Origin of the sequence: Corynebacterium senegalense (genome assembly GCF_900411315.1) — a bacterium.
Taxonomy (GTDB): domain Bacteria; phylum Actinomycetota; class Actinomycetes; order Mycobacteriales; family Mycobacteriaceae; genus Corynebacterium; species Corynebacterium senegalense.
This window is the reverse complement of sequence record NZ_LS990887.1, coordinates 1,108,498-1,219,149: the sequence shown is the minus strand read 5'-3', so window position 1 is coordinate 1,219,149 and position 110,652 is coordinate 1,108,498. Positions and strand designations below refer to the sequence as shown.

109 protein-coding genes and 5 tRNA genes (1 of these 114 only partly in view) are annotated in these 110,652 nt (G+C 68.7%); 80 read left to right on the top strand and 34 right to left on the bottom strand.

Annotated features, from left to right (window positions below; all coding sequences use genetic code 11):
• Positions 1-41 precede the first annotated feature (41 nt).
• From DYZ02_RS05980 to DYZ02_RS05970, 3 genes are read left to right on the top strand one after another with little or no spacing between them, the layout of a single operon-like run.
• Positions 42-251 carry a DUF4244 domain-containing protein gene (locus DYZ02_RS05980; protein ID WP_115685429.1) on the top strand — a complete coding sequence of 70 codons (210 nt, stop codon included), beginning with the start codon at positions 42-44 and terminating at the stop codon, positions 249-251.
• On the top strand, positions 251-544 hold the full coding sequence (locus tag DYZ02_RS05975; protein WP_115685428.1) for a hypothetical protein: 294 nt from the start codon (positions 251-253) through the stop codon (positions 542-544). The genes DYZ02_RS05980 and DYZ02_RS05975 overlap by 1 nt, the downstream gene beginning before the upstream one ends.
• Positions 541-864, top strand: a complete 324-nt coding sequence (locus DYZ02_RS05970) for an Rv3654c family TadE-like protein (protein WP_115685427.1) — start codon at positions 541-543, stop codon at positions 862-864. The genes DYZ02_RS05975 and DYZ02_RS05970 overlap by 4 nt, the downstream gene beginning before the upstream one ends.
• A 1-nt stretch (position 865) precedes the next feature.
• On the opposite strand, the gene DYZ02_RS05965 is transcribed toward DYZ02_RS05970, so the two are convergent.
• Positions 866-3,205, bottom strand: coding sequence for a DEAD/DEAH box helicase (locus DYZ02_RS05965; protein WP_115685426.1), 2,340 nt, complete (start codon positions 3,203-3,205; stop codon positions 866-868).
• A 214-nt stretch (positions 3,206-3,419) separates the two neighbouring features.
• Between DYZ02_RS05965 and DYZ02_RS05960 the strand changes: the two genes are divergently transcribed.
• Positions 3,420-3,623 carry a cold-shock protein gene (locus tag DYZ02_RS05960; RefSeq protein WP_115685425.1) on the top strand — a complete coding sequence of 68 codons (204 nt, stop codon included), beginning with the start codon at positions 3,420-3,422 and terminating at the stop codon, positions 3,621-3,623.
• Positions 3,624-3,686: 63 nt separating this feature from the next.
• Here DYZ02_RS05960 and DYZ02_RS05955 read toward each other — a convergent pair whose 3' ends face one another.
• Complete coding sequence (locus tag DYZ02_RS05955) at positions 3,687-4,313, bottom strand: DedA family protein (RefSeq protein WP_115685424.1); 627 nt, start codon at positions 4,311-4,313, stop codon at positions 3,687-3,689.
• Positions 4,314-4,566: 253 nt separating this feature from the next.
• Between DYZ02_RS05955 and topA the strand changes: the two genes are divergently transcribed.
• The 3 genes from topA (at position 4,567) to DYZ02_RS05940 (ending at position 9,431) form a co-directional block, all read left to right on the top strand.
• On the top strand, positions 4,567-7,461 hold the full coding sequence (gene topA / locus DYZ02_RS05950; RefSeq protein WP_115685423.1) for a type I DNA topoisomerase: 2,895 nt from the start codon (positions 4,567-4,569) through the stop codon (positions 7,459-7,461).
• Positions 7,458-7,901 carry a hypothetical protein gene (locus DYZ02_RS05945; protein WP_115685422.1) on the top strand — a complete coding sequence of 148 codons (444 nt, stop codon included), beginning with the start codon at positions 7,458-7,460 and terminating at the stop codon, positions 7,899-7,901. The genes topA and DYZ02_RS05945 overlap by 4 nt, the downstream gene beginning before the upstream one ends.
• A 96-nt stretch (positions 7,902-7,997) precedes the next feature.
• Positions 7,998-9,431, top strand: a complete 1,434-nt coding sequence (locus tag DYZ02_RS05940) for an ATP-binding protein (RefSeq protein WP_115685421.1) — start codon at positions 7,998-8,000, stop codon at positions 9,429-9,431.
• Positions 9,432-9,505: 74 nt separating this feature from the next.
• On the opposite strand, the gene DYZ02_RS05935 is transcribed toward DYZ02_RS05940, so the two are convergent.
• On the bottom strand, positions 9,506-11,032 hold the full coding sequence (locus tag DYZ02_RS05935) for an adenylate/guanylate cyclase domain-containing protein (protein WP_115685420.1): 1,527 nt from the start codon (positions 11,030-11,032) through the stop codon (positions 9,506-9,508).
• 57 nt (positions 11,033-11,089) lie between these two features.
• Here DYZ02_RS05935 and DYZ02_RS05930 point away from each other — a divergent pair, with 57 nt between their 5' ends.
• Together DYZ02_RS05930 and DYZ02_RS05925 are read left to right on the top strand one after the other, a co-directional pair.
• Positions 11,090-12,289, top strand: coding sequence for a DNA polymerase III subunit delta' (locus DYZ02_RS05930; RefSeq protein WP_115685419.1), 1,200 nt, complete (start codon positions 11,090-11,092; stop codon positions 12,287-12,289).
• Positions 12,290-12,370: 81 nt separating this feature from the next.
• Positions 12,371-12,446, top strand: a tRNA-Thr gene (locus DYZ02_RS05925).
• 58 nt (positions 12,447-12,504) lie between these two features.
• Here DYZ02_RS05925 and DYZ02_RS05920 read toward each other — a convergent pair.
• Positions 12,505-12,960 carry a DUF4442 domain-containing protein gene (locus tag DYZ02_RS05920; RefSeq protein WP_115685418.1) on the bottom strand — a complete coding sequence of 152 codons (456 nt, stop codon included), beginning with the start codon at positions 12,958-12,960 and terminating at the stop codon, positions 12,505-12,507.
• 66 nt (positions 12,961-13,026) lie between these two features.
• Positions 13,027-14,694: an AMP-binding protein gene (locus tag DYZ02_RS05915; protein ID WP_115685417.1), complete on the bottom strand. Its 1,668-nt coding sequence runs from the start codon at positions 14,692-14,694 to the stop codon at positions 13,027-13,029.
• 247 nt (positions 14,695-14,941) lie between these two features.
• On the opposite strand from DYZ02_RS05915, the gene DYZ02_RS05910 reads away from it, so the two are divergent.
• Genes DYZ02_RS05910 through DYZ02_RS05900 form a run of 3 tightly spaced genes read left to right on the top strand, consistent with a single transcriptional unit; the run spans position 14,942 to position 17,601 of the window.
• A complete protein-coding gene (locus DYZ02_RS05910; protein WP_115685416.1) occupies positions 14,942-15,805 on the top strand; it encodes a GDSL-type esterase/lipase family protein in 864 nt (287 codons plus the stop codon).
• A 21-nt stretch (positions 15,806-15,826) separates the two neighbouring features.
• The gene (locus DYZ02_RS05905) at positions 15,827-16,933 is read left to right on the top strand and encodes an S-(hydroxymethyl)mycothiol dehydrogenase (RefSeq protein WP_115685415.1); all 1,107 of its coding nucleotides are present in this window, start codon (positions 15,827-15,829) and stop codon (positions 16,931-16,933) included.
• A gap of 41 nt (positions 16,934-16,974) precedes the next feature.
• A complete protein-coding gene (locus DYZ02_RS05900) occupies positions 16,975-17,601 on the top strand; it encodes an MBL fold metallo-hydrolase (protein ID WP_115685414.1) in 627 nt (208 codons plus the stop codon).
• A 21-nt stretch (positions 17,602-17,622) separates the two neighbouring features.
• Here the strand turns inward: DYZ02_RS05900 and DYZ02_RS05895 are convergent, their stop codons facing one another.
• The 10 genes from DYZ02_RS05895 to DYZ02_RS05850 all read right to left on the bottom strand — a co-directional run bounded on the left by DYZ02_RS05895 (position 17,623) and on the right by DYZ02_RS05850 (position 27,841).
• Positions 17,623-17,967: a DUF2304 domain-containing protein gene (locus DYZ02_RS05895; RefSeq protein WP_115685413.1), complete on the bottom strand. Its 345-nt coding sequence runs from the start codon at positions 17,965-17,967 to the stop codon at positions 17,623-17,625.
• Positions 17,964-18,662: a glycosyltransferase family 2 protein gene (locus tag DYZ02_RS05890; RefSeq protein ID WP_115685412.1), complete on the bottom strand. Its 699-nt coding sequence runs from the start codon at positions 18,660-18,662 to the stop codon at positions 17,964-17,966. The genes DYZ02_RS05895 and DYZ02_RS05890 overlap by 4 nt, the downstream gene beginning before the upstream one ends.
• Positions 18,663-18,675: 13 nt before the next feature.
• On the bottom strand, positions 18,676-19,512 hold the full coding sequence (locus DYZ02_RS05885) for a glycosyltransferase (RefSeq protein WP_115685411.1): 837 nt from the start codon (positions 19,510-19,512) through the stop codon (positions 18,676-18,678).
• 39 nt (positions 19,513-19,551) lie between these two features.
• Positions 19,552-20,415 carry a glucose-1-phosphate thymidylyltransferase RfbA gene (gene rfbA / locus DYZ02_RS05880; RefSeq protein ID WP_115685410.1) on the bottom strand — a complete coding sequence of 288 codons (864 nt, stop codon included), beginning with the start codon at positions 20,413-20,415 and terminating at the stop codon, positions 19,552-19,554.
• Positions 20,416-20,418: 3 nt separating this feature from the next.
• Positions 20,419-21,744 (bottom strand): sugar nucleotide-binding protein, encoded by a 1,326-nt coding sequence (locus DYZ02_RS05875; protein WP_115685409.1) that lies wholly within the window; start codon positions 21,742-21,744, stop codon positions 20,419-20,421.
• A gap of 1 nt (position 21,745) precedes the next feature.
• The gene (gene rfbB / locus DYZ02_RS05870) at positions 21,746-22,732 is read right to left on the bottom strand and encodes a dTDP-glucose 4,6-dehydratase (protein WP_115685408.1); all 987 of its coding nucleotides are present in this window, start codon (positions 22,730-22,732) and stop codon (positions 21,746-21,748) included.
• Between the two features lie 9 nt (positions 22,733-22,741).
• Entirely contained in the window at positions 22,742-23,932 is a 1,191-nt protein-coding gene (locus tag DYZ02_RS05865; protein WP_115686394.1) for a hypothetical protein, read from the bottom strand.
• Positions 23,929-25,179, bottom strand: coding sequence for a M1 family metallopeptidase (locus tag DYZ02_RS05860; RefSeq protein ID WP_115685407.1), 1,251 nt, complete (start codon positions 25,177-25,179; stop codon positions 23,929-23,931). The genes DYZ02_RS05865 and DYZ02_RS05860 overlap by 4 nt, the downstream gene beginning before the upstream one ends.
• Positions 25,180-25,239: 60 nt before the next feature.
• Positions 25,240-26,349 carry an alpha/beta hydrolase gene (locus tag DYZ02_RS05855; RefSeq protein WP_181896902.1) on the bottom strand — a complete coding sequence of 370 codons (1,110 nt, stop codon included), beginning with the start codon at positions 26,347-26,349 and terminating at the stop codon, positions 25,240-25,242.
• A gap of 454 nt (positions 26,350-26,803) precedes the next feature.
• Positions 26,804-27,841, bottom strand: coding sequence for an alpha/beta hydrolase (locus DYZ02_RS05850; protein ID WP_115685406.1), 1,038 nt, complete (start codon positions 27,839-27,841; stop codon positions 26,804-26,806).
• Positions 27,842-28,123: 282 nt separating this feature from the next.
• On the opposite strand from DYZ02_RS05850, the gene lpdA reads away from it, so the two are divergent.
• On the top strand, positions 28,124-29,536 hold the full coding sequence (gene lpdA, locus DYZ02_RS05845; protein ID WP_181896901.1) for a dihydrolipoyl dehydrogenase: 1,413 nt from the start codon (positions 28,124-28,126) through the stop codon (positions 29,534-29,536).
• 71 nt (positions 29,537-29,607) lie between these two features.
• Here lpdA and DYZ02_RS05840 read toward each other — a convergent pair whose 3' ends face one another.
• The gene (locus DYZ02_RS05840) at positions 29,608-30,063 is read right to left on the bottom strand and encodes an SRPBCC family protein (protein WP_115685405.1); all 456 of its coding nucleotides are present in this window, start codon (positions 30,061-30,063) and stop codon (positions 29,608-29,610) included.
• Positions 30,064-30,091: 28 nt separating this feature from the next.
• On the bottom strand, positions 30,092-31,495 hold the full coding sequence (ramB, locus tag DYZ02_RS05835; RefSeq protein ID WP_115686391.1) for an acetate metabolism transcriptional regulator RamB: 1,404 nt from the start codon (positions 31,493-31,495) through the stop codon (positions 30,092-30,094).
• 406 nt (positions 31,496-31,901) lie between these two features.
• Here ramB and DYZ02_RS05830 point away from each other — a divergent pair, with 406 nt between their 5' ends.
• The 8 genes from DYZ02_RS05830 (at position 31,902) to DYZ02_RS05795 (ending at position 39,112) form a co-directional block, all read left to right on the top strand.
• Positions 31,902-32,675 (top strand): succinate dehydrogenase cytochrome b subunit, encoded by a 774-nt coding sequence (locus DYZ02_RS05830; protein ID WP_115685404.1) that lies wholly within the window; start codon positions 31,902-31,904, stop codon positions 32,673-32,675.
• Positions 32,676-32,698: 23 nt separating this feature from the next.
• Positions 32,699-34,774, top strand: coding sequence for a fumarate reductase/succinate dehydrogenase flavoprotein subunit (locus DYZ02_RS05825; RefSeq protein ID WP_245945676.1), 2,076 nt, complete (start codon positions 32,699-32,701; stop codon positions 34,772-34,774).
• Complete coding sequence (locus tag DYZ02_RS05820; RefSeq protein ID WP_115685403.1) at positions 34,774-35,523, top strand: succinate dehydrogenase/fumarate reductase iron-sulfur subunit; 750 nt, start codon at positions 34,774-34,776, stop codon at positions 35,521-35,523. Before DYZ02_RS05825 ends, DYZ02_RS05820 begins: the two co-directional genes overlap by 1 nt.
• Positions 35,524-35,679: 156 nt before the next feature.
• Complete coding sequence (locus tag DYZ02_RS05815) at positions 35,680-36,051, top strand: hypothetical protein (RefSeq protein WP_115685402.1); 372 nt, start codon at positions 35,680-35,682, stop codon at positions 36,049-36,051.
• A 102-nt stretch (positions 36,052-36,153) separates the two neighbouring features.
• On the top strand, positions 36,154-37,437 hold the full coding sequence (locus DYZ02_RS05810) for a DUF445 domain-containing protein (protein ID WP_115685401.1): 1,284 nt from the start codon (positions 36,154-36,156) through the stop codon (positions 37,435-37,437).
• 42 nt (positions 37,438-37,479) lie between these two features.
• Positions 37,480-38,166: a CGLAU_01105 family protein gene (locus DYZ02_RS05805; protein WP_115685400.1), complete on the top strand. Its 687-nt coding sequence runs from the start codon at positions 37,480-37,482 to the stop codon at positions 38,164-38,166.
• A 77-nt stretch (positions 38,167-38,243) separates the two neighbouring features.
• On the top strand, positions 38,244-38,543 hold the full coding sequence (locus DYZ02_RS05800) for a DUF2516 family protein (protein WP_115686389.1): 300 nt from the start codon (positions 38,244-38,246) through the stop codon (positions 38,541-38,543).
• A 14-nt stretch (positions 38,544-38,557) separates the two neighbouring features.
• On the top strand, positions 38,558-39,112 hold the full coding sequence (locus DYZ02_RS05795) for a hypothetical protein (RefSeq protein WP_115685399.1): 555 nt from the start codon (positions 38,558-38,560) through the stop codon (positions 39,110-39,112).
• Here the strand turns inward: DYZ02_RS05795 and DYZ02_RS05790 are convergent.
• Genes DYZ02_RS05790 through DYZ02_RS05780 form a run of 3 tightly spaced genes read right to left on the bottom strand, consistent with a single transcriptional unit; the run spans position 39,075 to position 41,200 of the window.
• A complete protein-coding gene (locus tag DYZ02_RS05790) occupies positions 39,075-39,866 on the bottom strand; it encodes an LmeA family phospholipid-binding protein (protein ID WP_181896900.1) in 792 nt (263 codons plus the stop codon). The genes DYZ02_RS05795 and DYZ02_RS05790 overlap by 38 nt on opposite strands.
• 8 nt (positions 39,867-39,874) lie before the next feature.
• Positions 39,875-40,687, bottom strand: a complete 813-nt coding sequence (locus tag DYZ02_RS05785) for a class I SAM-dependent methyltransferase (protein WP_115685397.1) — start codon at positions 40,685-40,687, stop codon at positions 39,875-39,877.
• 21 nt (positions 40,688-40,708) lie between these two features.
• Positions 40,709-41,200, bottom strand: coding sequence for a DUF2505 domain-containing protein (locus DYZ02_RS05780; protein ID WP_115685396.1), 492 nt, complete (start codon positions 41,198-41,200; stop codon positions 40,709-40,711).
• Here DYZ02_RS05780 and DYZ02_RS05775 point away from each other — a divergent pair.
• Positions 41,189-42,244 (top strand): UDP-N-acetylmuramate dehydrogenase, encoded by a 1,056-nt coding sequence (locus tag DYZ02_RS05775; protein WP_115685395.1) that lies wholly within the window; start codon positions 41,189-41,191, stop codon positions 42,242-42,244. The two genes, DYZ02_RS05780 and DYZ02_RS05775, sit on opposite strands and share 12 nt — an antisense overlap.
• Here the strand turns inward: DYZ02_RS05775 and DYZ02_RS05770 are convergent.
• Positions 42,241-43,947: a long-chain-fatty-acid--CoA ligase gene (locus DYZ02_RS05770; protein ID WP_115686388.1), complete on the bottom strand. Its 1,707-nt coding sequence runs from the start codon at positions 43,945-43,947 to the stop codon at positions 42,241-42,243. The genes DYZ02_RS05775 and DYZ02_RS05770 overlap by 4 nt on opposite strands.
• 26 nt (positions 43,948-43,973) lie before the next feature.
• Complete coding sequence (locus tag DYZ02_RS05765; protein WP_115685394.1) at positions 43,974-45,689, bottom strand: long-chain-fatty-acid--CoA ligase; 1,716 nt, start codon at positions 45,687-45,689, stop codon at positions 43,974-43,976.
• A 77-nt stretch (positions 45,690-45,766) separates the two neighbouring features.
• Between DYZ02_RS05765 and DYZ02_RS05760 the strand changes: the two genes are divergently transcribed.
• Positions 45,767-46,291 carry an O-acetyl-ADP-ribose deacetylase gene (locus DYZ02_RS05760; protein ID WP_115685393.1) on the top strand — a complete coding sequence of 175 codons (525 nt, stop codon included), beginning with the start codon at positions 45,767-45,769 and terminating at the stop codon, positions 46,289-46,291.
• 36 nt (positions 46,292-46,327) lie between these two features.
• Here the strand turns inward: DYZ02_RS05760 and DYZ02_RS05755 are convergent, their stop codons facing one another.
• Complete coding sequence (locus DYZ02_RS05755; protein ID WP_115685392.1) at positions 46,328-48,046, bottom strand: long-chain-fatty-acid--CoA ligase; 1,719 nt, start codon at positions 48,044-48,046, stop codon at positions 46,328-46,330.
• A gap of 219 nt (positions 48,047-48,265) precedes the next feature.
• Between DYZ02_RS05755 and DYZ02_RS05750 the strand changes: the two genes are divergently transcribed.
• Genes DYZ02_RS05750 through DYZ02_RS05730 form a run of 5 tightly spaced genes read left to right on the top strand, consistent with a single transcriptional unit; the run spans position 48,266 to position 53,310 of the window.
• Entirely contained in the window at positions 48,266-49,294 is a 1,029-nt protein-coding gene (locus DYZ02_RS05750) for a MinD/ParA family ATP-binding protein (protein WP_115685391.1), read from the top strand.
• 23 nt (positions 49,295-49,317) lie between these two features.
• A complete protein-coding gene (gene mshA / locus DYZ02_RS05745; RefSeq protein WP_115685390.1) occupies positions 49,318-50,577 on the top strand; it encodes a D-inositol-3-phosphate glycosyltransferase in 1,260 nt (419 codons plus the stop codon).
• A 37-nt stretch (positions 50,578-50,614) separates the two neighbouring features.
• Entirely contained in the window at positions 50,615-51,364 is a 750-nt protein-coding gene (locus DYZ02_RS05740) for a phosphoglyceromutase (protein ID WP_115685389.1), read from the top strand.
• Between the two features lie 15 nt (positions 51,365-51,379).
• Positions 51,380-52,624 (top strand): sensor histidine kinase, encoded by a 1,245-nt coding sequence (locus DYZ02_RS05735; protein WP_115685388.1) that lies wholly within the window; start codon positions 51,380-51,382, stop codon positions 52,622-52,624.
• Positions 52,621-53,310, top strand: a complete 690-nt coding sequence (locus tag DYZ02_RS05730; protein WP_115685387.1) for a response regulator transcription factor — start codon at positions 52,621-52,623, stop codon at positions 53,308-53,310. Before DYZ02_RS05735 ends, DYZ02_RS05730 begins: the two co-directional genes overlap by 4 nt.
• Here the strand turns inward: DYZ02_RS05730 and DYZ02_RS05725 are convergent.
• Positions 53,307-54,245: a DUF3109 family protein gene (locus DYZ02_RS05725; protein WP_115685386.1), complete on the bottom strand. Its 939-nt coding sequence runs from the start codon at positions 54,243-54,245 to the stop codon at positions 53,307-53,309. The genes DYZ02_RS05730 and DYZ02_RS05725 overlap by 4 nt on opposite strands.
• Before the next feature lie 12 nt (positions 54,246-54,257).
• Between DYZ02_RS05725 and DYZ02_RS05720 the strand changes: the two genes are divergently transcribed.
• The 5 genes from DYZ02_RS05720 (at position 54,258) to DYZ02_RS05700 (ending at position 57,685) form a co-directional block, all read left to right on the top strand.
• Positions 54,258-55,202 (top strand): Ppx/GppA family phosphatase, encoded by a 945-nt coding sequence (locus DYZ02_RS05720; protein WP_115685385.1) that lies wholly within the window; start codon positions 54,258-54,260, stop codon positions 55,200-55,202.
• On the top strand, positions 55,202-56,104 hold the full coding sequence (locus tag DYZ02_RS05715; RefSeq protein ID WP_115685384.1) for a hypothetical protein: 903 nt from the start codon (positions 55,202-55,204) through the stop codon (positions 56,102-56,104). The genes DYZ02_RS05720 and DYZ02_RS05715 overlap by 1 nt, the downstream gene beginning before the upstream one ends.
• Positions 56,105-56,144: 40 nt before the next feature.
• Positions 56,145-56,978, top strand: a complete 834-nt coding sequence (proC, locus tag DYZ02_RS05710) for a pyrroline-5-carboxylate reductase (protein WP_115685383.1) — start codon at positions 56,145-56,147, stop codon at positions 56,976-56,978.
• A 191-nt stretch (positions 56,979-57,169) separates the two neighbouring features.
• The gene (locus DYZ02_RS05705) at positions 57,170-57,361 is read left to right on the top strand and encodes a helix-turn-helix domain-containing protein (protein WP_115685382.1); all 192 of its coding nucleotides are present in this window, start codon (positions 57,170-57,172) and stop codon (positions 57,359-57,361) included.
• 222 nt (positions 57,362-57,583) lie between these two features.
• Positions 57,584-57,685 carry a 30S ribosomal protein bS22 gene (locus DYZ02_RS05700; protein WP_003855542.1) on the top strand — a complete coding sequence of 34 codons (102 nt, stop codon included), beginning with the start codon at positions 57,584-57,586 and terminating at the stop codon, positions 57,683-57,685.
• Between the two features lie 75 nt (positions 57,686-57,760).
• On the opposite strand, the gene DYZ02_RS05695 is transcribed toward DYZ02_RS05700, so the two are convergent.
• The gene (locus DYZ02_RS05695; protein ID WP_115685381.1) at positions 57,761-58,795 is read right to left on the bottom strand and encodes an HAD family hydrolase; all 1,035 of its coding nucleotides are present in this window, start codon (positions 58,793-58,795) and stop codon (positions 57,761-57,763) included.
• A gap of 104 nt (positions 58,796-58,899) precedes the next feature.
• On the opposite strand from DYZ02_RS05695, the gene DYZ02_RS05690 reads away from it, so the two are divergent.
• The 19 genes from DYZ02_RS05690 to DYZ02_RS05600 all read left to right on the top strand — a co-directional run bounded on the left by DYZ02_RS05690 (position 58,900) and on the right by DYZ02_RS05600 (position 79,177).
• The gene (locus DYZ02_RS05690) at positions 58,900-59,121 is read left to right on the top strand and encodes a glutaredoxin family protein (protein WP_115686387.1); all 222 of its coding nucleotides are present in this window, start codon (positions 58,900-58,902) and stop codon (positions 59,119-59,121) included.
• Positions 59,122-59,172: 51 nt separating this feature from the next.
• On the top strand, positions 59,173-60,498 hold the full coding sequence (locus tag DYZ02_RS05685) for a glutamyl-tRNA reductase (protein WP_115685380.1): 1,326 nt from the start codon (positions 59,173-59,175) through the stop codon (positions 60,496-60,498).
• Positions 60,498-61,391, top strand: a complete 894-nt coding sequence (gene hemC, locus DYZ02_RS05680) for a hydroxymethylbilane synthase (RefSeq protein WP_115685379.1) — start codon at positions 60,498-60,500, stop codon at positions 61,389-61,391. The genes DYZ02_RS05685 and hemC overlap by 1 nt, the downstream gene beginning before the upstream one ends.
• 172 nt (positions 61,392-61,563) lie before the next feature.
• Positions 61,564-63,273 carry a bifunctional uroporphyrinogen-III C-methyltransferase/uroporphyrinogen-III synthase gene (locus DYZ02_RS05675; protein WP_115685378.1) on the top strand — a complete coding sequence of 570 codons (1,710 nt, stop codon included), beginning with the start codon at positions 61,564-61,566 and terminating at the stop codon, positions 63,271-63,273.
• Positions 63,274-63,330: 57 nt separating this feature from the next.
• A complete protein-coding gene (gene hemB / locus DYZ02_RS05670) occupies positions 63,331-64,332 on the top strand; it encodes a porphobilinogen synthase (RefSeq protein ID WP_115685377.1) in 1,002 nt (333 codons plus the stop codon).
• Positions 64,325-64,993 carry a hypothetical protein gene (locus tag DYZ02_RS05665; RefSeq protein WP_147291481.1) on the top strand — a complete coding sequence of 223 codons (669 nt, stop codon included), beginning with the start codon at positions 64,325-64,327 and terminating at the stop codon, positions 64,991-64,993. Before hemB ends, DYZ02_RS05665 begins: the two co-directional genes overlap by 8 nt.
• Before the next feature lie 9 nt (positions 64,994-65,002).
• On the top strand, positions 65,003-65,494 hold the full coding sequence (locus DYZ02_RS05660) for a hypothetical protein (RefSeq protein WP_115685375.1): 492 nt from the start codon (positions 65,003-65,005) through the stop codon (positions 65,492-65,494).
• A complete protein-coding gene (locus tag DYZ02_RS05655; protein ID WP_115685374.1) occupies positions 65,494-68,052 on the top strand; it encodes a heavy metal translocating P-type ATPase in 2,559 nt (852 codons plus the stop codon). The genes DYZ02_RS05660 and DYZ02_RS05655 overlap by 1 nt, the downstream gene beginning before the upstream one ends.
• A 45-nt stretch (positions 68,053-68,097) precedes the next feature.
• Positions 68,098-69,153: a uroporphyrinogen decarboxylase gene (gene hemE / locus DYZ02_RS05650; protein WP_115685373.1), complete on the top strand. Its 1,056-nt coding sequence runs from the start codon at positions 68,098-68,100 to the stop codon at positions 69,151-69,153.
• The gene (locus DYZ02_RS05645; protein ID WP_115685372.1) at positions 69,150-70,520 is read left to right on the top strand and encodes a protoporphyrinogen oxidase; all 1,371 of its coding nucleotides are present in this window, start codon (positions 69,150-69,152) and stop codon (positions 70,518-70,520) included. The genes hemE and DYZ02_RS05645 overlap by 4 nt, the downstream gene beginning before the upstream one ends.
• Positions 70,521-70,973: 453 nt before the next feature.
• Positions 70,974-71,723 (top strand): DedA family protein, encoded by a 750-nt coding sequence (locus DYZ02_RS05640; protein ID WP_115685371.1) that lies wholly within the window; start codon positions 70,974-70,976, stop codon positions 71,721-71,723.
• A 32-nt stretch (positions 71,724-71,755) separates the two neighbouring features.
• Positions 71,756-73,072 (top strand): glutamate-1-semialdehyde 2,1-aminomutase, encoded by a 1,317-nt coding sequence (hemL, locus tag DYZ02_RS05635; protein WP_115685370.1) that lies wholly within the window; start codon positions 71,756-71,758, stop codon positions 73,070-73,072.
• Entirely contained in the window at positions 73,069-73,677 is a 609-nt protein-coding gene (locus DYZ02_RS05630; protein ID WP_115685369.1) for a histidine phosphatase family protein, read from the top strand. Before hemL ends, DYZ02_RS05630 begins: the two co-directional genes overlap by 4 nt.
• A 1-nt stretch (position 73,678) precedes the next feature.
• On the top strand, positions 73,679-74,251 hold the full coding sequence (locus DYZ02_RS05625) for a TlpA disulfide reductase family protein (RefSeq protein WP_115685368.1): 573 nt from the start codon (positions 73,679-73,681) through the stop codon (positions 74,249-74,251).
• Positions 74,252-75,034 (top strand): cytochrome c biogenesis CcdA family protein, encoded by a 783-nt coding sequence (locus DYZ02_RS05620; RefSeq protein WP_115685367.1) that lies wholly within the window; start codon positions 74,252-74,254, stop codon positions 75,032-75,034.
• Positions 75,035-75,095: 61 nt separating this feature from the next.
• The gene (locus DYZ02_RS05615) at positions 75,096-76,733 is read left to right on the top strand and encodes a cytochrome c biogenesis protein ResB (protein ID WP_181896899.1); all 1,638 of its coding nucleotides are present in this window, start codon (positions 75,096-75,098) and stop codon (positions 76,731-76,733) included.
• A gap of 59 nt (positions 76,734-76,792) precedes the next feature.
• Complete coding sequence (gene ccsB, locus DYZ02_RS05610) at positions 76,793-77,827, top strand: c-type cytochrome biogenesis protein CcsB (protein WP_115685365.1); 1,035 nt, start codon at positions 76,793-76,795, stop codon at positions 77,825-77,827.
• Positions 77,828-78,826 (top strand): UDP-glucose 4-epimerase GalE, encoded by a 999-nt coding sequence (galE, locus tag DYZ02_RS05605; RefSeq protein WP_115685364.1) that lies wholly within the window; start codon positions 77,828-77,830, stop codon positions 78,824-78,826. It abuts the gene before it with no gap.
• Positions 78,827-78,931: 105 nt separating this feature from the next.
• The gene (locus DYZ02_RS05600; RefSeq protein ID WP_115685363.1) at positions 78,932-79,177 is read left to right on the top strand and encodes a helix-turn-helix domain-containing protein; all 246 of its coding nucleotides are present in this window, start codon (positions 78,932-78,934) and stop codon (positions 79,175-79,177) included.
• A gap of 3 nt (positions 79,178-79,180) precedes the next feature.
• On the opposite strand, the gene DYZ02_RS05595 is transcribed toward DYZ02_RS05600, so the two are convergent.
• Complete coding sequence (locus tag DYZ02_RS05595) at positions 79,181-79,453, bottom strand: hypothetical protein (RefSeq protein ID WP_115685362.1); 273 nt, start codon at positions 79,451-79,453, stop codon at positions 79,181-79,183.
• A 55-nt stretch (positions 79,454-79,508) separates the two neighbouring features.
• Between DYZ02_RS05595 and DYZ02_RS05590 the strand changes: the two genes are divergently transcribed.
• The gene (locus tag DYZ02_RS05590; protein WP_115685361.1) at positions 79,509-79,844 is read left to right on the top strand and encodes a DUF4229 domain-containing protein; all 336 of its coding nucleotides are present in this window, start codon (positions 79,509-79,511) and stop codon (positions 79,842-79,844) included.
• A 6-nt stretch (positions 79,845-79,850) separates the two neighbouring features.
• Here DYZ02_RS05590 and DYZ02_RS05585 read toward each other — a convergent pair whose 3' ends face one another.
• A complete protein-coding gene (locus DYZ02_RS05585) occupies positions 79,851-80,768 on the bottom strand; it encodes a 1,4-dihydroxy-2-naphthoate polyprenyltransferase (protein ID WP_425451038.1) in 918 nt (305 codons plus the stop codon).
• A 61-nt stretch (positions 80,769-80,829) separates the two neighbouring features.
• Here DYZ02_RS05585 and DYZ02_RS05580 point away from each other — a divergent pair, with 61 nt between their 5' ends.
• Together DYZ02_RS05580 and DYZ02_RS05575 are read left to right on the top strand one after the other, a co-directional pair.
• Complete coding sequence (locus tag DYZ02_RS05580; RefSeq protein WP_115685359.1) at positions 80,830-81,678, top strand: glycosyltransferase; 849 nt, start codon at positions 80,830-80,832, stop codon at positions 81,676-81,678.
• Complete coding sequence (locus DYZ02_RS05575) at positions 81,653-82,978, top strand: phytoene desaturase family protein (protein WP_115685358.1); 1,326 nt, start codon at positions 81,653-81,655, stop codon at positions 82,976-82,978. The genes DYZ02_RS05580 and DYZ02_RS05575 overlap by 26 nt, the downstream gene beginning before the upstream one ends.
• On the opposite strand, the gene menE is transcribed toward DYZ02_RS05575, so the two are convergent.
• A complete protein-coding gene (menE, locus tag DYZ02_RS05570) occupies positions 82,902-84,032 on the bottom strand; it encodes an o-succinylbenzoate--CoA ligase (RefSeq protein ID WP_115685357.1) in 1,131 nt (376 codons plus the stop codon). The two genes, DYZ02_RS05575 and menE, sit on opposite strands and share 77 nt — an antisense overlap.
• Positions 84,033-84,371: 339 nt before the next feature.
• Here menE and DYZ02_RS05565 point away from each other — a divergent pair, with 339 nt between their 5' ends.
• Positions 84,372-84,569 (top strand): hypothetical protein, encoded by a 198-nt coding sequence (locus DYZ02_RS05565; RefSeq protein WP_115685356.1) that lies wholly within the window; start codon positions 84,372-84,374, stop codon positions 84,567-84,569.
• Here the strand turns inward: DYZ02_RS05565 and DYZ02_RS05560 are convergent.
• Positions 84,566-85,492 carry a 1,4-dihydroxy-2-naphthoyl-CoA synthase gene (locus DYZ02_RS05560; RefSeq protein WP_115685355.1) on the bottom strand — a complete coding sequence of 309 codons (927 nt, stop codon included), beginning with the start codon at positions 85,490-85,492 and terminating at the stop codon, positions 84,566-84,568. The two genes, DYZ02_RS05565 and DYZ02_RS05560, sit on opposite strands and share 4 nt — an antisense overlap.
• A 98-nt stretch (positions 85,493-85,590) precedes the next feature.
• On the opposite strand from DYZ02_RS05560, the gene DYZ02_RS05555 reads away from it, so the two are divergent.
• Genes DYZ02_RS05555 through DYZ02_RS05545 form a run of 3 tightly spaced genes read left to right on the top strand, consistent with a single transcriptional unit; the run spans position 85,591 to position 88,055 of the window.
• Complete coding sequence (locus tag DYZ02_RS05555; protein WP_115685354.1) at positions 85,591-85,851, top strand: FeoA family protein; 261 nt, start codon at positions 85,591-85,593, stop codon at positions 85,849-85,851.
• A gap of 5 nt (positions 85,852-85,856) precedes the next feature.
• A complete protein-coding gene (feoB, locus tag DYZ02_RS05550) occupies positions 85,857-87,794 on the top strand; it encodes a ferrous iron transport protein B (RefSeq protein ID WP_115685353.1) in 1,938 nt (645 codons plus the stop codon).
• Positions 87,795-88,055, top strand: coding sequence for a FeoC-like transcriptional regulator (locus DYZ02_RS05545; RefSeq protein WP_115685352.1), 261 nt, complete (start codon positions 87,795-87,797; stop codon positions 88,053-88,055).
• Between the two features lie 10 nt (positions 88,056-88,065).
• Here the strand turns inward: DYZ02_RS05545 and DYZ02_RS11660 are convergent, their stop codons facing one another.
• Complete coding sequence (locus tag DYZ02_RS11660) at positions 88,066-88,197, bottom strand: hypothetical protein (RefSeq protein ID WP_281268975.1); 132 nt, start codon at positions 88,195-88,197, stop codon at positions 88,066-88,068.
• A gap of 270 nt (positions 88,198-88,467) precedes the next feature.
• On the opposite strand from DYZ02_RS11660, the gene DYZ02_RS05540 reads away from it, so the two are divergent.
• The gene (locus DYZ02_RS05540) at positions 88,468-90,636 is read left to right on the top strand and encodes a catalase (RefSeq protein ID WP_115685351.1); all 2,169 of its coding nucleotides are present in this window, start codon (positions 88,468-88,470) and stop codon (positions 90,634-90,636) included.
• Between the two features lie 93 nt (positions 90,637-90,729).
• On the opposite strand, the gene DYZ02_RS05535 is transcribed toward DYZ02_RS05540, so the two are convergent.
• Positions 90,730-92,373 carry an NAD-dependent epimerase/dehydratase family protein gene (locus DYZ02_RS05535; protein WP_115685350.1) on the bottom strand — a complete coding sequence of 548 codons (1,644 nt, stop codon included), beginning with the start codon at positions 92,371-92,373 and terminating at the stop codon, positions 90,730-90,732.
• A 234-nt stretch (positions 92,374-92,607) separates the two neighbouring features.
• On the opposite strand from DYZ02_RS05535, the gene DYZ02_RS05530 reads away from it, so the two are divergent.
• The 7 genes from DYZ02_RS05530 to DYZ02_RS05500 all read left to right on the top strand — a co-directional run bounded on the left by DYZ02_RS05530 (position 92,608) and on the right by DYZ02_RS05500 (position 99,904).
• Positions 92,608-93,558 carry an o-succinylbenzoate synthase gene (locus DYZ02_RS05530; RefSeq protein WP_115685349.1) on the top strand — a complete coding sequence of 317 codons (951 nt, stop codon included), beginning with the start codon at positions 92,608-92,610 and terminating at the stop codon, positions 93,556-93,558.
• A 123-nt stretch (positions 93,559-93,681) separates the two neighbouring features.
• On the top strand, positions 93,682-95,250 hold the full coding sequence (locus DYZ02_RS05525; protein ID WP_245945848.1) for an SLC13 family permease: 1,569 nt from the start codon (positions 93,682-93,684) through the stop codon (positions 95,248-95,250).
• A gap of 77 nt (positions 95,251-95,327) precedes the next feature.
• Entirely contained in the window at positions 95,328-95,870 is a 543-nt protein-coding gene (locus DYZ02_RS05520) for a hypothetical protein (RefSeq protein ID WP_115685347.1), read from the top strand.
• Between the two features lie 3 nt (positions 95,871-95,873).
• Entirely contained in the window at positions 95,874-97,493 is a 1,620-nt protein-coding gene (gene menD, locus DYZ02_RS05515; protein WP_115685346.1) for a 2-succinyl-5-enolpyruvyl-6-hydroxy-3-cyclohexene-1-carboxylic-acid synthase, read from the top strand.
• Entirely contained in the window at positions 97,490-97,918 is a 429-nt protein-coding gene (locus tag DYZ02_RS05510; RefSeq protein WP_115685345.1) for a DUF3592 domain-containing protein, read from the top strand. The genes menD and DYZ02_RS05510 overlap by 4 nt, the downstream gene beginning before the upstream one ends.
• Before the next feature lie 67 nt (positions 97,919-97,985).
• On the top strand, positions 97,986-99,185 hold the full coding sequence (locus DYZ02_RS05505; RefSeq protein WP_115685344.1) for a glycosyltransferase family 4 protein: 1,200 nt from the start codon (positions 97,986-97,988) through the stop codon (positions 99,183-99,185).
• Positions 99,186-99,217: 32 nt separating this feature from the next.
• Complete coding sequence (locus DYZ02_RS05500; RefSeq protein WP_115685343.1) at positions 99,218-99,904, top strand: demethylmenaquinone methyltransferase; 687 nt, start codon at positions 99,218-99,220, stop codon at positions 99,902-99,904.
• Between the two features lie 32 nt (positions 99,905-99,936).
• Here DYZ02_RS05500 and DYZ02_RS05495 read toward each other — a convergent pair whose 3' ends face one another.
• Entirely contained in the window at positions 99,937-101,163 is a 1,227-nt protein-coding gene (locus DYZ02_RS05495; protein ID WP_281268974.1) for a geranylgeranyl reductase family protein, read from the bottom strand.
• A 153-nt stretch (positions 101,164-101,316) separates the two neighbouring features.
• On the opposite strand from DYZ02_RS05495, the gene DYZ02_RS05490 reads away from it, so the two are divergent.
• The gene (locus tag DYZ02_RS05490) at positions 101,317-102,333 is read left to right on the top strand and encodes a polyprenyl synthetase family protein (RefSeq protein ID WP_115685341.1); all 1,017 of its coding nucleotides are present in this window, start codon (positions 101,317-101,319) and stop codon (positions 102,331-102,333) included.
• Positions 102,334-102,409: 76 nt separating this feature from the next.
• Positions 102,410-102,491: transfer RNA gene (locus DYZ02_RS05485), tRNA-Tyr, on the top strand.
• A 161-nt stretch (positions 102,492-102,652) separates the two neighbouring features.
• On the opposite strand, the gene DYZ02_RS05480 is transcribed toward DYZ02_RS05485, so the two are convergent.
• Complete coding sequence (locus tag DYZ02_RS05480) at positions 102,653-103,210, bottom strand: TetR/AcrR family transcriptional regulator (RefSeq protein ID WP_115685340.1); 558 nt, start codon at positions 103,208-103,210, stop codon at positions 102,653-102,655.
• A gap of 100 nt (positions 103,211-103,310) precedes the next feature.
• Here DYZ02_RS05480 and DYZ02_RS05475 point away from each other — a divergent pair, with 100 nt between their 5' ends.
• The 10 genes from DYZ02_RS05475 to rplL all read left to right on the top strand — a co-directional run bounded on the left by DYZ02_RS05475 (position 103,311) and on the right by rplL (position 109,559).
• A complete protein-coding gene (locus tag DYZ02_RS05475) occupies positions 103,311-104,279 on the top strand; it encodes an alpha/beta fold hydrolase (protein ID WP_281268973.1) in 969 nt (322 codons plus the stop codon).
• 151 nt (positions 104,280-104,430) lie between these two features.
• A tRNA-Thr gene (locus tag DYZ02_RS05470) sits at positions 104,431-104,503 on the top strand.
• A 34-nt stretch (positions 104,504-104,537) separates the two neighbouring features.
• A tRNA-Met gene (locus DYZ02_RS05465) sits at positions 104,538-104,609 on the top strand.
• Between the two features lie 65 nt (positions 104,610-104,674).
• Positions 104,675-104,750 (top strand) — tRNA-Trp (locus DYZ02_RS05460).
• Between the two features lie 24 nt (positions 104,751-104,774).
• Positions 104,775-105,101 (top strand): preprotein translocase subunit SecE, encoded by a 327-nt coding sequence (gene secE, locus DYZ02_RS05455; RefSeq protein WP_115685338.1) that lies wholly within the window; start codon positions 104,775-104,777, stop codon positions 105,099-105,101.
• Positions 105,102-105,422: 321 nt separating this feature from the next.
• The gene (nusG, locus tag DYZ02_RS05450) at positions 105,423-106,388 is read left to right on the top strand and encodes a transcription termination/antitermination protein NusG (protein WP_115686386.1); all 966 of its coding nucleotides are present in this window, start codon (positions 105,423-105,425) and stop codon (positions 106,386-106,388) included.
• A 184-nt stretch (positions 106,389-106,572) separates the two neighbouring features.
• Positions 106,573-107,001, top strand: coding sequence for a 50S ribosomal protein L11 (gene rplK, locus DYZ02_RS05445; protein ID WP_115685337.1), 429 nt, complete (start codon positions 106,573-106,575; stop codon positions 106,999-107,001).
• A 78-nt stretch (positions 107,002-107,079) separates the two neighbouring features.
• Positions 107,080-107,790 carry a 50S ribosomal protein L1 gene (rplA, locus tag DYZ02_RS05440; RefSeq protein WP_115685336.1) on the top strand — a complete coding sequence of 237 codons (711 nt, stop codon included), beginning with the start codon at positions 107,080-107,082 and terminating at the stop codon, positions 107,788-107,790.
• A gap of 796 nt (positions 107,791-108,586) precedes the next feature.
• Positions 108,587-109,108: a 50S ribosomal protein L10 gene (gene rplJ / locus DYZ02_RS05435; protein ID WP_115685335.1), complete on the top strand. Its 522-nt coding sequence runs from the start codon at positions 108,587-108,589 to the stop codon at positions 109,106-109,108.
• Between the two features lie 61 nt (positions 109,109-109,169).
• On the top strand, positions 109,170-109,559 hold the full coding sequence (rplL, locus tag DYZ02_RS05430) for a 50S ribosomal protein L7/L12 (protein WP_115685334.1): 390 nt from the start codon (positions 109,170-109,172) through the stop codon (positions 109,557-109,559).
• Positions 109,560-109,634: 75 nt separating this feature from the next.
• Here the strand turns inward: rplL and DYZ02_RS05425 are convergent, their stop codons facing one another.
• Positions 109,635-110,426, bottom strand: coding sequence for an SDR family oxidoreductase (locus DYZ02_RS05425; protein ID WP_115685333.1), 792 nt, complete (start codon positions 110,424-110,426; stop codon positions 109,635-109,637).
• A 79-nt stretch (positions 110,427-110,505) separates the two neighbouring features.
• Between DYZ02_RS05425 and DYZ02_RS05420 the strand changes: the two genes are divergently transcribed.
• Positions 110,506-110,652, top strand: the beginning of a protein-coding gene (locus tag DYZ02_RS05420; RefSeq protein WP_115685332.1) for a succinic semialdehyde dehydrogenase. It continues 1,350 nt past the right edge of the window; the window shows 147 of its 1,497 coding nt (coding positions 1-147); its start codon is at positions 110,506-110,508; its stop codon lies off the right edge, out of view.

Sequence of the window (110,652 nt, the reverse complement as noted above, 5' to 3'; positions counted from 1 at the left end):
CTCGACCACAAGAAGACAAGAACACGAGAAGGAGAAAACCCATGTCCCTGTTCACCAACGCAACCGCTTTCCTGTCCGCCCGCCTGCTCACCCTGCGCGATGACCGAGGGATGTCCACCATCGAGTACGCCTTCGGCAGCCTCGCCGCCGCCGCGCTCGCCGGGGTGCTCTACATGGTCGTCAACGGCAACGGCGTCGTGTCCGCGATCGAGGGGGTCATCACGGACGCCCTGAGCAACAAGCCGGGCTAATGCTGCGCGACAACACCGGCTCCGTCACCGTCGAGGCCGCTCTCTCCCTGGCGGTTCTGGTCACGGTGGCGGCAGCCATCGTCGGGGGAATCGCCACGATGGCCGCCTACATCTCGGCCGTCGACATCGCCGGGGCCGCCGCGCGCTCCCACGCGATCGGGGTGGACTACGCCCCGCCGCGGGGAAGCGTCAGCGTGGCGGAGGACGGCGGGATGGTCACGGTGACGGCGCAGGTGCCCGCCGCGCTTTTCGACGTCTCCGCCACCGCCGTCTACCCGGTGGAGTTCCGGTGAGGCGCGCGCTGCGCGGCGAGGAGGGTTACGCCACGGTGACCTCGGCGGGGATCATCGCGGCCGTGGTCAGCCTGCTGCTGGTGGTGGCCGGCCTGGGCGCGCGGGTGGCCGATTCGCACCGGGCGCGCAACGCGGCCGATCTCGCGGCCGTCGCCGCGGCGACCGCGCTGTACCGGGGCACCGACGCGTGCGGGGCGGCGCAAGCAACCGCCTCCGCCAACGGCGCGCGCGTGGAGGGCTGCGAGGAACGCGCCCCGGATGTCGTCGTCACGGTGCGTTTCGGCCGGTCCTCGTCCACCGCGCGGGCGGGGCCGCTGTAGGTCACCCGGGCGGGGCCGGTGTCATGGTCACCAGCGCCCCGAGGAGCTTCAGGGCGGCGTGCTTGTCCAGCGGCTGGTTGCCGTTTCCGCACTTCGGCGACTGGACACAGGACGGGCAGCCGGACTCGCAGCCGCAGGACTTCACCGCCTCGTACGTCGCGGCGATCCACTCGGGGAAGCGGGCGTAGCCCTCGTCGGCGAAGCCCGCCCCGCCCGGGTGGCCGTCGTAGACGAAGACGGTGGGCAGGAGGGTGTCCTGGTGCAGGGCGGTCGAGACCCCGCCGATGTCCCACCTGTCGCAGGTGGCCAGGAGGGGGAGCAGGCCGATCGCGGCGTGCTCCGCCGCGTGCAGCGCGCCGGGGACCTCGCCGGGCGTGATCCCCATGGCCTCGAGGGCAAGCGGGTCGATCGTGTAGGCCACGGCGCGGGTGACCAGCCGCTGCTCCGGCAGGTCGAGGGGGATGTGCTCGGAGACCGTGCCGTCGGTCAGCCTTACCACGTAGCCGGTCACCCGGTCCACCACCTCGACGTCCAGGTTGGCCACCCACAGCCCGGGGGCGGGGTTCGAGCGGGAGGAGGCCTCGCCGAGGATCGAAATCTGCGTGGTCGAGCGGGCCTGCGTGGAGTAGTCGGGGGTCTCGGGGCGGGCGAGGGCCACGAAGTCGTCGAGCTCGAGCGAGTCGATGACGTAGTGCTCGCCCTGGTGGATGTAGACGGCGCCTTCGTGGACCTGGGTCATGGCCCGGCCCGCGTCGACGGTGCCCAGCAGGCGCCCGTCGGAGATGTCCACGATCATTACTTCCGCGCCCGCCCCGCCGCGCAGGCTGACGGAGGCGTGGGCGGTTTCGGGGGAGAGCTCGCCCTCGAGCTGCGGCACCGCGAACCACCCGCGGGGCCGTCTGCGCAGGTAGCCGTCGCGCACGAGGCCGTCGACCACCTCCGCGGCGCCGAACGCCTCGACATCGTCGGGGGTGAGGGGCCGCTCGACCGCGGCGCAGTAGATGTGGCCGCGCAGCACGTAGGGGTTGGAGGGGTTGAACACGCTGTTTTCCACCGGCCTGCCAAGCAGCGCCTCGGGGTGGTTGACCAGGTAGGTGTCCATCGGCTCGTCGCGCGCGACCATGACGGCCACCGAGAACTGGCCGCGCCGCCCCGCCCGGCCCGCCTGCTGCCGGAAGGAGGCGACGGTGCCGGGGAAACCGGCCATGACCACGGCGTCCAGCCCGCCGACGTCGATGCCCAGCTCGAGGGCGTTCGTGGTGGCCAGCCCGAGCAGGTCGCCGTTGTCCAGCGCGCGCTCGAGGCGGCGCCGGTCCTCGGCGAGGTAGCCGGCGCGGTAGGAGGCGACCCGCTGGGCGAAGTCCGCCCGCCCGGCGACTACGAGGTCCTCCTGGGCGCGCATGGCCACGAGCTCGGCGGCGCGCCGGGAACGGACGAAGGTGAGGGTGCGGGCGCCGTCGAGGACCAGTGCGGACATGATCGAGGCGGCCTCCGTGGTGGCGGCGCGGCGCACCGGGGCGCCGTTTTTTCCCTCCGCGCCCTCGATGAATCCGGGCTCCCACAGCGCGATGGTGCGCTCGCCGGTCGGGGCGCCGTCCTCGGTCACGGCCGTGACGGCGCGCCCGCACAACCGGTAGGCCTGACCGGCGGGGTCGGCGGCGGTGGCGGAGGCGAAGATGAGCGTCGGGTGCGACCCGTAGGCCTCCGCGAGGCGGAGGAGGCGCCGCAGGGTCAGGGCGACGTTGGCACCGAAGACGCCGCGGTAGGTGTGGCACTCGTCCACCACCACGAACCTCAGGTGGCGCAGCAGGCGGGCCCACCGGGCGTGGTTGGGCAGGATGCCGGCGTGGAGCATGTCGGGGTTGGTGAACACGAAGCGGCTGGCTTCCCGGATCCCGGCGCGGGCCTCGGTCGGGGTGTCGCCGTCGTAGGGGGCGGGGTTGACGCCTGCGGGCGCGAGCCGGGCTGCGGCGTGGAGCTGGTCCGAGCCCAGGGCCTTGGTGGGTGTCAGGTAGATCGCGCAGGCGGTCGGGTCGGCGGCGAGCGCGGAGAGGACGGGCAGCTGGTAGCCCAGCGATTTGCCGGAGGAGGTGCCGGTGGCCACCACCACGTCGCGGCCCTCCCAGGCGAGCTCGGCGGTGCGCGCCTGGTGGGAGAAGAGGCGGGGGATGGAGGCGTCGGCAAGCGTGCTCTTGAGGCCCTCGCCGACCCACTCGGGCCAGTCGGCCCAGGTGGCGGGGGTGGCGGGGCTGTGCTCGACGTGCGTGATGCGGGCGGAGGGGAAGCGGCGGCGCAGCGCCTCGATGATCTCGGCGCCGAACGAGTAGCCGTGATTGGACATGCGTTTCACCCCCGGTTGGAACAGCGGATCGAATAAATTATGCCAGCCCCCTACACCTTTCCTTCAGTTTCGTGGCACAATTGAACTCGGTCGCAGATTCTGTGCGCGCCTAACCAAGGTGCTCGTGAGTTTTTGTTGCGCGGGCGCCAGGTCCTTTCGAAGACCTGGTGATCGATAGACCGTCATTGCCAGCGATTTTTGAAAGGTACACATCATGGCTACTGGAACTGTCAAGTGGTTCAACGCTGAAAAGGGCTTCGGCTTCATCGCTCCGGACGACGGCTCCGCCGACGTCTTCGTCCACTACTCCGAGATCAAGGGCTCCGGCTTCCGCACCCTCGAGGAGAACCAGCAGGTTGAGTTCGAGATTGGCGAGGGCACCAAGGGCCCGCAGGCCCAGGACGTCCGCGCTCTCTAAGCGCTTGTCGACGCCACAATCCCCCTCCCGGTTCCGGGAGGGGGATTTTTGCTGCCCTCGGCGCTAGAGGGTGGACACGCCGCGGCGGACGTCGTTCCAGTCGAACAGCCTGGCCTGCAGCTTCTGGATGAGCAGGCCGACGAGGGAGCCGAGAGTGACGCCGACGATCATGGCGAGCAGGGGGTAGTCGGCGAAGAGGGAGCCGCCGAGGTAGCCGACCCCGACGCTGAGGCAGGCCCAGACGATGACGCCGATGGTGTCGTAGATGAAGAAGGCGACCCAGCTGTAGCCCACGGAGCCGAGGACGATCGTGGCCACCCAGCGGGCCCAGGGCAGGAACCGGGCGACGATGATGGTCGCCCCGGCCCCGCGGTTCATGTTGCGCTTCACCCACGCGATGGACACCCCGGCCTTGGAGTTCGGGTCGAGCCTGTCGACGACCTTGATCAGCTTCTTGCCCAGGCGGAAGCAGATGTTGTCGCCGATGATCGCGCCGATGATGGCGGCGAGGATGACGCCGCCGACGTCGGGCACGCCGCGGGAGGCGGAGAAGGCGCCGGCGAGGTTGAGCACCGACTCGGAGGGGACGACGGGCGCGAGGGCGTCGCAGATGATCAGCACGCTGACCAGCGGGTAGAAGATTTCCATCTGCATGAGCTGCTCGAGGAAACCGATCAGAGAGTCGATCACTGCGGGGTGCTCCTTCCGGGCCGGTTGGCGGGCGCGCGCGGACCCTTCCCAGAGTGTAACGACACGCGCGGGAGGTGATCATATTTCCCATAGCGTGCCTGGGCGTGATAGTTGTCTGATAGAAAGAGGGGAGTTTTGACCTTCTGCGCGACCACCCGCGACCCACCCCTTTGAACCCGCGAAAATGGTGGGGCCAAGGATGCGTCCTTAATATAAGGCGCAGATCGGACAGAGAAGAGAGGTGTCACCCGGCGTGGCAGACAACGGCACAACCCTCGTCATCGTTGAGTCGGCGACGAAGGCGAAGAAGATCCAGAAGTACCTGGGCGGCGACTACATCGTTGAGGCGTCGGTGGGCCACATCCGCGATCTTCCCGGCCGCGCCGCGGACATCCCCGCGAAGTACAAGAAGGAGCCGTGGGCGAAGCTGGGGGTGAACCCCGAGGCGGGGTTCGCCCCGATCTACGTGGTCAGCCCCGACAAGAAGAAGAAGGTCTCCGACCTCAAGGACAAGCTGAAGAAGTCCGACCGGCTGCTCCTGGCCACAGACCCCGACCGAGAGGGCGAGGCGATCGCCTGGCACCTGCTCGAGACGCTGAAGCCGAAGGTGCCGGTGGAGCGCATGGTGTTCAACGAGATCACCGAATCGGCCATCCGCGAGGCGGCGCGCAACACCCGCGAGCTGGACATGGACCTCGTCGACGCGCAGGAGACCCGCCGCATCCTCGACCGCCTCTACGGCTACGAGGTCTCCCCGGTGCTGTGGAAGAAGGTCATGCCGCGACTGTCCGCGGGCCGTGTCCAGTCGGTGGCCACCAGGGTGATCGTGGAGCGCGAGCGCGAGCGCATGGCGTTCGTCTCCGCCGAGTACTGGGACCTGACGGCGACGCTGACCCCGGGCTCGGAGTCCTTCGACGCCAAGCTCACCGCCGTTGACGGCCGGCGCGTGGCGCAGGGCCGCGACTTCGACGACCGCGGCAACGTGAAGTCCAAGGACGTTCACGTGGTGGACCAGGCGGCGGCCGAGAAGCTCGCTGCGGGCCTCGAGGGCGCGACGATGAGCGTGACGAAGGTGGAGGAGAAGCCCTACACCCGCCGCCCGCACCCGCCGTTCATGACGTCCACGCTGCAGCAGGAGGCGGGGCGCAAGCTGCACTTCACCTCGGCGCGCACGATGCGCATCGCGCAGCGCCTCTACGAAAACGGCCACATCACCTACATGCGTACCGACTCGACCTCGCTGTCCAAGCAGGGCCTCGACGCGGCGCGCGCCGCGGCGACCGAGCTCTACGGCGCCGAGTACGTCAGCTCCTCTCCGCGCGTCTACGACCGTAAGGTGAAGAACTCGCAGGAGGCGCACGAGGCGATCCGCCCGGCGGGGGAGCGCTTCGCGACGCCCGGCCAGCTCGCCGGCTCCCTCGACGCCGAGGAGTTCAAACTCTACGAGCTGATCTGGCAGCGCACCGTCGCCTGCCAGATGAACGACGTGCGCGGCACCTCGATGAAGGTGACGGTGGAGGGGGCGTCGACAAGCGGCGAGGCCGCGGAGTTCGCCGCGACCGGCCGCACGATCACCTTCCCGGGCTGGCTGCGCGCCTACTCGGACACCAGCGACAGTGAGACGCACCTGCCGCGCCTGGCGGAGGGCGACGCGCTGGAGACGCAGAAGATCACCGCGGACGGGCACTCGACGAACCCGCCGGCGCGCTACACCGAAGCCAGCCTGGTGAAGAAGATGGAGGAGCTCGGCATCGGGCGCCCGTCGACGTACGCGTCGATCATCAAGACGATCCAGGACCGCGGCTACGTCGCCGCCCGCGGCAACGCGCTCGTCCCCACGTGGGTGGCGTTTTCCGTGGTCGGTCTGCTGGAGAACAACTTCGACGCGCTCGTGGACTACGACTTCACCTCCTCGATGGAGGACGAGCTCGACGAGATCGCCCACGGCAACGAGAACCGCACGGAGTGGCTCACCGGCTTCTACTTCGGCGACGCTGACGCGGACGACAGCATGGCCGAGGCCGTTGCCAGGCGCGGCGGGCTCAAGCACATCATCGAGGACAACCTCGAGAGCATCGACGCCCGCGAAGCCAACTCGCTGAAGCTTTTCGACGACTCCGAGGGCCGCCCCGTCGTCGTCCGCGTGGGCCGCTACGGGCCCTACATCGAGCGCGTTGTCGGCACCGGCGAGGACGGCGAGCCGGAGTACCAGCGCGCCAACGTGCCCGAGTCCGCCACCCCGGACGAGATCACCCTGGAGCTGGCGGAGAAGCTCTTCGCCACCCCGCGCTCCGGCCGCGAGCTGGGGCAGAACCCGGACAACGGACGCATGGTCGTGGCGAAGGAGGGCCGCTTCGGCCCCTACGTCACGGAGCTCGTGCGCGACGACGAGCGCGAGCGTGCCGAGGCCCACGCCGAGAAGGTCGTCGCCGAGGAGCGCGCCGCCGAGGACGCCCAGCGCGCCGAGGAGGGCAAGCGGGCCAAGAACTGGGAGACCAAGACCGCCGCCGCGCAGAAAGAGAAGCGCGTGGCGGAGCTGGTCGAGGAGCAGCTCAAGCCGGCGACCGCCTCGCTGTTTTCCTCCATGGAGCCCTCCAGCGTCACCCTCGAGGAGGCGCTGAAGCTGCTCTCGCTGCCCCGCGATGTGGGCGTGGACCCCTCCGACAACGAGGTGATCACAGCGCAGAACGGCCGCTACGGCCCCTACCTGAAGAAGGGCAGCGACTCGCGCTCGCTGGCGAGCGAGGAGCAGATCTTCGACATCACCCTCGAGGAGGCGCGCCGCATCTACGCCGAGCCAAAGCGCCGCGGCCGCGCCGCCGCGAAGCCGCCGCTGAAGATGCTGGGCGACAACGACGTCTCCGGCAAGCCGATGAGCATCAAGGAGGGCCGCTTCGGCCCCTACGTCACCGACGGGGTGACCAACGCCTCGCTGCAGCGCGGCGACACCCCGGAGACGATGACGGACCAGCGCGCCAACGAGCTGCTCTCCGCCCGCCGGGCACGCGAGGCCGAGGAGGGGACCGGGCCCGCGAAGAAGGCCACCAAGAAGGCCGCGAAGAAGAAGGCGACGAAGAAGGCCGCGAAGAAGACGGCCAAGCGCCCGGCGAAGACGACCAAGCGCGTGGTGCGCGCGAGGAAGAGGTGATCCGGCGGACCCTGCGCGGCGCGGAGGCGCTCGCGCTCGCCGTGGGCTCCCGCCCCGCGTGGGTGGTGCCGGCTGGGGCGTCGCTGAGCAGGCGCCTGCGCATCGCCGCCGAGCCGGCCGCGCGTCTGCTCGCCGCCCCCTGGAACCCGGCCGCCGCGCTCGCCGCATTCGACCAGAACCGCGTCCCGCGCCGCCCGTCTGCGCTGGGCGTGGGCGCGGTCGTCGCGGCGCACGCCGTCACCGTGGCGCTGGCCAACGACCCGGCACTGCGGGGTGGGGTGCCTGCACTGGAGGGCATCAGCCACGGCGCCAACCTCGCCTTCGCGGCGGAGGGCCTGCGGCTTTTCGCCAACTCGGGCGCACGCAACCCGCTTCTCGACGCCCTCGTGGCCGCCGCCGGCAGCATCGGCCACCTCCTGCTGGCGCAGGGGCTGCGGTGACGGAGCGGACGAGCTTCATATCGATCTTCACAAAAGTCTTCACACCTAATAAGATGAGTATGAAGCTAAGTGTGAAGCTCAAGTCGAGGAGGGCACGTGGAGAGTGCTGAACTGGGGAAGATTATCGGTGACCTGAGGATCATCGGCACTGATAAACAGCGAATTGAAGTGAAGAGTGGCATTGGGAAAGATGCCAGGGCAACTCTCAGTGCGTTTTCAAACGCGAACGGGGGAATCCTGATTGTCGGTGTGAGCGAGGCGGACGGGTTTGCCCCAGTTCCCAATTTCGATGCACGCGTCTCGCAAGACCAGCTGGAACAGCGATGCGCCCAGCTGTCGCCCCCTGTGCGGCCGAACATCGACCTTGTTCCTTTGGAGGATGTTGTCGTGCTGGTTGCTGAAGTGAAAGAGCTCTCCAGCATAGACAAGCCGTGCTACGTGACGGACCAGGGGCAATATAACGGCAGTTACATCCGCACGGGTGATGGAGACACTCGGCTGACGAAATACGAAGTGGATCGACTTCTCGAGGAGAAGGTTCAGCCCAAATGGGATGAGGAACCGGTCGCGGAGGCATCTATGTCGGATGTCGATGATGGGGTGCTGGCCGCATACCTGCGGCTGCAGGAAGAACGGCGCCCCAAGACCTTTGCACAGGGAAAGGATACTGCTCTCCGCCGTTTACGCTTGGCGCGGCAAGGATCTCCCACCCTAGCCTCCCTGCTCGTCATGGGGGATTATCCGCAAGAGTTCTATCCGCGGCTGTGCGTTACCTTCGCTCTCTTTCCCGGAACACGGAAGGGTGAGATCACGGAAGGGCAGCGCCTTCTGGACTCCGAGACTATTACGGGCAACATCCCTGAACTGGTGTCCCAGGCGCTGGCGGTTGTGAAACGCAACATGAGAACAGGGGCCATGATTGAGGGGGCTTTTCGACGCGATGTCCCCGACTATCCCGAAATTGCGGTGCGTGAAGCAGTTGTGAACGCTCTCATGCACCGAGACTATTCACCGTATTCCCTCGGGAGCCCGGTGCAGATCAACATGTTCGTGGACCGGTTGGAAATCTCGAGTCCCGGAGGTCTCTACGGGGGAGTTACTGTAAACAACCTCGGGGAGCCAGGGGTTAGCTCGACGAGGAATCAGCGGATCGCCACCCTCCTGGAAGACGTGCGTTTTCCCGGTGGAGGTGCCGTTGCGGAGAACCGCGGCACTGGAATAGACGCCATGCGAAACGCATTGGCTAAAGCGCTGATGCCGGAGCCCGTCTACACGAATACGCTCAACAGCTTCACGGTGACTTTCTCCCGTCGCAGGGTTGCTCCCCAGGAGCGGTACGGGACTGCTCGGGATGTTGTCCAAGGCCACTTGGAATCTATGGTGTCTGCCTCTACCGCCGAACTCGTTGCCGCGACAAAGTTGAGTCGTTCCTCTGTATTGAACTCCCTGAACTCGTTAATCGAAGAAGGGGTCGTCGAGCGGACAGAGCCCTCGCGCAGCCCTAAGCAGCGCTACCGCCTGAGGATCTGAATTTGTCCGTCGCTTCATACCTAACATCACAATTGAGAAGTTCATTGTGAAGGTAGCTGCGAAGCGCGGCGTCCCTAGTAGCGGTCCGCCAGCGTCGCCCGCACGGGGCGCGCCAGCTGCGTCATGCGGTTGCGCCCGCGCAGCTCGATCGATTTCATCAGCGTCCAGCGCTGCTGCTCGACCTCGTTGGCGGCGCGCAGCGTGGCGGCGTTGGTGAGCACCTGGCCGGGGGTGTCCTTGGCCAGCTCGGTGAGGCGGGCGGCGGCGTTGACGGCGTCGCCGATGACGGTGTACTCGAAGCGGTCGGAGCCGCCGATGTGGCCGGCGACGACGTGTCCGGAGGCGACGCCGACGCCCGCCTGGAGCTGCAGGCCGAGCATTTCCTCGCGCAGTTCGCGGGCGGCCTGGAGGGCGTGGGAGGTGGCGTCGTGAAGCGCGATGGGCGCGCCGAAGACCGCGAGCGCGGCGTCGCCCTCGAACTTGTTGATCACGCCCTTGTTGCGGTGCACGACCTCGACGACGACCTCGAAGAAGTCGTTGAGCGCGGAGACGACCTCCTCCGGGGTGTGGTCGACGGCGAAGGTAGTCGAGCCGACGACGTCGACAAAGACGACGGCGACCTTGCGGTCCTCGCCGCCGAGCTCCGGCTTTTCTTCGAGGGCCTTCTGGGCGACCTCGATGCCGACGTAGCGGCCGAAGATGTCGCGGACGCGCTGGCGCTCGTTGAGCCCGCGCATCATCTCGTTGAAGCCGGCCTGGAGCACGCCGATCTCGGAGCCGTCGTAGATGTCCACCTGGGTGTCCGACTCGCCGCGGCGCACCCGGTTGATGGCCTCCTGCAGCTCCTTGATCGGGTCCACCACGCTCATGATGGCGAAGGTCGTGCCGACGATGCCCGTCACCAGGGCCGTCACCGCGAGCGCCGCGACCGCCGGCATGAGGGAGCCGGGGGTGTTGGTGAAGAAGTTGTTGCGCTGGGCCCAGTAGAGCAGCAGCACGCCGAGCAGCGGGAAGCCCGTGGTGGTGAACCAGGTGAAGAACAGCCGGGTCGCGATGGGCGGCTCGAGGGTCGAGTCCTCGAAGCGGCGGGCGAGCGCGCTCGCCGCGATCGGGCGGACCAGGCGGGCGGCCTGGACGTAGGTGAGGATCGCCACGATCATGCAGGCCATGAGCGTGGAGACGACCACCACGACGGTCAGCCGTGTGCTGATGCGCGCGGCGGTGAACCCCGCGATGGCGATGCCGATGAGCCACACGGCCACCACGACCCACGTCTGCAGCCCGGGCAGCCGCATGACGAGGTTGCGCACCATGTTCGGGTCGTGGCCCTCCGGGTTGCGCTGCCACTCCAGCACCGGCCGGAACAGCAGGAACGTGACCACCATGCCGATGACCACAGCCACGACGAAGTAGGCCACGCCGACGTAGCCCATCCCGTTGTCCGCGACGGAGAGCGACTCCACCTCGGGGACGGGGATGAGGAAGCGGATGAAGAGCATGATCGCCAGCGCGCCGACGACGTTGGTGCCCAGGACTGTCGCCGCGTAGAGGGGCCACGAGGTGCCCCACAGCCACTTCACGCTGCGCCAGAATCTGTCCATGTCCACATACTCTAATGGGATGGTTCACCCGGCGGGCGAACAAGTAGTGTGTCTGGTGTGACGTACAGGAGCGTGAGCGACAGGCTCGCCGACACCCCGCGGGTGCACGATGCCATCATGGCCGCGGCGGCCGCCGCGCGCGGCATCGGCGACCCGCGCGCGATGACCCATTCGTGGCTGTTCACCGGCCCGCCCGGCTCGGGCCGCTCCACCACCGCGAAGGCCTTCGCCGCCGCCCTCGTGTGCACCGACCCCGAGGTCGTCGGCTGCGGCCGCTGCAAGGGCTGCCTCGACGCCTTCGCCGACGCCCACACCGACATCGTCCACGTCGTGCCCAAGGAGCTGGTCATCCACGTCGAGGCGATGCGCGACATCGTGCACCAGGCGGCCCGCCTGCCGACGGTTGCGAACTGGCGCGTCATCATCATCGACGACGCCGACCGCTTCACCGAGCAGGCCGCCGACGCCGTCCTCAAGACCGTCGAGGAGCCCCCCGCCCGCACCGTCATCATCCTCTCCGCCCCCTCGACCGACCCGGAGGACTTCTCCCAGACGCTGCGCTCGCGCTGCCGCCACCTCTACATCCCCGCCCCCTCGACCGAGGAGATCGTGCGCATCCTCACCGAGGAGGAGGGGGCCACGCTTCCCGACGCCCAACTCGCCGCCGCCACCTCCCTGCGCCACATCGGCCGCGCCCGCCTCCTGGTCAAGAACAAGGACGTCCAGGCCCGCCGCGCCCAGGCGATCAACCTCGCGGAGCTCGTCTTCCACGGCGACCAGGCCTTCCAGGCCGTGGGCACCCTCATCGCCGCGGCGAAAAAGGAATCCGTCTCCGCGTACTCCGCGGCGGACGAGCAGGAGCGGGAGAAGCTCGCCCAGGCCCTCGGGGTGGGCGCCAGGGGCAAGGGCGCGGCGAAGGCGCTGCGCGGCAGTGAGGCGTCGATAAGCGAGCTCGAGGCGCGGCAGAAGAAGCGCGGGACCCGGCGCAACCGCGACGTCCTCGACCTCACCCTCGTCGACCTGGCCGGGGTGTACCGCGACGCGATGGTGCTCAAGAGCGGGGCGGACGTCGGTCTGACGCACCCCGACTTCGAGGGCCTGAGCGCCGAAATCGCCTCGAAGGTGAGCCTGGAGGGGCTGGTGGCGTGCCAGGACGCGATCGTGACCTGCCGCGAGAGCCTGGACCAAAACGTCCAGCCGACCATCGCGTTCAACGGGATGCTGGGGCGCATCCGCAAGGCCTGCAACGTCAAGTAACCTGCGGGTTTCACGGTTTTCCTGACTCTGGGTTAAGCTATGGCGCGGATTGCGTGCAGTGGTTGCAGTGCGCGCGGCCCGGCCACCTTAGCTCAGTCGGTAGAGCATCTCACTCGTAATGAGAAGGTCGCGAGTTCGATTCTCGCAGGTGGCTCCACCGAAACCCCAGCTAGACAGTGTTTCTAGCTGGGGTTTCGCTCATTCTTCGCGCCGGGTTACTTGTCCCGCTTGCGCCGGTAATACACCTGGCGCCGCACGTGCGCGACGACGTCGCCCTCCTCGTCGATCACGTCCGTGTCGAACCAGTGCAGGTACTTCTCGCCGCCGGCGGTCTTTTCCCTGATCAGGTCGTAGGTTTCGTCGGGGATGAGCATGGTCGCGGTGATCGTGCCCTTGCCGGGTTTGACGAACTTCGCCTCGCCCGCGACGTCCCACACCATGTAGTCCTTGCCCAGCCGCGCCATCGAGGCGAGCATGAAGAAGGGGTCGGTCATCGCCATGATGGTGCCGCCGAAGGCCGCCCCGACGGCGTTCTGGTTGAGCTTGGTGATCTTGTGCTTAACGACGACCTTGGAGCCGTCGTCGGCGAACTCCTTGACGCGGATCCCGGCGCCGAGGAAGGGCGGCCAGAGGAACATGAAGCGGCGCAGCAGTTTGGGGGAGAAGTGCATGGGGGCTCCTTTGCAGTGTACGTTCGCGTAGCGATTCTACGTGACGCACACCACACGCGGGTCAGTTTAGTCCTCCCTGGTGGAGGGAGGGAGGTGGCGGGCGACGACCTTGCCCGTGGCGTTGCGCGGCAGCAGGTCGACGAAGTTGACGTCGCGGGGGATGGAGTGGTCCGCCAGGTGGTCGCGGACCCAGTCACGGATGGATTGGGCGGTGAGGCGCCGGCCGTTCTCGTCGGCGGTACGCACGACCCACACAGCGACGCGCTTGAAGGTCGTTTCGTCGTCGACGCCGCCGGCGTGCAGCTCGTGGATGCCGGGCATGCGCTCGAGGACCTCGACGACGGACTGCGGGTGGACGTTCTCCCCGCCGACGATGATCATGTCGTCGCTGCGGGACAGGACGTGGAGGTGGCCCTTGTCGTCGAGGTAGCCCATGTCCCCGATGTCGACGAGCCCGTCGATGGTGACCATCTCCGCGTTGGGGTTGGAGTAGCCTGACAGGGCGGTCTCGTTGGTGAGGAAGATGCGCCCGACCTCGCCCCGGGGGACCTCGTTGCCCTCGTCGTCGTAGAGCCGGAGGATGGTTCCGGGCGGGATCTTGCCGGCGATGGTCGGGTCGGCGGCCACCATCTCGGCGGTGGCGCAGGCGGCGAGGGCGAGCTCGGTGGAGCCGTAGTAGTTCGCCAGGATGGGGCCGAAGCGGGCGTTGGTGCGCTCGACGAGCAGCGGCGTGAGCGCGTTGCCGGCAGAGGCGATGAACTGAAGGGTCGAGGTGTCCCACTTCTCATTGCCTGGCAGGTCGACCATGTGCTTGAAGAAGATGGGGGAGGACACCAGCCCGTCGCAGCGGTAGTTCTGGATCTGGCGGTAGACGTTCTCCGGGTCGAAGATGCGTTGGGTGACCACGGTGTTGCGGGTGGCAAACGCGATGTTGACGGCCGACCAGCCCCAGGTGTGGAACATCGAAGCGGTGATCTGGACGGTCATCGCGTTGCGCCAGGGCACCGTCTCCAGGTAGCCGCCCACGACGAAGGGGAGGAGCGGCTCGGGCCGCAGGATGCCCTTCGGCACGCCGGAGGTGCCGGAGGACATGAGCACGATGTTGCCGTGGCGGGGGAAGGCCGGAAGGGCGGGCAGGCCCTCGTCGCCGCGCAGGGCGATGCGGCGCAGCGTCTCCTCCGTCCCGTGGTCGCGGGAGGTGTGCGCCCAGATCACGGTGATGTCGCCGAGGGGCTCGGGGATGCGGTCGGCGAACTCGTCGTCGATGATGAGGACGTTGATGCCGTTTTCCTCGAAGATGCCCTCGAGCTGCTCGGGGGAGGAGCCGACGTTGAGGAGGAACAGCTCGGCGCCCGCGTAGCCCTTGGCGGCCATGGGCAGGATGATCCCCCGGCCGTTGCGCGCCATCACGCCGATGCGCAGGGTGTCCAGCCCGCGCTCCCGCTTGAGGTTGAGCAGCCACCGGGCGATGGTCTTGGACTGCTGCGCGAGCTGGCGGTAGGTGAGCAGCCCGTCGTCGTCGATAAGCGCCGTGCGCTCGGGCGCGGTGGCGAGGGCCGCCTCGACCTCGCGGGCGGTGGTGAAGCGGTAGCGCGCCAGCGTGGGCCCGGCGGTGAAGAGCGCCGAGATTTTTCCCTCGGGGCTGAGGATGCCCGCGCGCCCCGCGGCGGCGAGGAACTTGACCAGGGATGATGCGGTGAAGGCGGCGCGCTGGAGCGGATTGAGCGGGGGCATGGTATTCCTTAACTCGGGTGGGGTGGCGGTGCGGGTGGTAACGCTGGCGGCGAAAAGTTAGATTTTCACACTAGCAATCGTTTCGCATTGACAAAGTATTTCACTTCTCCCGCGCGAGCCAACTAGAGTGGCTCATGCTACTGAAGTGACGTATGTGACGACGTGCCGGGTGGCCCGTCGCCCGCAACCGACTCCCCGTGCCCCGCAGAGACACACAGAGACCCACAGAGACAGAGGACCTGACGCAATGACTGTTTCCCGGCCAGCTTCCCGAACCGCCTCCCGCCTCCGCCGCCGCCTCGCCGCGGCAGCCGCGGCGGCCGTCACCGCGCTCGCGTCGGCACCCGCCCTCCCGGCTGCCGACGCGCAGGAGCGCAACATGGTCATCTTCGGCGACTCCGTCATCGCCGACCCCAACGCGCCCCAGTGGGCGGCGGGCAAGCTCGGTCTGGACGCGCGCGGCTCGTCCAACATCAACACCTGGTGCCCCCAGAGCCCGACCAGCTGGGGCCGCCGCGCCGCCGCCAAGCTGGGCCTGCCCGCCTGGGACTACTCCTGCTCCGGCACCACCACGATCTCCCAGGGCCCGCAGCTGTTCTCCCAGGTGGACCGCGCCCTGCGCGACGGCGGGCTGAACCCGGCCACCGCCCGCGTGATCATCTCCACCGGCTTCAACGACACCTACAACAACGACGCTCGCCCGGACGCCGACGTGCGCCGGGACTTCGTCAACTACATGGCACCGCAGATCGCGAAGATCCGCACCGCCGCCCCGAACGCCCGCATCCAGTTCGTCGGCTACCCCAAGATCACCGCCGGCGACCGCGTCTGCCTGTTCCACGTCGCCCCGAACACCTCCGACTGGACCCAGCTCCCGCAGGTGCAGAAGTGGGAGGACCAGGCCCAGTGGATGCAGGTGGACGCCGCCCGCGCCACCGGCACCGAGTTTCTCGATCTCAAGCCCTCCACGTGGGGCAACCACATGTGCTCGCCGGACAGCCAGCGCATGTGGGCCGGCCTGGTCGATTTCTACGGCGGGCCGGGCAACCTGCCCATCCACGTCAACCAGCGCGGCCACGAGCACGTGGCGGGCGTGATCGCCGGTTCCTAAAGTTCCGCTACCCTCGGGCACATGAGCGAAATCGTTTCAGGAGTCATTGCCCGAGAAAAGGGAGCGCCCGTCGAGGTCGCGCGCATCCGCATCCCTGACCCCGGCCCCCACGACGTGGTGGTCAAGGTCCAGGCCACCGGGGTGTGCCACACCGACCTGGCCTACCGCGACGGCGACATCGCCGACGCCTTCCCCTTCCTCCTCGGCCACGAGTCGGCCGGGGTCGTCGAAAGCGTCGGCTCCGCGGTCACCCACGTCGCCGAGGGCGACTTCGTCGTGCTGAATTGGCGCGCCGTGTGCGGCGAGTGCCGCGCCTGCCGCACGGGCGACACGAAGAACTGCTTCAACACGCACAACGCGTCCGAGGCCATGACGCTTGACGACGCCCCCGATACCGTCCTCACCCCGGCCCTCGGCATCGGCTCGTTTGCGGAGAAGACGCTCGTGCACGAGAAGCAGTGCACGAAGGTCGACCCGGCCGAGGACCCCGCCGCCGCCGGGCTGCTCGGCTGCGGCGTCATGGCCGGCCTCGGCGCGGCGGTGAACACCGGCGCGATCCGGCGCGGCGAGTCCGTCGCCGTGTTCGGCCTGGGCGGGGTGGGCCTGGCCGCCGTGGCGGGGGCGAAGCTGGCGGGGGCCACCAGGATCATCGCGGTGGACGTCGACAAGCGAAAGTGCGAAGCCGCCGAGGCCACCTTCGGCGCGACCCACTCGATCCACGCCCGCGGGATGAGCGAGGAGGAGGTCATCGAGGCCGTGCGCGGGCTCACCGGCGGATTCGGCGCCGACGTCACCATCGACGCCGTCGGCATCCAGCCGACGTGGCGCCAGGCCTTCTACTCGCGCGACCACGCGGGCCGCATGGTCATGGTGGGCGTGCCGAACATGACCGACCACGTCGACATTCCCGCGATCGACCTCTACAGCCGCGGCGGCTCCATCAAGCCCGCCTGGTACGGCGACTGCCTGCCGGAGCGCGACTTCCCCGCCTACGTGGACCTGCACTTGCAGGGCCGCTTCCCGCTCGGCGAGTTCGTCTCCGAGCGCATCGGGGCGGACGACGTGGAGGAGGCCTTCGAGAAGATGAGGCGTGGCGACGTTCTGCGCAGCGTCGTCGAGTACACGTAGCCGAGAACACGTAGCCGAGAACACGGAGAGAGGAGCAGGTTATGGCTTTGCAGATTGACAACGTTGTCACCTCGGGCATCTTCGCCCTCGACGGCGGCGAGTGGGAGGTGGACAACAACGTCTGGATCGTCGGCGACGACACCGAGGTCTACATCATCGACGCCGCACACGACGCCCAAGCCATCGCCCGCGCCGTGGGGGACCGCCGGGTCAAGGGCATCATCGCCACCCACGGGCACAACGACCACGTCGACGCCGCGCCCGAGCTGAGCACGCTTGTCGACGCCCCCGTGCTCCTCCACCCCGGCGACGACATGCTGTGGCGGGCGGAGAACCCCGACTTCGACTTCGAGCCCATCTCGGACGGCCAGGTCTTCCGGATCGCGGGGACGGAGCTGAAGGCCCTGTCCACCCCGGGCCACTCGCCCGGCTCCATCGTGCTCTACGCGGAGGAGGCGGGGGAGTTGTTCTCCGGCGACACCCTGTTCCAGGGCGGGCCGGGCGCGACGGGGCGCTCCTACTCCTCCTTCGACACGATCATCGACTCGCTGCAGAAGCGGGTGCTTGACCTCCCCGCCGAGACGGTGGTGCGCACCGGCCACGGGGAGCACACGACTATTGGGGCGGAGGCCCCGCACCTGGAGGAGTGGATCCGGCGGGGCTACTAAAGGGCGCTGTTAGAGACGGCGCTACTTGACCTCGCGGCGCTCGGGGGCGACTGCGTTCTGCAGCGCCACGGCGCGCGCCAGGCGGGCGTAGCGCAGCTCCTGCTCGCGGAAGCGCGTCCACGTGGACAGCGTGGTGAAGAAGAAGGCCACGATGAGCACGTAGAGCATGAGGTCGGTGCCGCGGTCAACGCCGAGCCAATTGGCCACCACGGTGACGTCATCGGGCCGGAGGATGGCCCACACGGCGGCGACGACGAGGCCGACGAAGCCGATCTTCACCCACGCCTTGGCGTTCGCCTTGCGGCGGTTGGTGAAGAAGTAGAGCACAAGCAGCAGCGCCGCGATGAGCAGCAGGACCTGGATCATGGCAGCCTCCTTGCGACGATGCCGTCGGCCAGGATGTTGACGCCGTTGATCAGCGACTGGCCCTTGCTCATCGAGTATTCGGTGTAGAGGATGTCCACCGGCTCCTCGGCGACGCGCCAGCCCTGCTGGTCGATCATCGCGACGATCTCGGAGGCGTGGGACATCCCGTTCATGCGGATGTTCATCTCGTCCGCGACCTTCTTGTTGAAGGCCCGGAGACCGTTGTGGGCGTCGGAAAGCCCGAGGCGGCGGGTGCGCGGCGAGAGCAGGACCACGGTCTTGAGCACCACGCGCTTGATCCAGGGCACCTGGGTGTTCTCCTGGCCCGCGAAGCGGGTGCCCACCACGATGTCGATCGGCTCGGTTCGCAGCCGCTGCACCATCTTCACCACGTCCTTGACCTGGTGCTGGCCGTCCGCGTCGAAGGTGACGAAGTAGCGCGCGCCGGGCTGGGCGCGGGCGTACTCCACACCCGTCTGAATGGCAGCCCCCTGCCCCAGGTTGACCGGGTGGTTGACCAGGTGCGCGCCCGCCGCGTGGATCGCCGCGGCGGAGTTGTCCTTCGATCCGTCGTTGACGGCGACGATGTTCGGGAAGGTTTCGCGGGCATGCTCGATGACCGACTGGATTACCTGCCCCTCGTTGAAACAGGGGATAACCAGCCAGGTGTCCGAGAAATCCTGGGTATCGTTCATGGCACGCACCACGTTACCCCCCGCGGTGGAAAAGTTTGGCGTACACACGGGTCAGCAGCGACTTGGGAAGCAGCCGGTAGGCGGTGCGCGCCACGAGGTTGGCCCGCGCCCGCCACGGGGAGACGAGCCCGTAGGAGACGAGGTTCGCCTGCATCTCGCGCTCTGCGGCGAACATCTCCCGGCCGGTGCGGCGGGCGAACTGGGCGGGGCTGACCCGGAAGTAAGTCAGGGGCTCTGGCAGATTGTGCAGCCTGCGCCCGGAGGCGATGAGGCGCGCCCACAGGTCGTAGTCCTCCATGAAGTGCACGCCCCGGTAGCCGCCGGCGGCGGCGACGTCGGCGGTGCGCAGCATGACGGATGGGTGGTTCAGCGGGGAGTTGATGAGGGCGTAGCGGGCGATCTCCTCGTGCGTGGTGGGCAGGGCGCGCACCCGCAGGGAGGCGGGGTCGCCCAGCTCGGACTCGTCCTGGAACTCGGTGACGGCGGTGCCGAGGGCGGCGACCTCGGGGTGGGCCTCCATGAACTCCAGCTGCCTTTCCAGCCGCTCGGGGTAGGCGATGTCGTCGGTGTCCAGGCGCAGGACGTAGTCGGAGGTGATGGTCTCCAGGCCAGCCTGCAGGGCGGGGCCGAGGCCGCGGTTGTCGGGCAGCTCGACAACGCGCGCGCGGGCGCCGGGCTTGTCGACGTACCCGCGCACCGCCTCGGAGACCTCCCCGCTCACCGGGCCGTCGTAGACGAGCACGATCTCGTCGGCGGGCCGGGTCTGGGCGAGCAGGGAGTCGAGCGCCGCGCGCAGCTCCCCGGCGGGGGTGCCGCGGTAGATGGACATGAGAGCGGAAACGGTTGCCACGGGCGCATATCATAGTCGCGCCCGCCCGCTCAGCCGATCCTAGTCCCGCGCGGCGTCGAGGAGGTAGCGGCCGTAGCCGGACTTCAGCGTCGCCTCCCCGAGGGCGACGAGCTCCGCACGGGAGATGAACCCCTCGCGGTAGGCGGCGACCTCGGGGGAGCCAATGACGGTGCCGGTGCGCTTCTGGATCACTTCGACGTAGGCGCTGGCTTCCGCCATCGAGTCGATGGTGCCGGTGTCGAGCCACACGTCGCCGCGGTGCAGGCGGTGCACCTTGAGCGCGCCGCGGCGCAGGTACTCCTCGTTGACCGAGGTGATCTCCAGCTCGCCGCGCGCACTCGGCGTCACGGACTTGGCGATGTCCACCACGTCGTTGTCGTAGAAGTACAGGCCGACCACCGCGAAGTTCGACTTCGGCTCGGCGGGCTTTTCCTCGATGGAGGTCGCGGTGCCCGCCTCGTTGAAGGCGACGACGCCGTAGCGCTGCGGGTCGGAGACCTCGTAGGCGAAGATGGCGCCGCCGTCGACCTCGCCGATGGAGCCGAGGATCTCGGTCAGGCCGGTGCCCTCGAAGATGTTGTCGCCCAGCACGAGGGCCACCGAGTCGTCGCCGATGAACTCCTCGCCGATGATGAATGCCTGGGCCAGGCCGTCCGGGGAGGGCTGCACGGCGTAGTCCAGCATGATGCCGAACTGGGAGCCGTCGCCGAGGAGGCGTCGGAAAGCGTCGGCGTCCTCAGGGGTGGTGATGACCAGGATCTCCCGGATCCCCGCGCTGATGAGCGTGGACAGCGGGTAGTAGATCATCGGCTTGTCGTAGACGGGCATGAGCTGTTTCGAGATGCCCCGGGTGATCGGATAGAGGCGCGTTCCCGAGCCGCCGGCGAGGATGATTCCCTTCACTGCTCAGCCCTCCCGCAGCGCCAGGTAGATCGCCAGGGCGGCGCGCCAGTTGGAAGGCGAGAACCCGGTGGCCTTGATCTTGTCCAGGCTCAGGGTGGACTCGCGGGGCCGCGGCGCCTCGGGGCCCACGAGCTCGGCGTACTGGGCGGAGGTGACGGGGTGGACGTCCGCCGGGTCGCCGCCGCAGCCGGCGAAGACCGCCATCGCGATCTCGTCGCGCCCCGCGGTGTCGCCCTCGGAGGTGAGGTTGTACACCCCGTACTCCGCGCCCGTGGCGAGCAGGTGCGCGATGCCCTTCGCCAGGTCCTCGGCGGAGGTGGGGCGGCCCCGCTGGTCGCAGACCACGCTCGGGCTTACCCCCCGGGCGTGCAGCCGCGCCATGGTGTCCATGAAGTTCGCGCCCTCGCCGAAGACCCAGGAGGTGCGGATGACGTAGTGCCGGCGCGTCGTCTGCGCCGCGGTGTCGCCCGCGGCCTTGGAGGTGCCGTAGGCCGACAGTGGGGAGGGCAGCTCGGCTTCGTCGTGCACCTCGACCGTGCCGTCGAAGATGTAGTCGCTCGAGACGTGCACGAGGGTCAGGTCGTGCTCGTCGGCGATGCGGGCCAGGCCCGCCACGGCGGTCGCGTTGACGGCCCACGCGCCCGCGCGGTCGGTCTCGGCACCGTTGACGTCGTTGTAGGCGGCGCAGTTGATGATCGCCCAGTAGCCTGACCAGTCGCGCTCGCCGGGGTCCGTGATGTCGAACTCCTCGCGGATGAAAAAGTCCGCCTCGGCGTCGGTGTACACCGCGCGCAGGGCCCGGCCGAGCTGGCCGTTCGCGCCGGTGACGAGGATTTTCCGGGGTGGGACCGGGGTGGCGTCGGCAAGCGCGGGGTGCTCTTTGTCCGCCTCCGAGAGCTCGGTGGGTGTGAGCGGCCACTCGATCTCGCGGTAGGAGCAGAAGGCGTAGGCCCCGTTCGGGTTGTAGCGCTGATTGACGAGGTAGATGTAGCTGGTGGCGTCCTCGAGGGCCTGGAAACCGTTGGCCACCCCGCGCGGGACGAACACCGCGGTGCCGGGGCCGATCTCCACCCCGAATGTCGCACCAAAGGTGGCCGAGCCCTCCCGCATGTCCACCCACGCGCCGTACACGCGCCCATTCGCCACCGACACCCACTTGTCCCACGGCTCGGCGTGCATGCCGCGGGTCGCACCGCGCCGGGCGTTGAAGCTGACGTTGTTCTGCACGGGCCGCAGCTTCTGGCCCGCCCAGTTCTCCTTGAACCAGCCGCGGTTGTCGGCGTGGACCGTCAGCTCGTGGACCTCGAGTCCCTCGATGGGGGTGTTCATCTCACTGCCCGCTTTCCGCATATCGCTTCTCGACGCCTTCCTTCGCGCCCCTCCACCATGCCTCGTTGTCCCGGTACCACGCGATCGTCTTCTCCAGCCCGTCGCGCAGCCCGGCGGTGTAGCGCGGCGCCCAACCCAGCTCGGCGGTGAGCTTGGCGGCGTCCATGGCGTAGCGCTGGTCGTGGCCCGGCCGGTCCGCCACGTGCTCGAAGCTGCCGCCCATGATCTCGCAGATCATTTCGATGACCTGCTTGTTCGAGGTCTTCTCCAGGCCCGCGCCGATGTTGTAGGTCTCCCCGGCCCGGCCGCGCTCGAGGATGGCCAGGACGGCGTCGTTGTGGTCGTCGACGTGGATCCAGTCGCGCACCTGGGCGCCGGTACCGTAAAGCTTGGCGGGGCGCCCGTCGAGGATGTTGGTGATCTGGCGGGGGATGAACTTCTCGATGTGCTGGTAGGGCCCGTAGTTGTTGGAGCAGTTCGAGATCGTCGCGTTGACGCCGAAGCTGCGCACCCACGCGCGCACCAGGTGGTCCGAGCCGGCCTTGGTGGCCGAGTACGGGCTCGACGGGTTGTAGGGCGTGGTCTCGGTGAACTTCTCCTCGCCCTCGACAGGCAGGTCGCCGAAGACCTCGTCGGTGGAGATGTGGTGCAGGCGCGTGCCGTGCCGGCGCACCGCCTCGAGCAGGGTGAAGGTGCCCACCACGTTGGTGGTGACGAAGGGGGAGGGGTCGCGCAGCGAGTTGTCGTTGTGCGACTCCGCGGCGAAGTGCACGACGGTGTCGCAGCCGCCCACCAGCTCGTCGACGAGCGCTGCGTCGGTGACGCTGCCGCGGACGAACTCGGCGTCGCAGCCGTCGAGGTTGGCCAGGTTGCCGGCGTAGGTCAGCGTGTCGAGCACCACCACCTCGGCCAGGTCGCGCTCGCGCACCATGCGCACGAAGTTCGACCCGATGAAACCGGCGCCGCCGGTAACCAGCATTGTTCCCATGTGGTGTAACTATACGGCCCGGGCTGCGGTACGGGACAGGCCGACCGCGTGCACCGCGGAGCCGGCGAGCGGCCCCGCGAACAGCGCGATGACCACCGTGGCGACCACGCCGAAGGGGAGGGCGAACATGAGCGCGAACGCCACCACCGAGGCGACGATCCACCCAGCGACGTACCAGCCGTGCTTCTCCTGGGCCAGCACGGCCACGCCCGTGACCATGAGAGCCCCCATGAACGCCGAGGCGAAGGTCAGCGCCCCGAGGACCACGCCGGGCACGAACATCTCCGGCTTGAAGGCCGCGCGCAGGATCCACGGGCCGATCAGCCAGGCGGCCGCGAAGCCGACGGCGCCGACGCCGAGAACCGCCGCGATCGGGCCCGCCAGTGCCGCGTAGACCCGATCGCGCTGCTCCACGAAGCGCACCACCAGCGCCGACTGGAAACGCTGCAGGGGCACGAGAACGGGGGCGCGGGTGAGGATGACCGCGTTGATGATCGCGGAGACAGCCGCGCCCTCGGACAGGGGAAACGCCGCGTTCGCCGCCGTGGGGAAACCCGTGATCAGCGCCGCCGACGCGCCCGAGGCGAGCATCGCCGAGCCGACACGCCGGGCGAACGCACGCTTGTCGACGTCCACCGCCGCGCGCAGGTCCCGCCTCAGAAACAGCACCCAGCTCACCGCGCCGACCACCGTGATGACCAGGAAGGCCGGCAGCCCCCAGCCGGCCCACCACGCCACGAGCGCGAGCACCAGTCTTACCCCGGAGTCCAGCGCCACCAGCCCCGCGTAGCGGTCCCACAGCCGCGCGCCGCTGAGCACGCCGGACAGCGCCGCCTGGAAGACGTAGCTGGCCAGGCCGAAAATCAACAGAGCGGTGGCCGGCGCGGGCGCGGAGGGAACGACCCCGGGCATGAACACCGCCCCGCCCGCCAGGAAGGCCAGGAAGATACCCGCGGCGAGGGCGGCGGCGAAGCGCCACGGGCTGGCGTCGCCGGCGCGACCCGATTCGCGGGAGGCGGCAACGGCACGGGTGGTCTCGTGCGTGATGCCGTCGATGAGCCCCGCGGAGGCGAAGAACAGGCCCCAGAAGGCCGCGAAGTAGCGGTAGTCCGTGTCGGCGTCGAGCGCCCACTGCGCCACCCAGAGGACAACGAACCCGGAAACAGCGGCGAAGACGGTGGCCAGCGACAGCTTCTTCACGGGCACTCCGGGAGCTCGGGGTGGTTGAGCCAGGCGTCCATGATCGCGTCGATCCCCGCTTCGTCGCCGTAGGGCTTCAGCGCGTTGGCGAGGTCGAAGGGCTCCACGATCCCGTGGGCGTTCTTGGCCACGTAGTCCCGCACGCCCCGGAAGAAGCCTTGGTCGCCGATGTGGCGTCGTAAAGCGTGCAGCGTGATGGCCCCGCGCTTGTACACGCGGTCGTCGAACATGTGGCGCGCGCCCGGGTTGCCCAGCAGGAAGTTCTGCGGGGTGAGGCTATCGTAGTGGGCGCGCACCGAGTCGTCGATGGGCGTGCCCGTGTGCTCGGCCCAGAGCCACTCCGCGTAACAGGCGAAGCCCTCGTTGAGCCAGATGTCGTTCCACTGCGCGATGCCCAGCGAGTTGCCGAACCACTGGTGGGCCAGCTCGTGGGCAATGAGGCGCTCGTTGCCGCGCAGGTGGTTGCGGCCGAAGATCGCCATCCCCTGGGCCTCGAGCGGGATCTCGAGGATGTCCTCGGTGACCACCACCTCGTAGCGCTCGAAGGGGTACGGGCCGAACAGCTCGCTGAAGAACTCCAGCATCTCCTGCTGCTTGTGCAGGTCGTGCGGGTGCGTGCCGTGGGGCAGCCAGGCGAAGGTGTCGGGGCCGAGACGGTGGCGCTTGTACTCGCCGACCTGCACCGTGGCCAGGTAGGACGCCATCGGGCGGGCGGTGAAGTTCGTCACCGCCGTGTAGTTCTGGTCCGCGCGGACGCGGAAGGAGTAGGTCGCCTTCTCGTCCGGGGTGTCATCGCAGGGGAACCACGTCGAGGCCCCGTGCGGCTGGTTCGCTACCAGCGCGCCGTTGCTCAGCTCCTCCCAGCCCAGAGAGCCCCACGGGGAGCGCTTCGTGCCGGGGTTGCCCGTGTAGCGGATGGAGAGGAGGAACTCGGTGTCCACCGGCACGGGCTGGGCGAAGCTGATGCGCAGCTTGCCGCCCGACTGGCGGAACTTGGACACCCGGATCCCCCCGGTCGCCTCGACCCGCCGCGCCGACATGTTCTCGTGCAGGTCGAGCGTCATGTGGGGCAGGTCGCGCCAGTTGGTCAGGGTGAGCGTGGCCGTGGCGTCCAGCCGGTTCGGGCCCACCTTGTAGTCCATGTCGAGGTCGTAGTGGGTGACATGGAACCCCAGGTTGAACTCGACCCCCGTGTACTCGTCTCGGATGCCGGGGATCGGGGTTGAGCGCAGCCTGTGGGATTTCACCCGGGATAGTCTAGCGCCCCCGGCACCCTTGGAGGTGACGGGGACGCTGGGGGCGCAATGCTACATGCCGAAGGATGGTTTGATGGTGGTCTCCCACGCCTTTCGAATGTCCTCGCGCCACATCGGCCACGAGTGGGTGCCGGTGTTGCGGAACTCGTAGTGCGCCGGGATGTTCAGCTTCTCCAGCTTCGCGCGCAGGTCGTGCGAGCACTGGTTGATGGCCGCCTCGATGGCGCCGCCCTCAACCTGCAGCTGAGCCGCGCCGATCGACGCCGCCGGGGCCGGGGCGCCCTGGCCCATCAGGTAGCCCACCATGTCCGTCTCGGAGGCCAGGCCGGTGCCGGTGGAGACGTAGAGCGCGGTGCCGCGCAGCTGCTCCGCGTTGGCCAGGGCGTCGTTGTACCCGTTGTACTCGCCGCCCATCGGGCCCCACATCATCTCGGGGGTGACGGTGCGGAAGTCGCCCGTGCCGGAGGCGCGGTTGACCGTCAGGCGCGCGTAGTTGAAGGCCTGCGGGGAGGCGGTGGCGGCGCAGCCGGAGAAGGACGCGGCCGACTTGTAGAAGCCCGGCTTGTGCGTCGGCAGCACGAGAGAGGAGGTGCCGGACATGGAGAAGCCCACGATGGAGCGGCGCTCGTCTGCCTTCAGGGTGCGCTCCATCGGCCCGGGCAGCTCCTCGGTGAGGAAGGTCTCCCACTTCTGCGGGCCGTTGATGTAGAGGGACTGGACGTCCTCGCGGACCCAGTCGGTGTAGTAGGAGAAGGCGCCGGCCTGCGGGATGACCACGTTGACGCCCTTGCCCTCGAAGAAGTCGCGGGTGCCGAAGCGGCTCAGCCAGTCCGCGTCCTGCTCGGCGCCGCCCGCACCGTTGAGCAGGTAGATGATCGGGGCGTTGTCGACACGCCGGCCCTCCAAGTCGGTGGCCGGGATCACGGCGACGGGGACGTCGCGGTTCATGGAGGGGGAGAAGACCTTGTAGGACAGCACACGCTGGCCGTCGACCTGCTCGGCCCAGCTCTGCGGCTTGTCGGAGCCGACGACCTTCGGCGGCTCAGAGTTGGCGTCCCACTCCTTGACGGTGCCCTCCTGGGCGGAGACCGTCGCCGGGGTGAGGCCGAGGGCGAGGGTGAGGGCCGCGGCCGCAGCCACTACCGAACGCTTGATGCTCATATGAGGGCACATCCTTTGTGTAGGTGGTCGTAAGGAGATTCCAATCAGAGATGGATCCGACGGAGTCAATGTAGCCGAAATGGGCGCCGAACACGACCCCGTACACCCTCATTATTGTGACCTGCGTGGGAATTGTTACTAGCGACGTGGGAGTAGCTGTGTAACAATTGGCCCGCCGCCAGCGAAATGCCAGCTGTAAGCAGAGTCGCCCGCGCCCCGGCGCCCGGCCAGCTCACCTTCACAGGACAATGACAGAAAAGGACCCGGACATGAGCCCCATCGAATTCATCCAGCTGCAGATCAACGAAGTCCTCGGCCAGCTCATTCACGCTGGATCCTCGACGTCCTCCCAGATCGCCCTCGGCCTGGGCCTCATCTAAGCCCCCGCGGCCGCCCGGACGAGGCGGCCGCGCGCAGAAAGAACGTATAAAAATCGCCCCCGCGGGGGCGATTTTTAGTTGCGCTTCCACTTCGGGCCGAGCTCCTCGGAGGTCCTGCCCGTCAGTGCCGGGCCGATGACGGAGACCCAGGACTCGGAGAGGTCATCGAGCCAGTAGGGCCAGGAGTGCGTGCCGGTGTTGCGGAACTTGAAGGTGGCGGCAATACCCTTGCTGTTCAGCTTGGCGCGCAGGTCGTGGGTGCAGGCGTTCGTCATGCCCTCGATGACGCCGCCCTCGATCTGCAGGGTCTGTGCGTTCGCGGAGGTCTGCTGCGGATTCGCTTCCTTGCCCAGGAAGTAGCCGATCATGTCGGTCTCGCCCGCCAAGCCGGAGCCGTTCGTGATGGAGAGCGCGGTGCCGGCCAGGTTCTCGACGGTGACCAGGGCGTCGTTGTAGCGGTTGTAATCGGAGCCAAGCGGACCCCACACCTGCTTGCCGTGGTAGTACGAGTTCTTCGTCGGGACCTCGAGCCAGTCGACGTAGTAGGAGAACGCGCCCTCCATCGGGATGACGAGGTTGATGTCCTGCCTGCGGAAGGTCGATTCCACCCGGCCAAGCGCCTTGGCCACCCAGTCCGTGTTCTGCTCGGAGCCGCCGGCACCGTTGAGCAGGTAGACGGTCGGGGTGCCCGGGATGCGGTTGTTCTGCCCGTCCTCGGCCCAGCGCACGGCGACGGGGATGTCGCGCTCCATGGACGGGGAGTACACCTTCAGGGCCTCCCACTGGCCTTTGTGGTCGGCGTCCGTGACCATTCCGTACCATTCCTGGCTCTTGCCCTGGTAGTCGAGGGGCGCCGCGGCGAGCGGCTGGGGCGCGCCGGCGGCAACCCCGGCTGCCACGAGCGAGGGCATGTTCCGCTGCTCTTCGGGGGTGTTGGCGCTGTTCTTCTCGGCGTCCTTGATGATCTCCGATTGCAGAGCCTTCACCTCGTCCGCAGCCGTGTTGGCGGGAGCCTCCAGCGCGGGGGCGCCCTCCCCGGCCTTTTCCTCGGCGGGCTGCGGGGCGTCCTGGGCGCCCTCGAGCTCCGGTGCGTCGGGCTCGGCGGCGTCCACGTTGGTTTCGTCGGCGGTGGGGACGATCTCGGCCGCGGGGAAGGAAACCTCGGACTCGCCCAGGGGGGGTGGCGGCGAGGGCGGGGCGGTGGATCTTCACGGGGTCGTGCTCGCTTTTCTCGGGGACTCCTGCGGGGAGTGCGCGTGGAGCGGGCTTTCCACTGGAATATCTCGCCAGAATGCCGGGATATTACAGGGTAATTTTCAGAAACCGCGTCCGCCGGGGGTCTCTTGCCCGGCCTCCACTGTCACCGCGGCGCGTGCGCACGTATCCTTGTCAGCGTGAGTAATGAACATTATGACGTTGTTGTACTCGGCGCGGGCCCCGGTGGCTACGTCGCCGCCATCCGCGCTGCACAGTTGGGCAAGAAGGTCGCCGTAATCGAGAAGAAGTACTGGGGCGGTGTGTGCCTGAACGTGGGCTGCATCCCCTCCAAGTCTCTTATCAAGAACGCCGAGGTCGCGAGCATCTTCAACCACGATGCCAAGACCTTCGGCATCAAGGGTGAGGTGGAGTTCGTTTACGCGGACGCCCACAAGCGCTCCCGCGGCGTCTCCGACAAGATCGTCGGCGGCGTTCACTACCTGATGAAGAAGAACAAGATCACCGAGATCCACGGCCTCGGCTCCTTCACGGACGCCAAGACCATCGAGATCACCGACGGCGACGACAAGGGCAAGGTTGTCACCTTCGACGACTGCATCATCGCCACCGGCTCCGTCGTGCGCACCCTGCCGGGCATCGAGCTGTCGGAGAACGTCGTCTCCTACGAGGAGCAGATCCTCAACCCCGAGGCCCCGAAGAAGATGGTGATCGTGGGCGCCGGCGCGATCGGCATGGAGTTCGCCTACGTGCTGTCGAACTACGGCGTCGACGTCACCGTCGTCGAGTACATGGACCGCGTCCTGCCGAACGAGGACAAGGACGTGTCGAAGGAGATCGCGAAGGCCTACAAGAAGCTCGGCGTGAAGCTCATGACCGGCCACGCCACCACCGCCGTGCGCGACGACGGCGACTCCGTCGAGGTTGACGTGCAGAAGAACGGCGCGGACAAGACCGAGACGCTCACCGTCGACCGCGTCATGATCTCCGTCGGCTTCGCCCCGCGCACCGAGGGCTACGGCCTGGAGAACACCGGCGTCGAGCTCACCGAGCGCGGCGCGATCGCCATCGACGACCACATGCGCACCAACGTCAAGGGCATCTACGCCATCGGCGACGTCACCGCGAAGCTGCAGCTCGCCCACGTCGCCGAGGCCCAGGGTGTCATCGCTGCCGAGGTCATCGCCGGCGCGGAGACCATGCTCATCGAGGACTACATGATGACCCCGCGCGCGACCTTCTGTAACCCGCAGGTCGCCTCCATGGGTTACACCGAGGAGCAGGCCCGCAAGAAGTGGCCGGACCGCGAGATCAAGGTCTCCTCCTTCCCCTACTCGGCGAACGGCAAGGCCGTCGGCCTGGCGGAGACGCAGGGTTTCGCCAAGATCGTGGCGGACGCCGAGTTCGGCGAGATCCTCGGCGCGCACCTCGTGGGCGCCAACGTCTCCGAGCTGCTGCCCGAGATCACCCTGGCCCAGCGCTTCGACCTCACCGCCGGTGAGATCTCGCGCAACATCCACATCCACCCGACGCTGTCCGAGGCCCTCAAGGAGGCCGCGCACGGCATCGAGGGCCACATGATCAACCTTTAGGCATTCGCTTCACGACGCCAAAAAGGAGCTCACCGGTTCGGTGAGCTCCTTTCGTGCGTTGTCGGGGGCGGTTAGCTGCCGGAGACCGCGGACGCGAGGGCGTCGAGGCTGGTCTCGAGGAAGTCATCGTCGAACTTCTCGGACATGGCGCGGACGTTGTCCAGGCCGATCTCGGAGCGGTCGTAGGTCAGGGTGACGCGGGTGTGGTCGGCGTCGACAGGCTCGAGCTCGTAGAGCCACTTCGCGCCCACGTTCACGCCGGCGGTGGTGTTCTCCTGGTTCTGCCAGCCGATGACCTTGTTCTCCTGGAGGGCGAAGACCTCGTTGCGGGTCTGGTAGTCGCCGTCCTCCTTCGTCATGTTCATGGTGAAGGTGTCGCCCACGGCCTTCAGGCGCTCCGCCTGGTCGGCGGAGACCACCATGCCGGAGTTGTCGGTCTCGGCGTGGCGCTGCGGGTTGGACAGCAGGTCGAAGATGGTGTCGGCGGAGGCGTCGATTACTCGGGTTGCGGAATTGGTGTCAGTCATGGCACCCAGTGTAGGGAAAATCCCGCGCTCAGTACGGGGCGATCGCGGTGGTGTGGGGATCGACCTGGATGCCGTGCTGGATGGAGGGGAAGGCGCGCTGGGGGCAGTGCTCGCGCGGGCACACCCTGCAGCCCGCGCCGATGGGGGTGGCCTGGGAGATGTCGTCGAGGGGCAGTCCGCGGGCGTAGATGGTGCGCTCGGCGTGGCGGGTCTCGCAGCCGAGGCCGATGGCGAAGAGCTTCTCCGTCTCGTTGAACTGGAAGCGGTGGTGGCGCACGGTGCGGGCGACCCACAGGTAGGTCCGCCCGTCCGGCATCATCGCGTGCTGGCGCACGGACTCGCCGGGCCGGGCGAAGGACTCGTAGATGCCCCACAGCGGGCACGTGCCGCCGGAGGTGGAGAAGTGGTAGCCGGTGGCGGACTGGCGCTTGGAGATGTTGCCCGCCCGGTCGACACGCACGAACGTGAAGGGCACGCCCCGCTTGTTGGCGCGCTGGAGGGTGGACAGCCGCGAGGCGACCGTCTCGTAGCCCACGCCGAAGACGTGGCACAGGTAGTCCACGTCGTAACCGTTGCGCTCGGACTCGGAGTGCATGAGCGTGTACGGCAGGAGGGTGGCGGCGGCGAAGTAGCTCGCGATGCCGCGCCGGGCCAGGTTGGCGGAGGTCTCGGAGGAGAAGGGCTCGGCGGCGACGTGGGCGTCGATAAGCGAGCCCGCCTCGAGGTAGCCGAGCTCGGAGGCGATGCGGAAGGCGCGCTGGCCCGAGGACAGGATGGGGGAGAGCTCGAGGACCCCGCTGGCCACGTCGAGGTGGTGCAGGACCCCCTGCTCGGAGGGGCGGGTGCGCACCTCGATCCCGTGATCGCGGGTGATGCGCCGCGTCAGCTCCCTCTCCGTGGCGTGGATGCCGAAGCGCTCCACCCCGATCTCCTCCGCCAGGGTCTCGGCGGAGTGGTCGAGGTCGTCGAGGTAGTTCTGCCGCGAGTAGAAGAAGTCGCGGACCTCGTCGTGCGGCATGGCGAGGCTCTCAGCGGATGAGACGCGCGAATCCGTCGCGAGGGTGAGCTTGTCGCGGGCGTTGCTGTAGCGCCGGTGCATCTCCACCACCGTCCGCGCGACCGTGGGGTGGCGGTAGACCAGCTCGGACAGCTCCTGCAGCTCGATGTGCGGGGTGCCCAGCTCCTGATCCTCGACCACGTCCTTGAGCTCGGCGAGCAGGCGCGAGTCGTCGTCCCGGGAGAAGAAGGTTGCGTCGACCCCGAAGGCCTCGGTGATGCGCTTGAGCACGGGGACGGTCAAGGGACGCACGTCGTGCTCGATCTGGTTGACGTAGGAGGCCGACAGCTCGAGAGTGGCCGCCAGCGACGCCTGGCTCAGGTTGCGCTCGCGCCGCAGCTGGCGCAACCGGGAACCCACGTAAGTCTTGGCCATGAGCATTATCTAACCATTGATCTCCGACCCGGGCCGCCGAAGTGTGAAGAGATGCGAACGACCTTCACAGACATGCCTTCAAGTGCGGGTGGAGGGTTAGGGCCGCCTAACAGTCGAAAGTTTGACACCCTTTGGGGTGTGGGGCGGGGCCTCCGCTACACCCGGCCCACAATGGTGGCAAAGGTCACAACTCCGTGGCGCGTCCGGCACCGGGCCGCGGCGGCCCGATCCGAAACGGCTGGGAGGGGGCTCGAAACGGCCTGGGGGTGGGGCGATCGCCCCGGCGGAGGGTGCGCCGGAGGCGGTCGAGGCCGGGGAAACGCGGGGTGGGGCGTCGAAAAGCGCGGGCGTTGAATATGTGAACGTCCGGCGCATTTCGTAGAGTGTTAACGACACTGGAGGTGCCATGACTGTTCAAAACGCAGATCGTGACGCAATTCGTCACGGAAAAATTACCGAAAAGCCGCTGCGCGAGCGGCCGTCCTTCCCCACCTGGGCCCTGAAACTCACCATGGCCGTGACCGGCCTGATTTTCGGCCTGTTCGTTCTCGGCCACATGGTCGGAAACCTCAAGATCTTCATGCCGCTGCACGCCAACGGCGTCGCGCCCATCGACGACTACGGCGCGTTCCTGCGGACCATGGGTGAGCCGCTGTTCCCGTACAGCTCGATCCTGTGGATTATCCGCATCGTCCTGCTCGTCGCGCTGGCGCTGCACATTTATGGCGCTTTCGCGCTGAAGGCCCGCTCCTCGCGCTCCCGCGGCAAGTTCCGCCGCACCAACCTCATGGGCGGCTGGCAGTCCACCGCGACGCGCTGGATGCTCGTCACCGGCATCATCCTGCTGCTGTTCCTGCTCTTCCACCTGCTCGACCTGACCTTCGGCCAGGTCGTCGCCTCCGACGAGTTCGTCCACGGGGCCGTGCGCAACAACCTGCTCGCCACCTTCGCCCCGAGCCGCTGGTGGGTCGCGCTGGTCTACATCATCGCCAACCTGGCGCTGCTGCTGCACCTGACCCACGGCATCTACCTCGCCGTCTCCGACCTCGGTTGGCTGGGCAAGCGTGGCCACGCGATCATGGTCATCCTCGCCTACATCCTCCCGGCGATCGTCGTGCTCGGCAACATCATCATGCCGCTGGCAATCATGCTCGGCTGGGTCCCCGGTTTCACTCGGTAACGGCTGATTAGGAGAACACACACATGACTACGTCTATTAACCCCCAGGGTTCCGGCGCCACCTCGCAGCCGACCGCCACCGCTGCGGGCACCACCGCCGCCGGCGCGCAGGCGGAGTTCCGCCAGCCCGCGTCCGTGATCGAGGGTGTCACCCCGGGCCTGATCCTGGACAACGCCGAACCGAACCGCCACGAGGTTCGCATGAAGGACATGTGGGAGTACCAGAAGGACCACATGAACCTGGTCTCCCCGCTGAACCGCCGCAAGTTCACGGTCCTCGTTGTCGGCACCGGCCTCTCCGGCGGCGCCGCAGCGGCCGCCCTCGGCGAGCTGGGCTACAACGTCAAGGCCTTCACCTACCACGACGCCCCGCGCCGCGCGCACTCCATCGCCGCGCAGGGCGGCGTGAACTCCGCCCGCGGCAAGAAGGTGGACAACGACGGCGCCTACCGCCACGTCAAGGACACCGTCAAGGGCGGCGACTACCGCTGCCGCGAGTCCGACTGCTGGCGCCTCGCCGTCGAGTCCGTCCGCGTCATCGACCACATGAACGCCATCGGCGCCCCCTTCGCCCGCGAGTACGGCGGCACCCTGGCCACCCGCTCCTTCGGCGGCGTGCAGGTCTCCCGCACGTACTACACCCGCGGCCAAACGGGCCAGCAGCTGCAGCTGTCCACCGCCTCGGCCCTGCAGCGCCAGATCCACCTCGGCAACGTGGAGATCTTCACCCACCATGACCTGATGGACCTGATCATCACCGAGAAGGACGGGAAGAAGCACTGCAACGGCATTGTCACCCGTAACCTCATCACCGGTGAGATCACCCCGTTCACCGGCCACGCCGTGATCCTGGCCACCGGCGGCTACGGCAACGTCTACCACAAGACCACCCTGGCGAAGAACTCCAACTCCTCCGCCATGATGCGCGCCTACGAGCGCGGTGCCTACCTGGCCTCCCCCTGCTTCATCCAGTTCCACCCGACCGGCCTGCCGGTCAACGCGAAGTGGCAGGCGAAGACCACCCTCATGTCCGAGTCGCTGCGTAACGACGGCCGCATCTGGACCCCCAAGGAAAAGGGCGACGACCGCGACCCGAACACCATCCCCGAGGAGGAGCGCGACTACTTCCTGGAGCGCCGCTACCCGGCCTTCGGCAACCTCGTGCCCCGCGACGTGGCCTCCCGCGCCATCTCCCAGCAGCTCAACGCCGGTTACGGCGTCGGCCCGCTGCACAACTCGGCCTACCTCGACTTCTCCGACGCCATCGAGCGCCTCGGCGAGAACGTCATCCGCGAGCGTTACTCCAACCTCTTCGAGATGTACGAGGACTCCACCGGCGAGGACCCCTACAAGTCTCCGATGCGCATCGCGCCGACCGTCCACTTCACCATGGGCGGCCTGTGGACCGACTTCAACGAGATGACCTCCATCGACGGCCTCTTCGCCGCCGGTGAGTGCTCCTGGACCTACCACGGCGCGAACCGCCTGGGCGCCAACTCGCTGCTCTCGGCCTCCGTGGACGGCTGGTTCACCCTCCCGTTCACCATCCCGAACTACCTGGCCAACCACCTCGGCGAGGAAGCCCCGGCGACCGACTCCCCGGAGGCGCTGGAGGCTGTCCAGCGCACCCAGGACATGATCGAGCGCCTCATGAGCGTGCGCGGCCCCGAGCCGCACGGCCCGGAGTACTTCCACGAGCAGCTCGGCGACATCCTCTACGAGCACTGCGGCGTCTCCCGCTCCGTCGAGGGCCTGCAGGAGGGCCTGCGCAAGATCCGCGCCCTGCGCGAGGACTTCTGGGCCAACATCTCCATCCCGGGCACCCCGAACGACATGAACCAGACGCTCGAGGCCGCGATCCGCCTCGTCGACTACATCAACCTCGGCGAGCTCATGTGCGTGGACGCCCTTGACCGCGACGAGTCCTGCGGCGCCCACTACCGCCTCGACCACCTCACCGAGGACGGCGAGGCCGAGCGTGATGACGAGAAATGGTGCTTCGTCTCCGCCTGGGAGCCGGCCGGCGAGGGCGAGTTCATCCGCCACGCCGAGCCCCTGCACTTCGATTCGATCCCTCTGATGGCAAGGAACTACAAGTAATGAAGCTGACACTTGAGATCTGGCGTCAGGCCGGACCCGATACTGAAGGTAGCTACGAAACGGTCCAGGTCGACGACGCTGTCGAGCAGATGTCCATCCTGGAGCTGCTGGACCACGTGAACAACAAGTACGTCGAGGCGGGCAAGGAGCCCTTCACCTTCGCCTCCGACTGCCGCGAGGGCATCTGCGGCACCTGCGGCGTGACCGTCAACGGCCGCCCGCACGGCGCCGGCCAGAACACCACGGCCTGCCTCCAGCGCCTGGTGAACTACAAGGACGGCGACACCCTGAAGATCGAGCCGTTCCGCTCGGGCGCCTTCCCGGTGATCAAGGACCTCGCCGTCGACCGCTCCGCGCTTGACCGCGTCATGCAGCAGGGCGGCTACGTCTCCGTCGCCGCCGGCACGGCCCCGGATGCCGACACCCTGCACGTCAACCACCACGACGCCGAGCTCGCGCTCGACTACGCGGCCTGCATCGGCTGCGGTGCCTGCGTGGCGGCGTGCCCGAACGGCGCGGCCCACCTGTTCACCGGTGCGAAGCTGAAGCACCTCAAGCTCCTCCCGCTGGGCAAGCAGGAGCGCGGCAAGCGCGCCCGCCAGATGGTGGACGAGCTGGAGACCAACTTCGGCCACTGCTCCCTGTTCGGCGAGTGCGCGGACGTCTGCCCGGCGGGCATCCCGCTGGACGCCGTCGGCGCGATCAACGCCGAGCGCGCCCGCGCGGCCTTCCGAGGAAACGACAACTAAACGGCGAACCCGGGTGCCGTATACTGTGGCTGTCACAGGTCACGGGTAGAACGTGCACCTACAGTGCACGGCGGCGGCACAGGTCACGACCCGGCCACCGCGCGACGCCCGGGCCTTCCCCCCACCTTTTCGAGGCAAACAAAGGAAACGAGCGACATGGCTTACTCCCACGACTCCGTAGCGGACATTCGCAGTGAGTCTTTCCCGGACTACGAGGCACGCATCGAAGATGCCTACATCGAGGGCTACGACCCGGCTTCCCTGGGCGCGCCCCACTCCTCCCTCCACACGCGCAAGCTGTGGTTCGGCCTCGGCCTGATTCTCGCCGCGCTGTTCGGCATCGGGCTGTCCGTGTGGGGCGCGGCGGCTCACATCTGGGGCACCGGCACCCAGATCGACCTGAGCAACCGTCTGCTCGTCCTCGGCCTCATCGAGGTGGCTGTCACCCTTACCCTCGGGTTCGTGCTCATCGCCTCCTCCCGCAAGGGCTACAAGGAGTACCGCAAGCGCACCGGCCGCGTGAACTAGCGTGAGCTAAGCTGGCACCTCCACGACGAACTCCCCGCCACTGCGCCGGCAGCGGCGGGGAGTTCGCGCGTTCCCGGGCGGCGTGCTGCTTTAATCGAGGGCATGTCTACTCAAGCTTTCGGCCTGCCCGCCCCCACCAACGAGGCGGAGCGGCGGGCGACCCTGCGCCGCCACAAGGTGTTCGTCACGAGCCTTCTGGGCGTCATGGCGGCGATCTTCCTGTCGTGCTCGTGGTGGCAGTCCCACGGCGCGGCCCCGGCGTGGGTGGGCTACGTTCGGGCCGCCGCCGAGGCCGGCATGGTCGGCGGGTTGGCCGACTGGTTCGCGGTGACGGCGCTGTTCCGCCGCCCGATGGGCCTGCCCATCCCGCACACCGCGATCATCCCGCGGAAGAAGGACCAGGTGGCGGACGCGCTCAGCGAGTTCGTCAGTGAGAACTTCCTCAACGCCCAGACCATCACGGAGAAAGTCGCGGCGGCGGACGTGCCGCGCAGGGTGGGGCAGTGGTTGACGGTGCCGGGCAACGCGGAGGCGGTCTCGCAGCGGGCGGGTTCGTTCATCCAGCGGGCGGTGGCGGGCATTGACCCGGAGGAGGCGGAGCGGTTCATCCAGTCGCAGGTGGTGAGCCGGGCGGCGGAGCCCGAGTGGGGGCCGCCGCTGGGGCGCGCGCTCGAGGGGCTGATCGCCGACGGCAAGGTGGAGCCGCTTGTCGACGACACGATCGCGTGGGGGCGTCGAAAAGTGGGCGAAATGGAAGACGCGGTGATCACCATGATCGACGAGCGGATGCCGCGCTGGGCCCCGCGCTTCGCCAAGGAGCTGGTGGGGGAGAAGGTCTACCGCGAGATGGTGGACTTCATGGCGGAGGTTGACACGGACCCGGAGCACGAGGCGCGCCGTGCGATCCGCCGCCAGATCTCGCAGTTCGCGCGCGACCTGCAGCACGACCCGGCGATGATCGCCCGGGTGGAGTCGGTCAAGGCCGACGTGCTGGGCTCGGAAGCGCTGGCGAACCTGTCCGGGGGGATCTGGCAGCAGGTGGCGAACTCGCTGGCCGACGCGGCCGCCGACCCGGACTCGCCGCTGCGGCGCAAGATCACCTCGCTGTGCCTGGAGTGGGGCGGCAAGCTGGTGGAGGACCCGGACGTGCGGGCCGCCGCGGAGCGCAATCTGGAGCGGGTGACCCACTTCGTCGCGGAGAACGGCGCGGGCGAGATCGTCGGCATTATCTCCGAGACGATCCAGCGTTGGGATGGCGAGGAGGCGAGCGAGAAGATCGAGCTCATGGTGGGCAAGGACCTGCAGTTCATCAGGCTCAACGGCACGATCGTGGGTGCGCTGGCGGGTCTGGCTATCTACACTGTGTCCCAGATACTTTTTTTCTAGAAAACTGAGCAAGCAACTGCCAACGAACAAAGGAATGGGACGATGACCTCCGATTACACCCCGCACAACGACGTCACCGGCAACTTCGACGAGAACGCCGCGGACGCGCCCAAGGCCGATTTCCACGACGAGGGCGGCTCGCTGATGGACAGCCTGAAGAGCGCCGGCGAGGCCTGGCTGCTCGCGGGTTCCGCCCTGGGCAACGTGGTGAGCCACTTTGCGCAGAACTTCCGCGAGGACCGCTCCCCGGAGGCCCCGCAGGGCGCGCACGCGCTCGGCGACACCGCGGATTCCCACGACACCCTGACGGAACAGTTCAAGGCGGCGATCAACAACGCCCGCTCCTCCTTCAACTCCGCGGACAACGACCGCGATTTCCGCGCCGCCGCGTCCTCCTTCGCCACCGACGCGGAGGGGATCCTGCGCGACCTAACCGGCTCGCTCTCCCGCGCCGGCGACGCGACCGTGAAGTCCCCGCACACCGAGGACGCCAAGGCCGCCTTCGGCGACGCGCTCTCCGAGGTGCGCGAGGCCTTCAACCAGGCGGTCGCCGGGGTGCGCAACAGGGCCGAGGAATCCGACATCGACGCCGAGGGCACCGTCAACGACCTGCGCTCGCGCCTCGAGGGGCTGATCGGGAAGGTGACCGAGCAGTTCGACAAGCCGAAGGCGCAGGACGCCAACGGCGACGTCGTCGACGGTGAGGTTGTCGCGGAGGACGACAAGTAGAATTTCTCCGCAGTACCCGAAGCGGAGAAAGCTCGAAGCGGAGATAGAAAGAGAAACGCGTGATTGACTTTGCCTCCATGGGGACGGTGGGAACCATCCTCAGCCTCCCCGTGCTGCTGCGCAGCGTCCTGTTCATCCTCGTCGGCATCGCCGGCGTCGTCGGCGCGGTCCTCGCGGCGACGACGAGGGAGGACGCCTTCGAGGCGGGGAACCGGCAGAGCAAGTGGGTGTGGGTGGCCATCCTCGTCGGCTCGGCGATCGCCTGCCTGCTGCCCCTGCCCTTCGTCTCGTGGTTCGGGGCGGTGGCCATCGGCATCTACTACTTCGACGTCCGCCCGCAGCTCAGCGGCATCATCCGCGGCAGCTACGGGTGGTAGTTCGGGCCGGGGCGATGGATGACCTGCAGTGGCTGGCCACCCGGACGGGCGTGTCTCTCCTGGGTGGCCAGCCCCCTTTTGACGTGTCCCCGGAACGGTTCGGGGCGGGCGTCGTCGTCGAGCCGACGCACGTCGCCGCGGCGAGACGGCTCGGCGTGCCCGTCATCGCGGTGGTCGGCTGGCCGACGGGGCGCCACCACAGCGTGATCAAGGCGGCGGAGGCGCGGCTCGCGGCGGAGAGCGGGGCGGCGGAGGTGTGGCTCGCGGTGGACCCGGGGCTCGACGAGAACGCAGCGCTTGCCGACGTCATCGCGGTGCACCAGGCCATTTCCCCCGAGACCCGGTTCGGGGTGATCCACTCGGGCGGTGCCGCACTGGCCGCTGCGGCGGAGCGCTCGGGGGCCGAGGTGCTCGCGGTGCCCTCCGGGGTGGACCTAACCGGCACCCGGGCCGAGGTGGCGGCCTACGGCGTGGAGGGCGGCGAGGACGCGGTCGTGGCCGCGCTGGAAGCGGGGGCCAGCAGGGTCTTCCTTACCCCACCCGCGCCGCGCCCGGCTGTGCGCCCGTAGCGGACAGCTCCTCCATGTCGACGTTCTCGCCCTCCACGGTGACGCGCAGCGCCCCGTCGACAACGGTGAACTCCGTGACGCGCATCTCGGAGTTTACTGCGTCCTCGACGCCCTGCTGGAGGGCTGAGGTGATGCCGCGGGTGACGGTGTCGGGCAGCTGGAAGCCGAACAGCTCGGTGGAGGCGGCCTCGAAGGTGAGCGAGTCGTTGACCATGGCGGGGCGCAGGTCGATCGCCGCGGCGCCGTCGCTGACCTCCACGGTGAAGGTTCCGGTCTCGGGGTGGGAGGCCACCCCGGAGACGGTGAGCAGGCCGTCGAGGAAGGAGGCGCCGCCGCCCTGGATGCTGCTGGAGAGCTGCTCCTGGAGGATGGCGCGGACGTAATCGTCGGGCAGGTCCGTGGTCATGCGCAGCCGGCCGGCCACCTGGCGGCCGTCGGCGACCGAGAGGTTGTCCACCGAGATGTCCGCGCCGGGCTGGCCGGTGTAGGTCTCGCCCTGGGCGACCAGGGTCGAGGGGGTGGTCATGGCGACGTGGGGGACGACCCCGCGAAGCAGCCCGAGGGTCAGGGGGCTGGGCCCGAAGGACACCTTGGCCTCGTCGGCCTGCTCGGCGGAGATGGTTTCCGGGTTCTGCGCAGCCATGTCGGAGCGGATCTGGCCGGCCATGAAGGCGCGCAGCCCGAACTCCGCCACGAGGAGGAGGACGAGCAGCGCCGCGAGGACGGAGACGGTGACTTTCCAGGCTGTTTTCATGGGGCTCATCATACGGAGGGCGCGACCGCGGCCCAATCGACGAAGAGGGTGCAGTCGCGCAGCTTGCGCCGCAGCGGCTGGACCGGCCAGCCGCGCTGCCGCAGCTTAGCGTGCGCGTGGGCCCAGCGGACGCGGGGGCCGTGGGGAGCCCACCCGGCGGCGTGCTCCCAGGCGGCGTCCGCGTCGGCGAGCAGGTCGTGGATCCGCTCGCCGGGCACGTTGCGGTGGATGAGCGCCTTCGGCAGCCGCTCGGCCACGTCGGAGGGGCGGGCGGCGTCGTTGGGGTCCCAGGAAAGGTGGAGGGAGAGGGGGCCGGTGGCGTCGAGAAGCACCCACGTGGCCCGGCGGCCGAGCTCGTCGCAGGTGCCCTCGATGAAGAAGCCCCCCGGCGCGAGGCGCGAGGCCACGGCCTCCCACACCGCGGGGACGTCGGCGACGTCGTACTGGCGCAGTACGTTGAAGGCGCGCACGAGGTGGGGGCGGTAGCCGGCGAGCTCGAAGCCGCCGAGCTCGAAGCGCACGCCGTCTCGGGGCGGAAGCACGCGGGCCGGGTCGATCTCGAGCCCCACGACCTCGACGCCGGGGTTGACCTGGCGCAGCCAGCGGGCCCACTCGACGGTGGTGGTGTGGGAGTTGCCGTAGCCGACGTCGACGGCGAGCGGGCGCGGCGCCGAGCGCAGCAGCGACTGAATGCGCGGTTCGTGGCGCGTCCAGCGGTCGGAGCGGCGCAGCCTGTTGAACCCGGTGGTGCCGCGGGTGATCACGCCGAAAGGCCGACCAGGCCCGGTCTGCGCGCGCAGATTATGGGCGTGGTCGGCCATCGTCGGAAAGAGGGGGAGGGGCTAGAGGTTCTCGGAGATCCACTGCTCGGTCAGCTTAGCCTCGTTGCCGAAGATCTCCTCCAGCGCGTCGCTGACCTTTGGCTCAAGGGCTGCGCCCATGAAGGGGATGTTCACCTTGGCCTCGTTGTCGTAGCTCAGGGTGGTGGTCTCGCCCGCGCCGGCCAGGGCGATGGTGCCGGAGAAGTCCACCGGGGTGCCCTTGACGTCGCCGGTGTAGGAAAGCTGCGCGTTCTCGCCCTCGAGGGCGCCGATGGTGACCACGCGCTTGAGCTTCAGGTCCTGGGAGATCATGGCCTGCGCCGCCTCGGGGAGGATGGACTGGGGCAGGACCTCGAAGAGGGTGGCGGTGTCACCGGTGAACTCGGCGAGCTGGCCGGGCTCGGGGGAGAGCTTCTCGGCGATGAACTCCCAGTACTCCCTGGTGGAGAAGGCCTTGTGCACCTTCTCGGCCGGGTGGTTGATGGTCACGGTGGTTTCACTGTGTGCGGTCATGACCATCAGACTACCGTTGTTGCCGTGTCTGATTCATCTTTCGCCTCCCTCACGACCCTCCGCGTCGGCGGCGCCCCCCGCGCGCTGATCCGCTGCACCAGCGCCGAAGAACTCGCCGCGACCGTCGCCCGCCTCGACGCCGAGGGAACCCCGCTGCTCGTCGTCGGCGGAGGCTCCAACCTCGTGGTCGCGGACGGCCAGCTCGACCTCACGGCGGTCCTCGCCCGCAACGAGGGCATTGAGCCCGTCGAGGAGCTTGTCGACGCCACCATCCTGCGCATCGGCGCCGGCACCGTGTGGGACGACGTCGTGGCCTTCGCCGTCGAGCGCGACCTCGGCGGCATCGAGGCGCTGTCCGGCATCCCGGGCTCGGCGGGCGCCACCCCGGTGCAGAACGTCGGCGCCTACGGGGCGGAGATCTCCGAGGTGCTCACCCGGGTGCGCCTGTGGAACCGCGAGACGAACACCGACGAGTGGGTGCCGGCGGAGTCGCTGGAGCTGGCGTACCGCTACTCCAACCTGAAGTTCACCCACCGGGCGGTCGTGCTCGAGCTCGAGCTGCGCCTCGAAAAGGCGGAGCTCTCCCGCCCGCTGCGCCACCTCGGCGGGCAGCGCCTACCGCTGGCGGAGGCGCGCGCGGAGATCCTGGCCACGCGCCGGGCGAAGGGCATGGTGCTCGACGCCGCCGACCACGACACCTGGTCCGCGGGGTCGTTCTTCACCAACCCCGTGGTGGACACCGCCGTCGCCGACACCATCGAGGCGCAGGTGGGCGAGGCCGGCATGCCGCGCTTCGCGCAGCCGGACGGGCGGGAGAAGCTCTCGGCGGCGTGGCTCATCGAGCGCGCCGGGTTCCCCCGCGGCTACCCCGGCGAGGGCGCCCCAGCGCGCCTGAGCACCAAGCACACCCTGGCTCTGACGAACCGGGGCAGCGCGGCCGCCGCGGACATCGTGGAATTGGCCAGGGAGGTCCGGGGTGGCGTCGAGAAGCGCTTCGGCGTGCGGCTGGTGCCCGAGCCCGTGTGGGTGGGCGTGGAGGTCTAGTCCTCCAGCATCTCCATGAGCTCGGCCTGCACCTCGCGGCGGCGGATCTTGCCCAGCTGGTCGCGGGCGAGCTCCTCGAAGTGGTAGAAGGTGCGCGGCACCTTGTAGCGGGTGAGGCGCTCGCGGGCGAAGGCCTTGAGCCCCTCCGGCTCGAGCGGCGCGCCCTCGCGCAGCGTGACGCAGGCGACGACGTCCTCGGAGCCGTCGGAGCGCGGTCGGCCCACGACAGCGACCTCGACGACGTCCGGGTGCTCGCGCATCACGTCCTCGACCTCCTGCGGGTAGACGTTGAACCCGCCGGTGATGATGAGCTCCTTGATGCGCGAGACGAGCTTGATGAAGCCGTCCTCGTCGATGAAGCCCATGTCGCCGGTGCGGAACCAGCCGTCGTGGAAGGCCTTCTCCGTGGCCTCGGGGTTGTTGAGGTAGCCGGAGAAGACCTGCGGGCCGCGCACCAGCAGCTCGCCCGCCTCGCCGACGGGCATCTCCTCGTCGAGGTTGTCCGGGTTGGCCACGCGGACCTCGGTGTCCGGGAAGGGGATGCCGATGTAGCCGGGGCGGCGGTTGTCGCTCTGCGGGTTGCCGATGACGATGGGGGAGGTCTCCGTCAGGCCGTAGCCCTCGATGAGGTGGCCGCCGGTGATGGACTCCCACTGCTCGATGGCTGCCTCCGGCAGTGAGGACGCGCCCGAGAAGCCGATCTCCACGTCGCTGAGGTCCACCCCCTTCTCCTTCGCCTCGGAGATGATGCGCTCGAAGAGGGTGGGCACCCCGGGGACGAAGGAGGGCGTGTGTTTCTTCATCACGTTCATGATGAGGTCCATGTTCGGCGCCGGGAGCAGGATCACCTCGCTGCCGATGAGGAAGGTCAGCGTCAGCGAGAAGGTCAGCCCGTAGGCGTGGAAGAAGGGCAGGGTGGCCAGCATCCGCTGGCCCGGCTCCTGCAGCTGGCGCACCCAGGCCACGCCCTGCCACGCGTTGGCGTGCAGGTTCTTGTGGGTCAGCTGGGCGCCCTTCGGCTTGCCGGTGGTGCCGGAGGTGTAGAGGATCAGCGCCGGGTCGTCCGGGGTGAGCGTGTCGGGGTAGGAAATGTCCGTGCCCGCGCCGCCGATGGCGAGCCCGGTGAGCACCTCCCAGGGCACCGTGTGGGTGGAGGGGCCGGTGAGCTGCTCGCGGGCGGCGCGCAGCTTCTTCACCGGGATGCGCAGGGCGAGCTGCTGCAGCCGCGGCATGGCCTTGGTCATGTCCACGCTCACCACGGTCTCCAGGTCCGTGTCAGGGCGCAGCTTCTCCAGCGTGTCGGCGACCTTGTCCCACACGATGGCGATGCGCGCGCCGTGGTCCTGGAACTGGGGGCGCAGCTCGGCGGCGGTGTAGAGCGGGTTGTGCTCCACCACCACCGCGCCGAGCATCTGCACGGCGAAGAACGCCGCGACGTGCTGGGGGCAGTTCGGCAGCATGATGGCCACGCGGTCGCCGGGGCGCACGCCGAAGGCCTTGAGCCCCGCGGCGGCGCAGCGCACCTCACGGTCGAGCTCGGCGTAGGTCTGCGTGTGGCCGAAGAACCAGGTCGCGGGCTTGCCGGCGTTCGCGGCCAGGTTCTCCTCGTAGATGCGCGGCAGCGTGGTGGTGCCGTACTCCAGCGAGTGGGCGGTCCACTCGGGGTAGTACTTCAACCAGGGCTTGTTCTGCTGATCAGGCATGCCCACGAGTATAGGCCCGCAAGCGCCTACTGCCGGGCGGTTCCGGCCTCGAGCATCTCCAGGAGCAGCTTCTGCACCGCCTTGCGGCGGATCTTGCCGGTCTGGTCGCGCTCCAGCTCCTCGAAGTGGTAGAAGGTGCGCGGGACCTTGTAGGGGGTGAGGCGCTCGCGGGCGAAGGCCTGCAGGGCCTCGGGCTCCAGCGGCGCGCCCTCGCGCAGGGTCACGCAGGCCACGACGTCCTCGGAGCCGTCCGGGCGGGGCTGGCCGACCACCGCGATGTCGGCGATGTCCGGGTGCTGCTTCATCACCTGCTCGACCTCGTCGGGGTAGACGTTGAACCCGCCGGTGATGATCATCTCCTTGATGCGGGCGACGAGCCTGATGAAGCCGTCCTCCTCCATCACCGCCATGTCGCCGGTGCGGAACCAGCCGTCGTAAAAGGCCTTCTCGTTCGCCTCCGGCTTGTTCAGGTAGCCGGAGAAGACCTGGGGGCCGCGGGCCAGCAGCTCGCCGGGGGTGCCGTCGGGGACGGTCTCCGCCGGGTTGTCGGGGTTGGCGATGCGGATGTCCGTGTAGGGGAAGGGCACGCCGACGTAGCCGGGGCGGCGGTTGCCGTCCATCGGGTTGGCGGTGAGGATCGGGGACGTCTCGGTCAGCCCGTAGCCCTCCACGAGGCGCCCGCCGGTGGCCTGCTCCCACAGCTCCAACGTGGAGGTGGGCAGGGTTGCGGCCCCGGAGAAGGAGTTGCGGATGGAGGAGACGTCCTTGTCGTTCTCCAGCGCCCAGGTGGCGATGCGCTCGTAGAGCGTCGGCACGCCCGGCAGCATCGTCGGCTTCGTCTTCTCGATCGCGGGGAACATCAGCTCCGGCTTCGGCGCGGGCACCAGGATGATCTGTGCGGCGTCGGTAAGCGCCAGCGAGAAGTTGAGCAGCAGGCCGTAGACGTGGAACAGGGGCAGCACAGCGAGGATCTTCTCGTCCTTTTCGCCCCAGCCCTTCAGCCACTCCAGTCCGGCGACGAGGTTGGCGTTGAGGTTGCCGTGGGTCAGCGGGGCTCCCTTGGGCTCTCCGGTCGTGCCGGAGGTGTAGAGGATGAAGGCCGTATCCTCCTGTGTCACCTCGACGTTGTCCGCCGCGGACGCGCCGTCATCGGAGGAGACCAGCAGGGTGGCGAAGGGGATCGTTCCCGGGGCAGGCGCGCTGAGCTCGGCGCGCTTCGCCTTCACCGAGCCCACCGGCAACCGCAGCAGCGTGCGCAGGTGCCAGGGCATGGCGTCGATCATGTTCACGCTGACGATGGTGCGCAGCTGCGTCGTCTCGGCGAGCTCGCGGTAGACGCCGGCCGCCTTGTCCCACACGATCGCCACGGTGGCGCCGTGGTCGGTGACCTGGTTGCGCAGCTCGTAAGCCGTGTAGAGGGGGTTGTGCTCCACCACCGTCGCCCCCAGCGAGTGCACGGCGAGGATGGAAACGACGTGCTGCGGGCAGTTCGGCAGGGCGATGACCACCCGGTCGCCGCGGCGCACGCCCAGGCCGGTCAGGCCCCGGGCCACGCTGCGCACCTGCGCCGCCAGCTCGGCGTAGGTCAGCTCCGCGCCCATGAACCAGGTCGCCTTCGCTCTCGGGTGCGCGCGAACCGACTCCTCGAAGCGCGAGACGAGGGTGTGCGTGCCCAGCTCCGGCTCCGGGTTCGTCCACTCGGCGTAGTGGCGCAGCCAGGCCCTTTCTTCAAACGCTCCCATCGCGTTCCCCTTTCTAAGTTTAGTTCCTTATACCTAAATTATTGGGGCGGGTCAAGCCGCCCGCGTAACGTGGGGGCATGAAGATTTCGGTAGTTCCCGGCGACATCACGACGCAGCAGGTCGACGCGGTGGTCAACGCCGCCAACCACACCCTCATGGGCGGCGGGGGCGTCGACGGCGCCATCCACCGCGCGGGCGGGCCCGAGATCCTGCGCGAGTGCAGGCAGCTGCGGGAGAGCACGTGGCCAGACGGCTTACCGACGGGCGAGGCGGCGCCCACCACGGCCGGCAACCTGCCCGCGCGCTGGGTGATCCACACTGTCGGGCCCGTGTGGGCGAAGACGAAGGACAAGTCCGGCCAGCTCGCCTCCTGCTACCGGCGCAGCCTCGAGGTGGCCGCGGAGCTCGGCGCCGCTACCGTGGCCTTCCCGCTCGTCTCTGCCGGGGTCTACGGCTGGCCCATCCCGGGCGCGGCGCGTATCGCGGTGGACACGGCCCGCGCCTACGCGCGGGAGCATCCGGACAGCCCGGTGGAGGAGGTGCGCTTCGTCGCCTTCAGCGAGAAAACCCGCGCCGCCCTCGAGGAGGCGGCGCGGGGGTAGGGGCGCTGTGGGGCGTCGAGAAGCGAAAGCCCGGCCCTAGGCCTTCTCGCCGACCTTGGTGTCGTCGCCCTGGTCGAGCATGTCCACGAGGGTTTGCTGCACCTCGCGGCGGCGGATCTTGCCCGTCATGTCGCGGGCGAGCTCCTCGAAGTGGTAGAAGGTGCGCGGCACCTTGTACGCGGTGAGGCGCTCGCGGGCGTACTCGCGCAGCGTGTCGGACTGGATGATCGCGCCCTCGCGCAGGGTCACGCAGGCCACGACGTCCTCGGAGCCGTCGGAGCGGGGCCGGCCGACCACCGCGATGTCCTCGACGTCCGGGTGCTGCTTCATCACCTGCTCGACCTCGTCGGGGTAGACGTTGAAGCCGCCGGTGATGATCATCTCCTTGATGCGCGAGACGAGGCGGATGAAGCCGTCCTCCTCCATCACTCCCATGTCGCCGGTGCGGAACCAGCCGTTGTGGAAGGCCTTTTCCGTGGCCTCGGGCTTGTTCAGGTAGCCCTTGAACACCTGCGGGCCGCGGGCGACGAGCTCGCCGGGCTCGCCGTCGGGCATGGTCTCGTCCAGGTTGTCCGGGTTGGCGATGCGCACCTCGGTGTTGGGGAAGGGCAGGCCGATGTAGCCCGGGCGGTGGTTGCCGTCCATCGGGTTGGCGGTGAGGATCGGGGAAGTTTCGGTCAGGCCGTAGCCCTCGACGAGCACGCCGCCGGTGATGGACTCCCACTTCTCGATCGTCGAGGCGGGCAGCGTCGAGGCGCCTGAGAAGGAGTTGCGGATCGACGGGTAGCGCTTCTCGTTCTCGATGGCCGCGTCCGCGATCTTCTCGTACAGCGTGGGAACGCCCGGGAAGAAGGTCGGCGGGTTCTTCTTCAGCGCCATCCCGATCAACCTCGGTTCGGGCGACGGGATGAGGATCATCTCCGCGCCGATGCCGAGGGCCAGGCCCATGTTCAGGGCGAGGCCGTAGACGTGGAACAGCGGGAGGATCGCCATGATCTTCTCGCGCTCCTTGCCCAGGTCCTTGACCCACTTCAGGCCCGACTGCAGCACGGCGTTGAGGTTGCCGTGGGTGATCTGGGCGCCCTTCGGCGGGCCGGTGGTGCCGGAGGTGTAGAGGATGAGGATGGTGTCGTCCTGCTTGATGTCCTCGGCCGGGTGGAACTGCTTGTCGATCATCACCGACTGCCACGACATCGTCGCCGGGGCGGGGGTGGACAGCTGCTCGCGCATCTGCTTGAACTGGCCCACCGGGATCTTCAGCGCGAGGCGGTAGGGCAGGGGCATCGCGTCGATCATGTTGACGGAGATGATGGTGGACAGCGGGGCGTCCTTGCGGATGGTGGAGACCATCTCGGCTGCCTTGTCCCACACGATGGCGACCTTCGCGCCGTGGTCCTGGAACTGGGGCAGCAGCTCGGGGGCGGTGTAGAGCGGGTTGTGCTCGACCACGATCGCGCCGAGGCGCATGACGGCGGCGAAGGCGACGATGTGCTGAGGGCAGTTCGGCAGGAGGATGGCGACGCGGTCGCCCTTCTTCACACCCAGCTCCTGCAGGCCGGCCGCGAGCTTGAGCACCTGCTCGTTGAGGTCCGCGTAGGTCATGGTCTGGCCGAAGAACCAGGTGGCCACCCGGTTCGAGTGCTTCGCCAGGTTGCGCTCGTAGAGGTCGACGATCGTGTCGTCGCCGAGCTCGATTTCGTGCGGTGTCCACGGCGCATAGTGCTGCAACCAGGCCTTTTCTTCAAATGCGCCCATTGGGGGAGATCTCCTTATCGCTTATCGACGACTCATTGGCGATCAGTATAGATAACTATTCGTGTCCCGTGTCACATATCGCCCGGATTCGTGAGGGCTGCTACATTCCACCCCTTCGCCCCGGCTGCGCGCTCCCCCGGTTGCGGCACCGCCCGATTCGTGGAAGAACTTGACGTAACCCGCGCGACGCGGGCATCGGGAGGTACAGGGGGAACAATCATGGACGCGCACGTCTCGCCGCGCCCGGCCGGGGCCGACCCGGCGGGCACGAACCAGGCCGTCAACCAGGCCGCACTTCAGGCCGGTAACCTGGCGCCCGACCCGGGGCTGGACCAGAGCACGCTGATCAACCCGGTCAAGGCGCCGCCGTCGAAGGGGTGGCGCCGGGTGGTGCACACGGTGACGGGAGGCCGGGTCAACCTCGGCGGCTCGGCCAAGCAGCTGCGCGAGGAGCAGCTGCGGGCCGCCATCCGCGCGCCGCTGCGCGGCGACTACCGCATCGCGGTGATGTCGCTCAAGGGCGGGGTGGGGAAGACGACCACCACGGTCGCCCTCGGCGGGGTCTTCGCCGCGGAGCGGGGGGACCGGGTGATCGCCATCGACGCCAACCCGGACCTGGGCACCCTCGCCCAGCGCGCAGCCGTCGCCGCGCCCGCGACCATCCGCGACCTGCTGGCCGCCCCCGACACCTCGCGCTACCCGCAGGTGCGCGCCTTCACCAACCAGGCCACCTCCCGGCTGGAGGTGATCGGCTCCGAGCGCGACCCGGCCGTGAGCGAGGCGTTCAGCGAGGCGGACTACCGCCGGGCGGTGGACATCCTGCAGCACCACTACAACGTCATCCTCACCGACTGCGGCACCGGGCTCATGCACTCCGCGATGGCCGGGGTGCTCGACTTGGCCAACACCCTCGTGCTGGTCACCTCCCCGGCCCTGGACGGGGCGCAGTCCGCCTCCGCCACCCTCGACTGGCTCAACCTGCACGGCTACGACCAGCTTGCGGCCAACGCGGTGGTGGTGATCTCCGCCTCCGCGCCGGGCAAGCCGACCATTGACATCGCCCGGCTCGTCGAGCACTTCGCCGCGCGCACCAGGGCGGTGCACTCCGTCCCCTATGACAGGCACCTCGCCGAGGGCGCCGTCGTCGAGCTGGATCGCCTCGCCCCGGCAACGGTCCGGGCGTACCGGGAGCTCGCGGCGACCGTCGCCGCCGACTTCCCCTCCTGGCACCGCCACGCCGCGTGGTAGCGCGGCCCCGTAGAGTGGGGCGCATGCGCGTTGCCATGATCTCCATGCACACCTCCCCGCTCGAGCAGCCGGGGGCCGGCGACGCCGGCGGCATGAACGTCTACGTGCTCAACGTGGCGAAGGAGCTCGCCCGGCGCGGTGTGGAGGTGGACGTGTTCACCCGCGCCTCCCGCCCGAGCCAGGGCGAGGTCGTGCAGGTCGCGCCGGGGTTCCGGGTGGTCAACATCGTCGCCGGGCCCTACGAGGGCCTGAGCAAGGAGGAGCTGCCGACGCAGCTGGCCGCCTTCGCTGGCGGGATCGTCCAGTTCACCCGCGCCCACGGGGTGCGCTACGACCTCGTCCACTCCCACTACTGGCTCTCCGGCCAGGTGGGGTGGCTTTTGGCGGACCTCGCCCGCGTCCCCCTCGTCCACACCGGCCACACCTGGGCGGCGGTGAAGAACGCGGCGCAGGCCGGCTCCTACGAGGGCGAGGCGCGGCGCATCTGCGAGCAGCAGCTGGTGGACAACGCGGACGCGCTGGTGGTCAACACCGGCAACGAGAGCGCTGAGCTCGCCGCCCATTACGACGTCGACCCCGCCGTCATCACCGTGGTCACTCCGGGCGCCGACACTGCCCTGTTCACCCCGGGCACCAACCGCAACACCGAGGTGGCGCGGCGCCACCTCGGGATCCCGCTGCACGCGAAGGTGATCGCCTTCGTCGGCCGGCTGCAGGAGTTCAAGGGCCCCCAGGTCCTGATCCGGGCGGTCGGCGAGCTCGCGCGCCGCGAGCCGCTTCGCGACGTCCGCCTGCTGCTGTGCGGTGGGGCGTCGGGAAGCGAGGCGAGCGTGGAGGCGTACCGCAGCCTCGCCGTCGAGGAAGGCCTCGGCGCGCGGGTGCGCTTCCTCGGGCCGCGCCCGCCGGAGGAGCTGGTCAGCGTGTACCAGGCGGCGGATATCGTCGCCGTGCCGAGCTACAACGAGTCCTTCGGTCTCGTGGCCGTCGAGGCCCAGGCCACGGGAACCCCCGTGGTGGCGGCGCGCGTCGGCGGTCTGCCGCTGGCCGTCGCCGACGGCGAGACGGGGCTCCTCGTCGACAGCCACGACCCCGCCGAGTGGGCCGGGGTCCTGGGCCAGCTCCTCGTTGACGACTCCCGGCGCATCGCCATGGGCCGCGCCGCCGTCGCCCACGCCGCAGGATTCAGCTGGGCCGCCGCGGCCGAGAACCTCGAGGCGGTCTACCGGCGGACCCTCGACGCCTTCGAGCCGGGCACCCACGAGCGCGATCCGTTCGGCGGGTAACGGCGCAGGCAGACGGCGATCGTGGCATGCTGGGTACATGGCAAAACAAGGAAAGCTGATTCTGGTCCGCCATGGACAGAGCGAGTGGAACAAGTCCAACCAGTTCACCGGCTGGGTCGACGTCGACCTCACTGAGCAGGGCGAGCAGGAGGCGGTCAACGCCGGCAAGCTGCTTGTCAAGGAGGGCGTCCTACCGGACGTCGTCTTCACCTCCCTGCTTCGCCGCGCCATCCGCACCGCCAACATCGCGCTCAACGCCGCGGACCGCCACTGGATCCCGGTCAAGCGCAACTGGCGCCTCAACGAGCGCCACTACGGCAAGCTGCAGGGCCTGAACAAGGCCGAGATCCGCGAGGAGTTCGGCGAGGAGCAGTTCATGACGTGGCGCCGCTCCTACGACACGCCGCCGCCCCAGATCGAGGTGGACAACCAGTACGCGCAGACCGACGACGCGCGCTACGCCTTTCTGCCCGAGGTGCCGCGCACCGAGTGCCTGAAGGACGTTGTCGAGCGCTTCCTGCCCTACTACGTCGACGTGATCCTCCCGGAGGTCCTCGAGGGCAAGAACGTGATGGTCGCCGCGCACGGCAACTCCCTGCGCGCCCTGGTGAAGTACCTGGACAACATCTCCGACGAGGACATCGCCGGGCTGAACATCCCGACCGGCATGCCGCTCGTCTACGAGATCGACGCCAACGGCGCGGTGCTTAACCCAGGCGGCACCTACCTGGACCCGGAGGCTGCCGCAGCCGGTGCCGCCGCCGTGGCGAACCAGGGCAACAAGTAGCGGGAAGTACACGGATTGTCACTCGCCCTCGCGTTTCTCATCGGCAGCGCGCTGACCATTCTCGCCGTGCCCGTGACGCAGCGCTTCGGGCGGTGGCACGGCCGCTCCCTGACCTCCGCCGAGGCGGAGGAGCAGCAGGTTTCCACGATCAGCCAGGTGCTCCACCTGAGCGTGCAGGGCTCGCCGACGGGCGTGGCCGTGATCAACCGGGCCGGGCGCGTCATTCTGTCCAACTCGCGCGCCCACGACATGGCCCTGGTGCACGACCGCACCCTCAACCCGCTGGTATGGAAGGCGGCCGAGAAGGTCTTCGAGGATAAGGAGGAGCGCACCCTCGAGCTCGAGATGCCGCGCCGCGCCACCGGCAACCGCATCCGGAACGTCCGCGCCCTGGTCAAACCCCTCACGCTCACCGACAACTCCTTCGTGGTGGCCTACGGCTCCGACGAGTCAGAGAACGTGCGCATGGAATCGGCGCGCCGCGACTTCGTGGCGAACGTCTCCCACGAGCTCAAGACCCCCATCGGCGGCATCTCGCTGCTCGCGGAGGCCCTGCTCCAGGACCCCACCGACTCGGAGATGGTGAGCTACTTCGGGACGAAGCTGCAGAAGGAGTCGCAGCGGATGGGCGAGATGATCACCGATCTGATCTCGCTGTCCAAGCTCCAGGGTGCCGAGGCCCTGCCCGAAATGGCGTTGGTCCGGGTGGATGACATCATCGACGCCGCCATCCAGCGCAACACGGTCTCCGCCGACAACCGCGAGATCGAGCTGACGCGCGGCGTCCCGACGGGCCTCTTCGTCGTCGGTGATCGCGCCCTGCTCACCGCCGCGGTGTCGAACCTGGTGTCCAACGCGATCAACTACTCGCCGAACTGCCAGCCCGTCAGCATCACCCAGAAGGTCGTGCGCGACAACGTGGTGCAGATCCGCGTGACCGACCGGGGCATCGGCATCGCCCCGGAGGACCAGAAGCGGGTGTTCGAGCGTTTCTACAGGGTGGACAAGGCCCGCTCCCGCTCCACCGGCGGGACGGGGCTCGGCCTTGCCATCGTCAAGCACGTGGTGATCAACCACGGCGGTAATATCAAGTTGTGGTCCCGCCTCGGGACGGGCTCGACATTCACGATCGAGCTGCCCATCTACAAGCCGGAAGAGCACCCCGCTGAGGCCGAGCCCGGGGACAGCGAATCCGGCTCCGGGATCCGCAAGGCCGTAACAAGGGTGGCCGCCCGGCGAAAGGAAAAGGAAGAGCAGTGACGAACATCCTCATCGTGGAAGACGAAGAATCCCTCGCCGATCCACTGGCGTACCTGTTGCGCAAGGAGGGCTTCGAGGCCGTCGTGGCGGAGGATGGACCCAAGGCGCTCGAGGAGTTCGACAAGGGCGGCGTCGACCTCGTCCTGCTGGACCTCATGCTGCCGGGCATGAGCGGCACCGAGGTGTGCCGCCGCCTGCGCGCCGTCTCCGCCGTGCCGATCATCATGGTCACGGCCCGTGACTCCGAGATCGACAAGGTCGTCGGCCTCGAGCTGGGCGCGGACGACTACGTGACCAAGCCCTACTCCACCCGCGAGCTCGTCGCCCGCATCCGGGCCGTCCTGCGCCGCGGGGCCGAGACCGAGGCGGCGGAGGCCGAGGACGAGCAGATCATCGAGGTCGGGCGCGTCAAGATGGACGTCGAGAGGCACACGGTGCTTGTCGACGGCCAGCCCGTGCCCATGCCCCTCAAGGAGTTCGACCTGCTCGAGTACCTGATGCGCAACGCGGGCCGTGTGCTCACCCGCGGGCAGCTCATCGACCGGATCTGGGGCGCGAACTACGTGGGCGACACCAAGACCCTCGACGTGCACGTCAAGCGCCTGCGCACCAAGATCGAGAGCGAGCCCTCCCGCCCGACGCAGCTGGTCACCGTGCGCGGGCTGGGCTACAAGTTCGAGGTTTAAGACTCGCCGCGCGAGGCCCGCTCCGTCGCCGGGTGGACGGCGCGGGCGGAGGCGGGAAGCGCCCGGCGCGCGCGGCAGTGCTCGGCGAGGATGCGGTAGGGCTCCTCGCCGATCAGGGCCGTGAGCTCGTCCTTCATCGACTCCCACACGGGCGTGCCGGTCGGCGCGCCGGGCGAGTGGCAGGTGGGGGAGGAGGTGCACCACCAGTCGAAGTCCTCGCCCCCGCCGCCCCACTGCCGGCGGTGGTATTCGCCGATGGTGGTGCGCAGGATCTCCACCCCGTCGGAGCGCTCCTCCCACGCGTCCTCGCGGGAGAAGGGGACCTGCCAGCACACCTCCGGCTTGGAGCCGACGATGTTGCGCCCCTCCGCCACGGCCCACTGGTGCAGGGCGCAGCCGGGGCCGGTCTCGGCGTCGGCGCGGTTGGCGAAGATGCAGGCGCCGTCGACAACCTTTGTCTTCAGGTGGGGGCCCTCCTCGTTGGGGTCCTCCGCGGGGTCGGTGTCGTCCCACTCCAGCCAGGGCTCGAGGACGACGGGGTCGGCGGCGGCGATGTAGGAATCGACCTCCGCCGGGCGCAGCTGCCAATACTTCGCCGGCATTTCGGCCACGGCGTTGTAGAGGTCGTCGCGGTCGGTCTCGTCCGAGAGGTAGGCGCCGTGGATGCAGCAGCCGACGACGGGGAAGGACTCGTCGATGCCCAGGCACTCGGGAGTGCCGAAGCGGCAGGACCAGGTTGACTCCGCCCAGGTCAGGTCGATGGAGAAGTAGTGTGTGGGGTCGTCCGGGTGGACGAACTCGAACCATTCGCGGGGGAAGTCGGGGGCAACTTCGCGGCCCGCGAGGATCGAGGCGCCCGCCGGGGAGGAGGCGGGGAACCCGAGCAACACGGGCTTAGGGGACGGTTGATTCACACCTGAGTACGGTAGACCCATTACTCTGGGGGTGTGCGACTAGGTGTATTAGACGTAGGCAGCAACACCGTTCACCTCGTGGCGGTGGATGCCCACAGCGGCGGACGGCCCACCCCGATGAGCGACTGGAAGCAGCCGCTGCGGCTCGTCGAGATGCTCGACAAGCACGGCAACATCGAGGACAAGGGTGTCAACAGGCTCATTGACACCGTCCAGGAGGCCAAGGACCTCTCGGAGAACCTGAAGTGCGAGCAGTTCCTCGCCTTCGCCACCTCCGCCGTGCGTTCGGCCACCAACTCGGAGGAGGTGCTGAAGAAGGTGGAGAAGAGCACCGGCGTCACCCTCACCATCCTCTCGGGCGAGGAGGAGGCGCGCCTGACCTTCCTCGCCGCGCGCCGCTGGCACGGGTGGTCCGCGGGGCGGATCACCAACCTCGACATCGGCGGCGGCTCCCTGGAGATCTCCACCGGCGTGGAGGAGACCCCGGACCTCGCCGTCTCCCTCGACCTGGGCGCCGGGCGCCTGACCCACCAGTGGTTCGACACCGACCCGCCCGAGCGCAAGAAGATCAACATGCTGCGCGACTACATCGACGCGGAGCTGGCCGGCCCGGCCGAGCAGTTCCGGGCGATGGGGGAGCCCAGCCTCGCGGTGGGCACGTCCAAGACGTTCCGCTCGCTGGCCCGCCTGACCGGTGCCGCGCCCTCCTCGGCGGGCCCGTTCGTCCGCCGCACCCTCACCGCTCCGGGCCTGCGCCAGCTGATCGCGTTCATCTCGCGCATGACCGCGGCCGACCGGGCGGAGCTCGAGGGCATCAATTCTGACCGCTCCCACCAGATCGTCGCGGGTGCCCTGGTGGCGGAGGCCGCCATGCGGGCCCTTAATCTTGATAAGTTGGATATCTGCCCGTGGGCGTTGCGCGAAGGCGTGATTCTCCGGTGGATGGATCAAGGACACGACCAAGGAGATGACGTCTAATGTCTGAGGACAAGCAGCTCACCGTTGCCGAGCTCCTCGCCCGGGCGGAGAAGCAGAACCCGGGTGGTGCCTCGTCGCGTCCCCGCCGTCGCCGCAGCCTGGAGGAGGGCGGCGTGTCCGTCGCCGAGCTGACCGGGTCGATCAAGAAGGTCGAGGCGCAGCCCGTCGAGGTCAAGCACTCGAGCGTGCCTCTCGACGCCCCCGCGGCGCCCACCCCGCCGAAGCCGACGCCCACGCCGAAGCCGGAGGCGCCCAAGGCTGAGCCCGCCAAGGCGGAGCAGCCGAAGCGCGAGCCCGCCAAGGCAGAGCAGTCGAAGCCCGAGCAGCCGAAGCCCCAGCCCGTGAAGGCCGGGTCTGTGAAGCCCCAGCCCGCAAAGCCAGAGCCTTCCGGAGTGGGCGAGAAGGGCGTCGGCAAGCAGGCTGCACCGACCTCGGACGACACCGCCGTGATCCGGAAGGTGACGGCGGAGCCGGAGAAGAAGACGGGGACCGGTTCGACGAAGGTCGCGGCCCCGGCTGACACCGGAGTGATCCCCGCGGTGCCCGCGCCGGCGGCGGAGTCCGGCCTCGACGAGTTCGGCGACCGCGATGTCGAGCCCGCCGCGCCCGGCCGCGTGGCCGAGCGGGAGGAGGCGGACCTGGAGGACGAGGGCACGCTCAACCCGATCATGCTCGTTCTGCTGGTCTTCGCGGGCCTGCTGCTCGGCGTGCTCGGCTTCTTCGCCTTCCAGTGGGTGTGGACGAATACCAGCACCATCGTGTCCGTCCTCCTCGCCGTGGTAGCGGTGCTGGCTGTCGTCTTCGGTGTGCGCGCCATGCGCACCGGGCGCGACGGCGTGACCACCACCCTCGCGGGCGTCGCCGCGGTCGTCGTGGCCTTCGGTCCAGCCCTGCTGGTGTAGCGGGTGCCCGGCCGGCCGGGGTGTGTGGCACCCTAGGGGCATGAACTCGACTACTGACATCGCGGCAGACAAGATTGCGGTCCTCGGGGCCGGCAACATCGGCGAGGCGCTCATCGCGGGGCTGATCTCGGCGGGCGTGGAGCCGCTGCGCATCACGGCGACGAACCGCAGCCCCGAGCGAGGCGCGGAACTCGCGGAGCGCTACGGCGTGGTCACCACCGACGACAACAACGAGGCGGCCGTCGACGCCGACGTCTGCTTCCTCTGCGTCAAGCCCGCCCAGGTGCTCGGCGTGATCGAGGAGATCGGCGACACCGTGGCGAAGAACGAGGTGTCCACGGCCCTGGTCTCGATGGCCGCGGGTGTGACCATCTCCGCGATGGAGAGCGCCGCGTCCTCGGCGGGCACGTCGGTCGCGCGCGTCATGCCGAACACCCCGATGCTGGTGGGCCGGGGCGTGCACATCGCGGCGTTCGGCCGCTACGTGGAGGAGGACCAGCACAACGCGATCCGCGCGATGCTGGCCGCGACGGGCCAGGTGGTGGAGCTCGACGAGTCGCTCATCGACGTCGCCACGGCCCTGTCCGGGTCGGGGCCTGCGTACTACTTCCTGCTCACCGAGGCGCTCATCGACGCAGGCGTGGCCCTCGGCCTTCCGCGCGAGACGGCCAGCCAGCTCGCCACGGCCACGGCGGCGGGCGCGGGGGAGATGCTGGCGGGGGAGAAGTCGGCGGCGGAGCTGCGCCACGCCGTGTCCTCGCCGGCGGGGACGACGGCCGCGGCGATCCGCGAGCTGGAGGAGTCCGGCCTGCGCGGGGCGCTGTACCGCGCCACCGACGCCTGCGCGTGCCGGGCCCGGGAACTGGGCAAATAAGGCCGCGAATAACGCGAGTGTGGTTTCGTCACAGCAGTGCCGGAGAGTTGACTGGGTGAACTCTGAAAAATTTTCTGCACTTGAGTCGCAAGGCGCCCACCGTTCACGCTAGGCTGGTTCCAGCACGTGCGTGTTCGTCCTGCGGGAGGGGAAGCCTGCAGCGCGACCGTGCTTGAAGGGTTAACTAATTTATGGCTAACGAAGAAAAGGGCAAGTTCCTCACCGTCGCCGAGGTCGCGGAGATCATGCGCGTCTCGAAGATGACGGTGTACCGCCTCGTTCACTCCGGTGAGCTCCCCGCCGTGCGCGTGGGCCGCTCCTTCCGCGTGAACGAGACGGCGGTGAACGACTACCTCGACTCGTCGGTGTACGACGTCGGGTAGGTTCCCCGCCGAGCTGCGCCGCCCCCCCGCTCGCTTCGCGACGGCACGGGCGGCGCAGCTTTTCGCATTTTGGCCTGACCCGCGCCGGGCGCTATGCTGGGAACATTCATGCTGGCGCCGGTGCGGCGGCTGGAGAGTGCACCTCCCCCGCCCGACGCGCTCCGCGCGTTCCACGTGCGCCGGCAGGTCTGTACGTACAACCGAGCGAAATGAGGAAGCCCTATGGGTTCTGTGATCAAGAAGCGCCGCAAGCGCATGTCCAAGAAGAAGCACCGCAAGATGCTGCGCCGCACCCGCGTTCAGCGTCGTAAGCTCGGCAAGTAAGCCGCGCGTGGCCCGCCCCGGAGTCTTCCGGGGCGGGCTTTTTCTCTGTCCGTGCCCCGCCGGGTGCTCGCGCCTTTAACCTCGCCGGCGGCGGAGAACAAGTGCGGCCCCCACGGCCAGGGCGGCGCCGAGCGGCAGCGCCCAGCTGCGCGCCAGGCGCCGCACGGAGCGGTACTCCCGGATCTCCCAGCCGGCGCGCTCGGCGTGGGCGCGCAGGCTGCGGTCGGGGTTGATGGCCACCGGCGTGCCCACCATGGAGAGCATGGGGATGTCGTTGACGCTGTCCGAGTAGGCCGTGCACTGCGCCAGGTCGAGCTGCTGGACGGCGGCGAGCGCCGCCACGGCGTGCTTCTTGCCGGGCCCGTGCAGGATGTCCCCGACGAGCCGGCCGGTGAAGCGCCCGTCCTCCTCCTCCGCCACGGTGCCCAGCGCGCCGGTGAAGCCGAGGCGCTGGGCGAGCGCCTGGCCGATCTGCACGGGGGTCGCGGAGACCAGCCAGACCTGCTGGCCGGCCGCGATGTGCATGGAGGCGAGCTCGATGGTGGGCTGGTAGGCCTTGCTGAGCATGTGCTGCTCGACGATCTCGGCGCACAGCTCCTTCAGCTCGGCGACGCTCTTGCCCTTGACCAGGCCGAGCGCCTGCTCGCGCCCGGAGGCGATGTCGTCGTGGTTCTCCGTGCCGCTGAGCCGGAAGCGCACCTGCTTGATCAGGCCGGGCAGAAGCTCGCGCAGCGTGATGAAGCGGTGCCGGGCAAGTCCCGCCGCGAGCAGCACCAGGGAGGAGCCCTGGATGAGCGTGTTGTCGATGTCGAAGAACGCCGCAGCCTGCGCGTCTTGGGGGATGTCGGGGTCGGGGGCGGTGACCGTCGAGGAGCCCGCGGAGGCGAAGGCGCCGCCGACGGAGTCGACGCCGAGGGCGAACTGGTCGAGGTCGAGGCCGAAAGTCTCCTGCACGGCGGCGGCCGCGGCTGCTTCGCCGGCGGCGCGCTGTGAGGCGTCGTCAAGCGGCGGCAGCGCGGTGTCCTCGAGGAAGCGGCGCAGGTTGCCCTGCGAGGCCGACCACTGGGCGAGGAATTCGCTGCCGGGGAGGGGGACGAAGTCCGCGCTCATGGTGCCTATCAGCCTTTCGATGGATGTGGGAGTAGCGTTATCAATCGTAATTCTTCGCGGAGCCGAGCGCTGGGCTAGGAGGGCTAGTGAGAAAAGTGGAGCTGATGGTGCGCGCGAGCTGCGGGTCGTGCGCGAGGGTGGCGGAACAGATCGCGCCTGTCGTCGAGAAGTGCGGCGCGAGCCTTTCGTTTGTCGACGTCGACGCGGCCGCCGACCCCGAACTGGCGATGGAATACGGCGACCGCGTGCCCGTTGTCGTCATCGACGGCGAGGAGTTCGCCTGCTGGGAGGTCGACAACGACGACCTGGCAGCCGAGCTGTCCTGACGCCTGGGTTATACTTTAGTTTGATTTTTTGGGACTTTCCGGAGGGATGTAGTGAGTGTTCTCGTCGTAGGGATGTCGCACCGGTCGGCGCCCGTGACGCTGTTGGAGCAGCTCAGCATGGACGTCTCCGTACAGGAGGAGACGGCGTCGACGCTTCTGGAGCAGCCCTCGCTGTCCGAGGCGATGATCATTTCCACCTGCAACCGCCTCGAGGTCTACGCCGTGACCAACTCCTTCCACAGCGGAGTCGAGGACGTGCTCGGCGTGCTCTCGGCGAAGTCCGGGGTGGCCGAGGCTGAGCTGCGCACCTACCTCTACGTGCGCTACGCCGACGCGGCCGCGGAGCACATGATGACGGTCGCCTCGGGCCTGGACTCGATGGTGGTGGGGGAACAGCAGATCATCGGGCAGGTGCGCTCGAGCTACCAGGACGCCGCCGAGCGCGGCACCGTCGGGCCCGGCCTGCACTCCCTAGCGCAGTCGGCGCTGCACGCCGGCAAACGCGTCCACACGGAGACCGACATCGACGACGCCGGCGCGTCCATGGTCACCCTCGCGCTCGAGCAGGCGATGGAGATCATGGGCATCGACAGCTTCGACGACAAGACGGCACTCATCCTGGGCGCCGGGGCGATGGCCTCCCTGTCGGCCACGCACCTGGGCAAGCTGGGGGTGAGCAAGCTCATCATCGCGAACCGGACCCGCTCGCGCGCCGAGCGGCTGGCGGAGCACTCCCGCGAGGCGGGCGTGCCCGCCGAGGTGGTCGACTTCAACGCCCGCGCAGGCGCCCTCGCCCGCGCCGACATCGCCGTCTCCGCCACGGCCAGCGGCGACTTCACCATCACCCCGGAGGACATCTCCGGCCCGGTCATGCTCGCCGACCTGTCGCTGCCGCGCGACATCGACGACGCCGTCACCGCCGCAGAGGGCGTCCACCTGGTCAACATCGAGTACCTGCACAAGCGGATGCTCGAGGGCGACTCGAAGGACAGCAAGGCGCACCGCGCAGCCGAGGCGATCGTCGCCGAGGAGCTCGAGGCGTTCAGCTCTCAGCAGCGCGTCCGCGAGGTTGGCCCGGCCGTGGCCCAGCTGCGCCGCGCCGCCAGCGAGGTGACCGACTCCGAGCTGGAGAGCCTGCGCGCCCGCCTGCCCGGGCTCAGCGATGAGGACTTCGGGCAGGTGACCAGGACGGTGCGGAGGGTCGTCGATAAGCTTCTGCATAACCCGACGGTGAAAATCAAGGAAATGGCCGCCACCGCCGAGACCTTCAGCGTGGAAACCGCCCTGGAGGAACTGTTCGGCCTGGGCAGCCCGTCGGTGTCTGTGGAGGCGACGCGGCTGCCTCGCCTCGAAGAGATCAAGATGAGGGAGAAGTAATGCTCAAGATCGGAACCCGCGGATCAAATCTGGCCACCACGCAGGCGGGGCACGTACGCGACGCGCTCATCGCCGCCGGCTTCCCCGCCGAGCTCAAGGTGGTCACTACCGCCGGGGACCTCTCGGCCGCCCCCGTCGAGCGCATTGGCGTCGGCGTGTTCACCTCCGCGCTGCGCGACGCGCTCTTCGACGGCGACGTCGACGTGGCCGTCCACTCCTTCAAGGACCTGCCCACGGCCTACGAGCCGCGCACCCACCTCATCATCCCCGTCCGCGAGGACAACCGCGAGGCCCTCATCGCCCGCGACGGGCTCAGCCTCGCCGAGCTGCCCGAGGGCGCGCGCGTGGGCACCTCCGCGCCGCGCCGGGTCTCCCAGCTCAAGGCGCTGCGCCCCGACCTGGACATCCGCCCGCTGCGCGGCAACATCGAGACCCGCATGGGCTACGTCACCCGCGGGGACCTCGACGCGGTGATCCTCGCCTACGCCGGGCTGGTCCGCGCCGGCTACGGCGACCGCGCCACGGAGGTCTTCGCCCCCGAGGTGCTCATGCCCGCCCCCGCCCAGGGCGCGCTCGCCGTGGAGTGCCGGGTGGACGACACCGAGGCGCGCGCCGCGATCGACTCGCTTGTCGACGCCCACGCCACCCGCTGCGCCGCCGCCGAGCGTCAGGTCCTGGCCACCCTCGAGGCGGGCTGCACCGCCCCGGTGGCCAGCTACGCCCGCACCGAGGGAGACGAGCTCGTCGTGCGCGGCGGGGTCTTCGCCCTCGACGGCTCGGCGCAGCTGGTCGAGACGGCCCGTGGCGGCGCCGGGGCCGACGCCGCGGCGCTCGGGCGGGAGGTCGCGGCGCGGCTCCTGGAGCGCGGCGCGGCGGACCTGATGGCGCAGTAGCGCGGGCGCGCCGGCCCGGGAGCGCTGTTTTTGTTTCGGGGGCCGTTCACTTTAAGGTGTATCTAGCACTTAGCACACGGTGGATTGCCCGGGCGCATTCGGCCCCGCCAAAGGCGGGCCGGCGCGTCGAGGCTTTCCGCGCCTTTATTTACGCCTTAGAAAAGATCCCTGAATGACTATGCCCTCGATCACCCCCCAGCCGGGGAAGGTTATCTTCGTCGGCGCAGGCCCGGGTAACCCCGATCTGCTCACCGTCCGCGCACGCGAGGTGATGGAAACCAACTCTATCGCGATCGTTGATCCCGAGGTTCTTCAGGGGGTGCGAAACGTCGTCGCCGCCAGGCTGCCCGTGCCGGCGGAGAAGATGAAGGCGGCGGAGGAGCACTACGAGAAGATGTGCGCCGAGGCCAAGGCCGCGGGCGCGCGGCGCCGGCCGCAGCGGCCCGCCCCGCCGACGGCGGCGGAAATCGAGGAGCTCGGCCTGGGCGGCGAGGGGATCGTCGAGAAGCTGCGCGAGGCCCTGGACAGGGCCGCCGCCGCGATTGAGCGCGGCGAGGCAGGCGAGGGCGACGTCGTGCGCCTCGTGGCCGGCAACCCGCTGACCCGCGACGCCGTCATGGCGGAGATCTCCGCAGTGGCCAACGCGGGCCTCGAGTTCCAGGTCGTGCCGGGGATGTCGCTGCCCTCCACCGTGCCCTCGTTTGCGGGCATCGCGCTGGGCTCGACCTACACCGAGACCGACCTGAGCAACGACAGCGTCGACTGGGACCAGCTCGCCGCCGCCCCGCAGCCGCTCGTCTTCCAGGCCGTCTCCGAGCAGCTGCCCACCATCGCCGAGGAGCTCTCCGCCCGCGGCTTTTCGGGGCAGACGCCGCTGACGGTGACCACCAACGGCACGACCCGCCTGCAGCGCACCTTCGACGCCACCCTCGAGACCGTGGGCAAGATCGACGCCGACCTGTCCGGCAACCTCGTGGTCACCATCGGCACCGCCGTCGACGACCGCACCAAGTACTCCTGGTGGGAGAACCGGCCGCTCTACGGGTGGCGCGTGCTCGTGCCGCGTGCGAAGGAGCAGGCCGCGGCGATGAACGCGCGGCTGAGCTCCTGCGGCGCCATCCCGCAGTCCGTGCCCACCATCTCCATGGAGCCGCCGCGCAACCCCGCGCAGCTCGACCGCGCCATCAAGGGCATCGTCGAGGGGCGCTACCAGTGGGTCGTGTTCACCTCCGTCAACGCGGTCGGCGCCGTGTGGGACAAGTTCGAGGAGCTCGGCCTGGACGCCCGGGCCTTCGCCGGCGTGCACCTCGCCGCGGTGGGGGAGAAGACCGCCGACGCGCTGCGCTCGCGCGGCATGTTCCCGGAGCTGCTGCCGCACCGCACCAAGCAGAACGCCGCCGGCGTCGTGGAGGTCTTCCCCGAGTACGTCGAGGACATCGACCCCGTCTCCCGCGTCCTGCTGCCGCGCGCCGACCTCGGCACCGACGTGCTCGTCGACGGCCTGATGGAGAAGGGCTGGGAAGTCGACGACGTCGTCGCCTACCGCACGGTCCGCGCCGCCCCGCCGCCGCCGGAGGTGCGCGACATGATCAAGACCGGCGGTTTCGACGCCGTCTGCTTCACCTCGGCCTCGACGGTGAAGAACCTGGTCGGCATCGCGGGCAAGCCGCACCCGCGCACCATCATCGCCTGCATCGGCCCGATGACGGCCGCCGAGGCGCGCGAGCAGGGCCTGCGCGTCGACGTCATGCCCGAGGTCGCGGACGTGCCCTCGCTTGTCGACGCCCTCGCGGCGCACGTCGCCTCCCTGCGCGCGGCCGGCCAGCTGCCGCCGCCGCGGAAGAAGCGCCGGACCCGTCGCAAGCCGAGCGAGTCGGAGTAGGGCGCCGCGCCCGCCGTCGCGTTTCACCGTGTCCGGGGGAGGTCCTAGGATGATGGTGTGTCTTCCTACGAAATCACCCGCCGTCCCCGGCGCCTGCGCCAGAACCCCGCGATGCGTGAGCTCGTCGCTGAAACGCGCCTCGCCCCCTCCGACCTGATCCTGCCGCTGTTCGCGGCGGACGGGATCGACGCCAGGCGCGAAATCCCCTCCATGCCGGGCCAGTACCAGCACACCCTCGACTCTCTCAAGGCCATCGGCCACGAGGCGCTCGAGGCCGGGGTGCGCTGCGTCGACCTGTTCGGCGTGCCCCTCGAGGAGGACAAGGACGCCGAGGGCTCGGTCGGCTGGGCCGAGGACGGCGTGCTCAACCGGGCGCTGCGCGAGATGCGCGCGGAGTTCGGCAACGACCTGCTCATCATGGCGGACACCTGCCTCGACGAGTTCACCGACCACGGCCACTGCGGCGCGGTGGGCACCGACCGCTTCGGCAACGAGGTCGTGCTCAACGACGACACCCTCGAGCTCTACGCCCGCATGGCCGTGGCCCAGGCGGAGGCGGGCGCGCACATCGTCAGCCCCTCCGGGATGATGGACGGCCAAGTCGCCGTGATCCGCGACGCGCTCGACGCCGCCGGGCACCGCGACGTGGCCATCATGGCCTACTCCGCCAAGTACGCCTCCGCCTTCTTCGGGCCGTTCCGCGACGCCGTCGGTTCGTCTCTCACCGGCGACCGCCGCACCTACCAGCAGGACCCCGCCAACGCCCGGGAGTCACTGCTGGAGGCTCAGCTCGACATCGAGGAGGGCGCGGACCTCGTCATGGTCAAGCCGGCCCTGCCGTACCTGGACATCCTCTCCCAGATCGCGGAGATCTCCCCGGTGCCCGTGGCGGCCTACCAGGTCTCCGGCGAGTACGCCATGCTCCAGGCTGCCGGCCGCAACGGGTGGATCGACCTTGACGCCACCATGATGGAGTCGCTGCTGTCCATCAAGCGCGCCGGCGCCGACCAGATCCTCACCTACTTCGCCATCGACGCCGCGAGGGCCCTCCATGACTAGCATCCCGCCGCGCCGCACGCCGGCGCCCGCCGCCCCGTCCGCACCGCCCGAGACCCCGGAGGGGCCGAGCCACGTCAGCGCGAGGGCCGTGAACGGGGGCGGGAAAAAGGGCGTCGGCAAGCTGCCCGAGGCCGTGCGCTACATGGTGCTGTGCCTCGGGGTGATGCTCGGCACCGAGGTCGCCCACCAGCTGCTGTCCGCGGCGGCGGTGCTCATCGACCCGAGCGCGCTGCGCGAGAGCACCCGCGACGCCGCGCAGGCCTCGGGCGAGCAGGTCAGCGACCTGATGATTAACGTCAGCGTCTACAGCTCCGTGGCGATGATGCTCGCCTTCCAGCTGCTCATCGCCGGTCTTCTGGTGTTCGCCGTGCGCGCGGTGGCCAAGCGCTCCTCGTGGGCGGGTAATGCGCTGCGCCTGCTGCAGTTCTTCAGCGTGTTCTTCGTCCTCCGCATGATCACCCTGTTCTTCATGACGCCCGACTCCGCCACCGTCCCCGTCGCCCTCTACGCGGTCGACGGAGTGCTGCAGATCATCGTCGGCGCGGCCGCCGCGTGCGCGTTGGCCTACTCTATGCAGGACGAGGTGCAGAAGTTCGCCCGCACCCGGCCCCCGGGCCAGGGCGGGGCGGACTCTGCCGCAACCAACCACGACAGCAACTAGGGGGCGCACATGGCCGGCATGTTTCCCACGATGGTCAGCGACCCGAACGACCCGAACCGCCGCCGCGCGGAGCCGGTCGGGGACACCTGGCCGGCCCCGCTGCGGCGGGCGCACCGGCTCGTCATCGCCGCGGCTGTCCTCATGCTCGTGGCCGGCATGGTGATGCTCGCGGCCGGCTTCCCCGAGGGCGCCGACGAGGCCTTCCGGGCCGCGTTCATGCGCAACATGCGCTTCGCGGCCTGGTCCAACATCGTCCTCGGCCTGGCGCTGGGCGCGGCCGCGGCGTACCTGCAGCGCGGCTCCAAGGTGGCGCGGCGCTGGGTGGCGGTGTTCTCCGCCGCCGCGATCTTCGTCAACATCGCGGCCTTCGCGCTGCGTGTGACCAGCTGGGCCTCCTTCGTCATCGTGGTGGTGCTGGCCGTCGCCCTGTGGCTGGCGTTCCGCCCGGCGTCCAACGCGTACGTCGATGAGAAACACTCGCTGTGGCGGGGGCTGAAGTAATGGCCTCCAGCGACCTCGACGAGTGCATCGACGCCGCCCGGCTCGCCGCCCGCAGCGCCGGATTCGACCCGGACACCCCGCACGAGCAGCGCGGCTCCTCCATCCGCCCGAACGCCTCCTACGCCTTCGAGCTCAGCGGCCTGGAGGACGCGCCGCAGCTGCGCGACATCGAGGAGGCCCTGGGCCGGCTCGACGGGGTGACCGCGCGGCTCGTTTACCCCTCGGCCACGGCGTGGGTGACCGCCTCGGAGGATCTCGACCCGCGCCGGATCATCGAGGTGATCGAGAGTTTCGGGGTCACCGCCGAGATGTCGGACTCCACCCTGTGGCGCCGCGCCATCGGGCGCCGGGCGGCCGAGCACCCGCTGCCGCGGCGCGGCACGCGCGGCATGACCGGCAAGATGCGCCGCCAGCGCCGCGACGAGGAGGCGAACCTCGCCCGCGAACGCGCGGCGGGCTTCATGCGCGGGGCACCCCGTCGCCTGCGCACGAGCCAGTCGGACGTGCTGTTCACCGCCCGCGACATGGTCACGCCGCTGCGCATGTGGGTGTCCATCCTGCTCACCGTCCCCGTCTTCGCGCTGAGCTACCTGCCCGACCTGCAGTTCGCCGGCTGGCAGTGGGTGTGCCTCGCGCTGGCGACGCCGGTGGTGCTGTGGTGCGCCTTCCCCTTCCACCGCGCGATGGCCGGCGGCGTGCGCCGCGGCATGTCGGCGCTCGACGGCGCCAGCTCCATCGCCATCCTCGCCTCCTACCTGTGGAGCCTCTGCGCGCTGGTGTTCACCCCGACGGGGGACATCGGCTGGCACTCGCCGGGCGGCTGGCTCTCGGTGCGCGGGGCGAGCGAGATGGAGCTGTTCTTCGACGTCGCCTGCGGCGTGACGGCGATGCTGCTGGTGGGGCGCAACAACTCGATCAGGGTGCGTTCCTACCTGCTGCGCGACATGGAGCTGGACCGGCCCGACCCCGACCGCGAGTTCACGGTCTTCCGCCGCAACCGCACGTCGGACAAGGTGGTCAAGGAAACCCTCCCGGTCTCCGAGATCAACCGCGGCCACGACGTGAAGATCAACCCGGGCGACGTCATCCCCGTCGACGGTGACGTCGTGGGCGGTTCCTGCGTGCTGCGCCGCCCGCTTATCGACGCCCGCGAGCCGCTCCAGGCGAAGGTCGGCTCCCGCGTCTATGCCGGCACCGTGGTGGAAAGCGGCAGCATCAAGGTGCGCGTGGTGCGTACCGGCCACGCCACGCGCTGGGCGGCGGTGCACAGCTGGGTGGAGGACGCCTCGCGCCGCGAGAACGTGGCCACGATGCTGTCCACCCGCACCGCCGGCATGCTCATCCCGGCGGCCTACTTCATCGCCTTCGCCGACTTCTGCCTCTGGTTCCTCATCACGGGCAACCCGAACATCGCGTTTTCCACGGCGGTGGCGATCCTCGCGGTCGTCGCCCCGGTGGCTCTGGCCATCTCGCCGGCGGTGGCGATCCGGCTGGGCATCGAGGCGGCGGCCCGCAACGGCATCATGCTCCGCGACGGCGAGACCTTCCGCGGCCTCGATGACACCGACACGATCGTGTTCAACCGGGTGGGCACCCTCGTCACCCCGCAGATGGTGGTGGAGACGGTCACTGCGGAGCACGGCGAGGACCCCGACATGGTGCTGCGCGTCGCCGCGGCGCTGTCGATGGACTCCACGCACCCCCTGGCCAAGGCGCTGGTGAAGGCGTCGCGGGAATCGCGCGACACGCGCTCGAGGGACAGCTCCATGCCCGTGTGGGTGGAGCTGACCAACCACGAGATCACCTCGGACGGCGACTTCAAGGGACGCCTCGCCATGACCTTCGAGGACGAGGACGGCGAGGAGCGCGTCGAGCACCTCGAGGCCGTCCTGTGGCGCCCGACCAACCTGTCGCGCCTGCAGGGCAGGCTGGCCATCGCCGCCACCTCCGGCGGCGCGCCGGTGATCGTGCGCTGGAAGGGCAAGGACCGCGGCGTGATCACGCTCTACGACCCCGCGAAGCCCGACGCCATCTCCGCCATCGAGCGCCTCGAGGACATGGGCATCGAGACAGTCATGCTCACCCGCGACACCTACCCGGTGGCCCGCCGCTTCGCCGACTTCCTCGGCGTGTCCAACGTGCTCGCCGGCATCCCCTCGCCCAGCAAGCCGCTGGCGGTGCGGGCGCTGCGAAGCCAGGGCGCGACGGTGACGATGGTGGGCGACTACACCATGATGGACGCCCTCAAGGGCAGCGACGTGGGCATCCTCTACGCCACCGAGGAGTCGGTGAACACCCGCCTGAGCAAGGTGGAGGACGCCGCCGAGGTGGTCATGCTGCGCAACGACGTCACCGCGGTGCCGCAGCTGATCGAGCTGGCCCGGCGGGTCAGCCGGATCATCGACACCAACATGTTCTTCGCCTGGGCCTACAACACCATCGCGATCGTGCTCGCGGTGGCGGGCCTCCTCCCGCCCGTCGGTGCGACGCTGCTCATGCTGGGCAGCTCCACCTTCATCGAGGCGCGCTCCTCCCGCGCCCGCCGTTTCCCCACCTAAACCGCGGATTCTGCTTTCGCCCCGGCGTGGGTAGGCTGGGGCAGTATGACTAGACGCGCGTTGACGAACGCCCCGCTCATCGAGGCCGCCCACGGCCGCACCCCCTCCCGCACCCCCGTCTGGTTCATGCGCCAGGCGGGCCGCTCCCTGCCCGAATACCGCGAAGTGCGCGAGGGCATCCCCATGCTCGACTCCTGCTTCATGCCGGAGCTGCTCGCCGAGATCACCATGCAGCCGGTGCGCCGCCACGACATGGACGGCGCGATCCTCTTCTCCGACATCGTCGTGCCCCTCAAGGCGGCCGGGGTGGACGTGGAGATCGTGCCCGGACGGGGTCCGGTGATGGGCTCGGCGATTCGCGCGGCGTCGGACGTCGACAAGCTTCCCGTGCTCGACCACGAGGTCGCCGAGGTGGCGGAGGGCATCCGCATCATCCTCGGCGAGCTCACCGATGCCCAGGCCCTGATCGGCTTCGTCGGCGCCCCGTTTACCCTGGCCAGCTACCTCATCGAGGGCGGGCCCAGCAAGAACCACGAGAAGACCAAGGCGATGATGCACGCCGAGCCCGAGACGTGGCACCGCCTCATGCGCCGCCTCGTGCCCACCATCACCGCGTTCCTGCGCACCCAGGTCGAGGCCGGCATCGACGCGGTGCAGCTGTTCGACTCGTGGGCGGGCTTCCTCACCGAGGCCGACTACCGCGAGCACGTCCTGCCGTACTCCACCGAGATCCTGGAGTCGGTCGCGGGCGAGATCCCGCGCATCCACTTCGGCGTGTCCACCGGCGAGCTGCTGGGCGCGATGAGCGAGGCCGGCTCGGAGGTCATGGGCGTCGATTGGCGGGTGCCCCTCGACGCTGCCGCGACGCGCTTCGCCGGCCCCCGCGTGCTCCAGGGCAACCTCGACCCGGCGATGCTCTTCGCCGGCACGGAGGTGGTGCGCACCGAGGTCGCGCGCATTAAGGCCGAGGCCGCCCGCGCCATCGCGGCCGGCGACGCCACCGGCCACATCTTCAACCTCGGCCACGGCGTCCTGCCCACCACGGACGCGGACGCCATCACCGAGGCGGTACGGATCATCCACGGGGAGGAGCTGCAGTGAAGGTAGCGATCATCGGAGCCGGCCTGGCGGGCCTGACCGCGGCCTACGAGCTGCGCGACTCCGGCCACGACGTCGACGTCTACGAGGCCACCGAGCGCATCGGCGGAAAGCTCCGCACGGTCGCCTTCGCCGCCGGGCCCACCGACATGGGCGCGGAGGCCTTCATGGCGCGGCGCCGCGACGCCGTGGAGTTGTTCACCGAGCTCGGCCTGGGGCCGTCGCTGCGCGAACCCTCCGGCCTTGGCTCGCTCGTCTGGGTCGACGGCGAGACGCGCCCGCTGCCGCGCGGCGGGATCATGGGCATCCCCTCCTCCTCCGAGGGCGTCGCCCACTTGGTCTCCGCCGAGACAGCAGCGCTTATCGACGCCGAATCCAGCGCCCCCGGCTTCGACTGGGAAATCGGCGGCGACGTGAACGTCGGCAAGCTTGTGCGCTCGCGCTACGGCGACGAGGTGGTCGACAACATCGTCTCCGCCCTGCTCGGCGGCGTCTACTCCTGCACCGCCGACGACCTCGGCGTGCGCGCCACCGTCCCGCAGCTCGCCGAGGAGTTCGACCGTCTCGCCGCCTCCGGCCCGGTGCACCTGTCGGAGGCCGTGCGCAACCTCGAGCAGGCCCGTGCCGAACTGCCGACGGGGCAGGGCGCGGTGTTCAACGCCTTCCGCGACGGCTACCAGGAGGTCTACGAGGCGCTCGCGGAGAAGTCCGGCGCCGACATCTACGTCGACGCTTTCATCTCGGGTATCGAGCGCGCCGGTGAGGGCTACCGGCTGACGGGCGGCGAGGACACCGTCTATGACCGCGTCATCCTCGCGGTTCCCGCTCCGACCGCGGCGCTGCTGCTGAAGAAGGTCGCCCCCGCCGCCGCGGAAGCTTTGAAGCCGGTCAAGCTGGCCGACTCCGTCGTGGTGGGCATGCGTTTCGCCACCGACGAGGGACTGCCCGCCAACTCCGGGGTGCTCGTCTCCTCCGGCGCGTCCGATGTCCGCGCGAAGGCGTTCACCTTCGCCTCCCGCAAGTGGCCCCACCTTGCTGACCGGGGCGGAGCGCTCGTCCGCGCCAGCTTCGGCCGCTTCGGCGACACCATCGCCGTCCGCGCCTCCGAGGACGACCTTGTCGACTGGGCGCTCGACGACCTCCAGACCATCACCGGCTTCGACGGCCGCGCCGCCGGCCTCGAGGAAATCTACGTCCAGCGCTGGTTCGGCGGCTTGCCCCGCTACGACGAACACCACCTCGCCACCGTCGCGGCGGTCCTCGATGCGCTGTCCACCGAGCCGGGGCTGTCCGTCACCGGCGCCTGGGTCGGCGGCGTCGGCGTGCCCGCGGTGATCGCCCACGCCCGCGAGGTGGCGCGCGCCCTCTAGTTCTCTGCCGGGGCGGCGCGCTTGGGTGTGGCAGTGACAGATTTGGGCCTTGCGCCGCGGGATTTGTCACTTTGCCCGGGTGGGGAGTGGGGTCCGGGCAAATTTGGCACTGCCGGTGCCAAAGGTTGCCTTTTGGCAGCTGTGGGGGAGCGTTTTCCCAGGTGGGGTGGCGAGGTCCCGAAAGTTTGGCACTGCCGATGCCAAAGTTTGCCTTTTGGCTGCTGTGGGGGAGCGTTTTCCCAGGTCGGGTGGCGGGATCGGAAAAGTTTGGCACTGGATCCCACAGATTCGCCCGCCCCGCCACCCACCAAACATCCCCAGCGACAGATTGAGGCCTAGTGCCGCCAGATTTGTCACTTTCACCAGGCGGGGTGGCGGTGAGACCCGAAAGATGTCTCCGGCAGCAGGGTCTGCAGGGGCCCAAACCGCTGCGGCGGGGTAGATTCTTAGCCCATGTCGCCCGAACAACACCCCGAACAGCACCCCGAACACCCCACCACCGACCACCACCCCGAACACCCCGAGCAAAAGGAGTGGTGGGAGGAGGACGGCCTGCCCTGGACGTCGAAGCCGACGAAGGCGGATTACTGGTGTTTGGCGTGGTTCGGGTTCGCGGGGTTGTTCGGGCTGGCGATGATTCCGCTGCGCGCGTGGTTGCTGGGGTTGGATCCGCCGGTTCAGTTGGCGTTGACGGGGTCGAGGTTTGGTGCGGCGTCGACAGGCGCTCTTGCTGCGGTGGGCGAGGCGGACCGTTGGCTGCTGTACCTGCTGGTTGGCTCGTTGGTGGCGATCAAGTTCGACTGGATTTACTGGTGGGCGGGCCGGTTGTGGGGCCGCGGCATCCTGGATGTGCAGGCGGGGCAGTCGAAGCGTGCGGCGAGGAATATCGCGCGGGCGGAGCGGTGGGCGGTGAAGCTGGGGTGGATCGGCATCTTCCTTGCCTATATCCCGATTCCGCTGCCGATTGCGCTGGTGGTGTTCGTGCTGGCGGGGATGACGGGGATGAAGCTGTGGAAGTTCATGGTGCTCAACTTCGTGGCCAAGACGGCGTGGTCGCTGGGGTACCTGGGGCTGGGGTACTCGATTGGTGAGCCGGTGGTGTTCGTGCTGGAGCAGTACGCGAAGGTGGCCAACTGGATCGCGATTGGTCTGCTGGTGGTGATTTTCTGGGGGGTCGCGCGGAAAAAGCGCACGGCGGCCTGATCAAACTTTTGGATGGCCTAAGATGGCCAAGTATGACTGAGTTACGCCCGACCTCTTCCAACACCGCACGCTCCGCCGAGCTTTTCGCCCGCGCCCAGAAGGTGACCCCGGGCGGGGTGAACTCGCCGGTGCGCGCCTTCGGTTCGGTCGGGGGCCAGACCCGCTTCATTGAGAGGGCCGAGGGCAGCACGCTTTACGACGTCGACGGCAACGCCTATGTTGACCTCGTGAATTCCTGGGGGCCGATGATCCACGGCAATGCCCGCCCGGAGATCGCGGAGGCCGTGCAGAAGGCGCTGGCGAATGGCCTGTCTTTCGGCGCACCCACCGAGGCGGAGGTGGAGCTGGCGGAGATGATCGTGGAGCGCACGTCCGTGGAGGAGGTGCGCATGGTCAACTCGGGCACCGAGGCGACGATGAGCGCGGTGCGCCTGGCGCGCGGGTACACGGGCCGGCCGAAGGTGATCAAGTTCGACGGCTGCTACCACGGCCACGTCGACGCCCTGCTGGCCTCGGCGGGCTCTGGGCTGGCCACGTTCTCGCTGCCGGACTCGCCGGGCGTGACCGGGGCGCAGGCGGCAGACACGATCGTGGTGCCCTACAACGACATCGAGGCTGTGAAGCGCGCCTTCGCGGAGAACGAGGGCGAGATCGCCTGCGTCATCGCGGAGGCCGCCGCGGGCAACATGGGCACGGTCGCCCCGGAGGACAACTTCAACGCCAAGCTCAAGGAGGTCGCGCACGCCAACGGCGCGTTGCTCATCCTGGACGAGGTGATGACGGGCTTCCGCACCTCCCACGCCGGCTGGTTCGGCGTGGACGGCGTGGCGGGGGACCTGACCACCTTCGGCAAGGTCGTCTCCGGCGGCCTGCCCGCAGCGGCGTTTGGCGGGCGCCGCGAGATCATGGAGAAGCTCGCCCCGAACGGCCCCGTCTACCAGGCCGGGACCCTGTCGGGCAATCCCGTGGCCATGGCGGCGGGTAAGGCGTCGCTAAGCCTGGCGGGCGAGGACATCTACCCCGTGCTGCGCGCGAACGCAGACCGACTGGCGGGGCTCATCACGGCGGCCCTGGACAAACAGGGCGTGGCCCACCACATCCAGCGCGCGGAGACGATGCTCTCGGTGCGCTTCGCCGAGGGCCGCGGCCGCAACTTCGACGACATGAAGGCGGCCGACACCTTCCGCTACGCGCCCTTCTTCCACGCGCTGCTGGACAACGGGGTTTTCGCCCCGCCGAGCGCGTTCGAGACGTGGTTCGTCTCCACGGCGCTCAGCGACGCCGACTTCGAGCGCATCGAGAAGGCCCTCGAACCCGCGGCGCGCGCGGCGGCGGGGGCCACCCGGTGACCCGCACCCTTACGACTGTCCACCTCGTGCGCCACGGCGAGGTGTTCAACCCGACCAAGATCCTCTACGGCCGAATGCCGGGCTACCACCTGTCCTCGCGCGGGCAGTCGATGGCCGCGGTGACGGCGAGGTACTTCGAGGGCAGGGACGTCGCCTACCTCGCGGCCAGCCCGCTGGAGCGGGCGCAGGAGACGGCGCAGCCGATCGCCGAGGTGACCGGGCTGGACGTCGACACGCGCGAGGACATCATCGAGGCCGGCAACCTCTTCGAGGGGCTGCGCACGAAGGGCTGGCGCTCGCAGCTGTGGAACCCGGTGCGCTGGCGGCACATGACCAACCCCACCACCCCGAGCTGGGGCGAGGCGTACGAGGACATCCTCGAGCGGATGATGCGCGCCGTGCGGGACGCGCGGGCGCGCGCCGAGGGCCGCGAGGCCGTCATGGTGAGCCACCAGCTGCCGATCGTCACCGTGCAGCGCTTCGTGCAGGGGAAACCCCTGGCCCACATCAGCCGCGAGTGCGATCTGGCCAGCGTGACCTCACTTGTGTTCGACGGCGACGTTGTTGTTGACTGGTCATACAACCGACCTGCGAAGGACATCTAGAATGCTCAAGAAACTCGCCGCCCCGCTGGCGGGGCTGCTGGTGCTCACCGGCTGCGCCGCGGGCGACAGCGGCGACACGTTCGCCTTCCACTCCCCGGGCGGGCAGGTGGAGATCTTCTACGACGCCGCCGAGCGCAAGCCCGTCACCGAGTTCTCCGGGGAGTCTCTCATGGAGCCCGGGACCCAGGTGAACCTGTCGGACTTCGACGGCCAGGTGGTTGTGCTCAACGCCTGGGGCCAGTGGTGCGCGCCGTGCCGCGCGGAGGTCGACGACCTCCAGGAGGCCCAGGAGCAGCTCCAGGCCGACGGGACGGGGACAATCCTGGGGATCAACGTGCGCGACTACAACCCGCAGATCGCGCGCGACTTCGTCACCGACAACGGCGTGACCTACCCCTCCATCTACGACCCCCCGTTCAAGACCGCGGTGAACCTCGGCGGAGTGCCCAGTTCGGTCATCCCCACCACCGTCATTCTGGACAAGCAGCACCGCCCGGCTGCGGTGTTCCTGCGGGAGGTCACCGCCGCGGACATCATCGAGGTCACCGACCGCCTGGCGCAGGAAGAGGCGTAGATGGGGGAGGTGTTCTCCGAGGTCGTCACCTCCGGCCCGCTGCTGCTCGGCGTGCTCGCCGCGGCGCTGGCCGGCCTGGTGTCCTTCGCCTCGCCCTGCGTCATCCCCCTCGTGCCCGGCTACATGTCCTACCTGACCAGCATTGTCGGCGGCGAGCTCGTCTTCGAGGAGAAGGGCCCGCGCGTGGGGCGCAGGCGCCAGTGGGCCGTCGTGGGCGTGGCCGCGCTGTTCATCCTCGGGTTCACCGCGGTCTTCCTGCTGGCCACGGTCTCGGTGTTCGGCGCGATCAGCCTGATCGCCCTCAACGCCGACACGCTCATGCGCGCCGGCGGGGTGGTGACCATCCTCATGGGCGTGGTCTTCCTCGGCATGATCCCGGCCCTGCAGAAGGACACGCGGATGCAGCCGAAGCGCTGGACCACCTGGGTCGGGGCGCCGCTTCTCGGCGGCGTCTTCGCCCTCGGTTGGACGCCCTGCCTCGGCCCGACGCTCGCGGCGATCATCTCGGTCTCCGTCGGCTCGGAGGGGTTCACGGCCGCCCGCGGCATCGTCCTGGTCACCGCCTACTGCCTCGGCCTCGGCCTGCCCTTCCTGCTGGTGGCGCTGGGCTCGGCGCGGGCGGTGACCGGCATCGACTTCCTGCGCCGGCACTCGCGGGCGATCCAGATCATCGGCGGTGTGCTCATGATCGTGGTCGGCCTGCTGCTCGTCAGCGGCGTGTGGAACCACTTCATCGGGTGGACGCGCCAGCTCACCGTAGGCTATGGCGCCACACTCATCTAGCCAGACCCACCTAGCCAGACCCACCTAGCCACACACATCTAGCCAGAAGAAGGAGCACGAAGTGAGGTTTGTCTCAACCTGGTCGCGGCGGACGTGGCACTGGATCACCAGCATGCGCACGGCGCTGGTGCTGCTGTTTCTGCTCGCCCTCGCCTGCATCCCGGGCGCGCTTCTGCCGCAGCGCCGCGTCAGCGCCACGCTTGTCGACGACTACCTCGCCGCCAACCCCACCATGGGGCCGATCTACGACAGGCTCCAGCTTTTCGACGTCTTCGGCTCCACCTGGTTCATCGCCATCGTCGTCCTGCTCATGGTGTCCCTGGTCGGCTGCATCATCCCGCGCTCGATCGACCACTGGCGCGCCTACCGGGCGAACCCGACGCGCGCCCCGAAGTACCTCAGCCGCATGCCGATGCACGCGGAGGGGGAGGTCGAGGCGCCGCTCGAGGACGTCGATAAGCGTCTGCGCGAAGAGCTGGGGCGCTGGCACCTCGCGTCGTACAGCGCGAAGGAGGACCGCGCCGGGGTGTACTCGCTGGCCGCAGAGAAGGGCTACACGCGCGAGCTGATGAACCTGCTGTTCCATGTCGGCCTGGTGGGCATGATCGTGGCGTTCGCGGCGGGCCGGATGGCCTACTACGAGGGGCAGATCATCGTCGTGACCGACTCCGCGTCCGAGTTCGCGGTGCCCGTCGAGCAGTCCCGCGAGTTCTGCAACACCTCGCCGGCCAACTTCGACTCCTTCCGCGCGGGCCCGCTTTTCGACGGCACCGGGCTGACCCCCTTCTGCTTCGAGTCCAAGAACTTCACCGCCGACTACCTCAACAACGGCCAGGCCAACGGCTTCTCCTCCGACATCTCCTACACCACGGACCTGACGGCGGAGCGCTCCGAGTGGCAGGACACGACGCTGCAGGTCAACCACCCGCTGCGCATCAACGGCGACCGCGTCTACCTGCAGGGCCACGGCTTCGCCCCCCAGATCACCGTGACCTGGCCCGACGGCGAGAGTCGCACGCAGCTCATCCAGTTCCGGCCGACGGACGTGCAGAACTTCCTCTCCTCCGGCGTGATGCGCTTCGACCCGCCGGCGGGCATGTACCCGGACCTGGGCGAGCGGCGGCAGAACCAGATCGCCGTCGAGGGCGTGTTCGCGCCCACCGCGAAGTGGACCGGCCCGAACGGCGACATGCTCCAGTCGGCCTTCCCGGCGATGACGGACCCGGCGATGGCCGTGGACGTCTACGTCGGCGACGCGGGCCTGGACACGGGGCGCCCGCAGAACATCTTCGTGCTGGACCAGTCGCTCATCGCCGGCGGGCAGCTGGAGAAGGTCGACCGGCTCAACCTCACCCCGGGCCAGGAGATCACGATCGACGGCGGCATCAAGGTCCGCTTCGACGGGGCGGCGGAGTTCGCGAACTACCAGGTCTCGCGCGACACCACCCAGCTGTGGCTGCTGGCCACGACGCTGCTCATGCTCGGCTCGCTGATCGGCTCGCTGACCATCAAGCGCCGCCGCATCTGGGCGCGGCTCGTGCCCACGCAGACGGGGACGCACGTCGAGCTGGGCGGCCTGGCGCGCACGGACCGCGCCGGGTGGGGCCGCGAGTTCGAAGCCGTCGCGGACCGGATCCTCGGCAGGGCGCCGGTCGAGCTCGACGAGGACCCCGAAAATGAGGTAGCCGGGCTCGGCTAGGCCAAATAATTGCGCTTTTGACCTTGGAAAATGCCCGTCGGGTGGGGTAGGTTAGCTCTATGCTTGTCAACTCCACAATGGCGGATCTGTCGGATCTGACGTTCCGCACAGCCTTCGTCATCTACATCGTGGCCATGCTCATGTCGTGCATCTACTACGGCAGGATGTTCGGCATCATCGACATGCGCCGCGCCCACGAGGCGGCGCAGAAGCGCGCGGCCCGGGCGGAGCAGAAGGTCGCGGTCGCCGGCGGGGGCAGCGAGCTTGTCGACGCCCCAGCGGCCGACACCCCCGAGACCCCCTTCGACCCGGTGGAGTACGACAACCGCGTCCGCGGCGCGCGCAAGTGGGCGGGCATGACGCAGTCCCTGGTGTGGCTGGGCGTGCTGCTGCACATCGTGGCGGTGGTGACCCGCGGCTTCGGCGCGAAGCGCTTCCCGCTGGGTAACCTCTACGAGTACATCCTCATGATGACGGCGGTGATCATGGTCGTCGCGGCGGCGGTGATCCAGCGCAAGAAGTGGTACTCGGTCTACCCCTGGCTGCTCGCCCCGATGATCGTGGCGATGTACCTCAACTCCACGGTCTTCCACATCAAGGCCGCCCCGGTCGTCCCGGCGCTGCAGTCCTACTGGCTGCCGGTGCACGTCTCCTCGGTCTCTATCGGCGCCTCGATCGGCATCGTCTCCGGCATCTTCTCGCTGCTCTACCTGCTGCGCATGTGGCAGCCGCGCGGCGAGGAGCGCGGGTTCTTCGGCGCGCTGGCCAAGCCGCTGCCGGCGGCGAAGACGCTGGACCAGCTGGCGTACAAGACGGCGATCATCACCCTGCCGCTGTTCGGCATTGGCATCATGCTCGGCGCGATCTGGGCCGAGGTTGCGTGGAGCCGGCCGTGGGGTTGGGACGCGAAGGAGACGGTCTCCCTGATCACCTGGGTGCTCTACGCGGCCTACCTGCATGCGCGCGCGACGGCAGGGTGGAAGAACGCCAAGGCGGCGTGGATCAACGTCTTCGCCCTCGGTGTGACCATCTTCAACATGACCTACGTGAACACCGTTATCGCCGGCCTGCACTCCTACGCGGGGCTGAACTAGATGAAGGTGCTCATCGCCGGCGGGGCCGGCTACATCGGTTCCACGATCGCGTCGTGCTGCGAGGACGCGGGGATCACGCCGGTCATCCTCGATGACTACTCCACGGGCCTGCGCGTCTTCGCCTCCCGCTACGCCCACTACGAGGGTGACATTGCGGACGAGGCGCTCATCGACCGCATTGTCGCCGACCACCCGGACCTCGACGCCGTGATCCATTGCGCGGCGAAGATCGTGGTGCCCGAGTCGGTGGAGCAGCCGCTGGCCTACTACGACACGAACGTGGGCAAGGCCATTGCGCTTGTCGACGCCCTCTCCGCCCGCGGCGTGACCAAGGTGCTGTTCAGCTCGACGGCCGCGATGTACGAGCCTGACCCGGACTTCATGGTCAGCGAGACCAGCGAGATCAACCCGGGCAGCCCGTATGCGGCGTCGAAGGCGATGTTCGAGCGGGTGCTGGCTGACGCCGCGGCGACCGAGCGCATCACCGCGACGACGCTGCGCTACTTCAACCCGATCGGTGCGGACCCCAAGATGCGCACCGGCCTGCAGAACCCGGCACCGAGCCACGCCCTGGGCAAGATGCTCACGGCCCACGCCGCAGGTGAGCCCTTCTACGTCACGGGCGTGGACTGGCCCACCCGCGACGGCTCCGGGCTGCGCGACTACATCCACGTGTGGGACCTGGCCCGCGCCCACGTGCTGGCGCTGCAGGCGCAGCTGGGCAACTACGAGGTGATCAACCTGGGAACCGGCACGGGCACCACCGTGTTCGAGCTGGCGGAGGCCGTCGGCGAGGCCACCGGCACCCCGCTGCGCGTCGAGGGCGCACCGCGCCGCGACGGCGACGTGGTCGGCTCGGCGGCGCGCATCGACAAAGCCCGCGAGGTGCTGGGCTGGGAGCCCGCCCTGAGCATCGCCGACGGGGTGCGCCACTCGCTCGAGTGGTCCGCGAAGCTGCCCGGTGTGCTGCGCGAGGAGGAGTCGCTGCGCGGCGCGTAGCCGCGCGCAACTCAGGAAAATTCGCGGGCCGTCTGCGCCCGCCGGGGCCCGGCGCCGCGCTAGGATGAAGCGATTCCATCCGGCGAGAAAGGCAGGTGTCGGGAGATGTCAGGTCCGCGCAACAAGGCCGGCAGGCCGGCGAGCGAGGATCCCGTGCTCATCGCGCTCGGCGAGCAGATCGCCCTGACGCGCCGCGAGGCGGGCCGGCTTCAGCAGGAGGTCGCCGACGCGGCCGGGGTGTCGCGCTCGACGCTGCACACCATCGAGCACGGGGGAGCGGGGGTGCGCTGGGAGAAGGTGGTCGCCGTGGCCCGGGCCCTCGGGCTGCGCCCCTCCTTCGAGCGGGACTGACGCCTACTCGCCCGGCTCCTCCCCGAAGCGCTTGCGCCGCTCTTCCTCCTCCCGCCTGCGTCGCTCGGCTTCCTCGCGGGCGCGGCGCTCCTTGAAGCGGTTCTTCTCGATGTTCCAGAGGAACTCCTCGTCGTCGTCCGGCCCCTTGATCGCCGGCGGTTGCGCGGCCTCGCCTCCGCGCAGGGAGCCGTAGCGCCGCGCGCTGCCCGGCCCGAAGGCCCGCCACATGAGGTAGGCGGCCAGCACGACCAGCAGGAGCAGCAGAATTCTTCCCATGCCTTCCAACATACTGTTTAGGGTGGCCGGGTTTCAGCCGGTAGGGTGAGGGTTTGTGACTGAGCACAACGAGCCGACCGCCCCCTCCTCCGCCGCGCCGGACGTAGATCCGGGCGCGCGCAGCCGCGCCAACAAGGCCGCGGCCGTCTACGGGCTCTACAGGCTGCTTCTCTTCCTCGCCCTGACGGCCCTCATCCAGCTTGCGGCGGTGCTTATCGACGCCCCCGTGCCGCTCATCATGTCGGCCCTGCTCGCCCTGATCGTGGCGTTCCCGCTGTCGATGCTGATCTTCAAGAAGCAGCGCCTCGAGGCGAACTACGCCATCGCGCACTGGAAGCAGCAGCGGCAGGCGCGCAAGGACTGGATCCGCGGGGAGCTCGCGGAGCGCTAGGAGCGCCTAGTAGGGGACGACTCCCCAGGAGCCCCACGCCAGCACCACGGCGGTGATGAGCGACCACAAGAGCATCGTCTTGCCGTTGAGCCCGAGAACGGGGATGAGATCCGCGCCCTGCGCGCCGCGGGTGACCTTGAGCACCGACGCGACCGCCAGCGGCAGCGGCGCCAGCCCGAACAGGGCGGGCAGGAAGACCACGCCGAGGATGACGGAGACGGCGAAGGGGGCCAGGGTGAGGACGGTGAAGAGGCGGCGGGAGGTGGCGTCGCCAAGCAGCACTGCGAGCGTGCGCTTGCCCGCGCCGACGTCGGTGGGGATGTCGCGGATGTTGTTGGCCAGGTTGACCGAGGCCGAGATGGAGCCGATGGCCACGGCGCACAGCGCCCCGACCGCCGTGACCCGGCCGGACTGGGTGAATTCCGTGCCGAGCACGGCGACGAGCCCGAAGAAGATGAACACGGCTGCCTCGCCGAGGCCGGCGTAGCCGTAGGGGCGGGTGCCGCCGGTGTAGAACCAGGCGGCGGCGATGCAGGCCGCGCCGACCAGCAGCAACCACAGTGCCCCGGCCTCGAAGCAGAGGATGACGCCGAAGACGGCGGCGACGGCGAAGGAGATGAACGCGGCGGCCTTGACCTGCTCGGGGCGCGCGAGGCGGGTCGCGGTGAGACGGGTGGGGCCGGTGCGGTCGTCGTCGGTGCCGCGGATGCCGTCGGAGTAGTCGTTGGCGTAGTTGACGCCGATGATCAGCGCCCACGCCACCACAAGGGCCAGAAGCGCCCGGCCGGGGTGCGCCCCGCCCGCAAAGGCCGCGGCACCCGTCCCCGCGATGACGGGGGCGACGGCGTTCGGCCAGGTGTGGGGGCGGGCTGCCTCCCACCAGTCTTTGGGGGTGGCGGAGAAAGCTTCGGTCATGCGTTCCATCATGCCCCCAACGGTGCTCCGTGTCGCACCCGGGTGCGCGCGCCCGCTAAAATTGGCGGGCATGTGGGTCGACTACGCGGTGCGTCAGGTGCTCAATTCGGTGGGTGCCTTCGTCCGCGCACCCCGCCTGAGGGTGGCGGCGCGCCGCTCGCACCACGAGTTCCCCGCCGAGGGTGACACCGTGGTGTCGGTGACCACCCACGGCAAGCGGCTGAGCTCGGTCGTGGTCTCCATTTCGTCGCTGCTCGTGGGCACGCGGCGGGCACCGGTGCACCTGTGGCTCGACGCGCAGGATTTCGACGGGCCGTGGCCGCAGGGCCTGCACCACCTCGTGGAGCGGGGGCTGATCGTGCACCGCTCCGACGGCGCCTACGGGCCGCACACCAAGTACTACGGGGCGTGCCGGCTCTTCGCGGGCACCGGCACCCGAGTGGTGACGATCGACGACGACATGATCTACCCGCGCTGGTTCCTGGAGAAGCTGCTCAACTCCGCCGACGCCGACCCGGGCTGCGTGGTGGCCTACCGCGCGCACGAGATCGCCCTGGACGCCAACGGCATCGCCCCCTACCGCCAGTGGCGCCCGGTCTACGACACCGAGCCCGCCGCCCGGCACTTCGCCACCGGCGTGTCCGGGGTGGCCTACCCGGCGTCGATGGTGGACTACCTCGCCGCGCAGGGCACTGCCTTCGCCGAGCACGCCCCCTACGCCGACGACGTGTGGCTCAGCGCCTGCGCGCTGCGCTCGGGACACCTCGTGCGGCAGGTTTTCCCGCACCCGCGGGAGTTCTCGATGGTGCCGGGCTCGCAGTCGGTGGCGCTCGTGCGCGGCAACCTGCGCGGCGGCAACGACGACCAGATCGCCCGGACCTACACCCCCGCAGATGTCGCCCACCTCCGCGAGCCCTGAGGCGGTTGTCGTCGGCGCGGGGCCCAACGGGCTCGCGGCGGCGGCTGAGCTCGCCGAGGCGGGGTGGCGCGTGCGCGTGCTCGAGCGCGGCGGCACCATCGGTGGCAACTGCCGCTCCGCCGAGCTCTTCCCGGGCACGGTCAGCGACTGCGGCGCAGCCGCTTTCCCTTTCGGCGCCGCGACCCTCGACGCCGGGTGGCTGCACCCGCCGCGGCCCGTCGCCCACCCCCTCGAGCACGGGACGGGGCTTATCGACGCCCTCGGCCCCGACCAGGACACCTGGGACCGCCTCCACGGTCCCATCGCCCGGTGCATCGGCGACCACCTGGACAACATCCTCGGGCCCACCCTGTGGCGCCTGCCCCCGCACCCGGTGGCGATGGCCCGCTTCGGTGCGCGGGGGGCGCTGCCCGCCACCACCCTGGGCGCCGCTCTGTTTCGCACCGAGGCGGCCCGCGCGCTGCTGGTGGGCAACGCGGTGCACGCGCTGCGCCCGCCGGACAGGGCGCTGACCGGGGCTTTCGGGGTGCTGTTCGGGGCGCTGGCGATGTCGGTGGGCTGGCCGGTGAGCGCCGGGGGAGCGCAGGGGGTCGTCGAGAAGCTGGCGGCGCGGGCTCGGGCGGCGGGTGCCGTGATCGAGACCGGGGTGGAGGTCCGCGAGCTGCCGCGCGCCGACGCCGTGGTGCTGAACATGGCGCCGTGGGAGGCCGCGAAACTCGGGGTGAAGGTGCGTCCGTGGCGGCAGGGACCCGGGGTGTTCAAGGTGGACTGGCTCCTGAACGCTCCCGTGCCCTGGCGCGACCCGCGCGTCGGGGAGGCCGGCACCGTCCACGTCGGCGGCACCGCGGCCGAAATCGCCCACGCGGAGCGCGAGGTTTCCCGCGGCCGGATGCCGAACCGGCCGTTCGTCATGGTTTGCCAGCAGTTCGTCGCCGACCCCTCGCGCGGGCCGGTGCTGTGGACCTACGCCCACGTCCCCCGCGGCTACCAGGGCGACGCCACCGGCCACATCGCCCGGCAGATCGAGCGCTTCGCGCCGGGCTTCGGCGATGTGGTCGCCGACACCCACGTCACCGGCTACATCCCCGACATCGCCGCCGGCGCGATGGACACCCGGCAACTCCTGCTGCGCCACCCACGCAGGGTCGGCGACGGCGTGTGGCTGGCCAGCGGCGCCACCGCCCCGGGCGCCGGTGTCCACGGCATGGCGGGGGTGTGGGCCGCTAGAGAAATAGGTCGCGCACGGCGGCCCGGTCGACCTTCCCCGGGCCGAGCAGAGGCAGCGCGGCGAGGTGCGTGAGCTCCTTCGGCACCTGCCAGCGGGGGAGCTCGTCGAAAGCTTCCATAAGCTTCTCGACGCCCACCGAGCCCGCGTAGACCGCGCAAATGCGCTGCCCGAAGCGCTCGTCGGGAACCCCCACCACGCAGGCCCCCGTCACGCCCTGCACCCCGAGCATGACGTTCTCCAGCACCTCGGGGTGCAGCTTCAGTCCGCCGGAGTCGATGACGTTGTCGAGCCGGCCGTGGACGGTGAGGGTGGCGTCGTGAAGCGAGCCCGCGTCGGAGGTGGCGAACCAGCCGGGCTCCGCGAAGGCCTCGTGGCCGGGCAGGTTGCGGTAGCCGCGCGCCACCATCGGACCGCCGAGGTAGATCCTCCCGCCCCGGATGCGCACCTTCGCCCCGGCGATGGGGCGGCCGTCGTAGACGCAGCCGCCGGAGGTCTCCGACGACCCGTAGGTGGTGACCACGTTGATGCGCAGCTTGCGCGCGGACTCGAGGATCTGCGGATTCGTCGCCGCCCCGCCGACGAGCACCGCCGTGAAGCGACGCAGCGCCTCGATGCCGTCGAGGGTGGACAGCGCCTTGCTCAGCTGCAGCGGCGTCAGCGCGGTGTAGCAGCGCTCCCCGGTGTCCGCCAGCGGGTGCGTCTTGGCGGCGAGCTCGGCGACGCTGAACCCGCGGGAGAGATCGAGAAACTCCGGCTCGACGCCCGCCACCATGCTGCGCACCAGCACCTGCAACCCCGCGATGTACGCCGCCGGCATGGCCAGCAGCCACTGCCCCTCGCCGCCGAGGTGCTGATGGGTGGCGTCCGCGCTGGAGATCAGGTTCGCCGCGGTCAGCTGCGCGCCCTTCGGCGTGCCCGTCGAGCCGGAGGTGGACACGACCAGGGCAACGTCGTCCTCGATCGGCTTACCGACGCCCTGCGTATTGCGCAGCAGATTGGTGCGCGCCGGGTCATCGGTGGGCACCGGAAGCAGCGCGCGCTGGCCCGTCAGCGCCTCCTCCAACGCCGGCATGACAGCCAGCGGGTCGGCGGGGTTGACGGGCAGGATCTCGAGGTGGTTCGGCACGGGGTCAAGGGTAGTCGCCGGGCAGGAGTGCCAAAGTTTCCCGGTGCGTTTTGATGACCTGGGGAAACGCGCCTGGTTTTCGGACAGAAGGGAAAGTTTGGCACTGGGCGGGGGTGGGGGAGTGCCAAAGTTTGCCAGCGCATTTTGGTGACCTGGGGAAACAGCGCCGCCACCCGGCCCAAGCGCAAACTTTGGCACTGCGCCCCGAGCCTCGCCGGGGGTAGCACCCGCGCCCCGCAACGTGGAACAAGGCGCCGGCGTCCCACCCCCGCGGGAACCCGCCACCCCCACCGCGCGACCAATCAGGGTCCCTAGTCCCCCAATCCGGAGGTTCGATACATGACCGATACCGCGCCCCAGCGCAGCGGGCTATCGGCGCTGACCCGTAGGATCCACTTCCACGCCGGCCTGTTCCTGCCACTGCTGGGCGTGAGCTTCGCGGCGATGCTCGTCGCGGACAGAGCGCTGGCCAAGCGCCGCACAACCGCAGAACCCCAGCCGGAACCAAAGCCCCAGCCGGAGCACGTGAACGCCTAGTAGTAGTAGGGGAAGGCCTCCCAATCGGGGTCGCGCTTCTCCAGGAAGGAGTCGCGGCCCTCGACGGCCTCGTCCGTCATGTAGGCCAGGCGGGTGGCCTCGCCGGCGAAGACCTGCTGGCCCATGAGACCGTCGTCGGTGAGGTTGAAGGCGAACTTCAGCATTCTTTGGGCGGTGGGGGACTTGGTGTTGATCTCCCGGGCGGCGGCGATGGCCTCCTCTTCCAAAGAAGCGTGGTCCGCGACGATGTTGACAGCCCCCATGCGCTGCATCTCCTCGGCGCCGTAGGTGCGGCCGAGGAAGAAGATCTCGCGGGCGAACTTCTGGCCCACCATCTTGGCCAGGTAGGCGGAGCCGTAGCCGGCGTCAAAGGATCCCACGTCGGCGTCCGTCTGCTTGAAGCGGGCCTCCTGGCGCGAGGCGATGGTCAGGTCGCACACCACGTGGAGGGAGTGCCCGCCGCCGGCGGCCCAGCCGTTGACCACGGCGATGACCACCTTCGGCATGGTGCGGATGAGGCGCTGCACCTCGAGGATGTGCAGGCGCCCGCCCTCCGCCTTGACGCGGGCCTCATCCACCTGGCCGGAATCGGTGGCGTACTGGTAGCCGGAGCGGCCGCGGATGCGCTGATCGCCGCCGGAGCAGAACGCCCAGCCGCCGTCCTTGGCGCTCGGCCCGTTGCCGGTGAGCAGCACTGTTCCCACCGAGGGGTCGCGGCGGGCGTCGTCAAGCGCGCGGTAGAGCTCGTCGACCGTGTGGGGGCGGAAGGCGTTGCGCACCTCGGGCCTGTCGAAGGCGATGCGGACGATGCCGTTGGCGCGGCCGCCCCGGTTGTGGCGGTGGTAGGTGATGTCGGTGAAGTCGAAGCCCGCGACCTCGTCCCACTGGGTGGGGTCGAAGGGCTGCTCGGTGGAGTAGCTCATGCGGCTCATCCTACGTGTCGCCAATTTCACAACAGAAGTGTGGAGAAATTCGAAGTTAGGTATTGCTTACCTCAGGCGGCGGGGTCTATCCTGCACCTATGAGCTTGATCAGCACCTTCCGGGCGCCGACCAGCGTGGGCACCTCGCTTTACGACGTCCCCGTCGGCGCCCAAGCAGTCATCGACGCGCACACCGCGCCCGCTTCGGCGTCGCGTCGGCTGCGTGAGCTGGGCCTGCGCCCCGGCGCCTGCGTCACCGTGGTGCAGAAGACCTCGGGCGGCGGGCGCGTCGTCCGCGTGGGCAACACCCGCTACGCGCTCGGCGGCTCCGCCCTGCGCTCCATCTCCGTCGCCGCCTAGCCGCGATGAGCGCGAGTGATTTCGCGGCCGCCCCGTCGTGCCGCTGCGAGGACGCCGGCGTTGTCGCGGCCCCGCCGACCGCACCGATCCTGGCCCTGATCGGGGCGCCGAACGCGGGCAAGTCCACGCTGTTCAACGCCCTGACGGGTGCCCGGGTGAAGATGGGCAACTGGCCCGGCACCTCCGTCGAGGTGGCGCGGGGCCTGTGGCGCGCCGGCCGCGAGTACGCGGTGATCGACTTCCCGGGTGCCTATTCCCTCGACCCGGTCAGCCCGGACGAGGAGCTCACCCGCGAGCTGCTGCTCGAGCGGCCCGCCGACGATCGCCCCGACCTGGTGCTGGTGGCGGTGGACACGGCGAACATCGCGCGCGGGCTCTACCTCGCCGCGCAGGTCGCGGAGCACCCGTACCGCGTGGTGGTGGTGCTGACCAAGTCCGAGGTCGCCGCCGCGCAGGGCCTGGAGGTCGACGCCGCCGCCTTGTCGCAGCGGCTGGGCCTGCCGGTCGTGCAGGTCGACCCCCGCCGGCGCGAGCTCGACGGCCTGCGGGAGGCCGTGGAGGAGCAGCTCGCGCTTCCCGCGTCCACGATCCGCCCGGTGGGGGAGGCAGACGAGCTTGAGCTTGCCGACGCCCGATTTGCCTGGGTCGACGACGCCGTCGCCGCCGCCACGGTGCGCAACGAGCCGCGCCCCACGCTCACCGAGACGGTGGACCGCGTGGTGCTCCACCCCGTCGCGGGGCCGCTGATCTTCCTGTTCGCCATGTGGTGCGTCTTCCAGATCACCACAACCGTCGCCGCGCCCCTGCAGGACGGGCTGGACGCGTTCTTCGCCGGGCCGGTCTCGGACGCCGCCCGTGCCCTTTTGCCGGATATCGGCTGGCTGCAGGGCCTGATCGTCGACGGCCTCATCGCCGGCGTGGGCATGGTGCTCACCTTCGTGCCGCTGATGGGCCTCATGTTCCTCTGCCTCGCGGTGCTGGAGGACTCCGGATACATGGCCCGCGCCGCCGTGGTGGCCGACCGCATGATGCGCGCGATCGGCCTGCCGGGCAAGGCGTTCATCCCGCTCATCGTGGGCTTCGGCTGCAACGTGCCGGCGATCTCCGCGACCCGCGTGCTGGGCGACCCGCGCCAGCGCCGCATGACCGCACTCCTCGTCCCCTTCACCTCCTGCTCGGCGCGCCTGACGGTGTACGTGATGCTGGCGGCCACCTTCTTCCCGCGCAACGCGGGAACGGTCGTGTTTGCCATGTACGTCATCTCGATCGCCCTGGTCGTCCTCGCTGGCCTGGCCATGCACAAGCTGCTGTGGCGCACGATGGGGTCGGACCCGCTGGTCATCGATCTTCCCAGCTACCAGTGGCCGGTGCCGCGCATCGCGCTGACGGTGATGTGGACGCGCCTCCGCGGGTTCCTCGAAACCGCCGGCAAGATCATCGTCGCCACCGTCGTGGTGGTGTGGGCGCTGCAGTCCACCCCGGCACGCCCGGGCGAAAACTTCGGGGAGGTCGTCCCCGAGGACTCCGTCTATGGCACGGTCTCCGGGGCCATTGCTCCCGTGTTCGAGCCCGCCGGCTTCGGCTCGTGGTCGCTCGCCGGCCCGCTGATCACCGGGTTCGTGGCCAAGGAGGCCGTGATCTCCAGCTGGGCGCAGACCTACTCGCTTGAGGACCCCTCGGCCGAGGCGCCCGAGGAGCAGGGCCGCTCCGCTCTGGCGGAGCGCATCCGCGCCGACTTCGACGCGGCCTCCGGCGGGCACGCCGTCGCCGCGGTGTGGGCGTTTATGATCTTCCTGCTCGCCTACACCCCGTGCGTGGCCACCCTCGCCGCGCAGCGCCGGGAAATCGGCATGAAATGGGCCATGTTCGGCCTGGCCGTGCAGCTCAGCACCGCCTGGGTGCTGGCGGTGGCCACCTTCCAGATTCTCAAGGGGGTGCTGTAGATGGGCCCCATGTCCGCCGTGATGAACGAGATCCGCGCCGGCGCCACCGGGCGCGCCGACATCGCGCAGCGCACCGGCCTGACCCGCTCCACCGTCGACGCTGTGATCGAGCGCCTCGAGGCGATGGGAAAGCTGCGCCGGGAGGGCCTGAACTCCAGCTGCGCCGCCGGCGGCTGCGGCAGCTGCTCCTCCAACGGAGCGTGCTCGATCCAGCAGGGCCCGGTGGCACTCGTGCTCGGCCGGACGCCGGGGCTCGACTAGCCGAAGATTGCTAGCAGGCCCGGGTGGCAAGGAGTGTGCACTGCGAGGCGATTGAGCTGGGCAACGTGAGGATGAGCAGTGCGCTCAGCGCATCGCGCTGCCACTGCTGCGTGGGGACGGCGCGCAGGAGCAGGTTTTTCACGGGTTAAGCCCTTGAATTGTCCCTGGGGATGGTTTCACCGCGGAAGGTACCTGCGCCGTCACGGGGCTTCAACATGGCCGGCCGGGCGCGTGCTCGTGCTCCACTCGTACAAAGAGCCGCGTGAGCGGGTGTATCGCGAGGTCTTTCTGATGCTATTTGAGCGATGGGCGAGGGCCGCGCCCGCCGCGGTCTTCCCCTGCTCTGCACGAGTGGGCGAGTGCGCCTACCATGGGTGTGCAACTCATTACGTTTATCGAATAGGAGCAGGTAATGGCGCAAAAAGATTCTTCCCCGCCCGCCGCATCCCCGCAGGGCGATGCGGCTCCTGGAACCCCTGGAGGCCACACTCCCCAGGCGTCCGAGCCGACCGGGCCGACCACCCCTCCCCAGCCGACTGAGGCGCAGACTCCCCCGGCTGCCTACTCTCCGACCGGTTGCCCCTTCCATATTGGAGCCGGTGATCCCGACCCCCGCGCTCAGCAGGGCGAGTACCTCACCACAGCCCAAGGTGCGCGCCTGGGGGAGACGAGCCACTCGCTGCGCGCGGGTGAGCGCGGACCGCTGCTCATGCAGGATCACCACTTCCGGGAGAAGATCACCCACTTCGACCATGAGCGCATCCCGGAGCGCGTGGTGCACGCGCGTGGTGCAGGGGCGCACGGCGTGTTCAAGGCCAATGGCGCCGCCTCGAAGATCTCGAAAGCCGGTGTATTCGCCAAGAACAAGGAGACACCGGTCTTCGTGCGCTTCTCTACCGTGCTGGGCTCCCGCGGGTCCGCAGACACCGTGCGCGACACCCGCGGTTGGGGTGTGAAGTTCTACACCGACGAGGGCACCTGGGACCTGGTGGGCAACAACATCCCCGTGTTTTTTATTCAGGATGGCATCAAGTTCCCGGATGTCATCCATGCCGCCAAGCCTCACCCGGACCGTGAGATCCCGCAGGCGCAGAGTGCCCACGACACGTTTTGGGATTTCGTGGGCCTGCACACCGAGGCAACGCACCACACGTTCTGGAACATGTCGGATCGCGGCATCCCGCGCTCTTACCGAACCATGGAGGGCTTCGGTATCCACACGTTCCGCATGATCAACGATGCCGGCGAAACGACATTGGTAAAGTTCCACTTCAAACCGCGTCTCGGTGTGCACTCCCAGGTGTGGGAGGAAGCCCAGATCACCGGTGGTGTCGATCCGGATTTCCACCGCCGGGACCTCGCCGACGCCATCGTGGCCGGCGCCTACCCGGAGTGGGATCTGGGCATCCAGGTCTTTCCGGATACGAAGGAGCAGATGTTCGAGGGTATCGACCTGCTCGACCCGACGAAGATTGTTCCGGAGGAGCTCGCCCCGGTTGAGATTATCGGCACATTGACCTTGAACAAGAACCCGGGCAACTACTTCGAGGAAACTGAGCAGGTCGCTTTCCACCCGGGCCACCTCGTTCCGGGCATCGACGTGACCAATGACCCGCTGCTGCAGGCCCGTCTCTTCTCCTACCTGGACACCCAGATCAGTCGGCTCGGTGGCCCGAACTTTTCCCAGTTGCCGGTCAATCGCCCGCACGCGCCTGTCAACGACAATTTCCGCGACGGCATGTATCAACAGGGCGCGCACACCGGTGTCGCCCCGTACAAGCCGAACAGCTTGGACGGTGGCAACCCGACCGAGGCCAGCGTCGAGGAGGGTGCGTTCATTGATGTGCCCCAACCAGTCGAGGGCCACATCACCCGTGAGAACCCGGCATCCTTTGACGATCACTTCACGCAGCCGCGCATGTTCTACCTGTCCCTGACGGACGTGGAGAAGCAGCACCTCACCGATGCTTTCTCTTTCGAGCTGGGCAAGTGCTACGAGGAGGCGATCAAGACCCGCTATCTCGACGTTCTGGCTCACGTGGACCAGGGCCTGGCCGAGTCCGTCGCCGACAACCTCGGTCTGCCGCACCCGGCCCCGCAGAAGGTTGCGGAGGTTACGCCGTCCCCGGCCGTGTCGCAGCTGGGCAAGACCTGGCCGATTGACGGTCGACAGGTCGCCATCCTCGTCAGCTCCGACGCACCGGTCGACGGAGTGGGTGAGCTTATGAATACGCTCTTCGACGCCAGCGTGACCCCACTGCTGATTTGCGACAAGGGTGGCACGCTCACCGTCGACGGCGCGGAGGTGTCGGTGTCCCGTACCTACCTCACCGCGCGTTCCATCGAGTTCGACGCTGTCGTGGTGGTCAACCCGCCAGCCACGCCGGAAGTTGCCACCATGCTGGGTGAATTCGAGCGGCACAAGAAGGCGATCGTCTGCGTTGGCAAGGACGGTTCCGCAGCCCTCGAGGCCGCGCGTGTGCCTGCCAACCAGCCTGGCATCGTGTCGGTGGACACGGCGGACAAGGCCGTGTCCCCGGTGACCGAGCTTCTCGCGGGTCACCGCGTTTGGGAGCGCTAGTCCAACAGTGCAGAAAGCCGCACACGTCCGCATGGGCGTGTGCGGCTTCGCTTTCGGATGGTGCTCGCCCAGTGGTTGCGCGAGCCGTGGGTTTTAGCCTCTGTAGGTCTCGCGGTCCTGGCGCAGGGCTGTGAGAGAGGCGTGGTGATGGATGTCCGAGATCAGCTGGAGCTGGCCGTGGGCGGCGTCGATGAGGTCGTCGAAGATACCGGGCTCGAGGCCGAGGTCCGCCGAATTGTCCCGTAGAGTTTCCCAACCGCCGATCTTGCCCATCACAGCGGAGCGCATCATTTCGGATTCCAGTAGCAGAGCCAGGGGCGAGCGTTTCGCCACGCGGCCGTTCGGTTTCAGGCGCCCCACCATCTCACCGGCCCATGCCGCAGCACCCTGCACCGGTTTCGGGCTCAGACCGAGTTCGCGTGTGAGCCGCTCGAGGAAGTCGCGGTCGGCGCGGATTTCGATCGCGATGCGTGCGATCTGCGGGAAAACGGGGGTGTCCTGGTAGTTGAGGGTCATCATGTCCAGCCGCTCCACCGCGCCGCGCGCGCCGGTGAGGTGGTTGCCCAGGTAACGTTCCAGCAGTTTGGCGTCGATCTGCGGAGAGACGGAGCCCACCCTCGTCGCGCGTACGGCCTCCGCGACGGTGATACCGAGATGCGGCAGGGATTTCGTGTCGTCGTCCTCCGCCCACAGGCTCGGCGAGTTGTGGCCGGTGCCGGCGGTCATGGCGTCGAGAAGCTCGCGTACTGTGTCCTTCGCTGTGCGGGTGGGGGTCCAGCCGAGTTCGGTTTTGGCGCGGGTGGTGTCCATCAGGGGGACGCCCATGGCCATGTCGATCCAGCCGGGATCCATGGGCAGGGCACCTGAGCGGTGTGCGGCGAACACGGCGGCGCGTGCGGCGACCGGGGGGACTTCAAAGAACGTTCCGGCGCCGAGGAGATCGGCGAAGTCCTGCGGGTAAAGAACGTCGTCGGCGCAGATGTTGAATGCGCCCGAAGCACCCGTGGTGGCGGCCAGACGGTACGCCTGTGCGATGTCATCGGCGTGCACGGCCTGGGCGCGCAGACCGCGCGGCAGGGGTAGGACGGGGATCGTGCCCCGGCCCGCCAGCTGTACCGGGGCAGCGGAGCCAAGAAAGAAACGCTGGATCTCGGAGGCGGCGTCGGCCTGGAAGATCAGTCCCGGGCGCAGCCGCGCAATAGTGATGTCCGGGTGGGCGGCCTGGAAGGTGTCGAGCAGCTCCTCGACCGCCCCCTTGTCCTCACTGTAGTGCGAACCCGCAATGCCACGGGCCGGGAAATCCTCCCGACGCAGCGGTGGGGTGTCTTTCGAATCGGAGACGTCCTTGCGAGCCTTATCCGGGCTGTAGGCGCCGATAGAGGAGGCGACGACGACGTGTTTCACCCCGGCCCGGGCACTGGCCTCGAGCACGCGGCGCGTCCCCTCCACGTTGACGCGGCGCAGTAGTTCGCGGTCGTGATTGGGGTAGATGATCCAGGCCAGGTGGACTATGGAATCGGCGCCCGCAAACGCGTTGGCGAGGGCGGAAATCGTCTGCTTCTCGTCGGCGGCACCGACATCGATGCTGTGCCACTCCACCCCGGCGTAGGGTTCCTCGTCCTCGGGTGGAGTGCGGCGCGAGATGCCCACGATGTCGGTAACGGAGTTGTCGTTGTGCAACGCGCGCAGCAGCGCGGTTCCGACGTTGCCGGATGCTCCCGTGATTGCGATTTTCATGCTGTCGACCTCACTTACTCTTCTCTGGTCAGACCCGCCGAGCTGGTAACGGGGGTCCATATAAGGATGTGCTAATTAGTGAGGTCCAGTAAACACGAAAATGGCGCGGCCGGTTCGGTTGGCCGTCCGGCGCGCAGCTTCACCTCACGATTTTCAGTCCGGTCGTAGTGGCTCGTATCGCCGGGATCGTGCGCGCTACTCCGCCCGCGCCCGAACCAGAACTAGCCTGGGGGTATGTTCCCCACCCTTGACAGCATCCTCGAGCGCGCCCACGTGGTCGCCCTGCCCATGGCCGTTACCTTCCGCGGGGTGACCACCCGCGAAGCTCTGCTCATCGAGGGGCCCGCAGGCTGGGGTGAGTTCTCGCCGTTTGTGGAGTACGGCCCGGAGGAGTCGGCGAGCTGGCTTGCGGCGGGCCTCGAGGCTGCGTTCACGGGTCTGCCCGAGGCGCACGGCTGGGTCGAGGTCAACGGGACGGTGCCCGCGGTGCCCGCCTCACGGGTGCCCGAGGTGCTCGACCGCTACCCGGGGGTGGGCACCTTCAAGATCAAGGTGGCGGAGAAGGGCCAGTCGCTTGACGACGACATAGCCCGCGTCACCGCCGTTCGCCGTGCGCGCCCGGACGCCACCCTGCGCGTGGACGCCAACCGCGGCTGGTCTGTCGAGGAGGCGGTGGCTGCCGCCCGCGCGCTGGGGGAGCTGGAGTACATCGAGCAGCCCTGCGCCACGGTGGAGCAGCTCGCCGAGGTGCGCCGGCGCACCGCCACGCCGGTCGCGGCGGACGAGTCCATCCGGCGCGCCGCCGACCCGTACCGCGTGGTGGAGGCGGGGGCGGCGGATGTGGGCGTCGTGAAGCCTGCCCCTTTAGGAGGGGTGCGCAGGCTGGTCGCGATCGGAGAAGAGCTGGGCCTGTCGTTGACGGTGGCCAGCGCCCTCGACACAGCCGTGGGCATTGACGCTGGGCTGGTTGCGGCGAAGCTGACCGGCTCGCGGGCCGCGGGGCTGGCCACGCAACGGCTGTTCGTCGAGGACGTCGCCGCCCCGCGGGAGCTGCGCGGGAGCCGCCTCGAGGTCACCCGCACCACCCCCGACCCGGAGCGGCTCCACGGGCTGCGCGCCCCCGGGCCGCGGCGCGACTGGTGGTTCCGGCGCGTCCGCGAGAGCTACCCCCATCTTCGGGGGTGAAATCCGAGAGACAACACTTTTCGGGGCCCGGGATTTTTTATTCGGTGTGGGGGAGGCTCCTAAAGTGTGGGGGGTAGAGCATTAACTCCCCACCTCGCTTAAGGATTCGCCGTGTCTACCCCCGTGACCCACCAATCAGGACGCCTCTCGGAGGGCGACCTCGCCCCCGCCCCCGAGCCGCAGGAGTGGCGTCGGCAAGCAATCGGCCTCATCGCCGGCGTCCTCTTGGCGCTGCTGGTCTACCTCATCTTCCCGGCCGGGGCTGCCGACACCGTGGCCAACTCCTCCGGCGCCGACCCGGAAACCACCTACGACGCTGGGGCTATGCGCGTCGTCGCCGCCGTCACCGTCCTCATGGCGGTGTGGTGGATGACAGAGGCGATCCCGCTGGCCGCCACCGCGCTGCTGCCGATCGCCATCTTCCCGCTGGCTGGCGTGGCCAAGTTCAGCGACGTCTCCAGCCCGTACGCCTCCTCCACGATCTTCCTGTTCATGGGCGGCTTCCTCATGGCGCTCGGCCTGCAGCGCTGGAACCTGCACCGGCGCCTCGCCCTCGTTGTCGTCTCCCTGGTGGGCACCAGCCCGAAGCGCATCATCCTCGGGTTCATGATCGCCACCGGCTTCATGTCCATGTGGGTTTCCAACACCGCCACCGCCGTGGTCATGCTCCCCATCGGCGTCTCCGTGCTCACCCTCACCGCCGAGAGCGTGGGCGGGATGCAGAACCAGAAGAAGTTCGCCACCGCCCTGATGCTCGCCATCGCCTACTCGGCCTCCATCGGCTCCCTCGGCACCCTCATCGGCACCCCGCCCAACGCCCTGCTGGCCGGGTACATGAAGGAGGCGCACGACATCACCATCGGCTTCGGGCAGTGGATGCTTGTGGGCATGCCCGTCGCTATCGTGTTCACCTTCATCGCCTGGTTCGTGCTCATCACCGTGTTCAAGCCTGAGGTGGACCAGATCCCGGGCGGTCGCGAGCTCATCCGCGACGAGATCCGCCAGCTCGGCCCGTGGACCTTCCCGCAGGTCGCCGTCGGAACGATCTTCCTCATCGCGGCGCTGAGCTGGATCCTCATCCCACTGGGCATCGACTACTTCGGGTGGGGCTTCCCCTACGACGACGCCGTGGTGGGCATCATCGCCGGCCTGCTCATGTTCATCGTCCCCGCGAAGAAGGACGGCACCCGCATCCTGGACTGGAAGACGGCCAACGAGCTGCCCTGGGACGTCCTGCTCCTCTTCGGCGGAGGCCTGTCCCTGTCCTCGATGTTCACCAAGACCGGCCTGTCGCTGTGGATCGGCGAGGCCGCCAAGGGCTTGGCCGTGCTGCCGACCTTCCTGCTCATCCTCGCCGTGGCCGCCCTCGTCCTCGGCCTGACCGAGCTGACCTCCAACACGGCCACCGCCGCGACCTTCCTGCCGATCATGGGCGGCGTCGCCGTCGGCATCGGTCTGACCGGGGCCACCGAGATGAACGTCCTGCTGCTCGCCATCCCCGTCGCCCTCTCCGCCACCTGCGCCTTCATGCTGCCGGTGGCCACCCCGCCCAATGCGATCGCCTACTCCTCCGGCTACGTCACGATGGGCGAGATGCTCAAGGGCGGCGTGTGGCTCAACGCCATCGCGCTGGTGCTGATCTCGCTGGCCACCTACTTCATCGCCGTGCCGGTATTCGGGATGGTGCTGTAGCTTAGCTCGTTTAGCGACGCCCCCGCGCGTGCCTCCCGGCCACCTCTCCAGCCGGGGGCACGCGCTACCCTGTCCCTATGAATCCCAACGACGACGAAACCCGCCAGTTCCGGCGGGAGCCGCAGGCGTCGAACCAGCCACCGCGGCCGGAGAGGCCCAGGCAGTACTTCCCGGACCCCGCGCAGCAGGCCCCGGAGACCAGCTACTACGAGAACCCGGCTTACGAGCAGCGTTACGCAGAGCCTGCCTACGCTGAGCCCGTCTACGCGGAGCCCGCTTACCCTCCGGCCAAGGAGCGTTCCAACACCGCGGCCGTCGCCCTCGGCGTGATCGCGGGCCTGGCCACCCTCGCCGCGGTGGTGTTCATGTTCCTGTGGCGCGGTGCCGCCGAGGAGGCGAACCAGCCGCCGGAGACCGTGACGGTCACCCAGACGCAGACGGCCACCTCCACGGTGACCACCACGAAGCGCCCGAGTCTTTTGCCCGAGCGGGGCCCGAGCAGCGAGCCCGCGCTGCCGAGCGAGCTGCCCACGGAGGTCCCGACGCAGGTGCAGGACGAAGTCGGCGGGCTCATCGACAGCCTGCTCAACGAGGCGGACCGCGCCATCCAGGGGCGGTAGGGCATGAACGACAGCATCAGCATGGATGTGGCGGCGAAGGTCGTCGAGAAGCTGGCGGAGCACGTCACCGACGTGGTTCTGTGCCCGGGTTCGCGCAACTCGCCCCTGGCGTACGCGCTGCTGGCGCGCCGGGACCTGACGGTGCACGTGCGCATCGATGAGCGCTCCGCCGCCTTCACCGCCCTGGGCCTGGCGCGGGTGCAGCGGCGCCACGTGGCCGTCGTGATGACCTCCGGCACCGCCGTGGCCAACACGCTGCCCGCGATGGTGGAGGCGCACATGTCCCACACCCCGCTCGCGGTGGTCAGCGCGGATCGCCCCGAGCGCCTGCATGGCACCGGCGCCAGCCAGACCATCTGGCAGCAGGGAATCTTCGGCCGCTACGCGCGCACCCAGCAGGTCGCCACGCTTGACGACGTCCCCCAGCTCGACTTCACGGAAGACCAGGTGCACGTCAACGTCGCCCTGGACACCCCGCTCGTGCCCGACGCCCTGCCGGAGCCTGCGGGCGCGCCGCGCCGCGTCGGGCCCGGCCGCCTGGGCACGCCGCCGATCTGGGTGGACCACGGGGCGGTGGACGTGGACCTGGGCCGCGACACCCTTGTCATCGCCGGCGACGAGGCCTGGGAGGTGCCCGGCCTCGAGCACGTGCCCACCATCGCCGAGCCGACCGCGCCGACGCCCTTCCACCAGGTCCACCCGCTGGCGGCGCGCTTCTTCGCGCAGTCCGAGGTGGCCATCAGCCACGACGGCGGCGACTTCGCCGCCTCGACGAAGCCGGAGCAGGTGGTCGTGGTGGGCCACCCGACCCTGCACCGCGACGTCATGGCGCTGCTCGCCGACCCGGACATCGAGGTCATCGGGGTCAGCCGCACGGAGACCTTTACGGGCCGGCCGACGCGCCGCGGCAGCCGCGTCAACGCCACCGGGCAACCGAGCGACACGTGGCTGAAGATCTGCGAGGCCGCCGGCGACGTCGGCGCGCAGACGGTGCGCGACGCCCTGGCCGACGAGCAGTACGGGTTCACCGGCCTGCACGTCGCCGCCGCCGTCGCCGACACCCTGGGCGTGGGCGACACCCTCGTGCTCGGGTCGTCGAACCCGGTGCGTGACGCAAGCTTCGTCGGCCTGCCTTTCGACGGCGTGTCCACGTACAGCGCGCGCGGCGCGGCGGGCATCGACGGCACCGTCTCCCAGGCTGTCGGCGTGGCGCTGGCCACCCAGGTGCTGCACCCGGCGGACATCCGCGCCCCGCGCACCGTGGCGCTGATGGGTGACCTGACCTTCCTGCACGACATCAACGGCCTGCTCATTGGGCCCGACGAGCCGCGCCCGGGCAACCTGACCATCGTGGTGGCCAACGACGACGGCGGCGGGATCTTCGAAACGCTCGAGCCGGGCGCCGACAACCTCAGGCGGGACTTCGAGCGGGCGTTCGGGACGGCGCACGGGGTAGGCGTCGACAAGCTTGCCCAGGCCTATGGCGCCGCCTATCGCCGGGCGGAAAGCATCCCCGAGCTGCTGGAGGCGCTGATGGACGAGGAGGCCGAGCCGATCACCGTCATTGAGGCCCCGACCACCCGGGCCACGCGCCGTGCGCTGGCCGAGAGGCTGCGCCGATGAATTGGCGGCGCCGCCTGCTGCAGCTCGTCATGGCGCTCTACGCGTGCGCCGTGCTGGGTTCGGTGGTGATGGTCGCCGGCCCGGCGCTCAACGACGCCCGCATCATGCGCGACCCCGGCCGCGGCATGGCCACGGTGACGGGGGTGAACTGGCTGCGCACCTCCGCCGAATACCAGGACGAGCAGGGCCGCTACCACTCGCCGCGCTACGGGCTGCTCTACCCGACGGGCCTGGGGGAGGACCAGCGGGTGTGGGTGACCTACTCCACGTCCGACCCCGACCTGGTGAAGGTGGAGGGGCGCGGCTGGACGCTCGCGGTGCTGCCGGCGCTGTCGGTGTGGGCCGTGTCCACGCTGGTGGCGGGGGCGGGGTGGCTCGCCATCGGCCTCTGCTTTGGCAGGGAAAACAAAGTTACACTGCCTTAAAGAGAAGTTCACTCGGATTTTTCCCCCTGTGCACGGCCCTTTCGGCCAGGTGTGAAAGGTTTCAACCATGCGTGTCGCCATCGTCGCGGAGTCCTTCCTCCCCAACGTCAACGGAGTGACCAACTCGGTTCTCCGCGTGCTGGAGCACCTGCACGCGCAGGGCCACGACGCGATCGTCGTCGCGCCGGGGGCGAGGGAGTTCCAGGAGGAAATCCCGGATTACCTCGGTTTCGAGATTGTCCGCGTGCCCACGGTGATGATCCCCCTGGTCGATTCGCTGCCCATCGGCGTGCCCACCACCGCCGTGGTCAACGCGATTAGCCACTTCAAGCCGGACGTGGTGCACCTGGCCAGCCCCTTCGTCCTCGGCGGGGCGGGCGCCTTCGCCGCCTCCCAGATGGGCATTCCGGCCGTCGCGCTCTACCAGACGGACGTGGCGGGCTTCGCCACCCAGTACCAGCTCTCCCTGCTGTCGAGTATGGCGTGGGAGTGGACCCGCAACGTCCACAACCGCTGCGAGCTCACGCTGGCGCCGTCCTCGGAGGCGATCCGCGAGCTGGAGTCCCACGGCATCCGCGACGTGCACCACTGGGGCCGCGGCGTGGACACCGAGCTGTTCCACCCGGCGAAGCGCTCCGAGGTGCTGCGCCGCCAGTGGGACCCGACGGGGCGGAAGAAGATCGTCGGCTTCGTCGGCCGCCTCGCCGCCGAGAAGGGCGTGCACCGGCTGGCGGCGCTCGTCGACGACGACAGCGTGCAGCTCGTGATCGTCGGAGACGGGCCCGAGCGCGACTGCCTCGAGCGGAAGCTACCCAACGCGGTGTTCACCGGCGCGCTCGGCGGCGAGCAGCTCGCCCGCGCCTACGCCAGCCTGGACCTGTTCGTGCACACCGGCGAGTTCGAGACCTTCTGCCAGGCGATCCAGGAGGCGCAGGCCAGCGGGGTGCCCACGATCGGGCCCCGCGCGGGCGGGCCTATCGACCTCATCCAGGAGGGCTACAACGGGCTGCTTCTCGACGTCCCCACCTTCACCCAGGACCTCCCCAGCGCCGCGGGCTACCTCCTCGACGGGGTGCGCCACGCCGAGCTGCGGGCCAACGCGCGCGAATCCGTGGCGGACAAGACGTGGGCCGCACTGTGCGAGCAGCTCCTCGGCTACTACGGCAAGGCGATCGCCGGGTACAACCGGGGCACGGTGGAGCTGTTCGGGCGCCGCTTCGCGGTGCCGGACTGGACGCGCAAGCTGCGCCCCTCGCGCTCTGCGTAGCCCGCGGCGGCCGGGTTGTAGACTAGGCGCTCATGGCCAAGGCAGACCTGGATAAGAAGCCCTTCGACGTCGCCGGGATGTTCGACGCGGTGGGCAGCAAGTACGACATCACCAACACCGTGCTGTCGTTCGGCCTGGACCACTACTGGCGCCGCCGCACCCGCGAGCGCCTCGGCCTGAAGCCGGGGGAAAAGGTGCTCGACCTGGCGGCCGGCACCGCGGTGTCGACGGTGGAGCTGGCGAAGTCGGGTGCGTGGGTGGTGGCCTGCGACTTCTCCCAGGGCATGCTGGCGGCCGGGAAGGACCGCGACGTGCCCAAGGTAGTCGGCGACGCGATGTACCTGCCCTTCGCCGACAACACCTTCGACGCCGTGACCATCTCCTACGGCCTGCGCAACGTCCACGACTTCGAGGCCGGGCTGCGCGAGATGGCGCGCGTGACCAAGCCGGGCGGCCGCCTTCTGGTCAACGAGTTCTCCACCCCGATCGTGCCGGTGTTCCGCACCATCTACAAGGAGTACCTGCCGCGCGTGCTCCCCCTGGTGGCCAAGGTGTTCTCCTCGAACCCGGAGGCCTACGAGTACCTGGCGGAATCGATCAGCGCGTGGCCGCACCAGGACGAGCTCGCCGCGGTGATCAACCGCAGCGGGTGGACGGACGCCGGCTGGCAGGACCTCTCGCTCGGTATCGTCGCCCTGCACAGCGCCGTCAAGGCCTAATCAAGGCCTAGTCAGGTCCAGAGCCCGGGCCGTCAGGAGAGGTCCCAGAGTGGCCCATTTGTCGGTGCGAGCCGGGAGGCCGCCCGCCAGGCGCGGGCGAGAAGGTCGCGGTCCCCGTCCGTGACGAGGTTGCCCATGAGACGGGCGGCGGCGGGCATGAGCCGATTGCCGACGGGCCCCCGCAGCGCCACCGGCCCCGCCACCGGAAGGAACTGCGGGTAGGTGAGCAGCCGCGCCGCCGTCCTGGCCAGCGTGAACGCCTCCCCGTAGTGGCTGCGCAGGGCGTAGGGCCACGCCAGCGTGAGATCCGCGCCCGTGCCGATGAGCTGCACCGCGAGCACGGCGGTTTCCAGGCCGTAGTCGATGCCCTCGCCGTTGAGCGGATTGACGCAGGCCGCGGCGTCGCCGATGAGCGCCCAGTTCGGCCCGGCTACGTTGCTCACCGCCCCGCCCATGGGCAGCAGGGCGCTGGTGACCTCCCGCTCCGGCCCGAGCCCCCATGCCTTGCGCTGCTGCGCGGCGTACTCGGAGAGCAGCTTCTTGGTGTTCACCTTTGCCGGGCGCGCCTCGGTGGACAGGGCCCCGCAGCCGAGGTTGACGGCGCCCTCATCCTCGCCGAGGGGGAAGATCCACCCGTAGCCGGGCTGGATCGCCCCGGCGGCGTCGCGCAGCTCCACGTGGGAGTGCATCCAGGGCTCCCTGGACAGCGGGGAGGAGCAGTAGGAGCGCGCCGCGATGCCGTAGACCTCGCCCTTGTGCCACTCGCGGCCGAGGAGCTTGCCGAAGGGGGAGCGCACCCCGTCGGCCACGACGACCCACTTCGGCGCGATCTCGCCGCGCGGGGTGGTCACGCTCTCGATGCCCCGGGGGCCGACGGAGACCGCGGTGGCGGGGCAGTCGTGCCACACGGTCGCCCCGGCCTGCCGGGCCTGCTCCACCAGGGCGGCGTCGAAGCTGGCGCGGGGTGCCGCGGAGCCCTCCGCGCCGAAGTCGCCGTCCGGCCAGGGCGCGGTGACGGAGCCGCCGTAGCCGTGCAGCTTCAGGCCCCGGTTGCGGTAGGCGGGCAGCACGTGCTCCAGGCCGAGGGAGCGCAGCGAGCGCACGGCGCGCGGGGTGAGCCCGTCGCCGCAGGTCTTGTCGCGGTGCGCTGGTTGGGCGTCGATAAGCAGGGTGCTCAGCCCCGCCCTCTGGGCCGCCACCGCCGCGGCCGAGCCCGCCGGGCCCGCGCCCACCACCAAGACTTCCCAGCTGCTGTTCACGGTCACCCATTGTGGCACACGACCCGCCGCCCAATTACCACCCGCTGCTGCGCGCGCGCCCGCCGGTGGGCTACGGTTGAGTGCGAAATCCAATCGCCCTCGGCGACCCGACATCGCCCCGGGAAGGCCATTCGACCTGCAAGGACATCACCGATGACCCACGGCACCCCACCGTCAGCGTCCAGCGAGTTCACCCTCGAACTCGGCGACGCCGACCTGACCGACCGCATCGCCCACGGCATGGGCAGGGTCGAGGACGTGCTGTACGAGCGCCTCTCCGAGGGCGAGGACTTCATCACGGACAAGGTCACCCACCTCATGAAGGCCGGGGGCAAGCGCTTCCGCCCGCTCGTCGCCCTGCTGTGCAGCGAGTTCGGCCCGGAGCCCGGCGCCGAGAACGTGGTCAAGGGCGCGGCCATCACGGAGATGGTCCACCTGGCCACCCTCTACCACGACGACGTCATGGATGAGGCCGCCAAGCGCCGCGGCGTCGACTCCGCAAACCACCGCTGGGGCAACACGGTGGCGATCCTCGCCGGCGACATCCTCTTCGCCCACGCCTCGCGCCTGATGAGCGAGATCAACACCGATACGGTCCGTCACTTCGCCGATACCTTCGCCAAGCTGGTCACCGGACAGATGCGCGAGACCGTGGGCGCGCGCGGCGGCGATCCCGTCGAGCACTACCTGAAGGTGATCGAGGAGAAGACGGGCGTGCTCATCGGCTCGGCCGCCTACCTCGGCGCGCGTCTGTCCGGCGCCGAGGACGAGGTGGTGCGCCGCTGCGAGGAGATCGGCGGGGCAATCGGCATGGTCTTCCAGATCGTCGACGACATCATCGACATCTTCTCCACCTCCACTGAGTCCGGCAAGGTCCCCGGCACCGACCTGCGCGAGGGGGTGTTCACCCTGCCCGTGCTCTACGCCCTGCGCGAGGACTCCCCGGCAGGCGAGGAGCTGCGCGGCCTGCTCACGGGCCCTCTCACGCGCGACGAAGACGTCTCCCGAGCCCTCGAGCTCATCGCCGCCACCGATGGCAGGGAGCGGGCGCTTGACGACGTCCACCGCTACCTCGCCGTAGCCGAGCAGCAGCTCGACCAGCTCCCCGACATCCCAGCGAACCGCGCCCTGCGCCAGCTCTCGCGCTACACCGTCGAGCGCGTGGGCTAGTTTTACCCCTTTCACCTGGCGATTTGTTGCAACACCGCGCCGTTGTTGTAAGGTAGTCAACGCACATCAGGTGCTTGCCAGGTTGCCCGAGCGGCCAAAGGGAGCGGACTGTAAATCCGCCGGCATTGCCTTCAGAAGTTCGAATCTTCTACCTGGCACCGCAGTGCACAACACGAAACCTGTCACCGATCCGGTGGCGGGTTTTCGCGTTGCTCGGCGTCGCCGCAAGTAAGTTCCGGCGGCAGTGGCACGGCTCGAAGCGGTTTACTACCCGGGGGTGCCCCGTCACTTGGGCCCGTAAGGTCTCCTGCTCGGGGATTTAGCGAGTACCCAGCCGACCTATCGCATCGTCAATGATCCTGCGCCCCTCATCCCCGCTGACTGCGCCAAGAAAGACTGCCTGGCCCACTCCATCGGAAAGAAAAACCAACTCCCGAGCATGCAGTTCCGCATCCTTCATCCCCGGATACTGCGACCTCACGCACGCTTCCACCGCACCGATCAAACCCTGTTTGGCATCCGCCAGCAGATTGGCGATCCAGGGATCAGCAACAGCTGCGGCCACGTACGAGTAATAGACGCCGGTTCCCACCCGCTTTGACGCAGCCGGCTCCAGGGCATGCATGAGCAGTGCTCGCAGGGTGGATGGATTCGCTGGATTTTCCTGGGTTAACGGGTTGGAGTCCACCGCCGTCTGCAGCATTGTCTCGGCGCTCGCGCGCACGAGAGCTGTCTTAGTGGGGAAATAGTGCTGCACCCGTCCCGCGGACACTCCAGCTGCCGACGCCACAGAGCGCACACTGACCGCAGCCAGCCCTTCCGTGGCGATAACGTGCCACACTCCAAAAATAATCTCGGTCTTTTTATCGCGTTCCACTTGCTCACCATATCAATACGACCGTATCGTCTTCAGTATGAGGCGGGCACCGGCAGGCAAACCCATGGTTCGCATTTTGCGGAGAATAACCCTGGGGGCAGTGTTCCTGCTTGCCCTCGGAAAAGCTGCAGATATCGCCGCGCCTGAACCCCAAGTTGGCCACTGGCGCAATGAGAGGGCACGCGGCGACTACCTCTCGTCGTACCGGGCGGTCCTCAGCGGTATTGACGCCCCAACCCACACCCGCGATATTCCTACCGACTTCGGCACTGCCCGCGCGACCATCTGGCAGGGCCCGGAAGGCTCGGGCAATCCTGTCCTGCTGGTACCCGGGCGGGCGAGCGGTGCCCCCATGTGGGCGGAAAATCTTCCCTCGTGGATCGGCACACGGACCATCGTCGCCCTGGACCCCGTCGGAGATGCGGGGCTATCCACCCAATCGACCCCTTTCGCAGGTCCGGAAGATCAGGGAAGGTGGATCTCGCAGGCGGTGCACGCGCTGGATCTTGGCCCGGTACACGTGGTCGGGCATAGTTTCGGGGGAGCCACCGCGACCGAGTTTGCCCTCGCTGATCCTGGGCAGGTCACCTCACTCGCCCTCCTGGAGCCAGTCATGGTCGCTCGCCCGATGCCACCGTCAATCTACTTCTGGGCTGCGATCGCATCACTGCCCACCCCGCAGGCATGGCGCGACCGGGCGTTCGCGGAGATCGGGGGGACGACAGTGCAAGAAGTACAAACGCGCACTCCCATGTCGGAAATGATCAGCTCGGCCAGCCGCGCGTACTCCCCGGCACTCCCTCTGCCTCGCACCCTCTCCGACGAGCAATGGGGAAACCTACGAATGCCCCTCCGTCTCGACATCGGGGCAAACTCCTCAATAGCAGGTGGAGAGGGGAGTATCTCCAGGATCAACGCCCTGATTCCCACGGCAACGACCGTACTCTGGCCAGAAGCCACCCATTCCCTCCCCATGGACGAGCGTGATCGCATCGGAGCGGAGCTGACCCTTTTCTGGGAAAAATCAGAACGCAGCGAGGGTGCGCCACCGGACAAGGGGGTCGACTAAAACGAATCCACATCGTTGGTGAAGCGTTGTTGGGACGTCGAAAAGCGGGAGTAAGCTGGCGATTTGTTTGGAATATCGCTAGTGGGTTAATCTTTTCAAGGCTTCAACGGAGCGGGTCGCACGAAAGTGAGTCCCACAACATAGAGGCTGTGCCCCCTTAGCTCAGTCGGCAGAGCGTTTCCATGGTAAGGAAAAGGTCATCAGTTCGATTCTGATAGGGGGCTCTGTTGTTTGTCGGCCTTCGGCCGGTGGACGCATGGCGGTGTAGCTCAGTGGTAGAGCAAGCGACTCATAATCGCTGTGTCGAGAGTTCAATTCTCTCCATCGCTACTCACCTCAAACTGGGCGCCTCGGCGCCCGTGGTAGGGTAAGCGTACTGCCTAGGGCAGTGCCTTAGGGGCGTGGCGCAATTGGTAGCGCAACGGTCTCCAAAACCGTAGGTTGCAGGTTCGAGTCCTGTCGCCCCTGCCATAACGTTGAGTAACGAGGAGAGCTGTGACAAACCCCAACGCACAGAACCCGGCGCAGCCGACCGGCAAGCGCCAGCTGCGTGGTTCCTCTTCCGTTGACACCCAGTCCTCCGAGGCGAAGCGCGCCGTCGTTCAGGACAACGACAACACCGACGGTGAGTCCTCCCGTGGCAGCATCGCCCAGTTCCCCGCCGAGGTCGCGGGCGAGATGCGCAAGGTGATCTGGCCGACCGGCAACCAGATGCTCAACTACACGCTGATCGTGTTTGGCTTCCTCATCGTCCTCACCGCTCTCGTCTGGTCCGTCGACTGGGCCGCGCGTTGGCTAGTTGAGCAAGCGTTCGTGCGTTAGCTATAATCTCCACTCGTAAGATCATCCCGCCGCCCCGCCACCGGGGAGGGCGGGATAATTTATTGCCCCCCTCTCCCACGCCAGTAGGTAGGCTAGGGCAAAATTCACGAGCGAGCTGAGGAGCAAGTCATGGCTGAAGACACCGGCAAGAAGGTTGAGAACAACGAGACCGAGATGATCGGCGAGGGCGCGCCCGTGCGCCCCCAGACCGACCCCGAAGCCAAGGAAGCCGAGGAGGCCGACGAGGCCGGCGACGCTGACGAAGACGCCGACAGAGCTGACGGCGGCATTGACGACGCCCCGATTACCGCCGAGAAGAAGATGATCGCCGAGGGAGCCCCCGTCAGCCCCGAGACGGAGCCCGCCGTCCTCGCCGGCGATTCCGAACTGGCCGCCGCCGAGGAAGCCGGCTACGTGGCGGAGCCCACCGCTGAAGCCGCCGAGGAGGCCGCTCCGCTCGGTGAGGTTGCGACCGAGATCGCCGAGAACGAGGAGATGATCGACGAGGGCGCCCCCGTCGAGCCGGAGACCGACCCGGTCCTCAACGCCACCGAGCCCGAGGCCGAGGAGGAGCCCGTCCAGGAGGGCGACCTCGCCGCCGCCGAGCAGGCCCTGGGTGGCGACGCCGAGGACACCCAGGACGGCGAATACCGCCGCCGCCTGCGCGAGTACACCCGGGAGCTGAAAAAGCTGCCGGGCGAGTGGTACATCATCCAGTCCTACTCGGGCTACGAGAACAAGGTGAAGACCAACCTCGACATGCGCATCCAGACGCTCGAGGTGGAGGACTCGATCTACGACGTCGTCGTCCCGATCGAGCAGGCCATCGAGCTCAAGGACGGCAAGCGCAAGCTGGTCAAGCGCAAGCTGCTGCCGGGCTACGTGCTCGTCCGCATGGACATGAACGACGCTGCCTGGTCCGTCGTCCGCGAAACCCCGGGCGTGACCTCCTTCGTGGGCAACGAGGGCAACGCCACCCCGGTCAAGCACCGGGACGTGGCCAAGTTCCTCATGCCGAAGGAGACCCCGACCGAGGGTGAGGCCGCCAAGGCCAACGCCGAGGGCGAGACCGTCGTGGCCATGCCCGAGGAGAAGGTAGCCCCGACCCTCGCGCACGACTACCAGGTCGGCGAGGCCGTCACCATCCTCTCCGGTGCGCTGGCCTCCGTCTCCGCCACGATCTCCGAGATCGAGCCGGAGACCGGCAAGATCCAGGCCCTGGTGTCCATCTTCGGCCGCGAAACCCCGGTCGAGCTCACCGCGGACCAGATCGAGCGCATCATCTAGTTTGCTTCCGCGCACGTTGAAGCCGTAGAGTGAAACGTCGCGTGTGCCTTGCTCATCGCAGGCGCGCGCGACGTTTCATTCGTTCATCCCCGGTGGCCCGAGCCGCTTGACGACGGCAGGGCATCCGGAAGCTCCCGGCAGTGCATCGTGGCCGGGGGCCGTACCAAGGAATTGAGGTAATCCGATGGCAAAGAAGAAGGTCACCGGCCTGATCAAGCTGCAGATCGAGGCAGGCATGGCTAACCCGGCTCCGCCGGTCGGCCCGGCCCTGGGAGCGCACGGCGTCAACATCGTCGAGTTCACCAAGGCCTACAACGCCGCCACCGAGTCCATGCGCGGCAACATCATCCCGGTCGAGATCACCGTCTACGAGGACCGCTCCTTCGACTTCATCCTGAAGTCGCCGCCGGCCGCGAAGCTCCTGCTCAAGGCCGCCGGCCTGCAGAAGGGCTCCGGCGTCCCGCACACCCAGAAGGTCGGCTCCGTGACCTGGGAGCAGTGCAAGGAGATTGCCGAGACCAAGAAGGCCGACCTCAACGCCCGCGACATCGAGGCCGGCGCCGCGATCATCGCTGGTACCGCCCGCTCCATGGGCATCGAGGTCAAGAAGTAAACACCCCTCATGTGGAAGGGCCGGCCAGGCCCGCACCACAACTCCCGCTGTTTGAAGAAAACAGGAAAGGAACCCAACATGGCTAAGAAGTCCAAGCGCTACGAGGAGATGCTCGCAAAGGTCGACCGCGACGCCCTCTACCACCCGCTCGACGCCGTCACCCTTGCGAAGGAGACCTCCTCCGACAAGTACGACGCCACCATCGACGTCGCAATGCGCCTCTCCGTCGACCCCCGCAAGGCCGACCAGCTGGTCCGCGGCACCGTCTCCCTGCCCAACGGCACCGGCAAGACCGTCCGCGTCGCCGTCTTCGCCGAGGGCGAGAAGGCCACCCAGGCTGAGGAGGCCGGCGCCGACATCGTGGGCACCGACGTCCTGATCGAGCAGATCAACAACGGCCAGCTCGACTTCGACGTCGCCATCGCGACGCCGGACCAGATGGCCAAGGTCGGCCGCGTCGCCCGCGTCCTCGGCCCCCGCGGCCTCATGCCGAACCCCAAGACCGGCACCGTCACCCCGGACGTCGCCAAGGCGATCCAGGAAGTCAAGGGCGGCAAGATCTCCTTCCGCGTGGACAAGGCCTCCAACCTCCACGCCCTCATCGGCAAGGCCTCCTTCACCCCGGAGCAGCTCGCCGAGAACTACGGCGCGCTCCTCGACGAGGTCCTGCGCCTCAAGCCCTCCTCCGCGAAGGGCATCTACCTGAAGAAGATCTCCGTCTCCGCCACCCAGGGCCCGGGCGTCCCGGTTGACCCGACCGTGCAGAAGAACTACGCCACCAAGGCATAGCGACTCTCAGCCTTAACGGCTGGCGGAAGGCCTCCACGCTTCGGCGTGGGGGTCTTCTTCTTTGTGGTGGGGTTTCTGTTTGGTGCGGTGGGGATGGGGCCAAAGTTTGGCACCGGTTCTGGGGCGTGCAGTGCCAAAGTTTGGTTTTCGGTGGGGGAGGGGCGGTGTTTTGCCTGCTCGGTTGGCGCCGGTAGGAAAGTTTGGCACTGTTTTCGGGGCAGGTAGTGCCAAAGTTTGGTTTCGTGCCGGTTAGGGGCACCGTTTCCTCAGGTCGCCTGCCGCTGACAGCAAACTTTGGCACCAAAGCAGGTGCGGCCAGTGCCAAAGTTTCCTCCCACTCAGGCAAAGAGCGATGTTCCGCGAGGTCGCCCACTAAAGGGCCAAACCTCAGCACCACGAGCTCCGGCAGCAGTGACAAATGTGCCCGCCCAAACCCGAAATGTGTCACTTTCCCCAGGTGGGAATCCCCAGGTGGGAGATCGAAGCAGCGTAAATCTGTCACCGAACCGCGCTGCCAGAAAAACGCCGATTTGGTTCCGCCACCCACCTGCCACTAGACTGACCCATCGAAGTTTGAACGGGGCAGTACAACAAGCCCCGAGCTCAAGTTTCACCGAAGACCGTCGGTCGCCCTGGAAACAGGGCCGAAGGATTCCCACTCCAGGGAACGGCCCACGCAGGAGGAACGTGGCTAACCTTTTGTGGTGCCCCGTGCTTTCTGCACGGGGCGTTTTTGATTTTCAAAAAGGCCCCGGCGGATTGAAGGACATGACGTTATTGGAAGGAGGCGTGTGTAATGGCTAACCCGAAGAACACCAAGGATCTGGAGGCTCTCAAGGGCAAGTTCCAGGAGGCGAGCTCCATCGTTCTCACCGAGTACCGTGGCCTGACCGTTGGTCAGCTGCAGGAGCTGCGCGGTGAGCTGGGCTTCGATGTCGAGTACCACGTCGCCAAGAACACCCTCGTCAAGATCGCCGCTAACGAGAATGGCATTGAGGGTCTCGATGATCTCCTGACCGGCCCGACCGCTGTCGCCTTCATTAAGGGCGAGGCTGTCGATGCCGCGAAGGTGATGAAGAAGTTCAACAAGGCTCACGACGCGTTCGTGATCAAGGGCGGCTACATGGACGGCAACGTCCTGGACGCTTCCCAGGTTGACGCCATCGCTGAGATGGATAACCGCGAGACCACCCTTGCGAAGATCGCCGGCGCCTTCCAGGGCTCCTTGGCAAAGGCTGCTGGCCTGTTCCAGGCACCAGCATCCAAGACCGCTCGCCTTGTCGCTGCGCTGCAGGACAAGCAGGGCGAAGCTGCGTAAAGCACGAACAACAACTACACCAACGAGCCCGTCTCGGGCTCACTAAAGAAAGGAAGCCACAATGGCTAAGCTGTCTAAGGACGAGCTCATTGAGCAGTTCAAGGAAATGACCCTCATCGAGCTTTCCGAGTTCCTGAAGGAGTTCGAGGAGGTCTTCGACGTCACCGCTGCCGCTCCGGTTGCTGTTGCTGCTGCCGGTGCTCCGGCTGGTGGCGAGGCCGCTGCTGAGGAGGAGAAGGACGAGTTCGACGTCGTTCTCGAGTCCGCCGGCGACAAGAAGATCGGCGTCATCAAGGTTGTCCGCGAGCTCGTTCCGGGTCTCGGCCTGAAGGACGCCAAGGAGATGGTCGAGGGTGCTCCGAAGGCCATCCTCGAGGGCGCCAACAAGGACGACGCCGAGGCTGCCAAGACTAAGCTCGAGGAGGCTGGCGCGAAGGTTACCCTCAAGTAATCTCGCTGCTTCCCAGAAGCGCTTCAGCTCCCCACGCCACGCGGTGTGGGGAGCTTTTCGCTTGTCGACGCCCCCTCAGCCCACCAGGAACTTGTTGAAGTAGCGCTTGACGATGTCGGGGGAGAAGTCGGCGAGCCCCTTGAGCAGGGTGTCGGCGGCACTGACGGTGTGGTGCATCTTCTTCCGGCTGTAGAGGTTTGTGGTGGTGAAGACCCGCTCGGCCACCTCGGCGATGTCGGCGGGGACGAGGTTGACGCCGAGCGTGTTGATGGAGCGGGCGTTCACCTCGGAGATCTTCGTCTTTGCCCACAGCGGCATGAGGTCGTGGACGCGAATCTTGTCGGCGGCCCATTCGACGGCGAGCGCCTCGGTGAGGCCTTTGACGTAGAACTTCGAGGCGGAGTAGGTGGACACGTCGGGCTGGCCGAAGATGGCGGAGGCGGAGCACATGGATACCATGACGGCGCCGGGGGTGCGCTTGAGGTAGGGGTGGCAGGCCTTTGCGCCGTAGGTGGCGCCGACGGCGTTGATGTCCACGAGCCACTGGATGCGATCGGGGTCCTGGGCGCTGAGTTTGCCGTCGACAATGACCCCTGCGTTGTTGAAGAACGCGTCGAGGGTTCCGCCGGTGTGCGAGGTGAAGTCGGTGAGCGCCGCCTCCCAGTCGTCCCACTTGCGGACGTCGAGATGCCCCGTGACGAGCGTGCCGGGGAGGTGGGCTGCCTCGTCGCCCCATTCGACGGGGGCGATGTCGTAGCAGCCGACGGTCCAGCCCCGGGCCAGCATGCGTCGTGCGGTCTCCATGCCGATGCCGGTGGCGCCGCCCGAGATGAAGATGGACTTGTTTTCGTTTGCGGATCTATCCATGTGAAAGACTCTAGATGTAGCGCGGGTCACATGTATAGGATTGGCTGCAAAACTTTTTCCACGAGGAAGGTATGAACCTATGACTCACGCTCTTCGCGAACAGCCGGCCACCGACATCATCAACCCGGCCACCGGCGAGGTGATCGCCACCGTCCCGGCGCACTCGAAGGACGACACCAGGGAGGCCTTCGCGCGCGCTCGCGTCGCGCAGAAGCGCTGGGAAAAG

Excerpts from the sequence above, each read along its gene's own strand:
- DYZ02_RS05980 (WP_115685429.1), top strand. The coding sequence starts at position 42 with ATGTCCCTGTTCACCAACGCAACCGCTTTCCTGTCCGCCCGCCTGCTC.
- DYZ02_RS05975 (WP_115685428.1), top strand. The coding sequence starts at position 251 with ATGCTGCGCGACAACACCGGCTCCGTCACCGTCGAGGCCGCTCTCTCC.
- DYZ02_RS05965 (WP_115685426.1), bottom strand. The coding sequence starts at position 3,205 with ATGTCCAATCACGGCTACTCGTTCGGCGCCGAGATCATCGAGGCGCTG.
- DYZ02_RS05960 (WP_115685425.1), top strand. The coding sequence starts at position 3,420 with ATGGCTACTGGAACTGTCAAGTGGTTCAACGCTGAAAAGGGCTTCGGC.
- DYZ02_RS05935 (WP_115685420.1), bottom strand. The coding sequence starts at position 11,032 with ATGGACAGATTCTGGCGCAGCGTGAAGTGGCTGTGGGGCACCTCGTGG.
- DYZ02_RS05920 (WP_115685418.1), bottom strand. The coding sequence starts at position 12,960 with ATGCACTTCTCCCCCAAACTGCTGCGCCGCTTCATGTTCCTCTGGCCG.
- DYZ02_RS05915 (WP_115685417.1), bottom strand. The coding sequence starts at position 14,694 with ATGCCCCCGCTCAATCCGCTCCAGCGCGCCGCCTTCACCGCATCATCC.
- DYZ02_RS05910 (WP_115685416.1), top strand. The coding sequence starts at position 14,942 with ATGACTGTTTCCCGGCCAGCTTCCCGAACCGCCTCCCGCCTCCGCCGC.
- DYZ02_RS05905 (WP_115685415.1), top strand. The coding sequence starts at position 15,827 with ATGAGCGAAATCGTTTCAGGAGTCATTGCCCGAGAAAAGGGAGCGCCC.
- DYZ02_RS05900 (WP_115685414.1), top strand. The coding sequence starts at position 16,975 with ATGGCTTTGCAGATTGACAACGTTGTCACCTCGGGCATCTTCGCCCTC.
- DYZ02_RS05895 (WP_115685413.1), bottom strand. The coding sequence starts at position 17,967 with ATGATCCAGGTCCTGCTGCTCATCGCGGCGCTGCTGCTTGTGCTCTAC.
- DYZ02_RS05890 (WP_115685412.1), bottom strand. The coding sequence starts at position 18,662 with ATGAACGATACCCAGGATTTCTCGGACACCTGGCTGGTTATCCCCTGT.
- DYZ02_RS05875 (WP_115685409.1), bottom strand. The coding sequence starts at position 21,744 with ATGAACACCCCCATCGAGGGACTCGAGGTCCACGAGCTGACGGTCCAC.
- rfbB (WP_115685408.1), bottom strand. The coding sequence starts at position 22,732 with ATGGGAACAATGCTGGTTACCGGCGGCGCCGGTTTCATCGGGTCGAAC.
- DYZ02_RS05855 (WP_181896902.1), bottom strand. The coding sequence starts at position 26,349 with ATGAGCATCAAGCGTTCGGTAGTGGCTGCGGCCGCGGCCCTCACCCTC.
- DYZ02_RS05840 (WP_115685405.1), bottom strand. The coding sequence starts at position 30,063 with ATGACTGACACCAATTCCGCAACCCGAGTAATCGACGCCTCCGCCGAC.
- ramB (WP_115686391.1), bottom strand. The coding sequence starts at position 31,495 with ATGGCCAAGACTTACGTGGGTTCCCGGTTGCGCCAGCTGCGGCGCGAG.
- DYZ02_RS05830 (WP_115685404.1), top strand. The coding sequence starts at position 31,902 with ATGACTGTTCAAAACGCAGATCGTGACGCAATTCGTCACGGAAAAATT.
- DYZ02_RS05825 (WP_245945676.1), top strand. The coding sequence starts at position 32,699 with ATGACTACGTCTATTAACCCCCAGGGTTCCGGCGCCACCTCGCAGCCG.
- DYZ02_RS05820 (WP_115685403.1), top strand. The coding sequence starts at position 34,774 with ATGAAGCTGACACTTGAGATCTGGCGTCAGGCCGGACCCGATACTGAA.
- DYZ02_RS05815 (WP_115685402.1), top strand. The coding sequence starts at position 35,680 with ATGGCTTACTCCCACGACTCCGTAGCGGACATTCGCAGTGAGTCTTTC.
- DYZ02_RS05810 (WP_115685401.1), top strand. The coding sequence starts at position 36,154 with ATGTCTACTCAAGCTTTCGGCCTGCCCGCCCCCACCAACGAGGCGGAG.
- DYZ02_RS05805 (WP_115685400.1), top strand. The coding sequence starts at position 37,480 with ATGACCTCCGATTACACCCCGCACAACGACGTCACCGGCAACTTCGAC.
- DYZ02_RS05800 (WP_115686389.1), top strand. The coding sequence starts at position 38,244 with ATGGGGACGGTGGGAACCATCCTCAGCCTCCCCGTGCTGCTGCGCAGC.
- DYZ02_RS05795 (WP_115685399.1), top strand. The coding sequence starts at position 38,558 with ATGGATGACCTGCAGTGGCTGGCCACCCGGACGGGCGTGTCTCTCCTG.
- DYZ02_RS05790 (WP_181896900.1), bottom strand. The coding sequence starts at position 39,866 with ATGAAAACAGCCTGGAAAGTCACCGTCTCCGTCCTCGCGGCGCTGCTC.
- DYZ02_RS05785 (WP_115685397.1), bottom strand. The coding sequence starts at position 40,687 with ATGGCCGACCACGCCCATAATCTGCGCGCGCAGACCGGGCCTGGTCGG.
- DYZ02_RS05780 (WP_115685396.1), bottom strand. The coding sequence starts at position 41,200 with ATGACCGCACACAGTGAAACCACCGTGACCATCAACCACCCGGCCGAG.
- DYZ02_RS05770 (WP_115686388.1), bottom strand. The coding sequence starts at position 43,947 with ATGCCTGATCAGCAGAACAAGCCCTGGTTGAAGTACTACCCCGAGTGG.
- DYZ02_RS05765 (WP_115685394.1), bottom strand. The coding sequence starts at position 45,689 with ATGGGAGCGTTTGAAGAAAGGGCCTGGCTGCGCCACTACGCCGAGTGG.
- DYZ02_RS05760 (WP_115685393.1), top strand. The coding sequence starts at position 45,767 with ATGAAGATTTCGGTAGTTCCCGGCGACATCACGACGCAGCAGGTCGAC.
- DYZ02_RS05755 (WP_115685392.1), bottom strand. The coding sequence starts at position 48,046 with ATGGGCGCATTTGAAGAAAAGGCCTGGTTGCAGCACTATGCGCCGTGG.
- DYZ02_RS05750 (WP_115685391.1), top strand. The coding sequence starts at position 48,266 with ATGGACGCGCACGTCTCGCCGCGCCCGGCCGGGGCCGACCCGGCGGGC.
- mshA (WP_115685390.1), top strand. The coding sequence starts at position 49,318 with ATGCGCGTTGCCATGATCTCCATGCACACCTCCCCGCTCGAGCAGCCG.
- DYZ02_RS05740 (WP_115685389.1), top strand. The coding sequence starts at position 50,615 with ATGGCAAAACAAGGAAAGCTGATTCTGGTCCGCCATGGACAGAGCGAG.
- DYZ02_RS05725 (WP_115685386.1), bottom strand. The coding sequence starts at position 54,245 with ATGGGTCTACCGTACTCAGGTGTGAATCAACCGTCCCCTAAGCCCGTG.
- DYZ02_RS05715 (WP_115685384.1), top strand. The coding sequence starts at position 55,202 with ATGTCTGAGGACAAGCAGCTCACCGTTGCCGAGCTCCTCGCCCGGGCG.
- proC (WP_115685383.1), top strand. The coding sequence starts at position 56,145 with ATGAACTCGACTACTGACATCGCGGCAGACAAGATTGCGGTCCTCGGG.
- DYZ02_RS05705 (WP_115685382.1), top strand. The coding sequence starts at position 57,170 with ATGGCTAACGAAGAAAAGGGCAAGTTCCTCACCGTCGCCGAGGTCGCG.
- DYZ02_RS05700 (WP_003855542.1), top strand. The coding sequence starts at position 57,584 with ATGGGTTCTGTGATCAAGAAGCGCCGCAAGCGCATGTCCAAGAAGAAG.
- DYZ02_RS05695 (WP_115685381.1), bottom strand. The coding sequence starts at position 58,795 with ATGAGCGCGGACTTCGTCCCCCTCCCCGGCAGCGAATTCCTCGCCCAG.
- DYZ02_RS05690 (WP_115686387.1), top strand. The coding sequence starts at position 58,900 with ATGGTGCGCGCGAGCTGCGGGTCGTGCGCGAGGGTGGCGGAACAGATC.
- hemC (WP_115685379.1), top strand. The coding sequence starts at position 60,498 with ATGCTCAAGATCGGAACCCGCGGATCAAATCTGGCCACCACGCAGGCG.
- DYZ02_RS05675 (WP_115685378.1), top strand. The coding sequence starts at position 61,564 with ATGACTATGCCCTCGATCACCCCCCAGCCGGGGAAGGTTATCTTCGTC.
- DYZ02_RS05665 (WP_147291481.1), top strand. The coding sequence starts at position 64,325 with ATGACTAGCATCCCGCCGCGCCGCACGCCGGCGCCCGCCGCCCCGTCC.
- DYZ02_RS05660 (WP_115685375.1), top strand. The coding sequence starts at position 65,003 with ATGGCCGGCATGTTTCCCACGATGGTCAGCGACCCGAACGACCCGAAC.
- DYZ02_RS05655 (WP_115685374.1), top strand. The coding sequence starts at position 65,494 with ATGGCCTCCAGCGACCTCGACGAGTGCATCGACGCCGCCCGGCTCGCC.
- hemE (WP_115685373.1), top strand. The coding sequence starts at position 68,098 with ATGACTAGACGCGCGTTGACGAACGCCCCGCTCATCGAGGCCGCCCAC.
- DYZ02_RS05640 (WP_115685371.1), top strand. The coding sequence starts at position 70,974 with ATGTCGCCCGAACAACACCCCGAACAGCACCCCGAACACCCCACCACC.
- hemL (WP_115685370.1), top strand. The coding sequence starts at position 71,756 with ATGACTGAGTTACGCCCGACCTCTTCCAACACCGCACGCTCCGCCGAG.
- DYZ02_RS05625 (WP_115685368.1), top strand. The coding sequence starts at position 73,679 with ATGCTCAAGAAACTCGCCGCCCCGCTGGCGGGGCTGCTGGTGCTCACC.
- DYZ02_RS05620 (WP_115685367.1), top strand. The coding sequence starts at position 74,252 with ATGGGGGAGGTGTTCTCCGAGGTCGTCACCTCCGGCCCGCTGCTGCTC.
- ccsB (WP_115685365.1), top strand. The coding sequence starts at position 76,793 with ATGCTTGTCAACTCCACAATGGCGGATCTGTCGGATCTGACGTTCCGC.
- galE (WP_115685364.1), top strand. The coding sequence starts at position 77,828 with ATGAAGGTGCTCATCGCCGGCGGGGCCGGCTACATCGGTTCCACGATC.
- DYZ02_RS05600 (WP_115685363.1), top strand. The coding sequence starts at position 78,932 with ATGTCAGGTCCGCGCAACAAGGCCGGCAGGCCGGCGAGCGAGGATCCC.
- DYZ02_RS05595 (WP_115685362.1), bottom strand. The coding sequence starts at position 79,453 with ATGGGAAGAATTCTGCTGCTCCTGCTGGTCGTGCTGGCCGCCTACCTC.
- DYZ02_RS05585 (WP_425451038.1), bottom strand. The coding sequence starts at position 80,768 with ATGGAACGCATGACCGAAGCTTTCTCCGCCACCCCCAAAGACTGGTGG.
- DYZ02_RS05580 (WP_115685359.1), top strand. The coding sequence starts at position 80,830 with ATGTGGGTCGACTACGCGGTGCGTCAGGTGCTCAATTCGGTGGGTGCC.
- DYZ02_RS05575 (WP_115685358.1), top strand. The coding sequence starts at position 81,653 with ATGTCGCCCACCTCCGCGAGCCCTGAGGCGGTTGTCGTCGGCGCGGGG.
- DYZ02_RS05565 (WP_115685356.1), top strand. The coding sequence starts at position 84,372 with ATGACCGATACCGCGCCCCAGCGCAGCGGGCTATCGGCGCTGACCCGT.
- DYZ02_RS05560 (WP_115685355.1), bottom strand. The coding sequence starts at position 85,492 with ATGAGCTACTCCACCGAGCAGCCCTTCGACCCCACCCAGTGGGACGAG.
- DYZ02_RS05555 (WP_115685354.1), top strand. The coding sequence starts at position 85,591 with ATGAGCTTGATCAGCACCTTCCGGGCGCCGACCAGCGTGGGCACCTCG.
- feoB (WP_115685353.1), top strand. The coding sequence starts at position 85,857 with ATGAGCGCGAGTGATTTCGCGGCCGCCCCGTCGTGCCGCTGCGAGGAC.
- DYZ02_RS05545 (WP_115685352.1), top strand. The coding sequence starts at position 87,795 with ATGGGCCCCATGTCCGCCGTGATGAACGAGATCCGCGCCGGCGCCACC.
- DYZ02_RS05540 (WP_115685351.1), top strand. The coding sequence starts at position 88,468 with ATGGCGCAAAAAGATTCTTCCCCGCCCGCCGCATCCCCGCAGGGCGAT.
- DYZ02_RS05535 (WP_115685350.1), bottom strand. The coding sequence starts at position 92,373 with ATGAAAATCGCAATCACGGGAGCATCCGGCAACGTCGGAACCGCGCTG.
- DYZ02_RS05530 (WP_115685349.1), top strand. The coding sequence starts at position 92,608 with ATGTTCCCCACCCTTGACAGCATCCTCGAGCGCGCCCACGTGGTCGCC.
- DYZ02_RS05520 (WP_115685347.1), top strand. The coding sequence starts at position 95,328 with ATGAATCCCAACGACGACGAAACCCGCCAGTTCCGGCGGGAGCCGCAG.
- menD (WP_115685346.1), top strand. The coding sequence starts at position 95,874 with ATGAACGACAGCATCAGCATGGATGTGGCGGCGAAGGTCGTCGAGAAG.
- DYZ02_RS05510 (WP_115685345.1), top strand. The coding sequence starts at position 97,490 with ATGAATTGGCGGCGCCGCCTGCTGCAGCTCGTCATGGCGCTCTACGCG.
- DYZ02_RS05505 (WP_115685344.1), top strand. The coding sequence starts at position 97,986 with ATGCGTGTCGCCATCGTCGCGGAGTCCTTCCTCCCCAACGTCAACGGA.
- DYZ02_RS05500 (WP_115685343.1), top strand. The coding sequence starts at position 99,218 with ATGGCCAAGGCAGACCTGGATAAGAAGCCCTTCGACGTCGCCGGGATG.
- DYZ02_RS05490 (WP_115685341.1), top strand. The coding sequence starts at position 101,317 with ATGACCCACGGCACCCCACCGTCAGCGTCCAGCGAGTTCACCCTCGAA.
- nusG (WP_115686386.1), top strand. The coding sequence starts at position 105,423 with ATGATCGCCGAGGGAGCCCCCGTCAGCCCCGAGACGGAGCCCGCCGTC.
- rplK (WP_115685337.1), top strand. The coding sequence starts at position 106,573 with ATGGCAAAGAAGAAGGTCACCGGCCTGATCAAGCTGCAGATCGAGGCA.
- rplA (WP_115685336.1), top strand. The coding sequence starts at position 107,080 with ATGGCTAAGAAGTCCAAGCGCTACGAGGAGATGCTCGCAAAGGTCGAC.
- rplJ (WP_115685335.1), top strand. The coding sequence starts at position 108,587 with ATGGCTAACCCGAAGAACACCAAGGATCTGGAGGCTCTCAAGGGCAAG.
- rplL (WP_115685334.1), top strand. The coding sequence starts at position 109,170 with ATGGCTAAGCTGTCTAAGGACGAGCTCATTGAGCAGTTCAAGGAAATG.
- DYZ02_RS05425 (WP_115685333.1), bottom strand. The coding sequence starts at position 110,426 with ATGGATAGATCCGCAAACGAAAACAAGTCCATCTTCATCTCGGGCGGC.